This window comes from Tsukamurella ocularis (assembly GCF_965138335.1).
Classification (GTDB): Bacteria; Actinomycetota; Actinomycetes; order Mycobacteriales; family Mycobacteriaceae; genus Tsukamurella; species Tsukamurella ocularis_A.
The window spans coordinates 1-112,929 of sequence record NZ_CBCSDV010000003.1 but is presented as its reverse complement, the minus strand read 5'-3'; the positions used below and the strand labels follow the sequence as shown (position 1 = coordinate 112,929).

At 71.5% G+C, this 112,929-nt stretch carries 111 protein-coding genes, 3 pseudogenes and 1 riboswitch (1 of these 115 only partly in view); of the genes and pseudogenes, 89 read left to right on the top strand and 25 right to left on the bottom strand.

Annotated elements, in window-relative coordinates; genetic code table 11:
* On the top strand, positions 1–2,120 hold the 3' portion of the coding sequence (smc, locus tag ACNAYW_RS04855; RefSeq protein WP_415848628.1) for a chromosome segregation protein SMC. Its footprint begins 1,465 nt before the window's first position; only the last 2,120 of its 3,585 coding nucleotides appear in the window; the start codon falls outside the window, past its left edge; its stop codon occupies positions 2,118–2,120.
* Between the two features lie 91 nt (positions 2,121–2,211).
* Complete coding sequence (locus tag ACNAYW_RS04850) at positions 2,212–2,547, top strand: hypothetical protein (RefSeq protein ID WP_415848627.1); 336 nt, start codon at positions 2,212–2,214, stop codon at positions 2,545–2,547.
* Here the strand turns inward: ACNAYW_RS04850 and ACNAYW_RS04845 are convergent.
* Both ACNAYW_RS04845 and ACNAYW_RS04840 read right to left on the bottom strand, forming a co-directional pair.
* On the bottom strand, positions 2,544–2,975 hold the full coding sequence (locus tag ACNAYW_RS04845) for a (deoxy)nucleoside triphosphate pyrophosphohydrolase (protein ID WP_415848626.1): 432 nt from the start codon (positions 2,973–2,975) through the stop codon (positions 2,544–2,546). The two genes, ACNAYW_RS04850 and ACNAYW_RS04845, sit on opposite strands and share 4 nt — an antisense overlap.
* Positions 2,976–3,880: 905 nt before the next feature.
* Positions 3,881–4,798, bottom strand: a complete 918-nt coding sequence (locus tag ACNAYW_RS04840; protein WP_415848625.1) for an HNH endonuclease — start codon at positions 4,796–4,798, stop codon at positions 3,881–3,883.
* Between the two features lie 143 nt (positions 4,799–4,941).
* On the opposite strand from ACNAYW_RS04840, the gene gndA reads away from it, so the two are divergent.
* From gndA to ACNAYW_RS04825, 3 genes are all read left to right on the top strand, one after another.
* The gene (gene gndA, locus ACNAYW_RS04835; protein ID WP_415848624.1) at positions 4,942–6,384 is read left to right on the top strand and encodes an NADP-dependent phosphogluconate dehydrogenase; all 1,443 of its coding nucleotides are present in this window, start codon (positions 4,942–4,944) and stop codon (positions 6,382–6,384) included.
* A gap of 138 nt (positions 6,385–6,522) precedes the next feature.
* Positions 6,523–6,903: a hypothetical protein gene (locus ACNAYW_RS04830; RefSeq protein WP_415848623.1), complete on the top strand. Its 381-nt coding sequence runs from the start codon at positions 6,523–6,525 to the stop codon at positions 6,901–6,903.
* Between the two features lie 20 nt (positions 6,904–6,923).
* A complete protein-coding gene (locus ACNAYW_RS04825) occupies positions 6,924–7,493 on the top strand; it encodes a DUF3558 domain-containing protein (RefSeq protein WP_415848622.1) in 570 nt (189 codons plus the stop codon).
* 7 nt (positions 7,494–7,500) lie between these two features.
* Here ACNAYW_RS04825 and ACNAYW_RS04820 read toward each other — a convergent pair whose 3' ends face one another.
* Positions 7,501–8,145: a TetR/AcrR family transcriptional regulator gene (locus ACNAYW_RS04820; RefSeq protein WP_415848621.1), complete on the bottom strand. Its 645-nt coding sequence runs from the start codon at positions 8,143–8,145 to the stop codon at positions 7,501–7,503.
* A gap of 278 nt (positions 8,146–8,423) precedes the next feature.
* Here ACNAYW_RS04820 and ACNAYW_RS04815 point away from each other — a divergent pair, with 278 nt between their 5' ends.
* The 18 genes from ACNAYW_RS04815 (at position 8,424) to ACNAYW_RS04730 (ending at position 24,762) form a co-directional block, all read left to right on the top strand.
* On the top strand, positions 8,424–9,266 hold the full coding sequence (locus tag ACNAYW_RS04815; RefSeq protein WP_415848620.1) for an urea amidolyase associated protein UAAP1: 843 nt from the start codon (positions 8,424–8,426) through the stop codon (positions 9,264–9,266).
* Positions 9,267–9,299: 33 nt separating this feature from the next.
* Positions 9,300–9,899: a DUF1989 domain-containing protein gene (locus ACNAYW_RS04810; protein ID WP_415848619.1), complete on the top strand. Its 600-nt coding sequence runs from the start codon at positions 9,300–9,302 to the stop codon at positions 9,897–9,899.
* 131 nt (positions 9,900–10,030) lie between these two features.
* Positions 10,031–11,056, top strand: a complete 1,026-nt coding sequence (locus tag ACNAYW_RS04805; RefSeq protein ID WP_415848618.1) for a Bug family tripartite tricarboxylate transporter substrate binding protein — start codon at positions 10,031–10,033, stop codon at positions 11,054–11,056.
* On the top strand, positions 11,053–11,565 hold the full coding sequence (locus ACNAYW_RS04800; RefSeq protein WP_415848617.1) for a tripartite tricarboxylate transporter TctB family protein: 513 nt from the start codon (positions 11,053–11,055) through the stop codon (positions 11,563–11,565). Before ACNAYW_RS04805 ends, ACNAYW_RS04800 begins: the two co-directional genes overlap by 4 nt.
* 2 nt (positions 11,566–11,567) lie before the next feature.
* Positions 11,568–13,076, top strand: coding sequence for a tripartite tricarboxylate transporter permease (locus ACNAYW_RS04795; RefSeq protein ID WP_415848616.1), 1,509 nt, complete (start codon positions 11,568–11,570; stop codon positions 13,074–13,076).
* Between the two features lie 2 nt (positions 13,077–13,078).
* Entirely contained in the window at positions 13,079–13,441 is a 363-nt protein-coding gene (locus tag ACNAYW_RS04790; RefSeq protein WP_415848615.1) for a universal stress protein, read from the top strand.
* A gap of 151 nt (positions 13,442–13,592) precedes the next feature.
* Positions 13,593–13,874 (top strand): DUF1490 family protein, encoded by a 282-nt coding sequence (locus ACNAYW_RS04785; RefSeq protein ID WP_415848614.1) that lies wholly within the window; start codon positions 13,593–13,595, stop codon positions 13,872–13,874.
* Positions 13,874–16,075 carry a heavy metal translocating P-type ATPase gene (locus ACNAYW_RS04780; protein ID WP_415848613.1) on the top strand — a complete coding sequence of 734 codons (2,202 nt, stop codon included), beginning with the start codon at positions 13,874–13,876 and terminating at the stop codon, positions 16,073–16,075. Before ACNAYW_RS04785 ends, ACNAYW_RS04780 begins: the two co-directional genes overlap by 1 nt.
* 75 nt (positions 16,076–16,150) lie before the next feature.
* Positions 16,151–16,453, top strand: coding sequence for an urease subunit gamma (locus tag ACNAYW_RS04775; protein WP_068524857.1), 303 nt, complete (start codon positions 16,151–16,153; stop codon positions 16,451–16,453).
* Positions 16,454–16,460: 7 nt separating this feature from the next.
* On the top strand, positions 16,461–16,814 hold the full coding sequence (locus tag ACNAYW_RS04770) for an urease subunit beta (RefSeq protein WP_415848612.1): 354 nt from the start codon (positions 16,461–16,463) through the stop codon (positions 16,812–16,814).
* Complete coding sequence (ureC, locus tag ACNAYW_RS04765) at positions 16,811–18,523, top strand: urease subunit alpha (protein ID WP_415848611.1); 1,713 nt, start codon at positions 16,811–16,813, stop codon at positions 18,521–18,523. The genes ACNAYW_RS04770 and ureC overlap by 4 nt, the downstream gene beginning before the upstream one ends.
* A gap of 10 nt (positions 18,524–18,533) precedes the next feature.
* Entirely contained in the window at positions 18,534–19,019 is a 486-nt protein-coding gene (ureE, locus tag ACNAYW_RS04760; RefSeq protein WP_415848610.1) for an urease accessory protein UreE, read from the top strand.
* Positions 19,020–19,165: 146 nt separating this feature from the next.
* The gene (locus tag ACNAYW_RS04755; RefSeq protein ID WP_415848609.1) at positions 19,166–19,774 is read left to right on the top strand and encodes an urease accessory protein UreF; all 609 of its coding nucleotides are present in this window, start codon (positions 19,166–19,168) and stop codon (positions 19,772–19,774) included.
* Between the two features lie 11 nt (positions 19,775–19,785).
* Complete coding sequence (gene ureG / locus ACNAYW_RS04750; RefSeq protein ID WP_415848608.1) at positions 19,786–20,397, top strand: urease accessory protein UreG; 612 nt, start codon at positions 19,786–19,788, stop codon at positions 20,395–20,397.
* The gene (locus ACNAYW_RS04745; RefSeq protein WP_415848607.1) at positions 20,394–21,230 is read left to right on the top strand and encodes an urease accessory protein UreD; all 837 of its coding nucleotides are present in this window, start codon (positions 20,394–20,396) and stop codon (positions 21,228–21,230) included. Before ureG ends, ACNAYW_RS04745 begins: the two co-directional genes overlap by 4 nt.
* Before the next feature lie 34 nt (positions 21,231–21,264).
* Positions 21,265–21,855 (top strand): GNAT family N-acetyltransferase, encoded by a 591-nt coding sequence (locus ACNAYW_RS04740; protein WP_415848606.1) that lies wholly within the window; start codon positions 21,265–21,267, stop codon positions 21,853–21,855.
* Between the two features lie 94 nt (positions 21,856–21,949).
* Positions 21,950–24,400, top strand: coding sequence for an AAA family ATPase (locus ACNAYW_RS04735; RefSeq protein ID WP_415848605.1), 2,451 nt, complete (start codon positions 21,950–21,952; stop codon positions 24,398–24,400).
* Entirely contained in the window at positions 24,397–24,762 is a 366-nt protein-coding gene (locus ACNAYW_RS04730; RefSeq protein WP_415848604.1) for a hypothetical protein, read from the top strand. Before ACNAYW_RS04735 ends, ACNAYW_RS04730 begins: the two co-directional genes overlap by 4 nt.
* On the opposite strand, the gene ACNAYW_RS04725 is transcribed toward ACNAYW_RS04730, so the two are convergent.
* The 3 genes from ACNAYW_RS04725 to ACNAYW_RS04715 are packed head-to-tail and all read right to left on the bottom strand — an operon-like array spanning position 24,728 to position 27,452.
* Positions 24,728–25,747: an LLM class flavin-dependent oxidoreductase gene (locus ACNAYW_RS04725; protein ID WP_415848603.1), complete on the bottom strand. Its 1,020-nt coding sequence runs from the start codon at positions 25,745–25,747 to the stop codon at positions 24,728–24,730. The genes ACNAYW_RS04730 and ACNAYW_RS04725 overlap by 35 nt on opposite strands.
* The gene (locus ACNAYW_RS04720; protein ID WP_415848602.1) at positions 25,744–26,481 is read right to left on the bottom strand and encodes a (2Fe-2S) ferredoxin domain-containing protein; all 738 of its coding nucleotides are present in this window, start codon (positions 26,479–26,481) and stop codon (positions 25,744–25,746) included. Before ACNAYW_RS04720 ends, ACNAYW_RS04725 begins: the two co-directional genes overlap by 4 nt.
* Entirely contained in the window at positions 26,478–27,452 is a 975-nt protein-coding gene (locus tag ACNAYW_RS04715; RefSeq protein ID WP_415848601.1) for an ABC transporter substrate-binding protein, read from the bottom strand. Before ACNAYW_RS04715 ends, ACNAYW_RS04720 begins: the two co-directional genes overlap by 4 nt.
* A gap of 43 nt (positions 27,453–27,495) precedes the next feature.
* Positions 27,496–27,636: riboswitch (cobalamin riboswitch) on the bottom strand.
* Between the two features lie 74 nt (positions 27,637–27,710).
* Between ACNAYW_RS04715 and ACNAYW_RS04710 the strand changes: the two genes are divergently transcribed.
* Entirely contained in the window at positions 27,711–28,973 is a 1,263-nt protein-coding gene (locus tag ACNAYW_RS04710; RefSeq protein ID WP_415848600.1) for an FAD-dependent oxidoreductase, read from the top strand.
* A 24-nt stretch (positions 28,974–28,997) separates the two neighbouring features.
* Positions 28,998–30,575, top strand: coding sequence for a signal recognition particle-docking protein FtsY (gene ftsY, locus ACNAYW_RS04705; RefSeq protein ID WP_415848599.1), 1,578 nt, complete (start codon positions 28,998–29,000; stop codon positions 30,573–30,575).
* Between the two features lie 22 nt (positions 30,576–30,597).
* On the opposite strand, the gene ACNAYW_RS04700 is transcribed toward ftsY, so the two are convergent.
* The coding region (locus tag ACNAYW_RS04700; protein ID WP_415848598.1) for an alpha/beta hydrolase at positions 30,598–31,237 on the bottom strand (640 nt) is incomplete at its 3' end.
* 149 nt (positions 31,238–31,386) lie between these two features.
* Between ACNAYW_RS04700 and ACNAYW_RS04695 the strand changes: the two genes are divergently transcribed.
* From ACNAYW_RS04695 to ACNAYW_RS04630, 15 genes and pseudogenes are all read left to right on the top strand, one after another.
* Positions 31,387–33,087, top strand: a complete 1,701-nt coding sequence (locus ACNAYW_RS04695) for an AMP-binding protein (RefSeq protein ID WP_415848597.1) — start codon at positions 31,387–31,389, stop codon at positions 33,085–33,087.
* Between the two features lie 9 nt (positions 33,088–33,096).
* A complete protein-coding gene (locus ACNAYW_RS04690) occupies positions 33,097–34,641 on the top strand; it encodes an FAD-dependent monooxygenase (protein WP_415848596.1) in 1,545 nt (514 codons plus the stop codon).
* 42 nt (positions 34,642–34,683) lie between these two features.
* Positions 34,684–35,376, top strand: coding sequence for a TetR/AcrR family transcriptional regulator (locus tag ACNAYW_RS04685; protein WP_415848595.1), 693 nt, complete (start codon positions 34,684–34,686; stop codon positions 35,374–35,376).
* 172 nt (positions 35,377–35,548) lie between these two features.
* Entirely contained in the window at positions 35,549–36,319 is a 771-nt protein-coding gene (locus tag ACNAYW_RS04680) for a maleate cis-trans isomerase family protein (protein WP_415848594.1), read from the top strand.
* 27 nt (positions 36,320–36,346) lie between these two features.
* On the top strand, positions 36,347–37,057 hold the full coding sequence (locus ACNAYW_RS04675; RefSeq protein WP_415848593.1) for a VOC family protein: 711 nt from the start codon (positions 36,347–36,349) through the stop codon (positions 37,055–37,057).
* Entirely contained in the window at positions 37,054–37,299 is a 246-nt protein-coding gene (locus ACNAYW_RS04670; protein WP_415848592.1) for a hypothetical protein, read from the top strand. The genes ACNAYW_RS04675 and ACNAYW_RS04670 overlap by 4 nt, the downstream gene beginning before the upstream one ends.
* Positions 37,296–38,561 carry an alpha/beta fold hydrolase gene (locus ACNAYW_RS04665; protein WP_415848591.1) on the top strand — a complete coding sequence of 422 codons (1,266 nt, stop codon included), beginning with the start codon at positions 37,296–37,298 and terminating at the stop codon, positions 38,559–38,561. Before ACNAYW_RS04670 ends, ACNAYW_RS04665 begins: the two co-directional genes overlap by 4 nt.
* 162 nt (positions 38,562–38,723) lie before the next feature.
* Positions 38,724–39,233, top strand: a complete 510-nt coding sequence (locus tag ACNAYW_RS04660; RefSeq protein WP_415848590.1) for an SRPBCC family protein — start codon at positions 38,724–38,726, stop codon at positions 39,231–39,233.
* A 152-nt stretch (positions 39,234–39,385) separates the two neighbouring features.
* Entirely contained in the window at positions 39,386–40,714 is a 1,329-nt protein-coding gene (locus tag ACNAYW_RS04655) for an ammonium transporter (protein WP_415848589.1), read from the top strand.
* 52 nt (positions 40,715–40,766) lie between these two features.
* On the top strand, positions 40,767–41,105 hold the full coding sequence (locus ACNAYW_RS04650; protein WP_068524879.1) for a P-II family nitrogen regulator: 339 nt from the start codon (positions 40,767–40,769) through the stop codon (positions 41,103–41,105).
* A 152-nt stretch (positions 41,106–41,257) separates the two neighbouring features.
* Positions 41,258–41,305: pseudogene (locus ACNAYW_RS24700) on the top strand (hypothetical protein); the annotation flags it as partial.
* Between the two features lie 21 nt (positions 41,306–41,326).
* Positions 41,327–43,332 (top strand): annotated as a pseudogene (locus ACNAYW_RS04645) ([protein-PII] uridylyltransferase); the annotation flags it as partial.
* Between the two features lie 38 nt (positions 43,333–43,370).
* Positions 43,371–43,658, top strand: a pseudogene (locus tag ACNAYW_RS04640) ([protein-PII] uridylyltransferase); the annotation flags it as partial.
* 9 nt (positions 43,659–43,667) lie between these two features.
* Positions 43,668–45,239: a signal recognition particle protein gene (ffh, locus tag ACNAYW_RS04635; RefSeq protein ID WP_415848588.1), complete on the top strand. Its 1,572-nt coding sequence runs from the start codon at positions 43,668–43,670 to the stop codon at positions 45,237–45,239.
* 93 nt (positions 45,240–45,332) lie between these two features.
* Positions 45,333–46,415 carry an amidohydrolase family protein gene (locus ACNAYW_RS04630; protein ID WP_415848587.1) on the top strand — a complete coding sequence of 361 codons (1,083 nt, stop codon included), beginning with the start codon at positions 45,333–45,335 and terminating at the stop codon, positions 46,413–46,415.
* Between the two features lie 10 nt (positions 46,416–46,425).
* Here ACNAYW_RS04630 and ACNAYW_RS04625 read toward each other — a convergent pair whose 3' ends face one another.
* Both ACNAYW_RS04625 and ACNAYW_RS04620 read right to left on the bottom strand, forming a co-directional pair.
* Entirely contained in the window at positions 46,426–47,319 is an 894-nt protein-coding gene (locus ACNAYW_RS04625; protein WP_415848586.1) for a MerR family transcriptional regulator, read from the bottom strand.
* Between the two features lie 33 nt (positions 47,320–47,352).
* Entirely contained in the window at positions 47,353–48,639 is a 1,287-nt protein-coding gene (locus ACNAYW_RS04620) for an acyltransferase (RefSeq protein WP_415848585.1), read from the bottom strand.
* 370 nt (positions 48,640–49,009) lie between these two features.
* On the opposite strand from ACNAYW_RS04620, the gene rpsP reads away from it, so the two are divergent.
* From rpsP to ACNAYW_RS04510, 22 genes are all read left to right on the top strand, one after another.
* The gene (gene rpsP / locus ACNAYW_RS04615) at positions 49,010–49,477 is read left to right on the top strand and encodes a 30S ribosomal protein S16 (protein ID WP_415848584.1); all 468 of its coding nucleotides are present in this window, start codon (positions 49,010–49,012) and stop codon (positions 49,475–49,477) included.
* Complete coding sequence (locus ACNAYW_RS04610; RefSeq protein WP_013126270.1) at positions 49,477–49,725, top strand: RNA-binding protein; 249 nt, start codon at positions 49,477–49,479, stop codon at positions 49,723–49,725. The genes rpsP and ACNAYW_RS04610 overlap by 1 nt, the downstream gene beginning before the upstream one ends.
* Positions 49,726–49,729: 4 nt before the next feature.
* Entirely contained in the window at positions 49,730–50,251 is a 522-nt protein-coding gene (gene rimM, locus ACNAYW_RS04605) for a ribosome maturation factor RimM (RefSeq protein ID WP_415848583.1), read from the top strand.
* A 4-nt stretch (positions 50,252–50,255) separates the two neighbouring features.
* Positions 50,256–50,948 carry a tRNA (guanosine(37)-N1)-methyltransferase TrmD gene (trmD, locus tag ACNAYW_RS04600; RefSeq protein WP_415848582.1) on the top strand — a complete coding sequence of 231 codons (693 nt, stop codon included), beginning with the start codon at positions 50,256–50,258 and terminating at the stop codon, positions 50,946–50,948.
* A gap of 166 nt (positions 50,949–51,114) precedes the next feature.
* Complete coding sequence (locus ACNAYW_RS04595; protein WP_415848581.1) at positions 51,115–52,089, top strand: sensor histidine kinase; 975 nt, start codon at positions 51,115–51,117, stop codon at positions 52,087–52,089.
* Between the two features lie 96 nt (positions 52,090–52,185).
* Positions 52,186–52,488 (top strand): YbaB/EbfC family nucleoid-associated protein, encoded by a 303-nt coding sequence (locus ACNAYW_RS04590; protein WP_415848580.1) that lies wholly within the window; start codon positions 52,186–52,188, stop codon positions 52,486–52,488.
* Positions 52,485–52,763 carry a hypothetical protein gene (locus tag ACNAYW_RS04585; protein WP_415848579.1) on the top strand — a complete coding sequence of 93 codons (279 nt, stop codon included), beginning with the start codon at positions 52,485–52,487 and terminating at the stop codon, positions 52,761–52,763. Before ACNAYW_RS04590 ends, ACNAYW_RS04585 begins: the two co-directional genes overlap by 4 nt.
* The gene (locus ACNAYW_RS04580) at positions 52,760–53,644 is read left to right on the top strand and encodes a hypothetical protein (protein WP_415848578.1); all 885 of its coding nucleotides are present in this window, start codon (positions 52,760–52,762) and stop codon (positions 53,642–53,644) included. Before ACNAYW_RS04585 ends, ACNAYW_RS04580 begins: the two co-directional genes overlap by 4 nt.
* Positions 53,628–54,047, top strand: a complete 420-nt coding sequence (locus ACNAYW_RS04575) for a hypothetical protein (RefSeq protein ID WP_415848577.1) — start codon at positions 53,628–53,630, stop codon at positions 54,045–54,047. The genes ACNAYW_RS04580 and ACNAYW_RS04575 overlap by 17 nt, the downstream gene beginning before the upstream one ends.
* Before the next feature lie 9 nt (positions 54,048–54,056).
* Complete coding sequence (locus tag ACNAYW_RS04570) at positions 54,057–56,468, top strand: Tex family protein (RefSeq protein ID WP_415848576.1); 2,412 nt, start codon at positions 54,057–54,059, stop codon at positions 56,466–56,468.
* 85 nt (positions 56,469–56,553) lie between these two features.
* Entirely contained in the window at positions 56,554–57,531 is a 978-nt protein-coding gene (locus ACNAYW_RS04565) for a hypothetical protein (RefSeq protein WP_415848575.1), read from the top strand.
* A gap of 61 nt (positions 57,532–57,592) precedes the next feature.
* Entirely contained in the window at positions 57,593–57,934 is a 342-nt protein-coding gene (gene rplS / locus ACNAYW_RS04560; RefSeq protein ID WP_019203499.1) for a 50S ribosomal protein L19, read from the top strand.
* Between the two features lie 304 nt (positions 57,935–58,238).
* On the top strand, positions 58,239–58,700 hold the full coding sequence (locus ACNAYW_RS04555) for a hypothetical protein (protein ID WP_415848574.1): 462 nt from the start codon (positions 58,239–58,241) through the stop codon (positions 58,698–58,700).
* 67 nt (positions 58,701–58,767) lie between these two features.
* Complete coding sequence (gene lepB / locus ACNAYW_RS04550; RefSeq protein WP_415848573.1) at positions 58,768–59,613, top strand: signal peptidase I; 846 nt, start codon at positions 58,768–58,770, stop codon at positions 59,611–59,613.
* A 6-nt stretch (positions 59,614–59,619) separates the two neighbouring features.
* Entirely contained in the window at positions 59,620–60,303 is a 684-nt protein-coding gene (locus tag ACNAYW_RS04545) for a ribonuclease HII (RefSeq protein WP_415848572.1), read from the top strand.
* Positions 60,304–60,346: 43 nt separating this feature from the next.
* Positions 60,347–60,652 (top strand): DUF2469 domain-containing protein, encoded by a 306-nt coding sequence (locus ACNAYW_RS04540; protein ID WP_040768524.1) that lies wholly within the window; start codon positions 60,347–60,349, stop codon positions 60,650–60,652.
* A gap of 153 nt (positions 60,653–60,805) precedes the next feature.
* Complete coding sequence (locus ACNAYW_RS04535; protein ID WP_415848571.1) at positions 60,806–62,023, top strand: MFS transporter; 1,218 nt, start codon at positions 60,806–60,808, stop codon at positions 62,021–62,023.
* A gap of 52 nt (positions 62,024–62,075) precedes the next feature.
* Positions 62,076–62,648, top strand: a complete 573-nt coding sequence (locus ACNAYW_RS04530; protein ID WP_415848570.1) for a TetR/AcrR family transcriptional regulator — start codon at positions 62,076–62,078, stop codon at positions 62,646–62,648.
* 159 nt (positions 62,649–62,807) lie between these two features.
* The gene (locus ACNAYW_RS04525) at positions 62,808–63,125 is read left to right on the top strand and encodes a YraN family protein (protein ID WP_415848728.1); all 318 of its coding nucleotides are present in this window, start codon (positions 62,808–62,810) and stop codon (positions 63,123–63,125) included.
* A complete protein-coding gene (locus ACNAYW_RS04520; protein ID WP_415848569.1) occupies positions 63,125–64,639 on the top strand; it encodes a YifB family Mg chelatase-like AAA ATPase in 1,515 nt (504 codons plus the stop codon). The genes ACNAYW_RS04525 and ACNAYW_RS04520 overlap by 1 nt, the downstream gene beginning before the upstream one ends.
* 2 nt (positions 64,640–64,641) lie before the next feature.
* Positions 64,642–65,790 (top strand): DNA-processing protein DprA, encoded by a 1,149-nt coding sequence (gene dprA, locus ACNAYW_RS04515; protein WP_415848568.1) that lies wholly within the window; start codon positions 64,642–64,644, stop codon positions 65,788–65,790.
* Between the two features lie 274 nt (positions 65,791–66,064).
* The gene (locus tag ACNAYW_RS04510) at positions 66,065–67,342 is read left to right on the top strand and encodes a mechanosensitive ion channel family protein (RefSeq protein ID WP_415848567.1); all 1,278 of its coding nucleotides are present in this window, start codon (positions 66,065–66,067) and stop codon (positions 67,340–67,342) included.
* Positions 67,343–67,423: 81 nt separating this feature from the next.
* Here the strand turns inward: ACNAYW_RS04510 and ACNAYW_RS04505 are convergent, their stop codons facing one another.
* Positions 67,424–67,975, bottom strand: coding sequence for a YdeI/OmpD-associated family protein (locus ACNAYW_RS04505; protein WP_415848566.1), 552 nt, complete (start codon positions 67,973–67,975; stop codon positions 67,424–67,426).
* A gap of 285 nt (positions 67,976–68,260) precedes the next feature.
* Here ACNAYW_RS04505 and ACNAYW_RS04500 point away from each other — a divergent pair, with 285 nt between their 5' ends.
* From ACNAYW_RS04500 to ACNAYW_RS04480, 5 genes are all read left to right on the top strand, one after another.
* Positions 68,261–69,133, top strand: coding sequence for a MetQ/NlpA family ABC transporter substrate-binding protein (locus tag ACNAYW_RS04500; protein ID WP_415848727.1), 873 nt, complete (start codon positions 68,261–68,263; stop codon positions 69,131–69,133).
* A complete protein-coding gene (locus ACNAYW_RS04495; RefSeq protein ID WP_415848565.1) occupies positions 69,130–70,176 on the top strand; it encodes a methionine ABC transporter ATP-binding protein in 1,047 nt (348 codons plus the stop codon). Before ACNAYW_RS04500 ends, ACNAYW_RS04495 begins: the two co-directional genes overlap by 4 nt.
* Positions 70,173–70,859 carry a methionine ABC transporter permease gene (locus ACNAYW_RS04490; protein ID WP_415848564.1) on the top strand — a complete coding sequence of 229 codons (687 nt, stop codon included), beginning with the start codon at positions 70,173–70,175 and terminating at the stop codon, positions 70,857–70,859. Before ACNAYW_RS04495 ends, ACNAYW_RS04490 begins: the two co-directional genes overlap by 4 nt.
* Positions 70,852–72,138, top strand: coding sequence for an MFS transporter (locus ACNAYW_RS04485; protein WP_415848563.1), 1,287 nt, complete (start codon positions 70,852–70,854; stop codon positions 72,136–72,138). Before ACNAYW_RS04490 ends, ACNAYW_RS04485 begins: the two co-directional genes overlap by 8 nt.
* A 74-nt stretch (positions 72,139–72,212) precedes the next feature.
* Positions 72,213–73,109, top strand: a complete 897-nt coding sequence (locus ACNAYW_RS04480; protein WP_415848562.1) for a tyrosine recombinase XerC — start codon at positions 72,213–72,215, stop codon at positions 73,107–73,109.
* 3 nt (positions 73,110–73,112) lie between these two features.
* Here the strand turns inward: ACNAYW_RS04480 and zwf are convergent, their stop codons facing one another.
* From zwf to ACNAYW_RS04445, 7 genes are all read right to left on the bottom strand, one after another.
* Positions 73,113–74,672 (bottom strand): glucose-6-phosphate dehydrogenase, encoded by a 1,560-nt coding sequence (zwf, locus tag ACNAYW_RS04475; protein ID WP_415848561.1) that lies wholly within the window; start codon positions 74,670–74,672, stop codon positions 73,113–73,115.
* Between the two features lie 51 nt (positions 74,673–74,723).
* Positions 74,724–75,233 (bottom strand): M23 family metallopeptidase, encoded by a 510-nt coding sequence (locus ACNAYW_RS04470; RefSeq protein WP_415848560.1) that lies wholly within the window; start codon positions 75,231–75,233, stop codon positions 74,724–74,726.
* Positions 75,234–75,457: 224 nt separating this feature from the next.
* Positions 75,458–76,744, bottom strand: a complete 1,287-nt coding sequence (locus ACNAYW_RS04465; protein ID WP_415848559.1) for a methyltransferase family protein — start codon at positions 76,742–76,744, stop codon at positions 75,458–75,460.
* A gap of 1 nt (position 76,745) precedes the next feature.
* Entirely contained in the window at positions 76,746–77,822 is a 1,077-nt protein-coding gene (locus ACNAYW_RS04460; RefSeq protein ID WP_415848558.1) for a hypothetical protein, read from the bottom strand.
* The gene (locus ACNAYW_RS04455) at positions 77,819–78,886 is read right to left on the bottom strand and encodes a M48 family metallopeptidase (RefSeq protein ID WP_415848557.1); all 1,068 of its coding nucleotides are present in this window, start codon (positions 78,884–78,886) and stop codon (positions 77,819–77,821) included. Before ACNAYW_RS04455 ends, ACNAYW_RS04460 begins: the two co-directional genes overlap by 4 nt.
* Positions 78,887–78,895: 9 nt before the next feature.
* On the bottom strand, positions 78,896–80,101 hold the full coding sequence (locus ACNAYW_RS04450; RefSeq protein ID WP_415848556.1) for a multidrug effflux MFS transporter: 1,206 nt from the start codon (positions 80,099–80,101) through the stop codon (positions 78,896–78,898).
* 1,889 nt (positions 80,102–81,990) lie between these two features.
* On the bottom strand, positions 81,991–83,670 hold the full coding sequence (locus ACNAYW_RS04445; RefSeq protein ID WP_415848555.1) for an Hsp70 family protein: 1,680 nt from the start codon (positions 83,668–83,670) through the stop codon (positions 81,991–81,993).
* A 45-nt stretch (positions 83,671–83,715) separates the two neighbouring features.
* Between ACNAYW_RS04445 and grpE the strand changes: the two genes are divergently transcribed.
* Both grpE and ACNAYW_RS04435 read left to right on the top strand, forming a co-directional pair.
* The gene (gene grpE / locus ACNAYW_RS04440; RefSeq protein WP_415848554.1) at positions 83,716–84,201 is read left to right on the top strand and encodes a nucleotide exchange factor GrpE; all 486 of its coding nucleotides are present in this window, start codon (positions 83,716–83,718) and stop codon (positions 84,199–84,201) included.
* 43 nt (positions 84,202–84,244) lie between these two features.
* Positions 84,245–85,594 carry a dicarboxylate/amino acid:cation symporter gene (locus ACNAYW_RS04435; protein WP_415848553.1) on the top strand — a complete coding sequence of 450 codons (1,350 nt, stop codon included), beginning with the start codon at positions 84,245–84,247 and terminating at the stop codon, positions 85,592–85,594.
* Here the strand turns inward: ACNAYW_RS04435 and ACNAYW_RS04430 are convergent.
* Together ACNAYW_RS04430 and ACNAYW_RS04425 are read right to left on the bottom strand one after the other, a co-directional pair.
* On the bottom strand, positions 85,552–86,391 hold the full coding sequence (locus ACNAYW_RS04430) for an alpha/beta fold hydrolase (RefSeq protein ID WP_415848552.1): 840 nt from the start codon (positions 86,389–86,391) through the stop codon (positions 85,552–85,554). The two genes, ACNAYW_RS04435 and ACNAYW_RS04430, sit on opposite strands and share 43 nt — an antisense overlap.
* Positions 86,392–86,414: 23 nt before the next feature.
* Entirely contained in the window at positions 86,415–87,890 is a 1,476-nt protein-coding gene (locus tag ACNAYW_RS04425) for a carboxylesterase/lipase family protein (protein ID WP_415848551.1), read from the bottom strand.
* Positions 87,891–87,984: 94 nt separating this feature from the next.
* On the opposite strand from ACNAYW_RS04425, the gene ACNAYW_RS04420 reads away from it, so the two are divergent.
* The 10 genes from ACNAYW_RS04420 (at position 87,985) to ACNAYW_RS04375 (ending at position 96,786) form a co-directional block, all read left to right on the top strand.
* Positions 87,985–88,581 carry a TetR/AcrR family transcriptional regulator gene (locus tag ACNAYW_RS04420; protein WP_415848550.1) on the top strand — a complete coding sequence of 199 codons (597 nt, stop codon included), beginning with the start codon at positions 87,985–87,987 and terminating at the stop codon, positions 88,579–88,581.
* A 102-nt stretch (positions 88,582–88,683) separates the two neighbouring features.
* Positions 88,684–90,222, top strand: a complete 1,539-nt coding sequence (locus ACNAYW_RS04415; protein ID WP_415848549.1) for an alanine/glycine:cation symporter family protein — start codon at positions 88,684–88,686, stop codon at positions 90,220–90,222.
* A gap of 279 nt (positions 90,223–90,501) precedes the next feature.
* The gene (rpsB, locus tag ACNAYW_RS04410) at positions 90,502–91,350 is read left to right on the top strand and encodes a 30S ribosomal protein S2 (RefSeq protein WP_415848548.1); all 849 of its coding nucleotides are present in this window, start codon (positions 90,502–90,504) and stop codon (positions 91,348–91,350) included.
* A 44-nt stretch (positions 91,351–91,394) separates the two neighbouring features.
* Positions 91,395–92,219 (top strand): translation elongation factor Ts, encoded by an 825-nt coding sequence (gene tsf / locus ACNAYW_RS04405; protein ID WP_415848547.1) that lies wholly within the window; start codon positions 91,395–91,397, stop codon positions 92,217–92,219.
* 192 nt (positions 92,220–92,411) lie between these two features.
* Positions 92,412–92,807 (top strand): VOC family protein, encoded by a 396-nt coding sequence (locus ACNAYW_RS04400; RefSeq protein ID WP_415848546.1) that lies wholly within the window; start codon positions 92,412–92,414, stop codon positions 92,805–92,807.
* Positions 92,804–93,565 (top strand): AraC family transcriptional regulator, encoded by a 762-nt coding sequence (locus ACNAYW_RS04395; RefSeq protein ID WP_415848545.1) that lies wholly within the window; start codon positions 92,804–92,806, stop codon positions 93,563–93,565. Before ACNAYW_RS04400 ends, ACNAYW_RS04395 begins: the two co-directional genes overlap by 4 nt.
* 10 nt (positions 93,566–93,575) lie before the next feature.
* Complete coding sequence (locus ACNAYW_RS04390; RefSeq protein WP_415848544.1) at positions 93,576–94,499, top strand: SGNH/GDSL hydrolase family protein; 924 nt, start codon at positions 93,576–93,578, stop codon at positions 94,497–94,499.
* A 1-nt stretch (position 94,500) separates the two neighbouring features.
* On the top strand, positions 94,501–95,271 hold the full coding sequence (pyrH, locus tag ACNAYW_RS04385) for a UMP kinase (protein ID WP_415848543.1): 771 nt from the start codon (positions 94,501–94,503) through the stop codon (positions 95,269–95,271).
* 46 nt (positions 95,272–95,317) lie between these two features.
* The gene (frr, locus tag ACNAYW_RS04380; RefSeq protein ID WP_415848542.1) at positions 95,318–95,875 is read left to right on the top strand and encodes a ribosome recycling factor; all 558 of its coding nucleotides are present in this window, start codon (positions 95,318–95,320) and stop codon (positions 95,873–95,875) included.
* 2 nt (positions 95,876–95,877) lie between these two features.
* A complete protein-coding gene (locus ACNAYW_RS04375) occupies positions 95,878–96,786 on the top strand; it encodes a phosphatidate cytidylyltransferase (protein WP_415848541.1) in 909 nt (302 codons plus the stop codon).
* Positions 96,787–96,792: 6 nt separating this feature from the next.
* Here the strand turns inward: ACNAYW_RS04375 and ACNAYW_RS04370 are convergent, their stop codons facing one another.
* The gene (locus ACNAYW_RS04370) at positions 96,793–98,052 is read right to left on the bottom strand and encodes an MFS transporter (protein ID WP_415848540.1); all 1,260 of its coding nucleotides are present in this window, start codon (positions 98,050–98,052) and stop codon (positions 96,793–96,795) included.
* 50 nt (positions 98,053–98,102) lie between these two features.
* Positions 98,103–98,537 carry a LapA family protein gene (locus ACNAYW_RS04365; protein WP_415848539.1) on the bottom strand — a complete coding sequence of 145 codons (435 nt, stop codon included), beginning with the start codon at positions 98,535–98,537 and terminating at the stop codon, positions 98,103–98,105.
* 103 nt (positions 98,538–98,640) lie between these two features.
* Here ACNAYW_RS04365 and rlmN point away from each other — a divergent pair, with 103 nt between their 5' ends.
* Positions 98,641–99,753, top strand: coding sequence for a dual-specificity RNA methyltransferase RlmN (gene rlmN / locus ACNAYW_RS04360; RefSeq protein ID WP_415848538.1), 1,113 nt, complete (start codon positions 98,641–98,643; stop codon positions 99,751–99,753).
* Position 99,754: 1 nt separating this feature from the next.
* Here the strand turns inward: rlmN and ACNAYW_RS04355 are convergent, their stop codons facing one another.
* The gene (locus ACNAYW_RS04355) at positions 99,755–100,018 is read right to left on the bottom strand and encodes a DUF2631 domain-containing protein (RefSeq protein WP_415848537.1); all 264 of its coding nucleotides are present in this window, start codon (positions 100,016–100,018) and stop codon (positions 99,755–99,757) included.
* Positions 100,019–100,140: 122 nt separating this feature from the next.
* Between ACNAYW_RS04355 and ACNAYW_RS04350 the strand changes: the two genes are divergently transcribed.
* A complete protein-coding gene (locus tag ACNAYW_RS04350; RefSeq protein WP_415848536.1) occupies positions 100,141–100,494 on the top strand; it encodes a DUF952 domain-containing protein in 354 nt (117 codons plus the stop codon).
* Positions 100,495–100,569: 75 nt separating this feature from the next.
* A complete protein-coding gene (locus tag ACNAYW_RS04345) occupies positions 100,570–101,115 on the top strand; it encodes a Uma2 family endonuclease (protein WP_415848535.1) in 546 nt (181 codons plus the stop codon).
* Positions 101,116–101,126: 11 nt separating this feature from the next.
* On the opposite strand, the gene ACNAYW_RS04340 is transcribed toward ACNAYW_RS04345, so the two are convergent.
* Positions 101,127–102,953 (bottom strand): SIP domain-containing protein, encoded by a 1,827-nt coding sequence (locus ACNAYW_RS04340; protein ID WP_415848534.1) that lies wholly within the window; start codon positions 102,951–102,953, stop codon positions 101,127–101,129.
* Positions 102,954–103,059: 106 nt separating this feature from the next.
* Here ACNAYW_RS04340 and dxr point away from each other — a divergent pair, with 106 nt between their 5' ends.
* From dxr to ACNAYW_RS04315, 5 genes are all read left to right on the top strand, one after another.
* Positions 103,060–104,202: a 1-deoxy-D-xylulose-5-phosphate reductoisomerase gene (gene dxr / locus ACNAYW_RS04335; protein WP_415848533.1), complete on the top strand. Its 1,143-nt coding sequence runs from the start codon at positions 103,060–103,062 to the stop codon at positions 104,200–104,202.
* Between the two features lie 80 nt (positions 104,203–104,282).
* Positions 104,283–105,518: a M50 family metallopeptidase gene (locus ACNAYW_RS04330; protein ID WP_415848532.1), complete on the top strand. Its 1,236-nt coding sequence runs from the start codon at positions 104,283–104,285 to the stop codon at positions 105,516–105,518.
* Positions 105,519–105,535: 17 nt separating this feature from the next.
* Entirely contained in the window at positions 105,536–106,684 is a 1,149-nt protein-coding gene (ispG, locus tag ACNAYW_RS04325; protein WP_415848531.1) for a flavodoxin-dependent (E)-4-hydroxy-3-methylbut-2-enyl-diphosphate synthase, read from the top strand.
* Positions 106,685–106,734: 50 nt separating this feature from the next.
* Positions 106,735–107,568 (top strand): GNAT family N-acetyltransferase, encoded by an 834-nt coding sequence (locus tag ACNAYW_RS04320; RefSeq protein WP_415848530.1) that lies wholly within the window; start codon positions 106,735–106,737, stop codon positions 107,566–107,568.
* Positions 107,569–107,574: 6 nt separating this feature from the next.
* The gene (locus tag ACNAYW_RS04315) at positions 107,575–108,051 is read left to right on the top strand and encodes a DUF456 domain-containing protein (protein WP_415848529.1); all 477 of its coding nucleotides are present in this window, start codon (positions 107,575–107,577) and stop codon (positions 108,049–108,051) included.
* On the opposite strand, the gene ACNAYW_RS04310 is transcribed toward ACNAYW_RS04315, so the two are convergent.
* Positions 108,048–108,422, bottom strand: a complete 375-nt coding sequence (locus tag ACNAYW_RS04310; RefSeq protein WP_415848528.1) for an ion channel — start codon at positions 108,420–108,422, stop codon at positions 108,048–108,050. The genes ACNAYW_RS04315 and ACNAYW_RS04310 overlap by 4 nt on opposite strands.
* Before the next feature lie 38 nt (positions 108,423–108,460).
* Between ACNAYW_RS04310 and ACNAYW_RS04305 the strand changes: the two genes are divergently transcribed.
* Positions 108,461–109,192, top strand: a complete 732-nt coding sequence (locus ACNAYW_RS04305) for an SDR family NAD(P)-dependent oxidoreductase (protein ID WP_415848527.1) — start codon at positions 108,461–108,463, stop codon at positions 109,190–109,192.
* An 84-nt stretch (positions 109,193–109,276) separates the two neighbouring features.
* On the opposite strand, the gene ACNAYW_RS04300 is transcribed toward ACNAYW_RS04305, so the two are convergent.
* Positions 109,277–110,569 carry an acetyl-CoA C-acyltransferase gene (locus ACNAYW_RS04300; protein ID WP_415848526.1) on the bottom strand — a complete coding sequence of 431 codons (1,293 nt, stop codon included), beginning with the start codon at positions 110,567–110,569 and terminating at the stop codon, positions 109,277–109,279.
* Positions 110,570–110,714: 145 nt separating this feature from the next.
* On the opposite strand from ACNAYW_RS04300, the gene ACNAYW_RS04295 reads away from it, so the two are divergent.
* A complete protein-coding gene (locus tag ACNAYW_RS04295) occupies positions 110,715–112,541 on the top strand; it encodes a penicillin-binding transpeptidase domain-containing protein (RefSeq protein WP_415848726.1) in 1,827 nt (608 codons plus the stop codon).
* The last annotated feature ends 388 nt before the right edge of the window (positions 112,542–112,929 follow it).

Sequence of the window (112,929 nt, the reverse complement as noted above, 5' to 3'; positions counted from 1 at the left end):
CGCTGTCGATGAACCTGGACCGCGGCGACGGTGCCGCCTGGGTCGTCGAGCACGTCGACGGCGTGACCGCTGCGGTCGCCTCGCGGCTGTCGATCCGGAGCGGCTACGAGAAGGCCGTCGCGGTGGCGCTGGGCCCGGTGGCGGAGGCCGTCGCGGCGGGCTCTGTCGATGCGGCCGTGACGGCCGTTGCGCGGTTGCGCGAGGCCGACGGGGGCCGGGCGGCCGTCGTCATCGAGGGCGTCACGCCCGGCACCGCGCCCACGGGCCCCCTGCCCGACGGTGCCGTCTGGGCCGTGTCGTGCGTCGAGGCGCCGTCGTCGCTGGAGGGGGCCGTGACGGCGGCGCTGGCGGGATACGTGCTCGTCGCGTCCGTCGACGACGCCCTGGCGGTGGTCGCCTCGCGTCCCGAGCTGCGGGCCGTGACGTCCGACGGTGACGTCATCTCCCACGGGGTGCTGACCGGCGGCTCCGCGGCGCGGCAGTCGACGCTGGAGGTGCAGAAGTCGATCGACGCCGCCGAGGCGACGCTGGGGGAGACCCGACGGTCGGTGGAGTCGCTGTCGGCAGCGCTGGCCGGAGCTGTTGCGGAGGCGGAGTCGCGGCGCGAGGTGACGGAGTCGGCGCTGGCGGCGCTGCACGAGTCGGACGCGCAGCTCGGCGCGATCTACGAACAGCTGGCCCGGCTGGGGCAGGCGGCGCGGAGCGCGCGCGACGAGGCGGAGCGCCTGGTGGCGCAGCGTACGCGGATCGAATCGTCGCGAGACGAGACCCGGACCGCGCTGGTGGAGCACGAGGAGCGCCTGCGGCTCGCCGAATCGCTGCCGGACGAGTCGGTGTCCGTGGGGACGGACGAGCGGGATGCGGAGGCTGCCGCTCTGGCCGCGGCGCGTTCGGTGGAGATGGAGGCCCGGCTCGCCCGGCGGACCGCCGAGGAGCGCGCGGCCGGCGTGCGGGGCAAGGCCGAGGGGCTTCGACGGGCCGCCGCTGCCGAGCGGGCTGCGCGGGAGCGGGCTGAGGCGGCCGCGGCTTCTCGGCTCGCTGCCGCCGCGGTGGCTTCGTCGGTGGCGGAGGGCGCTGCGCTGGTGTCCTCGCGGCTCGGGCGCGCGGTGACGAGGGCTGCCGCGCACCGTGACGCGCTGGAGGCATCACGTGCCCAGCGCGCCGGTGCGCTGGACGTCGCGCGGCAGGAGAGCTCCGCCCTGACTGCTCGATTGGCTCAGCTGACGGATGCGGTGCACCGCGACGAGGTGGCGCGGGCGCAGGCGGCGCTGCGGATCGAGCAGCTCGAGGAGCAGGTAGTGGCGTCGTTCGCGATGTCGCCCGATGACCTTGTCGCCGAGTACGGACCGGACGTACCGCTGCCGCCGTCTTCGCTGGAGCTGGAGGAGTACGAGGCGGCGCGCGAGCGCGGCGAGACCGTGGTGAAGCCCCAGGGCCTGCCGTTCGACCGGGCGGTGCAGGAACGGCGTTTGAAGCTCGCGGAGAAGGATCTTACGACGCTCGGGCGGGTGAACCCGCTGGCGTTGGAGGAGTTCGCGGCGCTGGAGGAGCGTTACAACTTCCTCTCCACACAGCTCGAGGACGTGAAGTCGGCCCGCGAGGACCTGCTGAGCGTGGTCGAGGAGGTGGACGCCAAGATCCTGCAGGTGTTCACCGAGGCCTGGGTGGACGTGGAGCGCGAGTTCGTCGAGGTGTTCAAGACCCTGTTCCCGGGCGGCGAGGGCAAGCTGATCCTCACCGAGCCGGGGGACATGCTGACCACCGGCATCGATGTGGAGGCCCGGCCCCCGGGCAAGAAGGTGAAGCGCCTGTCCCTGCTGTCCGGCGGCGAGAAGTCCCTGACCGCCGTGGCGATGCTGGTCGCAATCTTCCGTGCGCGGCCGTCTCCGTTCTACGTGATGGACGAGGTCGAGGCGGCGCTGGACGACACCAACCTCCGCCGCCTGATCTCGTTGTTCGAGCAGCTGCGCGATAAGTCGCAGCTCATCGTGATCACGCACCAGAAGCCGACGATGGAAGTCGCCGACGCGCTCTACGGCGTGTCGATGCGCGGTGACGGCATCACCCAGGTCATCAGTCAGCGGATTCGTGGGCAGGAGCTCGGCGCGCTGCCGGTGTGAGAGCGGGCCCGTTCAGGCACTATGAAACCGTGACCATGAGTGACAATTCGGACACGTCAGGTCGCGGCCGGATCAACGCACGGAGGTGGTCGTGGATACACCGGTGGTTCTCGACCGAGACCTGGGTCGAGCATTCGGCCTCGCGCCTGGCCCCACGAAGGAACGTGAGATCAACCGGCTCGTTGTGGACCTGATCGTCGGGCTGGTGGCAGAAGCGTCGCCCAACGCACGCGAGGTCTGGTTCGACTGGAGTGAAGATGGATTGTGCATCACGGCGATTCGCGATGGGCGGGGCGTCCCCTGCATCGAGCCCGATGAGGTCGACGAGTGCCTCTCGATCTATGCGAGCAACATCCGCGATACGAGGTACGTGGCACACCTCACCGCTGTCCGCGGTATCCACGGCCCGTTTGTGCTGCAGATCTAAGCAATCCAGGTCGAAAGGTGTTCCTGGATAGTCTCGATCGCGCCTGCGTCTGAAGGCAGCCAATCGACGGATCCGAGATCGCCGGGTGCCATCCAACGCACTTCGTCGTGGGAGTCGCCCGATGCGAGCTCTCCGTCAGCGACGGCAGCGAAGTAGAGCCGCATCTCGTACTTCTCCGAGATCGGCCATGCGCCCGATGTATGGGGTACTTCCGGACCGATGGAGACAGTCGCGCCGAGCTCCTCGTGAATTTCGCGGACGAGAGCAGCCTCTGGGGTCTCGCCTTCCTCTGTTTTCCCACCAGGGAACTCCCAGAGGCCGGCGAGCGCTGCCGGGCTTGTTCGCCGCGCCGCGAAAACCTTGGTTGGCTGTTCCAAGTCGTCCACGATGATCGCGCCGACGACGAGTTGCGGAGCGGCAGAGTGCATGACGGTGATTCTGGCACCTCTCCCCCGTTCTTGTCAGGGGGAGATGACATGACTGGCGGCCATAGAGTCACTGCAAAAGCGGAGCCTTCTGATCGGATCAAAGGCTTCGGGGGTTGCTTATCGACCCGCTATCGGTCGGGTAGGCTGGCTTGCCGCACGTGCTTGTGTGCCACGTTGCCGGCATTGACGTCTGAAGCAGGAAGGGCGACCTCTTCTGAGGTAATTTCTGATAGTTTAGTGAGTGTCAGTCGACTATTGTTGGTGAAGGGTGCGCTTCACTGACTTCATTCGATTGCGAATGTTTTGTTTTCGCGCGTCGACGTAGGTGTTCGCTCACAAATCTAGGTTGGGAAGCTTCCAAATCGACAATCCTTGTTCCGAGAGTTGGCGAAATTCGTTTCGGCGCACTAGGAGTCCTTCGTCCTCGGGAATCCGCAATCGATAGGTGAACCCACCTTGGGCGTTGACTCCCGCTCGGGAGGGTTGCTTGGGTCGTACTCGACGACTAGATTTTCGCGATGGAGCTTCCGGTACCAGGAATCCAGTCGTGTCGTCTTCCATTCGGACATGCCTTGCCCGCGGGTTGCGTAGTACTCTGCATGATCGCGGAGACGCTTGTATTGGACCGCCTGGTTGTGTGGGGTAGGCACTCTAAAAGGAAATTCGCGTGCAATTTATTTCGCGAGGAGTGATTTTGCCGCCGTAGGCATGTTTTATCCATGAAATATACTGTCTCGTTACGCCGAACTGCTCCGCTATTGCAGATTGAGTGTATCCCTAATTCTTGAGTGCTTCGATTTCTGCGATCCCAATAATGGGGACTCGGCTTCTTGGTGGGGTCATTTCCCTCTGTTTGGGTAAGTTGGTCGAGTCGACGTGAGGTTACTGTTGCCGAACTTTGTGTGCTATGCCGTCAGAAATTTCTCGTACTGAAAAGCTAGCAGGTCGGGTGACGGGAGCTGGCTACGTCTGGCTGGAAGGAACATGAGCTTCTTATCATGAAGCTGCTTCAAGCCGTGCTCGAGCATAGGGCCGTCGATTTCGACGAGGATATCTTTTCGAATCTTGACTTGGTAGTCGGGCGTGATGCCGAGAATTCCGATATCATAAGCGCGATGATGGATTTTGCATAGGCTGAGTCCGTTGGACACGACGGGCTCGCCGTCCTCGCTGTCGGGGATGATGTGAGAGGCGTCGAGAAGTTCACGATGGTTGAGGTTGCACACCGCGCAGTGGTCCTCGTAGGCGCGGAGGACGCGGGACCGAAAGACTGGCTGGTGGACACGGGTTTTGACCTCGCGTGTGATGTACTTGCGGATTGCAGCCTCGACAGGGGAGTCGGGCCGGTACATCTCGGCGGTGTCGGCGAAAGCGACGACGAAGCGTCGGTCGGCAGGTTCTTCGCCGACTACGTACACAGGGAAGATCGCCTGCAGCTCGCCCGGGGCGACGCCGAAGAACCACGTCAGAGGTTTGTGAGTGCCGATGAGGCTTCGAAGTCCTACGTTATCGGCGTCGTTCGGGTCGACGCCCTTCCAGCTGTAGCGAAGGAACCCGTCTTCACCGATCTCGTCTGAATAGTTGAACGCGCTCTTTGTCTTGTAGCTGGTCATGATCGTGAGTGCGTGCTGCAGCTGTCGGGGCTTCCGGATGCCGCGTGTCGGGTCGATGAGCTTGAACGGCTCACCATCGAATTTGAAGTCATGCAGAAGCATGTCGCGTGTGACGGGATGCTCTTGGTCGTTCGTCACCCGGCGCAGAAACTCCATCGCCTCTAGGCGCAAACGGAGATCTGTTGCGTCATCGAACACTTCGGCTCCCATCGGGTTGGTTCTATGAACTTAGTCGACACGACCGACATGGTGGGTGCGGTCGCGCACGTCAGGTTCAACGGTCACCGTCGGGCATGGGGACGTAACGTAGACGCCGAGTGTGAACCACCACGAGGAAGAGGGACGAACAAGCGATGAGCAGCAACGACGCCAAGGCGAACATCGGAGTGGTGGGGATGGCGGTGATGGGCTCGAACCTGGCCCGCAACCTGGCGTCCCGGGAGGGCAACACTGTCGCGATCTACAACCGCTCGCCGGAGAAGACGCACGACGTGGTGAAGAACCACCCCGAGGCGAACTTCGTTGCCAGCGACACCATCGACGAGTTCGTGGCCAGCCTCGCGAAGCCGCGCACCGCGATCATCATGGTGCAGGCCGGCGCGGGCACGGACGCGGTGATCGAGCAGCTCCAGGAGCGGTTCGAGCCGGGCGACATCATCGTCGACGGCGGCAACGCGAACTTCCACGACACCATCGCCCGCGAGTCGAAGATCGCGCCGACGGGCATCCACTTCGTCGGCGCGGGCATCTCCGGCGGCGAGGAGGGCGCGCTCAAGGGCCCGTCGATTATGCCCGGCGGCACCGCCGAGTCGTACGAGACCCTCGGCCCGATCCTCGCGTCGATCGCCGCGGTCGCGGAGGGGGAGCCGTGCGTGACCCACGTGGGCACCGACGGCGCCGGCCACTTCGTCAAGATGATCCACAACGGCATCGAGTACGCCGACATGGAGCTCATCGGGGAGGCCTACGACCTGCTACGCAACGTCGCCGGCTACACGCCCGCCCAGATCTCGGACCTCTTCGCCACGTGGAACGAGGGGCCGCTCAACAGCTACCTCATCGAGATCACGATCGACATCCTCAAGCACGTCGACGCGGAGACGGGCAAGCCCTTCGTCGACATCGTCACCGACCAGGCCGGCAGCAAGGGCACCGGCGTCTGGACCGTGCAGACCGCCCTCGACCTGGGCGTGCCGGTCGGCGGCGTCGCCGAGGCCGTCTTCGGCCGCGCCGTCTCCTCCAAGCGCAACCAGCGCGACGCGGTCCGCGCGCTCGGCATCGAGCGCCCCACGGCGCCGCGGGTGGAGGACTCCTTCGTCGACGACGTCGCGAAGGCCCTCTACGCCTCCAAGATCGTCGCCTACGCCCAGGGCTTCGACGCGATCATCGCCGGCGCCGAGAAGTACGGCTGGAACATCGACAAGGGCGCCGTCGCCAAGATCTGGCGCGGCGGCTGCATCATTCGCGCCCAGTTCCTCAACGTCCTCGCCGATGCCTACGCCGAGAACCCGAACCTCAACACCCTGCTCGAGGCCCCGTACTTCGCGCAGGCCATCCGCGACGGCGAGGAGGCGTGGCGCCGCGTTGTCATCACCGCCACCCAGGCCGCCGTCCCGATCCCGGGCTTCGCGACGGCGCTGAGCTACTTCGACTCGCTCAACGTCGACCGTCTGCCCGCTGCGTTGGTCCAGGGCCAGCGCGACTTCTTCGGCGCGCACACCTACAAGCGCGTCGACAAGCCGGGCACCTTCCACACGCTGTGGTCGGGCGACCGCAGCGAGGTCCAGACGGACTGAGCGAGACGATCGCAGGGGCGCGGCCGCAACGGTCGCGCCCCTGCGTCGTCCATGGAAGGTTCTCGGAACCGATCGTCGCGCTGGTGCGTCCAATTGATGAGGGCGTGTGCACGCCTGCCGGTGGCGATCGGAGGAATCGTGGGGAATCCCGAAGCGGACAAGATCCGTGACGAGGCGCGGCAGCGCATCGCCGACCGTCCGAGCATGGTTCTCGACGGTGACCCGATCGAGGAGCTTGCCAAGGCCCACGATAGGCACGCAAACCGACTTGACGTGATAGCGGATTCGCTGGTGGACGTCGGTAGGGTTAATCACCTTGGCAACACCGTTGAGGGGCGCGCCGCGACATATAACATTAACGTGGCTGTGCACGACCATGAGCATTCGGTTGAGCAGAATCTCAGGCGCGAAGCTGCTGAAGCGCGCACTATCGCTGCGGCGTTGCGGCAGATCGCCAAGGACATCGGTGACACAGAGCTCGAGAACGTTGCGGGGATTGGCGCGGTGAGATGGGCGTGATTCGTGGGCTAACCGTCTCGTTGATCACCACCATGTTGCTGTCGGGCTGCACCGTTGCTGTGGCGGGGCAGGCGATCCCAGCGGAAGGCGCTGGGACGCAGATCTCAAAGGCTTCCACGGATGCTCTGCCGTTCACGCCGAGGTTTGGGGGGCGTACGAACGAGCGGAATGACGGCACCACCTTCGAGCCTTGTGCTGCGTACTCGGACGAGGAGATGCGGGCGCTGGGTGCGGACCCTCGTACGCTCGCAGACGCCGCGATCTCCGAGTCTCCGAACTATCGAGGATGTCATTGGCAGACCTCGGACGGAGCGGGTAGATATAGCCAGATCGTGGGGAATGAGCGGTCAACCGAGGCGTATAAGGCGAAGCAGAGCTACCGCCCATGGCAGGCTGATCGTGTTGTGGACGGCCGGGTGGTGATCGTCTCAACTGAGGATGGTGGATGCTTCGCGTCGTTTATGTCGCAGCGCGCAATGGTCCACTCAAGCTTTCGGATAGGCAGTGCGGGGAAGCCCACCGTTGATCTGGTAACGGAATGCGACAAGGCGATCGAGTGGGCGACGCTGGCGATCTCGAAGGCGCCGTGACCGACGGCTACGCCAGCACCCGCTGAATCGCCCGACAGATCGCGTCCACCACGTCGCCACCGTCAACGCCCGCGGCGGCGCCGGACTCAGAACCGAGGGCACCGTCGGACCGCAGGCCGATCACGGACTCCACGAGCCGGAACGGCAGGAGCGCGCGCGGGTCGCTGTCGTCGCCCAGAACAGCCACCCCGAGGGAACGGTAGTGCGTGGCCAGCTCCGCCCTGTCGGCGCGGAACTCGGCGAACTCGTCGGCCGCCAGTTCGGGCAGGTGGTAGAGCGCGCCCAGGTTGTACCGCGCCGCCAGTAGCTGCTCGGCGTCGGACCGGGCCAACGTCAACAGCCGGTCGAGGGCGTCACCGTCGGCCGACACCACGGAGCGTGCGAGTGTGAGCGGTGCCTGCACCGTCGCCTCGAGCAGCGCGGTCAGGATCTCGCCCTTGGTGGGGAAGTAGTGGTAGAGCGAGGCCTGCCTGATGCCGACGGCCTCAGCGATCTGCCGCGTCGACGTGGCTGCGTAGCCGCGGTGAGTGAACAGCTCCGCGGCGGCGTCGAGGATCTCGTCCACCGCCGTGGCGCCGGGCCGCCGCGGGTCGTGGACCCGCGGCCGCCCCGGCCTACCTGCGGATTCTGGCCCGCCGCTCGCCGCCGCCACGGGGTCAGAATACGCGCGCGAAACATGTTCGTAGCATTGGTTAACCTGTTTGCAACAGCAGCGCAATCCAGTTGACCCGAAAAGGGCGTTTTCTATCACTTGATAGGTATCTATTGTGTGACTTAGGCGCACGATGCACACCGGGAGTTGCAGATGGCAATCACAGAACCCCGACACTGTGGCTCGCGTCGGTCCCGGCTGGATCGGCGGCGGGCGATTCCACCCGCTGGCTCGGCGCCGGTCCATGGTCGGCCCGCCGTCGTCCCGGTTCGGCCGCGATGACCGCGACAACCGGCACAGCTGCCGCCACCCTGGGCGCGCGTGACCGCGCGCGTGCCCAGGCCGACACTCGTATCGTGGGCATGCCGACGGTTCCGCCTACGGAATGGCCGGACCCGCCCGCAGGGGTGTACGCCGACAATCTCACGTGGGCGGAGAACGTTCCCGGCGGTCGCTACGCGGTCAAAGCGCTGGCCCGCGGCACCCGAATCCGTCTGACGGACATCGCCGGATCCGCCTGTGCGCACATGCTCCTGTGGCGAGCGGACGCCCCGTGGGAGCGGCTCGATGTCGCAGACACCGTCGCAGTGATGTGGCAGGTCTACCTGGGGGCCGGGAGCCCCTTATTGTCCGACCACGGGTGTGTTCTCGCGACGATCGTCGTCGACGACTCGGGGCATCACGATGCTCTCTGCGGCACCACGACGCTGGCCGCCAACATCGCCAAGTACGGCGCGGGGGAGGTGTACTCCACCAGCCCCGCGGGGCGCGAGCTCTTGACGTGCGCCGCCGCCAAGTTCGGGCTGACCGCCGCCGACGTCGGGCAGTCGGTCTCCTTCTTCCACGGTGTCAGGGTCGCCGCGGACGGCGCGCTCGAATCCGCCGGCAGCGCGGGGCCGGGGAAGTCGGTCGAGCTGGTCCTGCACCTGCCCTGCATCGTCGCCATCGCGAATACCGCTCACTCGCTGGACCCGTCGCCGACCTTCGACACCGGCCTGCTCGAGCTGCTCGCCTGGCGCACCGACGACGATCTGACCGCCCTCATCGCCGATGGGGATGCGTCCCCCGAATATCGACGCGCCGTGGCGAACTCCGAGGACGTGCACCGCGCCGCGCGGTGATTCGCCGACCCCGACACCGCAAGGACCTTTCCGATGATCACCACGCTCCCTCCGCGGGCCCCCTGGTCGGGCATCGTTCCCGCCGGGCACACCCTCACGATGACCGACCTGCACGGCAAGCCGTCCATCGACACCCTCTTCTACGGCGCTCACGACCACGGAATCCGGTACAGCACGCAGCAGACGATCACCGGCCAGCGGAACATCTACCTGGGCGAGGGCACCGTCATCCGCGACCAGGAATCGCGCCCGATGGTGACGATCGTCCACGACGAGGTCGGCAGACACGACACGCTCAGCAGCGCGTGCTCGCAGGAGTCCAACTCCCTGCGCTACGGCCATCACACCAAGCATGAGCACGCGTGCGTCGAGAACTTCCTCATCGAGGGCAGCCGGCACGGCCTGGGTATGCGGGACCTCGTGGGGAACGTGAACTTCTACGTGTTCGCTCCCGTCGCCCCCGACGGGACGTTCGGTGCGGTCGAGGGGGAGTCGACGGTCGGCCGGAAGGTCGTGCTGCGCGCGGAGATCGACATCCTCGTGCTCATCTCGAACTGCCCTCAGGTCAACGATCCGTGCCACGACTTCGGGCTCGCGGCGGTCGAACTCGAGGTCTCGGACTCCGTCGCCTGAACCGATCGCCGCCGGTGAGTTCTGCGCATTTCGCGCATTCTGTTCTTTACTGAGATTTTCCGTTCCCGTCGGCGGGTGTTTGTGCGGCGATAATCTGGCGTCCTCATCAGCTCGACGAGGAGGTCAGGGTCGTGTCGGACAGCTCGGACGAAACAGAGCAGGCGAAAGCACCACCGCGGCAACGTAACAGCCTCGCGTTGGCCGTCTACGCGATCATCGCCGTCGTGGTGGTCTCGACGGCCGTGTACTACTCCTTCCAGCGCGGAGGCCTCTCCGCCGACATCCGCAACAAGGCAACGCTGATCGCGCCCGCCGGAGCGGGAGGCGGTTGGGACCTCGTCATGCGCGAGTCGCAGGCGATCATGCGGGAGCAGAAGATCGCGACCAACATCCAGGTCGTCAACGTGCCCGGCGCGGCGGGCACCATCGGCCTGTCGCGGCTGCATTCGATGCCGGGCCGCGCGGACGTCGTCATGGTCGGCGGCACCGGTCTCGTCGCCGGGGTCCAGCAGACGAAGTCCGCGGTGAAGATGACCGACGTGACGCCGATCGCGCGGATCTTCGAGGAGTACGACGTGCTCGTGGTCCCCGCGAACTCCCCGTACAAGTCCGTCGACGACCTGGTCGCGGCGTGGAAGAGCAACCCGCATTCGATCCCGTTCACCGGCGGCGGCAGCTTCGACCAGCTGGTCATGGCGCAGTTCGCGAAGGCCGCCGGGATCGACCCCAAGAACACCACCTACATCCCCAAGGCCGGCGGCGGCGAGGTCGCCCAGGCCCTGGTCACCGGCACGGCGAAAGCCGCGTTCTCCGGGTACGCCGACCTCATCGACCAGATCGAATCCGGACGCCTCCGCGGACTCGCCATGGCCGCCAAGGAGCCCATCGACGGCGTGGACTTCCCGACGCTCCGCCAGCTCGGCTACGACGTGACGCTGGCCAACTGGCGCGCCCTGTTCGGCCCGCCCGATATCTCGTCGGCCGACGTCAAGAACATCCGCGACGTCTTCGACGAGGTCATGCGCACGCAGGACTGGGCCGGGGCCGAGCGCACCAACAAGTGGACGCGCGCGTGGCTCGAAGGGCCCGACCTGACCACCTTCATCGCCGACGAGGACCGCGTCATCGCCGGCCTGTACCAGGAGCTGGGCAAATGACAACGCAGACGGAAGAAGCGGACGAAGCGGCCCCGGGCACCGGCAACGGGCTCGGCGCGCTCATCGTCCCCGCGATACTCGCGATCGCCAGCACCCTCGTCGTCATCGGCAACCTCACCATGGACGTGCAGTCCGATGACAGCCCCGGCCCCACGTTCTTCCCGTGGCTCCTCGCCATCGTCGGCTACGCGCTGGCCGCCGCGCTCGCGGTGCACTTCGTCCGCCACCCGGACGAGCTCGCTCGCTCGGAGACGAAATTCCGCACCTACACCGACTGGGCCGCCGCCGGTTGGCTCATCGGCGGGCTCATCGCGTTCGCGGTCCTCCTCGACGTCCTCGGCTGGATCCTCGCCGCCGCGCTCCTGTTCTGGTGCGTGACACGGGCCTTCAACAGCAAGCGGCCCCTGTTCGACGTCTCCGTCGGGCTGCTGCTCTCCAGCGTGGTCTTCCTGATCTTCGGCGTCCTGCTGGACGTCCCACTCCCGTCCGGAATCCTGGGAGGACTGTAGCCATGGACCAGTTCGGACTCCTGCTCGACGGCTTCGCCGGCGCCCTGTCGCCCGCGAACCTCATGTGGGTCATCATCGGCTGCCTCATCGGCACCGCGGTGGGCGTGCTGCCCGGCCTCGGCTCCTCGATGGCGGTGGCGCTCCTCCTCCCGATGACCTTCGCGCTCAATCCGACCGCGGCCTTCATCCTGTTCTCCGGCGTCTACTTCGGCGGCCTCTTCGGCGACTCGACGATGGCCATCCTCATGAACACCCCGGGCCAGGCCTCGTCGATCGCCTCGACCTTCGAGGGCCACCAGATGGCGAAGAACGGCAAGGCGCCCCAGGCGCTGGCCATCGCCGCGATCGGCGCCTTCATCGGCGGCATGATCGCCTCGATCCTCGTGGTCTTCCTCGCCCCGTTCATGGCGGACCTGTCCACGAAATTCGGCCCGGCCGAATACTTCGCGCTCTCGCTGCTTGCCTTCGGCGCGATCTCCTCGGTGGTCTCGGAATCGGTGATCAAGGGCCTCGCCTCGCTGGTGATGGGCCTGATGTTCGCGACCGTCGGCATCGACCAGATCTCCGGCACGGAGCGCTTCACCTTCGGCTCCGCGAACCTGTTCGACGGGATCTCGCTGGTGATCGTCGCCGTCGGCATGCTGGCCCTCGGCGAGATCATCATCGTGGCCTCCCGGATCCGCCGCGACCCCGCCCCGAAGGCGCTCGGCGCCAAGGCCGGGCGCGCGTGGCTCTCGAAGGCCGAGTTCAGGGAGGCGCTGCCCGCGTGGGGCCGCGGCACCGCGATCGGCCTGCCGTTCGGTGTCGTCCCCGTCGGCGGCTCTGAGGTCCCGACCTTCCTCGCCTACGACGTGGAGCGCCGCCTCGACCGCCGCCGCAAGGTCCCGATGTTCGGCAAGGGCGCGCCCCGCGGCCTCGCCGCACCGGAGGCCGCGGGCAACTCGACCACCGGCATGGCGATGGGAGCGCTGCTCTCGCTGGGGCTCCCGGTCTCGGCGACCGCCGCGATCATGCTCGCCGCGTTCCGCCAGTACGGCCTGCAGCCCGGACCGCTGCTGTTCGACAACTCGCCGGACCTGGTGTGGGCGCTGCTCGCCAGCTTCTTCATCGCGATGGTCGTGCTGCTCGTGATCAACCTGCCCTTCGCGCAGTTGTGGGCGAAGCTGTTGCTGATCCCCGCGCCGTACCTGTACGGCAGCATCGTGGTGTTTTGCGGCCTCGGCATCTACGCGACCTCGCCGACGATGTTCGACCTGCTGCTGTTCCTCGCGATCGGCCTGCTGGCGTTCGTCTTCAAGCGGTACGACATCCCGGTCGCGCCCCTGCTCATCGGCATGGTGCTCGGGCCGCTCGCCGAGACCAGCCTGCGGGACGCCCTGCTCTCCTCCGACGGCGACTACTCGGTCTTCGTCTCCTCGCCGATCTCGATCACCCTCTACGGCCTGCTGATCGCCGTGCTCCTGATCAAGGCACGCCAGGTCGTCACCGCTCGCACCGGAAAGGACGTCTGACCATGACCATTCTCGTCGCCCACTCGACCACCCCCGAGAGTGCCGCCGCGCTCGACGCCGCCTACCGCGAGGCGGAGCGCAGGCCCGGGGAGCCGATCGTCGTCTTCCTGCTCGACGGTGACGCTCCCGACGTCTCGGAGGCCATCGCACGCGGCCTCACCGTCACCGTCGAGCGCCCCAAGGAGTTCGAGAAGGACCCGGTGGGCGGCGTCGTCGACGCCGCGACCGCGCTCGACGCCTCGGTCCTGGTGATCGGGATCAAGCACCGCACCGCGACCGGGAAGCTGCTCTTCGGGTCGTCGGCGCAGCGGATCCTGCTCGACGCCACCTGTCCCGTGCTCGCAGTGAAGGTCCCGCAGGGCTGACACGCGGCGTCCTGCCGCCTCGTCCCAGGAGCAAGCGCAGGACAGCCCACCGTGTTGTGCGTTACGTTCCGTTGGGCCCGCCGAGCGCGGTACGCTGTTGGAAATGATGTTCGATAGGTGGCGCGACGTCGCCTGACGAAGGGACGGTCCGATGGCGGTTCAGGCGGTACTCCTCAAGGCGGGCTCCGCGCTCGTGACCGGCCTCGTCGGCGCCGCGGCGTATGACGCGACCAAGAAGGCGCTCGCCAAGGCGCCGCTGCGCGAGGGAGCGGTCGCCGCGACGGCACTGGGGCTCAAGGGCAGCCGCAAGGCCGAGGAGGTCGCCGAGAACGTGCGACTGAACGCCGCGGACATCCTGGCCGAGGCGAAGGAGCGGGTCGGTGAGGAGTCGACCCCACCGGCGACCGGCGCCGCGCACGACCACGACCACTGATGACCGCGCTGTCCGAGCCGGCGGGGCGTGTCGTCTCGCAGGCCGCCGGCCGGCTGCGCTGGGTGCTCGATGATCTCGTCGGAGCGGCACCGCAGCGCCGCATCGCGGTCGAGGACGCGGTGCTGGCGATACCCGGCGTGCGAGCGGCGCACGCCTACAGCCACACCGGTTCCCTCGTGGTCTGGCATCGCAGCGACGTCGATCCCGCACGCATCGCTGAGGCCGCCGCGGAGGGGCTCGCCGCCGACGCCTCCCTCGTCGCCCGGCACGCGCCGCACTCGGCGGACGTGACCAATGCGGATCTGCTCCGGATGGGTCTCGGCGCCACGGCCCTGGTGCTCCTCGGCCTCCGTCGCTACGGCTTTCGCCGGACGCCCCTGCTCGGGCCTGGGACTCGGACGGCGGCGACCGCGATCACCGTCTTCACCGGCTACCCGTTCCTGCGTGGGGCCCTGCGATCGTTGCGTGGCGGACGCGCCGGCACGGACGCTCTCGTCTCGGCGGCCACGATCGCGAGTCTCCTCCTGCGCGAGAACGTCGTCGCCCTGACGGTGCTGTGGCTCCTCAACATCGGCGAGTTCCTCCAGGACCTCACGCTGCGCCGCACCCGGCGCGCGATCTCGGACCTACTGCGCGGCAACACCGATACGGCCTGGCTGCGGCTGGCCGACGGGGCCGAGGTACAGGTCCCGATCGACGCGCTCGACGTCGGCGACATCGTGATCGTGCACGATCACGTGGCGGTGCCCGTGGACGGCGTCGTTGTCGATGGGCTCGCCGTCGTCGACCAGGCGGCACTGACCGGGGAGACGCTCCCCGTCACGATCGAACCGGGCGCGCCCGTGCACGCAGGCGCAGTGGTGGTCTCGGGCCGCCTGGTTGTGCGGGCCACGGCCGTGGGCGCCGACACCGCGATCGGCCGCATCATCGAGCGGGTCGAGGAGGCGGAACGGGACCGGGCGCCGATCCAGACCGTCGGGGACAACTTCTCCCGCCGCTTCGTTCCCGGGTCCTTCGTCCTGTCCGGGCTCACCCTGCTCCTCACTCGGGACCTGCGGCGCGCAATGACGATGCTGCTCATCGCGTGCCCTTGTGCCGTGGGACTCTCGACGCCGACCGCGATCAGCGGGGCGATCGGCAACGGTGCGCGCCGCGGGATCCTCATCAAGGGCGGCTCCCACCTCGAGGCGGCCGGCTCGGTCACGGCGGTGGTCTTCGACAAGACCGGCACGCTGACGACCGGCCGGCCGGTGGTGACGAACGTGGTCTCCTTCCTGGACGACTGGACCCCGGAGCAGGTCCTCGCGCACGCGGCCAGCTCCGAGATCCACTCCCGGCATCCGCTGGCGGAGGCCGTCATCCGGTCGACGGAGGAGCGCCACATCGAGATCCCGAGCCACGCGGAGTGCGAGGTCATCGTCGGACTGGGCATGCGGACCCAGGCCGAGGACGGCCGCGTGCTCCTGCTGGGCAGCCCGGCTCTCCTGGAACAGCACGGCGTAGCCGTGGGAGCCGACGCCGCGCGGTGGGTCGACCGGCTCCGCGCCGAATGCGAGACGCCGCTGCTGCTCGCGGTGGACGGGGCGTTGACCGGCCTCGTGAGCCTGCGCGACGAGGTGCGCGCCGAGGCCGCCGAGACCCTCGCCGCCGTGGCGGCCGCGGGGATCGCCACCGTCGTCATGCTGACGGGCGACCACCCGGAGACGGCGGCCGCCATCGCCGCCGAGCTCGGCATCACGCGATGGCGCGCGGAAGTGATGCCCGAGGACAAGCTGGCCGAAGTCCGGGCGCTGCAGGACGAGGGCCATGTGGTCGCGATGGTCGGCGACGGCGTCAACGACGCTCCCGCGCTCGCGGCGGCGGACGTGGGGATCGCGATGGGCCTCGCGGGCACTGACGTGGCAGTGGAGACCGCCGACGTGGCCCTGGCCGGCGACGATCTGCGCAACGTCCTCGACGTGGTCGACCTCGGTCGGCGGGCCGTGGACGTGATCCGGCAGAACTACGGCATGTCCATCGCGGTGAACTCGGTCGGGTTGCTCATCGGAGCGGGTGGCGCACTCTCGCCGGTGCTGGCCGCGATCCTGCACAACGCCTCGTCGGTCGCGGTCGTGCTCAACAGCTCCCGGCTGATCCGATACCGGCTCGCGGAGTCGCCGCCGTCCGCGCCGCCGGAGCTGTCCCGCGGCGGCATGCGTTAACTTCGTGTTTCCAGCCTGTTGCGCCTGACGATCTGGCTTGACGGCCGCCGGGGCAAGGGATTTGAGTGAATTCTCATGCACCTCTTGCCCCGCGAGCAGGACAAACTGCTCATCGTCGTCGCCGCGGACCTGGCGCGTCGTCGCCAGGCCCGCGGGCTCAAGCTGAACCACCCCGAGGCCGTCGCGATCATCACGTACGAGCTGGTCGAGGGCGCGCGCGACGGGCGCAGCGTCGCCGACCTCATGGCCTACGGTGCCACGATCCTCACCCGCGACGACGTCATGGAGGGCGTGCCCGAGATGATCCACGACGTGCAGGTGGAGGCCACCTTTCCCGACGGCACCAAGCTCGTCACCGTCCACCACCCGATCCGGTAGGCGCGCCATGATCCCCGGAGAGTTCCGTCTCGCGCCTACGCCGATCCTGTGCAACGACGGCCGCCCCACGCGCACCGTCCGCGTCGTCAACACCGGCGACCGGCCCATCCAGGTGGGCTCGCACTTCCACTTCGCCGAGGTCAACCGCGCCCTCGACTTCGACCGGTCCGAGGCGTACGGGCACCGTCTGGACATCCCGTCCGGCACCGCCGTCCGGTTCGAGCCCGGCGACCCGAAGACGGTGCGCCTGGTCGCGCTCGCCGGAACGCGCGAGGTCCACGGGCTCGCAAACCGCGTCAACGGCCCGCTCGACGGCGCCGCGGGCCCCGCCGGCGCAGCCGGGAACGGGGGAGACCGGTGAGCTTCGAACTGAGTCGACGTGAGTACTCGGACCTGTACGGCCCCACCGTCGGTGACGCCGTGCGCCTCGCCGACACGGAGCTCTTCGCGGTCGTCGAGCGCGACCTGACCGTCCACGGGGAGGAGGTCGTCTTCGGCGGCGGCAAGGTGATCCGCGACGGCATGGGCGAGAACGGCGTGCTCACCCGCGACCACGACATCCCCGACACCGTGATCACCAATGCCCTGATCATCGACCACACCGGCATCGTCAAGGCCGACGTCGCACTGCGCGACGGTCACATCCTCCGGATCGGCAAGGCGGGCAACCCCCAGATCTCCGACGGCGTGACCATCACCATCGGCGCCGCCACCGAGATCATCGCGGGGGAGGGGCGCATCCTCACCGCGGGCGGCATCGACACCCACATCCACTTCATCAGTGCCCAGCAGATCGACACCGCGCTCAACTCCGGCGTCACCACCATGATCGGCGGCGGCACCGGGCCGGCGGCCGGCACCAACGCCACCACCGTGACGCCGGGCCCCTGGCACATCGCCCGCATGCTGCAGGCGCTCGACGACGTCCCGATGAACATCGGGCTGCTCGGCAAGGGCCACGCCGGCGCGACCGAGCCGCTCGCGGAACAGATCCGCGCCGGCGCCATCGGCCTCAAGGTGCACGAGGACTGGGGCTCGACCACCGCTTCCATCGACAACTCCCTGCGAGTCGCCGACGAGTACGACGTCCAGGTGGCGATCCACACCGACACGCTCAACGAGTGCGGCTTCCTGGAGGACACGGTCGCGGCGATCGACGGCCGGGTGATCCACACCTTCCACACCGAGGGCGCGGGCGGCGGGCACGCGCCGGACATCATCGCCATCGCGGGGCACCCGAACGTGCTTCCCGCCTCGACGAACCCGACGCTGCCGTTCACCGAGAACACCATCGTCGAGCACCTCGACATGCTCATGGTGTGCCACCACCTCAACGCCGACATCCCCGAGGACCTGGCCTTCGCCGATTCGCGGATCCGTCCCGAGACCATCGCCGCGGAGGGCGTGCTGCACGACATGGGCATCATCTCCATCACCTCGTCCGACTCCCAGGCCATGGGCCGCGTCGGCGAGGTGATCACCCGCACGTGGCAGCTCGCGGACTCCATGAAGCGCCAGCGCGGTCCGCTCGACGGTGACCCCGACGGCGGTGACAACGCCCGGATCAAGCGGTACGTCGCGAAGTACACGATCAATCCGGCGCTCGCGCAGGGCATCGCGGAGTACGTCGGCAGCGTCGAGGACGGCAAGTTCGCCGACCTCGTGCTCTGGAACCCCGCCTTCTTCGGGGTCAAGCCCGACCTGGTGATCAAGGGTGGTCAGATCGCCACCGCCCTCATGGGCGACGCCAACGCCTCGATCCCGACGCCGCAGCCGCGCACCATGCGGCCGCAGTTCGGGTCGATGGGGCAGGCCGTTCACGACGCAGCGATCACTTTCCTGTCCACCGCGGCAGCGGAATCCGGCGTCGCCGCCGAGCTCGACCTGCGCAAGCGCACCCTGCCGGTCCGGGGCATCCGCACGCTCCGCAAGCAGGATCTGCCGCACAACGGCGCGACGCCGGACATCACCGTCGACCCCGAGACCTACGTCGTCGCCGTCGACGGGACGCCCGTCCGTTCCGAGCCCGCCTCGTCCCTGCCCTTGACCCAGCGCTACTTCCTGTTCTGAGAGGCGAGAAGTGATCATCGAGACCGTCTCCGGCAATCTCGCCGACCTCGACCCCGCCGAGCTGGGCGCGGTCCACATCGAGCGGGTACCGCTCGCGGGAAGAGATCTGGTCAAACGGATCCAGCGCGTGCGCACCGACCACGACCGGGAGATCGGGTTGCGCCTCGCCGCGCCCGCGGGCCCCGACGGCGACCTTCGCGATGGCGACATCCTGCACCGCGACGAGAAGAACATCATCGCCGTGCAGGTGCTCGCGACCGACGTGCTCGTGATCGCCCCGCGCACCGTGACCGAGATGGGCTGCACCGCACACGGTCTCGGCAACCGGCACCTGCAGGCCCAGTTCTTCGACGCCGATTCCGAGTACGGCGCCGAGGTCATGGTGGTGCAGTACGACCACACCGTCGAGGACTACCTCACCCACCACGGCGTGCCCTTCGACCGCCAGGACCGGGTGCTGCCCACGCCCTTCCGCCACGCGGAGCACACCCATTGAGCACCGTTACGGTCGGCGAAAACGCAGGTGACGGCGTACAGGAACAGTGTTCAACCGGGTCCGGGTCGTCGCCGGGATACCTGCTGCCGCTCCTCCAACTGAGCGACTCCGCGCTCCCGACGGGCGCGTTCAGCCACTCCTTCGGCATGGAGGCCTACCTCGCCGACGGCACGATCACGGACGAGGCCACCTTCGCGGCGTGGTTGCGCGCCTACGTCTCCCGGCAGCTCGCCTACACGGACGGCCTCGCGATCCGGATGATCTACGACGCGCTGCACCTCGGGGACCTGGACCTCGTCTGGAAGCTCGACCGCCTGCTCGCCGCCCTCGCGCTGCCCGAGCAGGTGCGCACCGCGGCCGCGACGATCGGCCGGCGCACCGCCGAGGTGGGCACCGTCGTCGCACCCGAGTCCTTCCTCGGCGACTACCTCACCGAGCTCGACGCGGGCCGCTGCCACGGGCACCCCGCCGTCGCCTTCGCGCTGCTGGCGCACGCGGTGGACGCGCCGCCCGCCGCGGCGATCGAAGCGCACCTCTTCGCCGCCGTGACCTCGCTGACCCAGAACGCCGTGCGCGCCATCCCCGTCGGACAGACCGCCGGCCAGCGGGTGCAGCGCTCGATGCACGACGTGGTGGCCGACGCCGTCGCCACCGCGATGACCCTGACCGATGAGGACCTGGGCGCCGCATCACCCGGGCTCGAGATCGCACAGATGCGGCATCGGCGCCAGCGGGCGCGGATGTTCATGAGCTAGAAGGAGATTCCATGACGACGATCCGGATCGGTGTCGGCGGCCCCGTGGGCGCGGGCAAGACCCAGCTCGTGGAGCGCATCACCCGCCACCTCGCCGACGAGGTGTCGATGGCGGCCATCACCAACGACATCTACACCACCGAGGACGCGAAGATCCTGGCGCGCAACAGCGTCCTGCCCGGCGACCGCATCGTCGGCATCGAGACCGGCGGCTGCCCGCACACCGCCATCCGCGAGGACACGTCGATGAACGAGGCCGCAGTGGCGCGGCTCGTGGCCGCGCACCCGGATCTGCAGATCGTCTTCATCGAGAGCGGTGGTGACAACCTCTCCGCGACTTTCAGTCCCGAGCTGGTGGACTTCTCGATCTACCTCATCGACGTGGCGCAGGGCGAGGAGATCCCGCGCAAGGCGGGGCAGGGCATGATCAAGTCGGACCTGTTCGTGATCAACAAGACCGACCTGGCGCCGTACGTCGGCGCGGACCTGTCCGTCATGGCCGCCGACTCCAAGGTCTTCCGCGGCGACCGCCCGTTCTGCATGACCAACCTCAAGACCGACGAGGGCCTGGACGGCGTGCTGGACTGGATCCGCCGCGACGTCCTCATGCTCGACCTCGCGTGACCGGCGCTGCCGTGCCCGCGCTCACCGGCGAACTCGCACTGACGCTCGCACCGCGAGGGCAGCGCACCGTCGCCGTGGCGCAGCGGCACGCCGGCACCCTGCAGACCCTGCGGCCCCTGTACCTCGACGATTCCGGTCAAGTCACCTACCACGTGGTGAACCCGGGCGGCGGGTGCCTGCGCGGCGATACCTACGCGAACGACATCGAGCTCGAGGCCGGCGCCCACGCCGTGGTCACCACGCAGTCGGCGACCAAGGTCTATCGCACGCCCGGCGGCGGTGCCGCGCAGCACATGCGGATCCGGCTCGGGGCCGGCGCCGTCCTCGAGTACGTGCCCGACGCGCTGATCCTCTACCGCGAGGCCACCTACCGGCAGACCTGCACCGTCGAGCTCGATCCGTCGGCCTCGCTCGTCCTCGCGGAGATCATCACGCCGGGCTGGTCGCCCGACGGTGCGCGGTTCCGCTACGACGAGCTGCGCATGCGCACCGAGATCCACCGCGGCGGAGCACTGCTCGCGGTCGACAACCTGCTCATCGAGCCCGGGCTCGCAGACCCCTCGGGCCTCGGCATCCTCGACGGGCACACGCACGTCGGGTCGCTCACGGCGGTGGACCCGCGCATCGACGACGACCTCCGGGACGAGGTGCACGCTCTGACGGAGGCGGTCGGTGGTGTCCGCAGCGGGCTCACGGCGCTCGCCGGCCCCGGATTCGTCCTGCGCTGCCTCGGTGACGATACCGCCGAGCTGGCGGGCCTGTTCGACGCGGTCATCGCGCTGCTCCGCTCCCGATGGACGGGGCAGGGGCCGTTGCACCTGCGCAAGTACTGACCGCCGGAACCCGCCCTCGGCTAGCGTTCCGGGCATGAGCGGCATCGACGTGCGTCCGGCGAGCGTCTTCGAGGATGTGGCGGCCGTGCTCGGCCCCAAGAAGCAGACCTCCAGCAACTGCTTCTGCCTCTCCTACCGCATCGGCTCGAAGGAGAACCAGGCACTGCGCGGGCCCGACCGGTTCGACCGGGTCCGGGGGCTGTGTGCGGAGGACCCGCCGCCCGGGGTACTCGCCTACGACGGTGCCGAACCCGTCGGTTGGGCGGCCATCCACCCGCGGGCGGACACGAGCTTCGCGACCAACCGCCGCATCCCGCACGTCGACGATCACGAGGAACCGTGGTCGCTGTGGTGCGTGCGGGTGCGGCCCGGGCACCGCAAGCAGGGGATCAGCCACGAGCTGGTCGCCGGCGCCGTCGATTTCGCGCGCGCGAACAGTGCCTCCGTGGTGGAGGCCTACCCCGTCGACAACAAGGGTGCCAAGGTCGACCTGACGATGGCCTACGTCGGCACCCGTGCCCTCTTCGAGCGGGCGGGTTTCGAGTACGTCATGGACACCACGTCGGTGCTGAACGGCTTCACGCGGGTGCTGATGCGGTACCGCACCGACCGCCGGTCGCGCTGAGGCGCGACGTTCGTCGGTGGGTCACCGGGACCGCACAATCCTGTCGGTGCCGTATGCCATTGTTGCCTCAACAACCAGCCGCAGGGGAGGCGACATGGGGGCCGTAGAGGAAGCGATCGAGCAGGACACGATCCGCGAGGTGTGGGAGCTGCTGGATGCGGACGAGGCGATCAGTGAGCAGGCGATGTACCTGGTCGCGGCCGCGCTCGAGGGTGAGGCGCACCTGTTCGCGCAGGCGGGTGGCGCGCCGGCGCCGCAGCGCCCCGGGACAGGGGAGGAACCGGAGGCCGTACCGGATCCCGTGGTCGCCTTCCTGCGCACGATCACCGTCGCCGGGTTCCGCGGGATCGGCCCGGAGGCGCGCCTCGAGTTCGAGGCGCGGCCGGGGATCACGGTGGTCAGCGGCCGGAACGGCTCGGGAAAGTCGAGCTTCGCCGAGGCGTTGGAGTACGCCCTCACCGGGACGAGCTACCGGTGGAAGGAGAAGCGCAGCGCACAGCAGTGGGCCGGCGCCTGGCGGAACCTCCACGCGGGAGCGGTCCGTATCGCCGCGGATTTCGCGATGCAGCAGGCAGGTGGCGGACGGTCGCTGACAGTGGGGGCGCAGTGGGCCGACGACGCCGAGCTCGACGAGGCGCGCCGCTGGGCCCAGGTCGTCTCGGAGAAGCAGACCGGCGTGGCGGAGCTGGGCTGGGAGCAGCCGCTCGCGGTGTACCGCCCGCTGCTCTCGTACGACGAGCTCGGTGGGATCTTCGAGGAGGGGCCGTCCGGTCTGTACGACGCGCTCAACCGCATGCTCGGGCTCGACGCGGTGGCCGATGCGGAGGCGGCACTCAAGGCGCTGATCAAACAGCTCGAGCCGCTCCGCAAGGCCGCCGACGCCGATCGCGCCGTGCTCAAGCGCTCGCTCGCCGCGTGCGAGGACGCGCGCGCCGGGGAGGTCACGCGGTTGATCGCCCGCAAGCCCTACGACCTCGCCGCGATCACGGCGATCACCCTGGGCAGCGCCACGCCGCAGGCGGCCGCGGTCGCGGCCCTGCGGACGTGCGCCGCCGTGTCGTCGCCGGCAGGTGACGCCGAGGCCTCCGCCCTCCGTAGCGCGATCGGCGGCGTGGTCGCCGCCTCCGCCGGCGCAACGGCGGTGGCGCAGCGCCGCAACGCCCTGCTGCGGGACGCCCTGGCCCTGCACACCGACACCGGCGACGGGCCGTGCCCGGTGTGCGCCGCGGGCGAACTCGACGGTGCGTGGCGCAGCCGGGTCGAGGTCGAACTCGCCGATACCGATGCGCAGCTCGCGGACCAGCGCGCGGCGCAGGTCCGCCTCGCGGACGCCGAACGCGCAGCGCGGGACCTGGTCGCCGGCCTCGAGCAGCTGCGTCCCGTCGACGGGCACGCCCTCGACGTCGTCGCGGAGTGGAACGCGGCAGTCGCCGCCGCCCGTGCGCTGCCGTCCTCGTCCGCGGAGTGGCCGGATCACCTGACCGATCGCCTGGGCGCGCTGGCGGAGGTCGGCGGGCGCCTGCGTCCGATCGCAGCGGACCTCGCGTCGGAGCTCGAGGACGCCTGGGCGCCGGTGGCACAGGAGGTCGGCGCGTGGGTCGTGGCCGAGACCGCTGCGCAGGAACAGGACGCGGCTCTCGCGGCGGCGAAGTCGGCCTCCGCGTGGCTCAAGGAGAACGCGGGCACGCTCCGTGGCCGCCGGCTCGCGCCGATCGTCGACCAGGCACGGGCGATCTGGGCCCGGCTGCGGCAGGAATCCGACGTCGACCTCGGCACCATCGAATTGGAGGGCAGCGCCACGCGGCGGCGCGCCGAACTGCGCGGCACCGTCGACGGAAAGCCGGCCGGGACGCTCTCTGTGATGAGCCAGGGCGAGCTGCACGCCCTCGCGCTGGCGCTGTTCATCCCGCGGGCGACTGCGGCGGCGAGCCCGTTCCGCTTCCTGGTGCTCGATGATCCGATCCAGGCGATGGACCCGGCGAAGGTCGCCGGATTCCTCGACGTTCTGCAAGATCTCGCCGCTGAGCGTCAGGTGATCGTGTTCTCGCACGACGACCGGTTGGCGAAGGCCATCCGCAACGCCTCGATCCCCGCGAACCTCATCGAGGTCGTGCGCGAGCCCGGATCGATCGTCGCTACCAAGCCCGCGAACACGCCGGCGCACCGGTACATCGTGGACGCGACCGCGCTCGTCCGCGACGAGGCGCTCGACGATGTGGTCAAGCGCAAGGCGGTCCCGGGGATCTTCCGGCTCGCGGTGGAAGCGGCCGCGCAGCAGCGGTTCTACGCCGAGAGCTCCCGGCGGGGGATTCCGTACGACGAGTCCGAATCGCGGTGGGAGTCGGCCCTCACGACGCAGCAGAAGGTCGCGCTCACGGTCCTGGACGATCCCCGGGGCAACCTCAGTGGATGGAAGTCCCGGCGCGACTGGCGGTTCCCGACGATCGAGATCTGCGCGCGGGGCGTGCACAGCGGTGCCGGGGACCTCGCGGGTGCGTTGCAGGACCTCCGGCGCACCGTCGACGACGTCCTGGAGGGACGGTGACCCCCGGGCTGCTCGCGCGGGCCGAGGAGCTTCTGCGTTCGGGCGGGTCGGCCGGGGCCGGCAACAGCGCCCGGCTTGCCGCCTTTCTCGCCCGCCAGGAGGTGGAGTCGCTCATCGATGCGCGCTGCCGCGAGCTGACCGGCGTCGACGTCACCGGCGCCACGATGAAGGCCCGGATCGCGGTGCTCAAGGCGCTCGACGAGACGGCGACCGGTCGGGTGCTCGCGGCGGCGTGGTACGAGCTGAGCGGGTACTGCCACCACCACGCCTACGAGCTCTCGCCCGGGGCCTCGCAGGTCCGCGGCGTGGTGGCGGGGGTGATCGCGGTCAGCGCCAGCCGAGCGCCGGAGCCACGTCCTTGACCAGCGACTCCAGCAGGCGGGTGTTGTACGCCACGCCCAGCTGATTCGGCACGGTCACGAGGACGGTGTCGGCCTCGGCGATGCCCTCGTCGTCGCGGAGCTGCTCGACGAGGTGCTCCGGCTCTCCGGCGTAGGTGCGGCCGAAGACGGCGCGGAAGTCGTCGATCACCCCGAACTGGTCGTCGCTGGAGCGCTCGTGGCCGAAGTAGGCGCGGCTCTCGTCGTCGATCAGCGGCATGATGCTGCGGCTCACCGAGACCCGGGGCTCGTGATCGTGTCCCGCCTCGGCCCAGGCCTCGCGGAACTTCCGGATCTGGTTCGCCTGCTGCACGTGGAAGGGCTCGCCCGACTCGTCGGTCTTCAGCGTCGAACTCATGAGGTTCATGCCGAGCTTCGCCGCCCACTCCGCGGTGGCGTCCGAAGCTGCGCCCCACCAGATCCGGTCCCGGAGCGTGGGGGAGTGCGGCTCCACCCGCAGCAGCCCGGGCGGGTTCGGGAACATCGGGCGGGGGTTCGGCTGCGCGAAGCCGCCGCCCTCGAGCACCTTGAGCATCACCTCGGTGTGCTCGCGGCCCATGTCGGCGTCGGTCTTGCCCTCGGACGGCTGGTACCCGAAGTACTTGTAGCCCTCGATCACCTGCTCGGGCGATCCGCGGCTCACGCCGAGTTGCAGCCGCTCGCCGGCGATGAGGTCGGCGGCGCCCGCGTCCTCCGCGAAGTACAGCGGGTTCTCGTAGCGCATGTCGATCACGCCGGTGCCGATCTCGATCCGCGAGGTCCGCGCGCCGATGGCGGCGAGCAGCGGGAACGGGGAGCCGAGCTGGTTCGCGAAGTGGTGCACGCGGAAGTACGCGCCGTCGGCGCCCACCTCCTCGGCCGCCACGGCGAGATCGATCGACTGGTGCAGGACGTCTGCCGCGCTGCGGGTCCGCGAGCCGGGCGAATCGGTCCAGTGACCGAAGGACAGGAAGCCGATCTTCTTCATGGCCGCTTCAACTGTGGACTGCGGTCCGAATATTCCTCGGACCGTCGGGCGGCGGACCGTTCCCTGGGGAGCAGGAGGTGGGCGGCGCGCTCCTCCCGGAGCAGGTGCGCATCGACCAGGCCGGGCACCTCGTCGACGGTGACGCCTCCGTACCAGGCGTCGTCCGGCTGCACCGTGACGACGGGCGCGTGATTGCAGGGGAACTGGCACCCGGTGACGGTGACCAGCGCGTCGTCGTCGCCCAGGCCCGCGCGCCGCAGCTCGTCGCCGAAGGCGGAGGTCAGTGCCGACGCGCCGAGGGCGGAGCAGCGCGGGCCGCGGCACACGAGCACCTGATGCCGGTGCCTCGGCACGTCCTCCCACGCCGGCGAGTGCAGGGGCGCGGCGTCCTCCGTCATCGGCGCTCCGCCCGCGGCGATCGCGGCGGCGAGCAGCTCGACGTCGGGAGCGGCGAGGAGCTGCGGCGCGAGCCGGAGGGTCGGCGCACCGTGGTAGCCCCGGAGCCAGTGCGCGGCCACCCGGCGCAACCATGACCGCTTCGGGCCGGGTTGCGCCCAGCCCGCGCCGATGAGCAGGACGTCCGTGGCGCCGCGCTCCGCGACCGCGGTGAGCACGTCGACCAGCGCCGGGTCGTGGACCTGGAGGAAGGCCGCCTCGGCGGAGGCGCTCCGGGCGAGGGCGGTCAGTCCGTCGGGGTCGACGCCGGCGGACATGCCGACGAGGATCGCGGTCACGGCAGCGCCCGGATGCCCTCGGCGACGCGCCGGGCGCCGTCGAGCAGGCGGACGCCGGAGGTGGTCTCCGAGAACGGGATCGCGACGAACCGGTTCTCGCGGACGGCACGGAGCTGGCTCAGGGCGGGATCCTTGCGCGCCTGTTCGATCCGGTCCTGCGCCGGGTGTCCCGTCGTATCGGCCACGACGATCACGTCGGGGTTCGTACCGACCACGTTCTCCAGGGAGACCTCGGCCCAGTTGCCGGGCAGGTGGGCGAAGACGTTCACGCCGCCGACCGATTCGATGAGCAGCTGCGGCGTGCCCTTGCCGGCACCCACGTTGAGCCCGGACGGCGCGCCGTAGTCCCACCAGAAGATCCGCTGGCCCCGCGCGGCGCGCCGGAGCGCGGCACCGCCGAGCTCGGCCTTCTGTGTCGCAATGAGCTTCGCCGCAACGTCCTCGGTGCCGAACGCCCTGCCGGCGGCGGTCAGCTCGTCCCAGATCAGGTCCCACGAGGCGCGTTCGGGCTTCTTCGCGCAGCCGGCCGGGGCGAGCAGGGTCGCGATGCCCTGGCCCTGCAGGCGCGCCCGGGCGCCGGCGTTCTTCTCGCCGAACGCCGAGTTGTACGAGCCGTAGACGAGATCCGGCCGCACCGACAGCATCTTCTCCTGCGTCGGGTACTTCGCGGCCAGTACGGGGATCCGGTCGTAGTCCGCGCGGAAGCGCGGCGCGACGGCGTCGTCGAGGTAGGCCGTGCCCACCATGCGGTCCGCGACGCCGAGGGCGAGCGCCACCTCGGTCGCGCCCTGGTTCATCGTGACGATCCGGCGCGGCTCCGCCCGCACCTCCGACGTGAAGTCGCAGGTGGTGACGCTGACGGGAAACCGCTGCGAGGGGCTCGCGGCCGGCGTCGTCGGGGCGGTGCCGCAGCCGGTGAGCAGGGCGGCCGTCGCGACGGACACGGCGAGGGGAGGGGCGAGGGAGCGCATGGTCGGACTCGATTCGTCGGCCGCCCCGTGCGCGGGGGCGGCGGTGGACAACTGCGAGTCGGCCGGTATCGGACTCGATGCTGCGGATCGCAGCCTCACACCGTTGCGCGCCAGTCCCGGATTCCCACCGGGTTCCCCGTGTCCGACTCGAGCGTGACGCTATCAGGACTCCCCGCTGAATCGTCGCGCCGCGGCCGAGCGACGGCGGCCCGCCGGGAGCCCTTGCCCGGGCGCGTCACTCGGCGTAGATTTCAACACATGATGAATAACGGGTGCGTGGTGGTCGGCGGAGGCCCCGCCGGGATGGTGCTCGGTCTCCTGCTCGCCCGCGGTGGCGTGCGAGTCACGGTGCTGGAGAAGCACTCCGACTTCCTCCGGGACTTCCGCGGCGACACGGTGCACGCCTCGACCCTGACGCTGCTCGACGTGCTCGGGCTCGGCGAGCGATTCGCGGCGATGCCGCATCGCGACGTCGAGCGCATGACCGTCCGGCTCGACGCGGGCGAGGCGGCGGTCGCCGACTTCCGCCGGCTGCCCGGGACGCACCGGCGCATCGCCTTCGCCCCGCAGTGGGATCTGCTCGACCTCCTGGCCGACGCGGCCGCCGAGGAGCCGACCTTCACCCTCGTCCGCGACGCGGAGGTGATCGACCTGCTTCGGGAGGGGCGCACCGTCGTCGGAGTGCGCTACCGCGACCGCGCGACCGGGGCCGAGCACGACCTCGGTGCGGCGCTGACCGTCGCCTGCGACGGACGCTCGTCGACGGTGCGTGCCGCCGCCGGGCTCGCGCCGCGCCGCTTCGGTGTTCCCATGGACGTGCTGTGGTTCCGGCTGCCGCGCGAGCCCACCGACCCGGACGGGGTCTTCGGGCGCCTGAGCGCGGGCCGCTTCGCCATCACCATCGACCGCGGCGACTACTGGCAATGCGCATTCGTGATCCCCAAGGGTCGCGACGCGGCGCTCCGGGCGGCCGGCATCGAGGTATTCCGGCGGGACCTCGCGGCGCTGCTCCCGTGGACCACCGACCGCCTCGACGCGCTCGCCTCGTGGGAGGAGATCAAGCTCCTCGACGTGGAGCTCAACCGCCTCCGCCGCTGGTACGCCGACGGGTTGCTCCTCATCGGCGACGTCGCGCACGCGATGTCGCCCGTCGGCGGGGTCGGCATCAACCTCGCCGTGGCCGATGCGGTGGCCGCCGCTCGCATCGTCGGCCCGGCGCTGCGGTCCGACGGTGCCGTCCCGCGCCGACTGCTGCGCGGGGTCCAGCGCCGTCGGTGGCTGCCGACCGCGCTGATCCAGGGCGTGCAACGGGCGATCCACCGCATGATCCTCGCGCGGGCGCTCGCCGCGAGCCCGGTCCGGGCCGTCGAAGCTTCGCGCCTTCCCCTGCCCCTCCGGCTGCTCCGGCGGTTCCCCGTGCTGCAGGGCGTGACCGCCCGAATGGTCGCGATCGGCCCACTGCCCGAGCACGCTCCGCGGTGGGCGCGCCGCCCCGCCGCCCGCAGCGGCACCGGACGCTGATCGGGCGTTGACTACAGTCGAGGCGTGAGTACTTCGGCCATCGCCATCATCATCGCCGTCGTCGCCGTCCTCGTCGTCCTGGCGGCGCTGGCGACCGGCTTCTACCTCAACAAGCGGCGGCGCGTCTCGCTCAAGGACGAGCCGACCGAGCCGAAGAGCCTCGACAAGTCGGGCGGGTACAAGGCCGGCGGTGGTTTCACCTTCAGTGAGGGCGCCCGCGAGGCCGAGCCCGTCCCGCTGGTGCCGACCGCCCCGCCCGCCCCGAAGACAGTGCCCGCGCCGGAGCAGGAGCCGAAGGTCTCGCTCAAGGACCTCCAGGAATCGCGCGAGCAGGCCGCCGCCGAGGCGGCGCAGGCGCAGGCCGACGCGCGGCTCGCCGAGGCCGAGGACGTCGATCCCGGGATCGCGAACGTCGCCCCGGAGGCGCCCACCGAGATCGAACTGATCGAGGACGCCGCCCCGACCGCCGAGCCCGAGGCCCCGGCCGAGCCCGCGGCGCCCGTTGAGCCCGAGGTGTCCGCCGAGCCCGAGGCGCCGGTCGCCGCGCCCACGCCCGCCGAGGCGACGGCGCCGGCCGAGGCGACGGCGCCCACCGAGCCGGAGGCGCCCGCTGCGCCGGCGGTGCCCGCGGAGGTGGAGACGCCGGCGGCGGCACCGTCGGCCCCGCAGCTGGACGAGATCGCCCCGACGGCGGGCCGCCTGGACCGGCTCAAGGGCCGGCTCGCGCGTTCGCAGTCGACGGTCGGCGCGTCGCTGCTCGGCCTGCTCGGCGCGGGCGACCTCGACGAGGAGTCGTGGGAGGAGATCGAGGACACGCTTCTGCTCGCCGACCTCGGCACCCCGACGACGATGGCCGTCGTCGAGAAGCTGCGCGATCGGATCGCCACGCAGGGCGTCTCGAGCGCGGCCGAGGTGCGCGCACTGTTGCGCCAGGTCCTGATCGAGGAGCTGCACCCCGAGTACGACCGGAGCATCAGGGCGCTGCCGCACGCCGGGGCGCCGTCGGTGCTGCTGGTCGTGGGCGTCAACGGCACGGGCAAGACCACCACCACGGGCAAGCTGGCGCGCGTGCTCGTCGCCGACGGCCGGCGCGTGCTGCTCGGCGCCGCCGACACCTTCCGCGCCGCCGCGGCCGACCAGTTGCAGACGTGGGGCGAGCGCGTGGGCGCGGAGGTCGTGCGCGGCAAGGAGGGGGCCGACCCCGCCGCCGTCGCCTTCGACGCGGTGGCCAAGGGCACCGAGGAGGGCGTCGACGTGGTGCTCATCGACACCGCCGGCCGCCTGCACACCAAGACCGGACTGATGGACGAGCTCGACAAGGTCAAGCGCGTCGTGGAGAAGAAGGCCAAGGTCGACGAGGTGCTTCTGGTCCTCGACGCGACCATCGGCCAGAACGGCCTCGCGCAGGCGAAGGTGTTCGCCGAGGTCGTGGACATCACCGGCGTCGTCCTGACCAAGCTCGACGGCACCGCCAAGGGCGGCATCGTGTACGCGGTGCAGCACGAGCTCGGCGTGCCGGTGAAGCTCGTCGGGCTCGGCGAGGGCGCCGACGACCTCGCCCCGTTCGAGCCGGCGGCCTTCGTCGACGCCCTGCTGGGATAGCGGACACCCCGCCCCTCGGGCNCGCCCACGGCGGGCAGGCGGTCTGTCCAGTCCACCACGTCGCAGAGCTCCGGCATCGGCATGGGGCGCAGCAGCTCCCCGTCGCGGGCGATCGCTGCCGCGGGGTAGGTGCCCTCCGGTCCCAGCATGACGCCGGCGTGCGCCTCGGGCGGTAGCGCGATCGACGGCGCGTCGCCACGCAGGCCGCCCCACATCTCCCGGATCCCCGGCTGCCACAGCTCGCCGAGGCCGCTGATCTCCACGCCCGCGGGCGCCACGGCGGTCTTCGTGGCGGTGAGGAGCGCGAGCATTCCGCCGATCGAATGGCCGACGAGCACGGTCGGCAGGTCGTACCGCGCGCGGAGACCGTCGACCGCGGCCGCCAGGAGCGTCGACTGCTCGTCGAAGCCGAGCCGTTCCGCGGGGACCGTCGCGCTGCCGCCGTATCCCGGCCGGTCGATCGCGACCACCGTGCAACCGTGCTCCGGGCCCAGGGTGAGCAGCGAGTCCGCGCCGACGTGGAAGTACTCGGAATCGTAAGTGCCGCCGTGGATCGCGACGATCAGGGCGCGCGGTTCGCCTGCCGACTCGGCGACGCGTGCCGCGAGCGGAACGCCTGCGGCGTCGATGGTCGTGGAGGAAACTGCGGAGGTGGTCGTCATGATGCGGTGCTCCTTGGATGGTCGACGCGGGCGGTTGACGGCCGGCGTTCGCGAGTGAGGTTACGCCGATGGTGAAGTTTCGTCGGCAATGTCAAGAAAACTCCGCCGACCCCTTGTGTGTCAACAGTCACGTTGATAAATTGACGAGCATGTCAGAGAACGTACTGCAGTCCCCGGTCCGCTCGGCGCACGAAGCCGGGCTGGTGTCCTACCCCGACGAGGTCGTCGCCCGGTACCGGGCGGACGGCCTGTGGCGCGGCAGGTCGCTGCCCGACGAACTGACCGACGCGCTCGCTCGGTTCGCCGACCGTCCCGGCCTCATCACGCCGGAGGTCAGGTGGACGTACGGCGAGCTTCTCGGCCGGGCACGGGCGTTCGGTGCGGGCCTGCTCGCGGGCACCGACCTGGAGCCGGGCGAGCCGGTCATGTTCCAGATGGGGAACACGGCGGAGACCGTCGTCGCCTACCTGGGCGCCCTGATCGCGGGACTGCGCCCGGTGTGCACCCTCCCGCAGCACGGTGAGCGCGAGATCGGCCTGCTCGCGCAGCACGTCGGCGCCCGCGCGACGATCGTGCAGGCGGACCACGGCGCCGGCGAGGCCCTGGCCGTCGCTCGCGCGCTGCACGATTCCGGGGCACTGCCCGTGGTCGTCGTGGCGCGCGGGGACGCGATCGGCGACACGCCCACGCTGGAGCGACTGTCCGAACTCGGGGCCACGGCTCCCGCGCCGCCGGCGGTCGACCCCGCGCAGATCGCCGTCTTCCAACTCTCCGGCGGGACCACGGGCCTGCCCAAGGTGGCGGCCCGGCAGCACGAGGAGTACGTCCACAACTCGCTCGCCTGGGCGGAGGCGCTCGGCTACGACGGCGACACCAAGCTGCTGTACCCGCTACCCGTGATGCACAATGCCGGGATCGGGCTCGCGGTGCAGCCCGCGATTCTCGCCGGAGCCCAGCTGGTCCTCGCCCCGTCCGCGCGGACGTCCGATCTCCTCGACCTCATCGCCGCCGAGCGCCCGACGTCGCTACCGCTGGTCCCGCCCGCCGTCGCGGTGCGGCTGCTCGAGGATCCGCGCAGCCGGACCACCGACCTGACCTCGATCGTGGACTTCGTGGTCGGCGGGCAGGCGCTGCCCGAGGAGGTCTCGGAGCGGCTGCGCGACGAGCTCGGCATCGCCGTAAGGCAGATGTTCGGGATGGCCGAGGGCATGTTCCTGGTGACGCCCGCCGGCGCGGGCGAGGACGTGCGGCACCACAGCGTGGGCGCGCCCGTCTCACCTGCCGACGAGATCCGGATCGCGGAGGTGGGCGGTGACGATCCGGTCGCGCCCGGCGAGATCGGCGAGTTCTGCGCGCGCGGTCCGTACACGATCCGCGGTTACTACCGCGCCGACCGGCACAACCGTGATTCGTTCAGCCCCGACGGCTTCTACCGCACCGGCGACCTCGCCCGCGCCCACGTGATCGGCTGCGTCACCGTCTACTCGATCGAGGGCCGGATCAAGGACGTGATCAACCGCGGCGTCGAGAAGATCCACGCCGAGGAGGTCGAGGAGGTCATCCTGCGCCACCCCGACGTCGTCAGCGCCGCGCTCGTCGCGATGCCCGATCCTGTGCTCGGCGAGCGCGCCTGCGCCTACCTCATCGTCGACGACGGTGCCGAGGCCCCGACCGTCGCCACCCTCGGCGAGTTCCTGCTCGGCCAGGGGCTCGCCAAGTACAAACTCCCCGAGCGGATCGAGGTCGTCACCGAGTTCCCCCTGTCGAACGTCGGCAAGGTGTCCAAGAAGGACCTCCGTGAGCGCATCGCGGACCAGCTCGCCGCCGACCAGTCCGCCACCGCCCGATAGGAGTCCGCCATGACCACCCACACCAACTCCGGCCGCACCGTCGCGATCATCGGGGGCGGCCCCGCCGGCCTCGCTGCGGGGCGCCTGATCAAGCTCGCCGACCCGAACGCCCTCGTCACCGTGTACGAGCGGACCGACAGCAGCAGCGAGACCTTCGGCTTCGGCGTCGGCCTCACCGAGGCGACGATGAGCAACCTCGCCGAGGTCGACCCGCAGACCGCGGACCGGATGCGCGAGGCCAGCCACGGCGGCCACTCGCTGGTGCTGCGCACCGACGCCGGCGACGTGGGCCTGCACGGCGCGCGGAACCTCGCCATCGGCCGGGCCGCGCTCCTCGAGGTGCTCACCAAGGCGGCGCTCGAGGTGGGCGTCGAGATCCGGAGCGGCGTGAAGGCGGCCCTCGACGACGTCGCGGCCGACGTGATCGTCGCCGCCGACGGCGCGCGCAGTGCCGTCCGCGACGCCGTGGCGGACGGGCTCGGCGTGCACGTCGACTACGGCCGCCTGCACTTCATGTGGTGCGGAACCGATTTCGCCGTCGACAACGCCAACTTCACCTGGCGCGGCGAGGGCGACGAGCTCTTCGTCGTGCACGCGTACCCCTACTCCGACGACCGCAGCACCTTCCTGATCGAGGCCGACGACATCACTTGGGAGGCTGCGGGACTCGCGGCCAACGCCGCGGCGACGCCCGCGGGGGAGTCGGACACCGCGAGCCTGAAACACCTCGAGCGGGTGTTCGCCCGCGAGCTGAACGGCGGTGAGCTGCTCGCCAATCGCACCCGCTGGGCGCAGTTCCCGACGGTGACCCTGGACCGCTGGTCCACGGGCAACGTGGTGCTGATCGGCGACGCGGCGCACACCGCGCACTACACGATCGGCTCCGGCACCAAGCTGGCGATCGAGGACGCCATCGCCCTCGCCGCCGCGCTCGCCGCGCACGCCGACACCGACGCGGCCTTCGCCGCCTACGAGGCCGCCCGTCGCCCCTCGGTGCAGCGCTTCAAACACCTCGCCGCGCGGTCGCAGAACTGGTGGACCAGCTTCCGCGACCGCGCGGGCGCGCCGCCGGAGGCCACCGCACTGTCGTACATGACCCGGGCGGGCAACCTCGGGATCGAGCACTACGCGGCCGAGTTCCCGGAGGCGGCCACCGTCGCGCTGCGCGGTCTCGGCGCCGAGCCGGAGGGGGACTGGAGCACCGTCGACGACTGGGTCCTGGGCCTGCCCCTGGAGACCGAGGCGCTGCGCGCACCGTCGAAGGTGGTCGGCGAGGAACATCTGCAGGACGCGACCCGGGTCGCGTGGAACGGCGGCGCGGCCTGGGAGGCCGGGCACGACGCCGTCGTCGCGGACGCGGCCGCCGCTCCCGGGCCCGTGGTCGTGGTGGGCGGACCGTCGGACCCCGCTGCGGTGGGGGCGCGGATCGACCTGGCGGAGCGGATCCGCTGGGCGGGCAAGACCGTGGTGGTGGAGGTCCCGGGCGCGCTGCGCGCCGAGGCGGCCGCCGCCGTCGCGGTGGGGCGGGCCGACGCGGTGGTGCTCACGGCATGACCGTCCCGGCGACCGGGCGCGCCGCGGGATAGGGTCGTCGACATGTCGACAGTGGAGAAACCGGGCCGCGGATCGCGGCGGCGGGATCTGATCGTCGGGGACGTGCTGGACGCGGCGACGGACCTGTTCGCGGTCAAGGGGTACGACGCGACCAGCCTGCAGGACATCGCCGACGCGGTGGGCGTCTCCCGGCCGGCGCTGTACCACTACCTCAGTAGCAAGGAAGACCTGCTGGTCATGCTCGTCGAGCGGGTCTCCAAGGATCTCGCCGACGTGATCGAGGAACTGCGCAACCGCTCGGACCTGGCGCCGACCGAGAAGATCACGCTGCTCACGGAGCAACTGGTCCAGCAGCGCGCCGAGCATCCGAGCCAGTTCCGGATCCTGGACCGGTCCGAGATGATGCTGCCGGAGGAGGCGGGCGCGGTGCACGCGCGCGCCAAGCGGCAGGTGCTGCGCGAGACGATCGCGATCATCGAGGAGGGCGTCAAGAAGGGGGAGTTCGTCCCCGTCGACGCCCGCACCGCGGCGCTGAGCCTGCTCGGCATGTGCAACTGGGTGGCCTGGTGGGCGCGGCCCGCCGACGCCGTCGAGGTCAAGGCCATCGTGGGCACCGTCGCCGCGCTGGCCCGCCGCATGCTGTGCGTGCCGGAGTCCGGCGACGGGGCCTCGGGGCCCGCCGGGCTGCTCTCGGAGATCCGGGACCGCCTGGACCGCCTGGAACCGCTGATCTGACCTCCGCTCCCACCACCGAACACACGACACTCGCCCGGCCGCACGGCCGGGCGAGTGTCGTCTATCCGCACGGTCCGTGGCGCCCGTGTCGATCGATGAACATCAGTGTTGACAATTTTACGAGAGCGTCGAATACTGGAGGGGAACGACGAAACACACGCAGAGGAGCACCATGAGCGCCAAGCCCATCCGGATCGGACTGGTCGTCCCCAGCTCGAACGTCACCGTCGAGACCGAGATGCCGCGGATCCTCGGCCGGCACCCGGAGGAGACGTTCACCTTCCACTCCAGCCGCATGCGGATGCAGAAGGTCTCGCCGGAGCAGCTGCGCGCCATGAACGCCCAGCGCGAGCGCTGCGTCATCGAGCTCGGCGACGCGGGGGTGGACGCGATGCTCTACGCCTGCCTCGTCGCGATCATGTCCACCGGCCTCGGCGAGCACCACGGTGTGGAGGCGAAGATCGCCGAACAGCTCTCCGAGGGCGGCAGCGACGCCCGCGTGCTCTCCAGCGCCGGCGCCCTCGTGGACGCCCTGAACGACATGGGCGCCACGCGGATCGCCGTCGTCACCCCCTACCTGCGCCCGCTCGCCGAGCAGGTGATGGCCTACCTCGAGCACGAGGGTCTGACGGTGACGGATTGGCGCGCCCTCGAGGTGGCCGACAACGCCGAGGTCGGCTGCATCCCCGGCGACCGCGTGATGGAGGCCGCGCGCAGCCTCGACCTCACCGGCGTCGACGCGCTCGTGCTCTCCGCGTGCGTCCAGATGCCCTCGCTCGACCTGGTCCAGGCCGCCGAGGACGAGTTCGGCATCCCCGTGATCACCGCCGCCACCGCCGGCGCCTATCGCATCCTGCGCTCCGTGGGCGCCACCGTCGACATCCCCGGCGCCGGCTCCCTGCTGCGCGCCGACGCCGCCGCCCCGGCCGCCGCCGGCGCCTGACCACACCGCCACGGATAAGGAGAAGACATGTCCGCCAGCACTTCCGAGCATCGCGTCCAGGGCGTCGACCACGCCGCCTTTCCCACCTTCGACCCCGTGGGCACCGTGAACTTCTACAACGGCGTGCTCAAGTTCCCCATCGTCCACTCGATCTGCGCCGCCGGCTGGGGGCCGGAGAACCACCCCGACTTCATCCACTTCTTCTTCGACATCGGCAACGGCGACCGGATGGCGTTCTTCTACTACTTCGGGCTGGAGCCCTTCGGCGACCAGAGCGCCCCCGGCGACTCGTGGGCGCGCCTTCCCCAGGGCACGCCGGAGTTCTTCAAGAACTCCCGCCACCTCGCGATTCACGTGGACAGCGAGGAGGACCTGCTGGAATACCGCCGCCGCCTGGACGATTCCGCGTGGCCGTGCGAGATGCAGGTGATGCACGAGACCATCGAGTCGATCTACACGCACGACCCCAACGGCTACATGATCGAGATCACCCGGGCCCTGCGCCCGGTGACGCCCCAGGAGGACCTGGACGCCGCCCTCACCCTGGAGGCGCTGTGCGACGTGGTCTCCGGCGGCGCCCCGTCGATGGACGCCCTCCTGCTGCGCAAGGCCGAGCTGATCGTGGAGAAGGCCGAGAAGTGGGAGGAGCGGCAGCGGGTATCGGCAGGGCTCGCCGCGACCGGCGACGCGACCGGCGACGCCGCGTGGAACGCCGACGAGGAGGCCGAGGTCCGATGAGCCGCATCTACGTACTCGACGTGCCCGAGAACGAGGGCGTCGTCGCGGTCGCCGGCGCCGAACCCAGCAACGAGATCGTGCGGGTCGGTCCGTACTTCCGGATCACCCGGCCGGAGGAGATCGCGATCGATCGCCGCGCCACCGGCTGCCGGCACGCGGTCTGGTACAGCGCCCTCGCGGGCCTGGAGGAATCGCGAGTCGCGCAGCACGACAAGGACGCGCTCCGGGTGGTGGACCGATGACCACCGCCGAGCGCGCGGGCGCCGCGACCGGCCTCGGCGCGGGCCGCTACCTGGACGCCGAGGCGGTGCCCGACGGTACCGTGAGCACCCCGGTCGAGCTGAGCACCGTCGACGGGGCCAAGGTCGCCGGCGTGCTGCGGACCGTGCCGGGCGCCACCGCCGTGGCCTTCCTCATGCACCCCCGGCAGGACTTCACCCACCACGTCCTGGTGCCCGAGTTCCTGCGCCGCGGCGTCGCCGTCTGGACGCAGGGCAGCCGCACCCAGGGCAACGACCTGACGCTGCTGCACGAGCAGACCCTGCTCGACATGGCCGCCGGCCACGCCTTTCTCCGCGACGAGGGCTTCGCCACCGTGATCGCCGTCGGCCACTCCGGCGGCGGCGCACTGGCCGCCTTCTACATGGAACAGGCCGGCCTGCCCGCGGAGGAACGCCTCGCGCGGACCCCGAGCGGCAAGCCCGTGAAGCTGCGCGAGGCGCGGATGCCCGCGCCCGACCTGGCGGTGTTCATGGCGCCGCACCCCGGCCAGGGTGAGCTGCTGCTGCGCATGATCGACCCGTCGGTCGCCGACGAGAGCGACCCGCGGTCGATCCTGCCCGAGCTCGACCCGTTCAACCCGGACAACGGTTACGCGCCGGCGCCCGCCCCGAGCGCCTACCCGCCGGAGTTCGTGCAGCGCTACCGCGCGGCGCAGCGTGCGCGGGTGGAGCGGATCGACGCCCTCGCCCGCGAGCGGGTGGCGCGCGCCCGCGCCGCCCAACAGCGGTTCGCGGAGACCGGCGACCCCGCCGACCGCCGCGACGCGCTGGCCACCGAGTTCATCACGGTGCACCGCACCGACGCCGACCTGCGCTGCACGGACCCGTCGCTCGACCCGAACGATCGGCCCTACGGCTCGCTGTTCGGCTCGCGGCCCGACCTCACCGACTACGGCGTCGTGGGCTTCGGACGTCTGACCACCCCCGACGCGTGGTTGTCCACGTGGTCGGCGCTCAGCAGCAACGCCGGCTTCCTGCGCTGCGCCCCCGCCGTCATCGTGCCGACGCTGTTCGTCGAGATCACGGGCGATCAGGCGTGCTTCCCCGACGACGCCCGCGCGATGGTCGCGGCGTTCGGGACCGACGACGTCGAGCACGTGCGCGTGCGTGGGAAGCACTTCGGCGCGGCCCTCACCGCGGGCGAGCGGACGGCCGCGGCGCTCGCCGGCGACGAGATCGAGCGCTGGCTGGGAGACCGGGGCATCGGGCGCGCCACGCGGTAGCGATGCACTTCACGATGTCGAGTTCTGCGGCACCGGAGCGTCCGTGGAACACCTCCACCGCCCCGGGACTCGACATCCTGAGATCAGTCCGACGCCGACGTCGAAATCGGGCCCGACTGTTCGACGAGGAGGTGTAGGACTCCTCATCGAAAGGTCGACATCATGCCCGGCACCGCTCAGCGCACCGAGTACCTCACCGCCGCCACCACGATCGACGCGCCGCCCGAGGCGGTGTTCGACGCGCTCACCGACGTCCGGGAGTGGTGGAGCCGGAACCTCATCGGACACACCGCCGACCTGGACGACGAGTTCGTCTTCACCGACGACGTCCGCTATCCGGGCGAGACCGCGCGCGCCAAGACCGGCATCCGGTTCTGCCGGTTCCAGCTCACCGAGGTGCGGGCGCCGCACCGGCTGGTGTGGCACGCGGTCGACGCCGAGCTCACCTTCATCGACGACCACCGGGAGTGGACGGACACCGACGTGGTCTTCGAGGTCACGCCCGGACCCGACGGCACGGAACTGCGATTGACCCACGTGGGCCTCACCGCGGAATCCGAGTGCTTCGAGGCCTGCTCGCGCGGGTGGAACTTCTTCGTCACGACCAGCATCCCCGCCCTCGTGACCACCGGTCTCGGCGCGCCGATCGCGCGCTACACCGACGTCGGGTAGCGGCACCGTAGGAAACCTGCGCGTAACCGGGCGGCCCGAACCGGGGCCGACCGGTTACACACGGGCAACACGAGCGCCTCCACCGGGAAACGGTCACGGCAGAAGCTGTTCTCACTCGCGCCGCAACGGCGGCGCGCCCGAGGAGGTTTCCCGTGCTCTTGGCTTCTGTGCCCGACGAACTGTTCGGCAAGGTGGACTCCGGCACCACCGCGTGGATGCTGATGTCCGCGGCGTTGGTGCTGCTCATGACACCCGCGCTCGCCTTCTTCTACGGCGGACTCTCCCGCCAGAAGAGCGTCCTGAACATGATGATGATGTCGATCGGCTCGCTCGGCCTGGTCTCCGTGATCTACGTGCTGTGGGGCTACTCGATGTCGTTCTCCGGGGAGGGCAACTACCTCGGGATGTTCGACAATCCCTTCACCTACTTCGGCCTGGACCAGCTGATGGAGACGAAGACGTCGGGCGAGGACACCCTCGTGGTGCTCAACGCCGCGGGCAGCGGCCTCCCGGCCATCGTCTTCGCCGGCTTCCAGCTGACCTTCGCGGTGATCACCGTCGCGCTGATCTCGGGCGCGCTCGCCGAGCGCGTGAAGTTCGGGACGTGGCTGCTGTTCACCGGCATCTGGACGACCATCGTGTACCTGCCGCTCGCCCACATGGTGTGGGGCGGCGGCCTGCTGTCGGGCGCGGAGGGCGGGATCGCCGCGAAGCTGTTCGGCACCACCGACGGCCACGCCACCGTGGCGCCCATCGACTTCGCCGGCGGCACCGTGGTCCACATCAACGCCGGTATCGCCGGTCTCGTGCTGGCGATCATCGTCGGCAAGCGTCTCGGCTTCGGCAAGCAGTCCTACCGCCCGCACAACATCCCGTTCGTGATGCTCGGCGCGGCGCTGCTGTGGTTCGGCTGGTTCGGCTTCAACGCCGGCTCCGCCCTCGGCGCGAACGCCACCGCGGGCCTGGCCTGGGTCAACACGACCGCCGCCACCGCCGCCGCGATGCTCGGCTGGCTCGCGGTGGAGAAGTTCCGTGACGGCCACGCCACCACGGTGGGCGCCGCGTCGGGCGTCGTCGCCGGCCTCGTCGCCATCACCCCGGCCTGCGCGAACGTGACCCCCGTGGGCGCCATCATCCTGGGCGTCGTGGCCGGTGTCGCCGCCGCGTTCGGTGTGGGGCTCAAGTCCAAGTTCGGCTTCGACGACTCGCTCGACGTGGTGGGCGTGCACCTGGTGGCCGGTGTGATCGGCACCGTCGCGCTCGGCTTCCTGGCCAAGGACACCGGCCTGTTCTACGGCGGTGACTACAAGCAGCTCGTCGTGCAGATCGTGATCGCGGCGGCCGCGTTGGCCTTCACGGCGATCCTCACCGCGGTCATCGCCCTCGCGCTCAAGCCCCTCGGCTGGCGCGTCGACAAGGAGGCCGAGGCCGATGGCATCGACAACTCCGAGCACGCCGAGACGGCGTACGACCTGGTCTGAGGTGACCGGATCTAAGCTGAATCCACAACCGACTTAAGCGAAGGAAACTCATATGAAGCTGGTCACCGCGATCGTCAAGCCCTTCACTCTCGAGGACGTGAAGGCGGGCCTCGAGCAGGCCGGGATCCTCGGTATGACCGTCAGCGAGGTGCAGGGCTACGGCCGGCAGAAGGGGCACACCGAGGTGTACCGCGGCGCCGAGTACTCCGTGGACTTCGTGCCGAAGGTCCGCATCGAGGTCGTCGTCGACGACGCCGTCGTGGACAGCGTGGTCGACGTGATCGTCGAGGGCGCACGCACCGGCAAGATCGGCGACGGCAAGGTCTGGGTCACCCCCGTCGAGTCCGTCGTGCGCGTGCGCACCGGCGAGCGCGGCAACGAGGCCCTGTAGGAACGCACGATGACGGTGCCGGACAGGGCGATCGCGCCGGGCGCGCAGGGCGTGTCGCCCGGCGGCGGGGCGCAGGGCGGCGGGGCGCAGGGCGTGGCGCCCGGCGGGGGAGAGCAGAGCGGCGGGGCGCAGGGCGGCGCGAAGGAGCTGGNCGCCGCCCGCGCCCGCCTTCTCGACCGGGCGGCGGGCCCCCACCGCCTNGNCCCCGCCGCGCTGCGCGNCGCCCTCGCCGACCTGGCGGAGGTGTGGCTCAGCACGCACGGCGCCGCCGCCGGCATCGGCCCGGACAGCGGACTCGCCCTGGTGGCCGTCGGTGGGCTCGGGCGTCGGGAGCTGCTGCCCTACAGTGATTTCGACCTGCTCCTCGTGCACGACGACGGGCTCGACCCGGCGCACGTCGGCACGGTGGCCGAGAACATCTGGTACCCGCTGTGGGACGCGCACATCAAGCTCGACCACAGCGTCCGCACGGTGCCCGAGGCGATCCGCGTCGCGCAGTCGGACCTCACCGCCGCGCTCGGACTGCTCGACGCCCGGCACATCGTGGGCGACGAGGAGATCACCAACCTGCTCATCAGCGGCGTGCGCCGCCAGTGGCGGGCCGACATCCGCTCCCGCGTCGACGACCTCGTCGACCAGGCCCGCGAACGGTGGCGCCGCTCGGGCGAGATCGCCCACCGCGCCGAGCCCGACCTCAAGAACGGTCGCGGCGGCATGCGCGACGTGCAACTGCTGCAGGCCCTCTCCCTCGCCCAGCTCACCGACGGCATCCCGACGCCGACGGCCACGCCGAGCGGCACCACCGGCAACGACCTGGCGGCCGCCTACGCCCGGCTCCTGGACGTGCGCACCGAGCTGCACCGCATCTCCGGCCGCGCCCGCGACCAGGTGCGCGCCCAGGAGGCGGACGAGATCGGGGCCGCGCTCCGCCTCGGCGACCGATTCGATCTGGCCCGCACCATCAGCGACAGCGGCCGCACCGTGGCGTACGCCGTCGACGTGGGCATCCGCACCGCCCAGAACGCCCTACCGCGGCGCGGCTTCTCCCGGCTGCGCCGCCCGCCCGTCCGCCGGCCGCTGGCGGAGGGGGTCGTCGAGCACGCCGGCGAGGTCACCCTCGCCCGCGACGCCCGGCCCGACCGCGACGCGGGCCTGACGATCCGCGTCGCCGCCGCGGCGGCCGCCTCGGGGCTGCCGATGTCGGCGTCCACCCTGGCGCGCCTCGCCGAGGTCACGCCCGCGCCGCGGAGTCCCTGGTCCGCGGAGACCGTCGCCGATCTGCTCGCGCTGCTCGGCGCCGGCCGCAGCGCGGTACCCGTCATCGAGGCCCTCGATCGCACCGGCCTCTGGGGCCGCCTGCTGCCCGAGTGGGGCGCCGTCCGTGACCTGCCGCCGCGCGACGCCGTGCACACGTGGACCGTCGACCGTCATCTCGTGGAGACGGCCGCGCACGCCGCCAACCGGGCCACGGACGTCGCCCGACCCGACCTGCTGGTGCTCGGCGCGTTGCTGCACGACCTGGGCAAGGGCCGCGGCGGCGACCACAGCGTGATCGGCGCCGAGCTCGCCGAGGCCATCGCCGCCCGGCTCGGCCTGTCCGAGCTCGACACCGCGTTGCTCGCCGCGATGGTGCGCCACCACCTGCTGCTGCCGGCCGTCGCCACCCGCCGCGATCTCGACGATCCCGCGACCATCGAGATGGTCGCGGAGAAGATCGGCCACGACCGGGTGCTGCTGGAGCTGCTGCACGCCCTCGCCGAGGCCGATTCGCTCGCCACCGGCCCGGGCGTGTGGGGCGACTGGAAGTCGCGCCTCATCGGCGAGCTCGTCCGCCGCACCCACCGCGTGCTCGACGGTGAGCCCGCGCCGCAGCCCGGACCCGTGTCCGAGGAGGTGGCGGCGCTCGCCGCCGCGGGCGGGACGCACGTGCGGATCACCCCGGCGCCGACGCTGGGGCCGCACACCTTCACCGTCGCCGTCGTCGGGCCCGACCGGCGCGGCGTCCTGGCCCGCATGGCGGCCGTGCTCGCGCTCGCGGGCCTGCGGGTGCAGAGCGCCACCGTCGGCGCCGTGGGGGAGTCCGCGGTGAACACCTTCGTCGTGGTCCCGACCTTCGGCGACCCGCCCGATCCCGCGCTGGTCCGGCAGCGGCTGCTCGCCGCCCTCGACGGGGCCGACGTGCTCGCCGAGCTCCGCCGCCGCGAGCGCGCCGCGGCGGTCCCGGCCGNCGGCGCCGCCGCCGCACCCCCGTTGCGGGTGGCGGCNCCGCCCCGGCTGCGCTGGTTCGACGGTGCGCCCGGCACCGTCGTGCTCGAGGTCCGGTCCGGCGACACGCCGGGCCTGCTGGCCCGGGTCGCGGGCGCCCTCGACAACGCCGGCCTCGACATCCGCTGGGCCAAGCTGGCCACGCTCGGCGCCACCGCCGTCGACGTCTTCTGCCTGGCGGTGCCGGGCGACGAGGCGGCCGTGCGGGCGGTCGCCGAGGAGGCGGTCATCGCGGTTCTGCCGGAGGCCGCACCGCCTGCGCCACCGGAGGACGAGCAGACCCGATAGTCTGGAGCAATGTTCGAATCCCTCTCCGATCGGCTCACAGGCGCGCTCAAGGACCTGCGCGGCAAGGGCCGGCTCACCGACGCCGACATCGACTCGACGGCGCGCGAGATCAGGCTCGCGCTGCTCGAGGCCGACGTCGCGCTGCCCGTGGTGCGCGCCTTCGTGGCGCGGGTCAAGGAGCGGGCCAAGGGCCACGAGGTCTCGGCCGCGCTCAACCCCGCGCAGCAGATCGTCAAGATCGTCAACGAGGAACTCGTCGGCATCCTCGGCGGCGAGACCAGGCGGCTGAACCTCGCCAAGACCCCGCCGACGGTGATCATGCTCGCGGGCCTCCAGGGCGCCGGTAAGACCACGCTCGCCGGCAAGCTGGCCGCCTTCCTCAAGAAGCAGGGCCACACGCCCATGCTCGTGGCCTGCGACCTGCAGCGTCCGGGCGCCGTCGACCAGCTCAAGATCGTCGGCGAGCGCGCCGGCGTCCCCACGTTCGCGCCGCACCCCGGCACGTCCGTCGGCGGCGAGGGCGCCCTCGGCGTGAGCGCCGCCGACCCGGTCGAGGTCGCGCGCGGCGGCATCGCGGAGGCCCGGGCCAAGCAGCACGACGTCGTCATCGTCGACACCGCCGGCCGCCTCGGCATCGACGAGGAGCTGATGGGCCAGGCCCGGGCGATCCGCGACGCGGTGGACCCCGACGAGGTGCTGTTCGTCCTCGACGCCATGATCGGCCAGGACGCGGTGACCACCGCGCAGGCCTTCGCCGACGGCGTCGACTTCACCGGCGTCGTGCTCACCAAGCTCGACGGCGACGCCCGCGGCGGCGCCGCGCTCTCGGTCCGCGAGATCACCGGCAAGCCGATCCTGTTCGCGTCCACCGGCGAGAAGCTCGACGACTTCGACGTCTTCCACCCCGACCGGATGAGCTCGCGGATCCTCGGCATGGGCGACGTGCTGTCGCTCATCGAGCAGGCCGAGCAGCACATGGACCAGCAGAAGGCGGAGGAGGCGGCCGCCAAGATCACCTCCGGCGAGCTGACCCTCGAGGACTTCCTCGACCAGATGCTGATGATCCGCAAGATGGGCCCCATCGGGAACCTGCTGGGCATGCTGCCCGGCGCGGGCCAGATGAAGGACGCCCTCGCCGCCGTCGACGACAGCCAGCTCGACCGGATCCAGGCGATCATCCGCGGCATGACCCCCGCCGAGCGCGCGGATCCGAAGATCATCAACGCCTCGCGGCGGCTGCGCATCGCGAAGGGCTCCGGCGTCACCGTCACCGACGTGAACCAGCTGGTGGACCGCTTCTTCGAGGCGCGCAAGATGATGTCGCAGATGGCGGGCTTCGGCGGCGGCGCCCCCAAGCGGCTGTCCAAGCGCAAGCAGAAGGGCAAGCAGGGCAAGAAGAACAACCGCGCCCGGCAGACCGGCCCCGCGGCGCCCAAGATGGGCGGCGGCTTCCCCGGGATGCCCGGCATGCCCGCCGGGATGGACCTGTCGAGCATGCCCAAGGGCCTCGACCAGCTGCCCCCCGGCTTGGAGGGCATCGACATGGCCGCGCTCGAGGAGCAGCTCCGCAAGAAGCGGTAGTGCGTCGCGAAACCGGCGGAATCCTGCGGTACGAGGCCACAAATGGCCTCGTACCGTCGAAATCGCCCGGTTTCACGACGTAGGGTTGCCCGGGTGAGTGATCTGCACTTCTCCGGCGTCGTCCTGCCCGGCGGCGAGGGCGAGTTCTGGGTGTCCGACGGTGCCGTGCGCTTCGATCCGCCCGGCGGTCCGGTCACCGAGCTGACGGGGTTCGCGGTGCCCGGCTTCGTCGACGCGCACTGCCACGTCGGCATCGTCGAGGAGGGCGAGCCCGACCTCGTGCGCGGCCGGGCGCTGGCGCTGGAGGACGTCGCCGTCGGCGTCACCGTGATCCGCGAACCCGGTTCCGACCTCGACACGTCGCCGCTCGACGGGCAGCCGGGCCTGCCGAGGTTCGTCCGGATGGGCCGGCACATCGCGCTGGTCAAGCGGTACACCCGCGGGCTCGGCGAGCAGCTCGAGGACCCGTCGCAGCTCGTCGATGCCGTGCGCCGGCGGGCCGCCGAGGGCCACCCGTGGATCAAGCTGGTGGGGGACTGGATCGACCGGTCGGCGGGCGACCTCGCGCCGCTGTGGCCCGACGACGTGCTCGCCGAGGCCGTGGCCGTGGCGCACGACGCCGGCGCCCGGGTGACCGCGCACGTCTTCGGTGAGGACGCGCTACCCGGCCTGCTGGCCGCCGGCGTCGACGCGATCGAGCACGGCTCGGGACTCACGGCCGACACCATCGACACCATGGTGGAGAAGGGGATCGGCCTGGTGCCCACCATGATCCAGATCGAGAACTTCCCCTCGATCGCCGCTCCGGCGCAGGAGAAGTTCCCGACCTATCACCGGCACATGATGGCGCTGCACGATCGCCGGAAGGCGACGTTCCGGGCCGCCTGGGAGGCCGGCGTCGCCCTGTACGCCGGTACCGACGCCGGCGGCTTCAACGTGCACGGCGCCCTGCCTCGCGAGATCGAGGCCCTCGCCGCCGTCATGCCGCCCGAGGAGGCCATCGCGGCCGCGTCCTGGCGGGCGCGGCAGTGGCTCGGCTTCGCCGGTATCGACGACGGCGCCCCCGCCGACCTGGTGATCTACGACGAGGACCCGCGGGTCGCCCTCGCCCACGTGGCACTGCCGGCACCGTCGGCGGTCGTGGTCCGGGGCGACCTCGCGGACCTGGCGCGGTAGCCCGCCCCGGTCACCCGCGCGACGGGTGGGCGCGGAGCGCGGCGATGACCCACTCCGCCGCCGGCACCATCGCCGGGCGCGGCGGCCAGGCGTTCAGCACGCCCAGCAGAGACCAGTAGCGCTCCACCCGCGCGTCCGTGAAGGTCGCCATCTGGTCGGCCATCGCGGCCCGGTCCGTGCCCGCGGGGAGCAGCGTCGCCAACAATGCCGCGGCCTCCGGCGATGCGGGCGGCATCCCGGCCTCGACCGCCGCGCGGGCGGCCTCCAGATCGACCATCACCGGCGGTTCGGTCGCCGCCGCACCGGTCACCGCCATCTCCCGGGCCCGCGCCCGGAACCCCTCGTCCGCGACGAGGGCCGCCAGCTCGATCCACGCGTCCACCTGGGCGGGCGTCGGATCGTCGGGCAGCTCGGCGGGCAGGGACCGCATCCCGTTCGCGATGTGCGCGCCCGGGGCGTCCGGTGCGATGCCGGCGAAGGCCTCGTCGACGAACCCGTCGATGATCCGCTGGCGCTCGGCCGCGGACAACGTCGCCATCTCGTGCATGATTCTCAACTCCTCGGTCGTGCTGTTCCTGGTCGCGACCGACCGCAGCACCGCCCGCCGGATCCGCAGCGTGCGGATCTCGGCGTCGAGGGCCTTCGCGTGCGCGTCGGCCACCGCGGCGAGGCCGACCCGCTCCGCGAGGACGGCACGCACCGTCTTCACGTCGAGGCCCAGCGCCCGCAGGGTCCGCACCAGCTCGAGCCGCGCCACCGATTCCGCGTCGTACAGCCGGTATCCGGCCGTGCTGCGGACCGTGGGTACGAGGCCCTCGTCGGACCAGAACCGGATCGTCTTCACCGACGCGCCGGTCCGGGCCGCGACGTCGCCGATGGTGAAGAGTGCGCTGTCGTCGGTCACAGGATCAGCTTGCGGTCTCCAGTGAGGGGAGGGTCAAGACGTGCTGGTGCGGGCGATACCGACGAGGCTCTCCTCGGCCGGAGCCGGAGCCGGAGCCGGAGCGGGCGCCTGCGCGGACGGCGCGGGGAGCTTCCGCTTCGCCGGCCGCGGGCGACCCACCCACCACTGCGCCTTCGGTGCGCGGCTCAGCAGCTCGACGATGCCGAGGGTGATCGCGATCGTCACCGCGTACGCCACGGCGGTGCCGAAGGGCGACGGGAGCACCGTGGTGAGCCAGGGCTCGCCGTCGGCCGTCCGGGGGAGCAGCAGCGTCGACAGGACCATCACGTGCACGAGGAAGACGCCGAAGGAGCGCTTCGCGCCGTACGAGGCGAAGCGGGTCAGGCGCGGCAGTCGATGGCGGTTGCGGGCGAGCAGCAGGCCCACGGTGTACACCGCCGCCACGAGCACGACGTACAGCACGAAGTTCGCCGGCTGGAAGACCGCCGAGGCCACGATCGGCGCCGTCTCGTCGCTCAGCCGGACGCGATAGAGCACCTGTGCGCCCAGCGCTGTCAGCGCGGCGGCGGCGAAGACCAGGGGAGCGTGCCGCAGCAGCACCGCCTCGATCCGCTCCCGGTGGAACGCGGAGAAGACACCCAGCAGGATGAAGAACTGATACGGCACGAAGGTGGCGTAGAGGTGCCAGAAGTTCTCGCCCCACCACCCGGTGGTCGGGTTCCAGTACGTCGCCGCGACGTAGATGCCCACCTGCAGGACGGCGCTCACGGCCAGGATCGGGGCGTGGAACCGGCGCGTGCGCTCGGCGAACGCGAAGATCAGCGGGAACAGCAGGTAGATCTGCAGGGTGACGAAGATGAAGTAGAGCTGGTAGCCGTTGGTGCCGCCCCACTTGAGGCTGTTCCAGAAGTCGCCCAGCTGAGTGGGGATCAGGCCGGCGTTGCCGCCGACCACCATGTCGTAGGCCCAGTAGGCGAACGCCCACAGCACGAACGGCGTGATCACCAGGGTGAGCCGCTTGCGCCAGAACCGCACCGGGCTCAGGCGCGCGCCGCGTTCCACGATGCCGTAGGCGAGCACGAGCCCCGTCAACGCGAAGAAGGCGTTGCGGGTGAAGTGCAGGTTCATCGCGATCGCGTTGGTGACGGTGCCGTTGACCTCGTCGTTGGTGTTCGTCAGCGTGTGGATGAAGACCACGAGGAGGAACGTGATCGTGCGGACGAAATCCAGCTGGTAGAGGTAGCCGCCGCGAGACGGGGCGGCCGTGGTGCGCCCGGTGGTCACCGGGCTCGCCGTGGGTCGTTCCAAATGCGTGGCCATGGGCTGAGTCTGCGGTCCGTTCCTGCGAGGGTGCTGAACGCGGCCTGGCAGGGGTCTACACCGGGCTGACGGTGCATCGCGCAGGCAACGACAGGGTTGAGTTTACCCGCCGGTAACCATTGCTTTCGCAACATCGGGGCCGAAGTGGCGCGAGTCACGTCGTGCACGGTCTGGTTCGTCCATTCTACGGAGAACCCGCCCCGACGGCGATTTCGCGCCGGTCGCACGGCGTGGCAGAATGGATCGCTGCTGACCGGCAGCGGCTGAGATACCGCCCGGCGGTCACGCAACCAGACGGCAAAACCGGGTGCGTTCATCCTGACGCATCGCTGAATTGCACACGTGACTACGAACGAAGGAACCACAGCACATGGCTGTCAAGATCAAGCTCACGCGGCTCGGCAAGATCCGCAACCCGCAGTACCGCGTCGTCATCGCCGACTCGCGCACCCGCCGCAACGGCCGCGCGATCGAGTCGATCGGCAAGTACCACCCCAAGGAGGAGCCCTCGCTCATCCAGATCGACTCGGAGCGCGTGCAGTACTGGCTGGGCGTCGGCGCACAGCCGACCGAGCCGGTTCTCGCCCTCCTGAAGATCACGGGTGACTGGCAGAAGTTCAAGGGCCTCCCCGGCGCCGAGGGCACCCTGAAGACCGCCGCCGAGAAGCCGTCCAAGCTGGACCTCTTCAACGCCGCTCTCGCTGCGGCCGACAAGGAGCCCGCCGCGGCCGCCACCACGCCCAAGAAGAAGGCGGAGAAGAAGGCCGACGAGGCCCCCGCCGAGGCTGCTGAGGCTCCGGCCGAGGCCGCCGCCGAGGCTCCGGCCGAGGGCGAGTAATGAGCGCCGTCGTCGCCGACGCTGTCGAGCACCTCGTGCGCGGCATCGTGTCGAACCCGGACGACGTTCGCGTCGACCTCATCACCGGCCGTCGCGGCCGCGTCATCGAGGTCCACGTGAACCCGGACGACCTGGGCAAGGTGATCGGCCGGAGCGGTCGCACCGCCACCGCCCTGCGCACCCTCGTCACCGGCATCGGTGGCAAGGGCATCCGGATCGACGTCGTCGACACCGATCGGGTCCGCTGACCCGATGGAGCTCGTGATCGGCCGCGTCGCCAAGTCGCACGGCATCCGCGGCGAGATCGTCGTGGAGGTGCGCACCGATTCGCCCGAGCTCCGCTTCGCGGACGGCGCCGTCCTCACCGGACGGCGCCCCCGCGAGAAGCAGAACCAGACGTACACCGTGGCGGCCTCCCGGAACCATTCCGGGAGGCTGCTGGTGCGTCTGCGGGGAGTGGACGACCGCACCGCCGCCGACGAGCTGCGCGGCACTCTCTTCTACATCGACTCCGCCGACGTGGAGCCCAGCGACGATCCGGACGAGTTCTACGACCACGAACTCGAAGGCCTCGCCGTGCGCACCGTCGGAGGTGAGGACGTGGGCGTGATCGCCGAGGTCCTGCACCCGCCCGGCGGTGAGCTGCTGTCGGTGAAGGCGCCCGACGGCCGCGAGATCCTCATCCCGTTCGTCAAGGCCATCGTCCCGGATGTCGACCTGGCCGGCGGCGTCGTCACCGTCGACCCGCCCGACGGCCTCCTCGATCCGGAGTAGCCCCGTGCGCATCGACGTGGTGACGATCTTCCCCGAGTACCTCGCGCCGCTGCGGCAGGCGCTGCTCGGCAAGGCCGTCGACAAGGGCCTCCTCGACTTCGGCGTGCACGACCTGCGCGACTGGACCCACGACGTGCACAAGGCCGTCGACGACTCGCCCTACGGCGGCGGGCCCGGCATGGTCATGAAGCCCACCGTGTGGGGTCCCGCCCTCGACGACGTCTGCCCCGACGACGCGCTGCTCGTCGTCCCCACGCCCGCGGGTCGGCCGTTCACCCAGGCCATGGCGCACGAGTGGGCGCGCGAGGAGCACATCGTCTTCGCCTGCGGCCGCTACGAGGGCATCGACCAGCGCGTCTTCGACGACGCCGCCCGCCGCGTGCGCGTCGTCGAGGTGTCCATCGGCGACTACGTGCTCATCGGCGGCGAGGCCGCGGTCCTCGTCATGGTAGAGGCCTTCGCCCGCCTCATCCCCGGGGTGCTGGGCAACAGGCTCAGCCACCACGACGACTCGTTCTCCGACGGTGCCGAGGGGCTCCTCGAGGGCCCCTCGTACACCCGGCCCGAGACCTGGCGGGACCTCGCCGTACCGCCCGTCCTCCTGTCCGGCGACCACGCCAAGGTCGCCGCCTGGCGTCGTGAGCAGTCGCTCGCGCGGACCGCGGAGCGTCGCCCGGACCTCCTGCCGCCGGAGTAGGCCCGCGCCACGGGCGCGAAGAGCGTCGGGAACGGCACGCGGATCGGTAAGGTCAACCCTCGATACTTCGCGATCGCGATCGCACGGCTGCGACAGCCGCGATCGGAATCCTGCAGGAGGGCGAGTGGTAGGGGCACCGGCACCGCGCACGACGGGACCAGGTTCCGTGCGCGTGCGGGTGTCGTTGCTCGCCGCGGGCGTCGTGCTCATCGGTGCCGCTCTCGCGGTGGTTCTCGCGCTGCCCCTCGACGACCTGCCCGGGGTGGCGATCGCGGCCGTGCCCGTCGCCGGGATCGTGGCGGGCGCGGTCGCCTGGATCTCCGCCGATCGGGTGCTGCGGCGCGTCGGTGCCTTGGAGCGACGGTTCCGCTCGCTCGCGGACGGGGACCCGCGGCTGCGCGTCGACGAGCCCGCCGGCGACGACGAACTGGCCCGGCTCGCCCGCACCCTGAACGACGCCCTCGAGCAGCGGCAGCGCGGCGCCGAGCGGCGCCTCGACTTCGTCGGCGACGCCGCGGACGCCCTGCGCGGCCCCCTCGCTACCGTCCGCGCCGACCTCTATGCCGCCACCCGGCCCGGCGGCCCCGACCCGGTCCACGCCGTGCAACGGGCCCTCGCCGACGCGGACCGGCTCCAGGCCACCGCCGCCGACGTGCTGCTCCTCGCCCGGCTCCGCGCGGGTGAGCGGCCGCGTCGGGAGATCCTCCCGTGGTTCGAGGTGATGACCGGCGTGCGAATCCCGGCCACCGTCGCCTTCTCCGCCGAGGGCGACCTGGCGACCCTCGTCCTCGGCGCCCGCACCCACTTGACGGTCCTGATGCAGTACCTCGTCGACGAGGCGGCGCGACACGCCGAATCGACTGTCGTGCTGCGGATCGCCACGTTCGACGATGCCGTCGTCCTCCGCGTCGACGACGACGGCCCGCCCATCCCCGCCGCCGAGCGCGAGCGGGCCTTCGCGCCGTTCTCGGACGGCGCCCCGCCTGCGCAGGGGACCGGGCTCGCGCTGGCCGTCGTCGACGAGATCGTCCGGGCGCACGGCGGATCGGTCCGCATCGAGGACTCGCCGCGCGGCGGATCCCGTGTGCGAGTCGAGCTGCCCGCGGTGCTGGCCGACTCCCTGCCGGACTGGGAGGCCTGACGGGCGAGCGATTGCGGCCGAACCCGCACCCGGGCCGCGACCGCGCGGCATCATGGTGGCAGCGGGCGTGGGGGCGCCCGCGGATTCGGGGGAATCATGGCTGAGATCAGGGGCGCCGCCGCGCTGCTCGCGGAGGTGGAGCGCCGGGAGGCGGAGCTCGCGCGGCTCGACGAGGAGTTCCGCACCGCCCGCGTGACGGCGCGATCGCAGGACCGCACCGTCGCGGTGACCGTGGACGTGCGCGGCCACGTCGTCGACGTCGGGTTGGCGCCCGGGTCGGTCCGTGCGCATCCGCCGGAACGTCTGGGGCCCTTGATCGCCGAGCTCGCCGCCCGCGCGGTGGGCACGCTGCGCGAGCACTACGAGCGGCGTGCCGAGCTGACCCGGGTGGCGCGATGATCCTCGAGCTCGACCCGGACGCGTGGGAGAGGCGGGCGCGCACCGTCGAAGCCCTGGCGGAGGCCCTGCCCGCGCCGGAGCCCCTGCCGCTGCCCGCCGACCGGTACGCCCGCGCCCTCGGAGACGTGCCCGCCGCCTCCGACGCCGCGGCGCGCGATCTGCATGCGGCCGCGGTCGCCGAGCTGCGGGGCCTCGCTGCGCGGATCCGGGCGCGCGCCCGCACCACCACGGCGACGGACCGCGCCGCGGCCGAGGCGATCGAGGCGGTCCGGTGACCGCCCCCGCGTTCTGGCCGCAGGAGCCCGGCCCGTACGCCGCGACGGGCGAGACCTACCGCGCCGCGGACGACGCGGCGCGCCGCATCGCCGCGGTCCTCGGGGTGGACGGACCGTCCGGCGCGCTCGCCGCAGCGGCCGCGCTGGACGCCGCCCGCGCGGACTTCCACGCCGCCTACGCGCACCTCGTGGACGACACCCGCGCTCGGATGACCGACGTGGCCGCGCGCACCGCGCTCGCCCGCCTCGAGGCCCGGGGGCAGCACCCGCCCGGCGACCCCGGGGCCGAGCAGGCCGCCGGCCTCGCCGACGACCGCGGCCGCGCGGAGACCGAGGACGCGGCCGAGGAGGCCGGCCGGCGGTCCGCCGAACTCGCGGCCGGTCACGGCGCCGCCGTCGGCTCGATGGCCCCCGTGGCCGGATTGGGCATGCTCGGCCGGGCCCTCGGGGCCGACGGTGCCCACCGCGCCGCCCACTACGCGATCCCCCTCGCGGCGCCCGCCGATCTCGATCTGCGGCTGCGCGAGGTGTGCGGGGCCGTGACCGGGCCGGCGCGGGGCTGGGTGCGGATGGCGGTCGCCGAGGTCGCCGACGAGGCGGGGCGGCCGTGGCGGCTGATCGGCACCACGGAGCTCGACGGGTACCTGCGGCCCGGGGTGATCCTGCGCGACGGCGAGCTCGCCGCGGGCAACGAGGCCTGGCCCGAGCTCTCCATCGCGACCTTCTGTGCGGCACACGGTTTCGCGCCCGGGCCGGTGGTCGGCGCCGTCGAACCGCCGCCCGACGTGTGCGCGCACCTGCGCGCCGCGGGATTCACGCCGACGTGGTCGTCCGACGCGTGGGCCGCCGACGGGGAGGGCGCCGATGCACCGCTCGACTAGCCTGCCCGACCTCGCCGACGCCGTCGCCGCGGTGCCCGCGGACCGTCGCCACGCCGCGGGCGTCGACCTCGTCGCCGGGGCGTTGGACCGTGCCGCCGATCCGGCGCTCGACGCGGCGGGCGAGGTGCTGCTCGACGAGCGGCGGGCGCCCGGATCCCGGCGGGGCGACGCGGACCGCCTGGCCGCAGCCGTCGATCAGCTGGACCGGGAGGCGCACGCCCGGAGGCTCGACGGCGACCACACCGGCTACGTCCTGGGGTTCCAGTCGGCCCGGGCGATGGCGTCGCTGCACCACCTCGTCCGCGACGGCGGCGGTGGATTGGCCGACGTCGCGTACGAGGCCGTCATGGTGTGCGGCGCCACGGAGCCGGTGATCGCGGAGCTCGTCGGTGGCCGCCGGTAGGGTGGCCGCGTGAATTCGAGCGCGCCCGTGAAATCCGTATCCGCCCGCATCGCCGACGAGCTCTCGGTGGGGGAGAACCAGGTGGCCGCGGCGGTCCAGCTGCTGGACGAGGGGTCGACGGTGCCGTTCATCGCCCGGTACCGCAAGGAGGTCACCGGCAGCCTCGACGACGCGCAGCTGCGCACGCTGGAGGAACGGCTCGGCTACCTGCGCGAGCTCGACGACCGGCGCGCCGCTGTGATCGCCTCCATCGAGGAGCAGGGCAAGCTGACCCCGCAGCTCCGGGAGGCGCTGCTCGCCGCCGAGACGAAGGCCCGCGTCGAGGACATCTACCTGCCGTACAAGGTGAAGCGGCGCACCAAGGCGCAGATCGCCCGCGAGAACGGCCTGCAGCCGCTCGCGGAGCGCCTGCTGTCCGATCCCACGCTGGTCCCCGAGGAGCTGGCCGCGGAGTTCCTCGGTGAGAACGTCGCCGACGCGGCGGCGGCGCTCGAGGGCGCGCGCCACATCCTGGTCGAGCGGGCGTCCGAGGACGCCGAGCTGGTGGGCACCGTCCGCGAGAAGTTCTGGGCCGATTCGACGCTGCGCACCGGCGTGCGCGAGGGAGCGGACCCGCAGAAGGCGCAGAAGTTCCGCGACTACTTCGAGTTCTCCGAGCCGCTGGAGCAGATGCCCTCGCATCGCGTGCTCGCGGTGCTGCGCGGGGAGAAGGAGGAGGTGCTCTCCCTGCAGTTCGACGGTGGCGAGGACGCCGACTACGAGGCGATGGTCGCGGCGACGCTGGGCATCTCGAACCAGGGGCGCCCGGCGGACAAGTGGCTCGGCACCGTCGCGCGGTGGGCCTGGCGCACCAAGCTGATGGTCTCCGCGACCGTGGACGCGCGGACCCGGCTGCGGCAGCGCGCCGAGGACGACGCCGTGCACGTCTTCGCCACCAACCTCAAGGACCTGTTGCTCGCGGCGCCGGCCGGCACCCGGCCGACGCTGGGCCTGGACCCGGGCTTCCGCAACGGCGTGAAGACGGCCGTGGTGGACGGCACCGGCAAGGTGCTCGACACCCTGATCATCTACCCGCACCAGCCGCAGAACCAGTGGGACAAGAGCAAGGCGCTGCTCGCCGCGCTCATCGCCCGGCACGACGTGGAGCTGATCGCGATCGGCAACGGCACCGCGTCGCGCGAGACGGACGCCCTCACCACCGAGCTGCTCGGCGAGATCAAGAAGTCGGGTGCTCGGGTGCCCGCGAAGGCCGTCGTGAGCGAGGCGGGCGCGTCGATCTACTCCGCGTCGGAGTACGCCTCGCAGGAGCTGCCCGATATGGACGTCTCACTGCGCGGCGCCGTCTCCATCGCCCGCCGCCTGCAGGACCCGCTGGCCGAGCTGGTGAAGATCGACCCCAAGTCGATCGGCGTGGGCCAGTACCAGCACGACGTCTCGCAGGCCAGCCTCGCGCGGAGCCTCGACGCCGTGGTCGAGGACGCGGTGAACGCGGTGGGCGTCGACCTCAACACGGCCTCGGCGCCGCTGCTCGCGCGGGTCTCCGGCGTCACCGAGAACCTGGCCGCGGCGATCGTCGCGCATCGGGACGGGGCCGGCGCCTTCCGCAGCCGCAAGGGCCTGCTCGACGTGCCGCGCCTCGGCCCCAAGGCCTTCGAGCAGTGCGCGGGCTTCCTGCGCATCCGCGGCGGCGACGACCCGCTCGACGCCTCCGGTGTGCATCCCGAGGCGTACCCCGTGGTGCGGAAGATCCTGGACCGCTCCGGGCTGGCTCTCGCCGAGCTCATCGGCAACGGCCCCGCGCTGGCGAAGCTGCGGCCCGCGGACATCGCCGCCGAGCTCGCCGACGAGCGCTTCGGCGTCCCGACGGTGACCGACATCCTCGCCGAGCTGGAGAAGCCGGGACGGGACCCGCGCCCCGCCTTCGCGACCGCGACCTTCGCGGCCGGTGTCGAGAAGGTCTCCGACCTGCAACCGGGCATGGTGCTGGAGGGCGTCGTCACCAACGTCGCCGCGTTCGGCGCGTTCGTCGACGTGGGGGTGCACCAGGACGGCCTCGTGCACGTCTCCGCCATGTCGGACCGCTACGTCTCGGACCCGCACGAAGTGGTCAAGTCCGGCCAGGTCGTCAAGGTCAAGGTCGTCGACGTGGACGTCGAACGCCAGCGGATCGGCCTGTCCCTGCGGCTGAACGACGACGCCGCCCCGAAGGAGCGCGGCCCGCGCGGTGGGGGAGCACCCCGTGGCGGGGGAGCGCAGCGCGGCGGCCAGCGGCGCGGTGGTCAGCCCGGCGGACAGGGCGGCCAGGGCGGCGGTCAGCGCGGCCAGGGCGGCGGCCAGAACCGGGCGTCGCGCGGCGGTGGGCAGGCGGCACCGTCGGGCTCGATGGCGGACGCGCTGCGCAAGGCCGGCTTCGGCAAGTAGGTCCCGCGCACGCGTCGCGTGCGCGGGTGTGTGCGCTCGCGGCGTTCCGACCTGGGGCGACGGTGCGCGCCGCTAGGTTGGAGGCATGTCCACCTGGTTCGCGAACGACATCGTCGGAGGGGGACGGCTGCCGCTGTTCTCCTTCTGTGTCGGGCTGATCGTGGGCTTCATGGGGATCCGGATCAGCGTCCGGCTGATCCGGGCGAAGGTGCGCTGGTGGTTCGGCAACGTCACGCCCGGCGGCCTGCACCTGCACCACATGGTGTTCGGCGTGGTGCTGTGCCTGGGCTCGGCGATCGGCCTCATCGCGAACTTCGACAAGGCCACCCAGACGACGGCGGCGGTGCTCGCCGGCGTCTTCGGGTTGGGCGCGGCGCTGATCCTCGACGAGTTCGCGCTGATCCTCTACCTGCGCGACGTGTATTGGCAGGAGGAGGGGCGCGCCTCGGTCGACGCGGTGTTCGTGGCGATCGCGATGAGCGGCCTGCTGCTCCTCGGGCTGCGCCCGCTCGACCTCGTGGACTTCGCGGGGTTCCGGGACTCACCCGAGCGGGCCGCGCAGATCGGCTTCGGCGTCATCAGCCTCGGCACCGCCGCGATCGTGCTGCTCAAGGGCAAGATCTGGACCGGGTTGATCGGGCTGTTCTTCTTCCCACTGCTACTGATCGGCGCGATCCGGCTCTCCCGGCCGGGCGCGCCGTGGGCCCGCTGGCGGTACGAGCAGGACTCGCGGCGCATGCTCCGGGCGCTGCGTCGCGAGCGCCGGCTGCGTCGCCCGTTGATCCGCGCCAAGATCGCCGTCCAGGACCTGATGGCCGGCCGCCCGGACCTGCTGCCGAACCTCCGCGAGGACGCGGAGAAGGAGCTCGATCGCACCGTCGTGCCCGCGCCGGCGCCACCCCGTCGGCCCCGGTCGATGGCCCGGCGGTTGACGATTTCGAGAAACCGGCGGCGATCTGGCACAATCAACAGGTTGCCCGGGCTGCGTGCTACCCGGGCGTATCCGGCTGCGGAGCGGCCGGCAGGACAGGAGTACGAACCGGTCGAACCCCCGCGGCAGTAGTCGCGACGGGCCGCCAGGGTCCTCTGCTCACGAAGACATGTAAGAAACGGATGATCCAGCGATGAACACGCTCGACTTCATTGACCAGCAGTCCCTGCGCAGCGATGTGCCCGACTTCCGCCCCGGCGACACCCTTGACGTACACGTCAAGGTCATCGAGGGCAGCAAGGAGCGCGTCCAGGTGTTCAAGGGCGTCGTGATCCGCCGCCAGGGCGGCGGCGTGCGCGAGACCTTCACCGTGCGCAAGGTGTCCTTCGGTGTCGGTGTGGAGCGCACCTTCCCCGTGCACTCCCCGAACATCGCCAAGATCGACGTGCTCACCCGTGGTGACGTGCGTCGCGCGAAGCTGTACTACCTGCGCGACCTGCGTGGTAAGGCCGCCAAGATCAAGGAGAAGCGCTGACACCAGCGCCGCCGGCGGTCCGCGTGACCGCCGCGTAGCTCTCCCGAGCGCCCCACGAGTCCTTGCGGACCGTGGGGCGCTCGTCTGTCTTCGCCTACGCTCGACGGCGAGGCCGGTTCGCCGCTCGGGGGAGGGAACTATGAGTGAGAGCTGTATCTCCGTGATCTCGGTGGCGCCGCCGGGCGACCCGGGCCGGCGGGCGCGCGCCGAGGCGGTCGCGGAGATCGCCGAGCGTCGCGGACCCGAGCTGTAGATCGCCGATGCGCGGTTGTGCCTGGACGAGGCGCGAGCGGACCCGCGGAACATGGAATTGTTCGGCCACGCATACGTCGGCGTCATCGACTCCTCGCCCGACTTCGACGGCGGAGTGTACGACGAGGGTGCGTTGCAGGAGTTGGCCACTACGAGGTGGCGATCGTCCTACCAGGGGGAGCGTCCGGTAGTGGACCTGGACTTCGGATGCGTCACCGCCGTCGAGAACATGGTGGACCCGCGGTGTCCGGGCTGTGCACGGGACTTCACTGAGGTCCCGACGGGCGAGTGGTGCCAGCAGTGGTACGACAGACGGGTCGAGCCGACGGTGACGTGTGGCGGCTGCGGAACCACAGGTCTCATCGGCGATTGGCGGGGCGAGAGCGGCACCTACTTCACCGACTGCACGGTCGAGCTGTGGAACTGGCCGAGCCTTACGCTCGTGCCCGGACTCGAAGCGGAGCTCCTCGGCGCGATCGGCGCCCGCCCGCGCATCGTCTACGCGCACATGTGACGGCGACCGGCTCACGCACCGGCTCGGTGATCGGATCGTCGACCCGCCCGCTCGGTAGTGTGTACCCGTGCCCGAGCAGACGAACTCCCCGGAGACCCCCGAGCCCAGCGATTCCCCGCGCACGGGCGGTCGCCACGCCGCGCCGGCACCGTCGGGCGAGGGGAGCGGCACGGACGACGCGAGCACCCGGAAGGGACGGCGGTCGTCCGGCAAGAAGGACAAGAAGACCAACTGGCCGCTCGAGGTGGGCGCGATCGTGCTGGTCGCGCTGGTGCTCAGCTTCTGCCTACAGACCTTCGTCGGCCGCCAGTGGTACGTGCCGTCCGAGTCGATGGAGCCGACCCTGATCGGGTGCGAGGGCTGCACCGGCGACCGGATCGTCACGCAGAAGATCAGCTACTTCACCGGCGACCCGAAACCGGGCGACGTCGTGGTCTTCCGCGCGCCGACCGAGTCCTGGGGCCTCGCCCCCGTGACGCCGGTGCGCTCGAACAACACCGTGATCCGCGGCATCCAGGAGGCGCTGTCCTACGTGGGCCTGCAGCCGCCGAACGAGAACGACCTGGTCAAGCGGGTGATCGCGGTCGGCGGCCAGACCATCCAGTGCCGCCCCGAGACGGGCGTGACGGTGAACGGCCGCAAGCTCGTCGAGCCCTACCTGGCCGATGCCGCCAAGCAGCAGGCCGAGCAGGACGCCTGCTGGGGCGTGCCCTTCGGGCCGATCACCATCCCGGACGGCAACGTCTTCGCGATGGGCGACAACCGCACCATGTCGCGCGACTCGCGCTTCCACATCGAGGACGAGCTGCAGGGCACGATCCCCAAGGCCGACATCCGCGGCAAGGTCGTCGCGGTCATCTACCCGTTCAGCCGCTGGCAGACGGTGGATTCGATCAACCCGCAGCAGGGCTAGGGGCACATGCGCGACCGATGGCCCCCGCGACCGGTGGTGCGGGCATCGTCGGGCCTGAGCACGCTTGAGACCGTGCTCGGCCGCGCCGGCCTGGGGCCGGTGGCGGGCATCGACGAGGCCGGGCGCGGCGCCTGCGCGGGTCCGATGACGGTGGCCGCGTGCATCCTTCCGGCCCGGATCCCGGCGTCGCTGGCGCGCCTCGACGACTCCAAGAAGCTGACGGAGAACGCGCGCGAGCAGCTCTACCCGAAGATCATCGAACTGGCCGTGAGCTGGTCGGTGGTGTCGATCCCGGCCCCTGAGATCGACCGGATCGGCGTGCACGTGGCCAACATCATGGGGATGCGGCGCGCGGTCGCGGGCCTGCAGGTGCGGCCGGGGTACGTGCTCATCGACGGGTTCACCGTGCCCGGCCTGGGCGTCCCGTCGCTCCCCGTGATCGGCGGCGACGCCTCCGCCTCGTGCATCGCCGCGGCGAGCGTGCTGGCGAAGGTGACGCGCGACCGCGTGATGACGGAGCTGGAGGACGATTTCCCCGGTTACGGCTTCGCGGTGCACAAGGGTTACTCGACGGCGGTGCACATGACGGCGCTGGGGGAGCTGGGTCCGAGCGCCCAGCACCGCATGCGGTACCAGAACGTGCGGGCCGCGCTGGCCGCGTCGTCGGGGAACGCGGCGGCGGCGCGGTAATCTGGAGCGGTTACGACTGATGACATCAGGTGAGGAGGACGACGTGAGCGCAGAGGATCTCGAGAAGTACGAGACCGCGATGGAGCTCTCCATGTACCGCGAGTACAAGGACGTGCTGAGCCAGTTCACCTACGTGGTGGAGACGGAGCGCCGCTTCTACCTCGCCAACGGGGTCGACCTGATCCCGCGCAACGCGGACGGCGAGGTCTACTTCGAGGTGCGGATGACCGACGCGTGGGTGTGGGACATGTACCGCCCCGCCCGCTTCCTCAAGCAGGCGCGCGTGGTCACGTTCAAGGACGTCAACATCGAGGAGCTCGACAAGCCGGAGCTCCGCCTACCGGAGTGACTCCTCCGTAGCGCCGACGCTATTCGCCGCAGGCACCGTTCCCGACGGGGACGGTGCCTGCGGCGTCTGACGAGAATTACGGTGCACAGTGTCTCGAATATCTGCTATCGTTTTATAACGAGTCATATTGTCTCGATATAGAAGGAATAGCTCATGTTGCTCGATCGAACCGCGGTGCCCTACCGCGTCGCACCGGCCGTGGTGTGCACGGCCTTCGCGTTCCTGGTGGTCATGATGGGTACCACCCTCCCCACGCCCCTCTACTCGATCTACTCCGCGCAGCTGGGATTCAGCTCGCTCACCGTCACCGTGCTGTTCGCGGTGTACGCCCTCGGCGTCGTCGCGGCGCTCACCGTGTTCGGGCGTCTGTCCGACGAGGTCGGGCGCCGTCCCGTGCTCCTGGTCGCGGTGACACTGGCGATCGTCAGCGCGCTGCTGTTCCTGCTGCCCCCGTCGCTGCCGCTGCTCGTGGTGGCGCGTGTCGTCTCGGGCCTCGGTGCCGGGCTCATGAGCGGCACCGGCACCGCGGCGGTCATCGACCTCTTCGCCCCGGAGAGGCGGGCCGCCGCGGGCACACTGGCCGTCGCAGTGAACACCGGCGGTCTCGCCACCGGCACGCTGCTCGCCGGTGCCGTCGCGGATCTCTCGACGTCGCCGCTGGTCGTGCCGTTCGTCGTCCATCTCGTGCTCTCGGTGGTCGCTTTCGCCGGGCTGTGGGCGTTCGCGCCGAAGACCGCAGTCGCCGGCAGCGTGCGGCTGCGCCCGCGGCGTCTGCGGGTGCCGAGCGAGATCCACGGGGCGTTCGTCCGCGCCGTGCTCGCCGCCGGGTCCGCCTTCGCCGTGACCGGGGTGCTCACCGCGGTCTCGGCGATCTTCCTGGCGCGCTTCCTGCACCTGCCCGGCCACACCCTCGCCGGGTTCGTCGTCTTCCTCGCGTTCGCCGGCATGGCGATCGGGCAGCTCGTGGCGCGCCGGATGGTGCCGCGCACGGCGCTCGTGGTCGGCTGCGGAGGCCTCGTCGTGGCGGCCGCGCTGCTCGCCGTCGCGCTCGCGGCGGAGTCCCTCGTCGCGCTGCTGCTCTCCGCCGCGGTGTTGGGCCTGTTCGGCGGCCTCTGCATGAACGCGGGCATCGCCACCACCGTGGAGCAGGTGGAGCCCGCGCATCGCGCCGAGGTCTCCTCGTCGTTCTTCGCGGGGCTGTACGTGATGCTGGCGTTCCCCGCGATCGGGGTGGGCGCGCTGTCCGTGGCGGTCGGGCTGCGCACCGCCGGTCTGGTGTTCTGTGCGGTCGTGGCGGCGCTCGCCGCGGTCGTCTGCGCCGTCGAGGCGCGCTCGGCGGCCCTCGCCCGGGCCCTGGTGGTGCGCGTGTGACCTGCGGATCCGGGGTCGGTCGGTCCCGCAGAGCGCCTGCTACGGTGGCGCGATGACGCAGTCCGAGCGCACGGTCGGGCGGCCCCGCAGTGAGGAGGCGCGCACCGCGGTCCTGCGGGCCGTGGACGACATGCTCGTCGACGTGGGCTACGCCGCGATGACGATGAAGGGCATCGCCGAGCGCGCCGGGGTGGGCCGGCAGACGGTCTACCGGTGGTGGTCGACGAAGGCCGAGATCCTGCTCGAGGCGAGCGCGGCGGACGCCGCGGGGGAGCTCGCCGTGGAACCCCGGGGCTCGGCCCTCGAGGACGTCGAAGCGTTCGTCGCGGCCGTGGTCCGGTTCCTCACGGAATCCGATGCGGGACTGGCGTACCGGGCACTGATCGGCGAGGCCCAGCACGATCCGCAGGTCGCCGCCCTGATCGCCGGGGCCGACCCGCTGGGCGATGCAGCGCGGGCCGTCATCGACCGCAACCGCGAGGCGGGACGATACGTCGGAGACCGTGATCCGGCGGTGGCAGCGGCTGAGCTCGTGGGGCCGGTCGTCTTCCGGATCCTGGTGCAGGGCGCCGTGATCGACCGGTCCGAGGTGGCCGCGATGGCGGAGCGCTTCGTCCGACAGTGATCGCTCCGCGGGCCCCGTTCTCCACAACTTTGCGTACATAACCTCTTTTCTCCACAGGCACCGTCGTCACCGGCGGTGCCTGTGGTGTCCCGGCGGCAGGATCGGCGCATGGGGAACAACGAGACGGGGCNGGCGGGCGAAGNNNTNGTCTGCGACTTCCTGACGGACCGCGGGTGGACGGTGCTGGCCCGGAACTGGCGGTACTCGGGCGGGGGACTGCGGGGCGAACTCGACGTGATCGCCCGCGCGCCGGATGGGCTGCTGGCGATCGTGGAGGTGAAGACGCGCTCGGGCACCGCCTTCGGGACCGGATTCGACGCGGTCACGCCCCGCAAGGTGGCGCAGCTGCGGGCGCTCACCTCGCGCTGGCTGGCCGAGACCGAGGGCGCCTTCGCCCAGGTCCGGATCGACGTGGCGTCCGTCTTCACGCCGCCCGGCGGTCCGGTGACCCTCGAGTACCGGGCGGGGGTGGCGTGATGTCCGCGCTGAGCAAGGTGCACTCGGTCGCCATCACGGGGGTCGACGGTGCGGTGGTCGAGATCGAGGGCTGCATCGGCCCGGGCCTGCCCGCGGTGCACCTCGTGGGCCTGCCGGACACGGTGCTCAAGGAGTCGCGCGACCGGATCCGCGCGGCCATCGTCAACATCGGGATCAGGTTCCCCGACACCCGGGTCACCGTGGCACTCTCACCGGCCACGCTCCCGAAAGTGGGCTCGGTCTACGACCTTCCCCTGGCGATCGCGATCCTGCTCGCCGCGGAAAGGGTGGCCGTCGGACGCATCGCCGGCGCGGTCCTTCTCGGCGAACTCGCGCTGGACGGCCGCGTCCGCGGCGTGCGCGGCGTCCTACCGGCCGTGCTCTCGGCGAAGGAGGCGGGCTTCACCCGTGCCGTGGTGCCGCTCGCCAACCTCGACGAGGCGGGGCTGGTCGACGGCATCGAGGTGCTGGGGGCCGCGCACCTCTCGGAGGTGGTGGCCTGGCTCGCGGGAGAGGGAACGCTGGCCGAGCCCGGGCCGCTCGTGGCCGAGGACTGCGATCCGACGGTGGCCGATCTGGCCGACGTGGTGGGGCAGCCCGAGGCGAAGTACGCGCTCGAGGTGGCCGCCGCCGGCGCGCACCACATCATGATGACGGGGCCGCCGGGCATCGGGAAGACCATGCTGGCCTCTCGGCTGCCGGGGATCATGCCGGCACTCGGACGGCGCGAGGCGCTCGAGGTGAGTGCGATCCACTCCATCGCCGGGAATCTGCGCCCCGATCGGCCGCTGATCACCGTGCCGCCCTTCGTGGCGCCGCACCAGACGTCGTCGGTGAGCGCGCTCGTCGGCGGCGGCTCCGGCCTGGCCCGCCCGGGCGCGGTGTCGCTCGCCCACCGCGGCGTACTCTTCCTGGACGAGTGCGCTGAGATGGGGCCGCGCTCCCTTGAGGCGCTGCGGACGCCCTTGGAGGAGGGGCAGATCCGGCTCGCGCGCCGCGACGGCGTGGTGAAGTACCCGTCGCGGTTCCTGCTCGTCATGGCCGCGAACCCGTGCCCGTGCGCGCCCGCCCGGAACCAGGACTGCACGTGCACGGCGACGGTCCGCCGGCGCTACCTGGGGAGGCTCTCCGGCCCGCTGCTTGACCGGGTGGACCTGTGGGTGCGCATGGAACCACCCGGCACCGGCGCGCTGCACGAGGACGGCGTCGGCGAGGAATCCAGCGCGACGGTGCGGACCCGGGTCCGAGCCGCCCGAGAGGCCGCGGCGGCCCGGTGGGGCGCCGAGGGGTGGATCACCAACTCGGAGGTCCCGGGTGTGGTGCTGCGCCGGCGATTCCGCCTGTCGGCGAAGGCGCTGCGACCGCTCGAGCAGTACCTCCGGACGGGCAAGATCACCGCGCGGGGCGCGGACCGGTGCCTGCGGCTCTCGTGGACCCTCGCGGACCTGCTCGGCCTCGACAAACCGGGCGAGGACGAAGTGATTCAGGCCCTGCAGTTCCGGGACAAGGAGTGACGATGACCGACGATCAGAGGCGCGCATGGGCCTACTTGAGCCGGGTCGCGGAACCGCCGTGCGGGCCGCTGATCGCACTCGTCGAGGAGGTGGGTCCCGCCGCCGCGGCGGACATGGTGCGCCGGCAGGAGTTCGCCGACGGCTTCGAGGACGTGGCGGACGGCACCGTCGGGCGGGCGTCGGAGGATCGGACCGAGGCCGACCTCGGCCACATCGCGCACCTCGGCGGTCGGCTGGTGACGCCGGACGACGAGGAGTGGCCTGCGCAGGCACTGCGGCGGCTCGCCGAGCGCATGCCGTCGGAGGATACCGAGCACGAGGACGAGGTCCGTGAGCTGCGGCCGGTGGCGCTGTGGGCGGTCGGGAAGGGTCGGCTCGACGACCTGCTGGAGCGGTCGGTGGCGATGGTGGGGACGCGGGCGCCGTCGAGCTACGGCGAGCGGGTGACCGACGAGTTCGCCGGCGACCTCGCGGCGGAGGGATTCACGATCGTCTCCGGCGGCGCGTACGGGATCGACGGGGCCGCGCACCGCGCTGCGCTCGCCGCGGAGGGCCCGACGGTCGCCTTCGTCGCGGGCGGCCTGGACCGTCCGTACCCCGCGGGCCACGCCGGACTGTTCCGGCGCATCTCCGAGACGGGCCTGCTCGTCTCGGAGTACCCGCCCGGCGGCGTACCCGCGCGGCACCGCTTCCTCCACCGCAATCGGATCGTGGGCACGGCGACGGGCGGCGTCGTCGTGGTGGAGGCGGGCTTCCGGTCGGGCACGAAGAACACCGCCACGTGGGCGCGGCGCCGCGGGGTGCCGGTGTGCGCGGTGCCCGGCCCCGTCACGGCGGCGACCTCGGTGACGTGCCATCAGCTGATCCGCGAGGGAGCCGTCCTGGTCACTCGCTCCGCGGAGGTGATCGAGGAGGTCGGCCGAATCGGCGAGCTCGCGCTGGAACTTCCCGTGCCCGCCCGCCCGACGGACGGCCTCGACGGGCCGGCGCTGCGGGTGCACGGCGCCCTCCCGGCGAAGTCCGCGCTGCCGGTCTCGGAGATCGCCGTGATCGCCGGCCTCCCCGCGCGGGCGGTGATGGGGCAGCTCGCCCTCCTCGAGACGAAGGGGCTGGTCCGCCGCGACGGCGCGCTGTGGCGCCTGGACGGCTGATCGGTCGGCGCCGTCGCGAGGCGTGGACCCGGCGGACACGAGGCCGTGGGAGTTTGCAACCGCCTCAGTAGATCGCGATCGGAGAGGGTGAAATGTCGTGAATGCGATCGGTTGTCGCAGAAGTTGGGGGTGTTGACGGGAGATCGGCCCGGACTGTGCCTAGGGTTGGTCCCAGGGTGGCGGTGTCCAGTAACCGGCGTGGTCCCCAAGTCCTTCCCGTGGATATCCGCCACGCGTTCGGCGTGTCGGGTACCGCTGATCGAGAGGTGAACCCATGACCTCCCAACTCGCCATCGACTACGGGGCGGGGCTCTCGGACGCCTGGAGCTCCGTCGCGACCTTCGTTCCCAAGCTGGCCGCCTTCCTGGTGATCCTGATCCTCGGCTGGATCGTCGCGAAGATCCTGTCCAAGGTCATCGCGAAGATCCTCGCCAAGGTCGGCTTCGACCGGCTCGCCGAGCGCAGCGGCCTGCAGGGTGTGCTCGCGAAGAGCGACTACGACGCCTCGACGCTGCTCGCCAAGGTCGTCTACTACGCGGTCCTCCTCATCACCCTGCAGCTCGCGATCGGTGTCTTCGGTCCGAATCCCATCGGGGACCTTCTGTCCCGGTTCGTCGCGTGGCTGCCCAAGCTGTTCGTCGCGATCCTCATCATCGTGATCGTGGCCGCGATCGCGAAGGCGGTGAAGGACATCGTCGGCGGCGCGCTCGGCAGCGCCTCGTACGGTCCTCTCCTCGCCACCATTGCCTCGCTGTTCATCTGGGGCGCCGGGATCATCGCCGCCCTCAATCAGATCGGCGTCGCCACCACCGTGACCACGCCCGTCCTGGTGGCCGTGCTCGCCACCGTCGGCGGCGTCATCGTCGTCGGCGTCGGCGGCGGGCTGGTGCGCCCCATGCAGCAGCGCTGGGACGGCTGGCTGGGCAAGCTCGAGGCCGAGATCCCCGCCCGCCGCGCCGAGCGCGAGGCCGCCGCCAAGGAGACCGCGCGGCACGCCCAGGCGCAGCGTCAGGATCCGACGGTGGGGCAGCAGCCGTTGGCGCACACCGCCCAGCAGGCCGCTGCCCAGGGTTCCGCCCAGGCGCCCGGGCAGGCCCAGGGCTACCAGCCGCCGCTCCCGCCGCAGGCGCCCCTCTCGGCGCAGCACACCCAGGCCGTTCCGCAGGCCGGGCCGGGCACCGGGCAGCAGTTCGCCGCCCAGGCCGGCCAGCCCGCCCAGCCGCCCACGGCCGGACTGCCGGCGCAGGCGCCGGGGCAGCACCAGCCGGGACAGCACCAGTACGGCGGGCGGGCGCCGCAGCACAGTGCGCCGAGCCATCCGCAGGGCCGGCAGCCGGGGGCGGACGCCTGGAACCGGCAGGCGGGTGAGCAGCAGGCGTGGCAGCCGGGCGAAACGCAGTCCTGGCCGCACGGAGAGGCGCAGGCGGGTCAGCACGCCGGACATCCGGGCGCCGATCCGCAGGGGTGGCAGCAGGGCTGGCAGCCCGGGCCGGACCCCGAGCGCTGGCCCGGCTCGGATCCGCAGGATCCGGGTCGGCCGGGCGGACAGTAGCCGCCGCAGCACCACACCGATCCGACCCCGCNGGCCGGCCCGCGCACCACGCGGGCCGGCCGGCGGTGGCGTCTCCGCGCGTCACGCCGGGCGGAGCTCCGCGTCCTCGGGGGCGATGAGCTCGCCGTTCTTCATCAGCTCCGGATCCGTGCACGAGGCGAGGTCGAAGCAGCACGGCCGCCGCTTGCCGGAACGCATCTTCGAGATCGTCACGTCCACGCGCTTGGCCCGCGTCGCGGGGTTCTTCGTGGCGCCGATCCAACGGACCCACTCCCACCGCGCCATCGGGGTGATGTCGGTCCACACGTCGGCGGTGTCGGGAGCGCCGTCGAGGGCGGACCGCAGGTCGTCGGGCACCGTCGGCTCGGGCCAGTCCTTGGTCGGCGCGAGGTCGAGGGTGACCTCGTCGCCGGCCGCGACCGGCGCGTCGTCGAGGGCGATCCAGTGCCCCTTGCGGCCGTCGGGCTCGACGACGGTGCGGAAGTCCGCGCCGTCGAGGGTGCCGGTGACGGCGACCTGGCCGCGCGACGGGAGCGCCGCGCTCGCGTCGGCGGGCAGGCGGACGAGGGTCCGCCCGCCGAGCCGTTCGGCGGTGGCGGTGAAGCGGACGGCGGTGGTGCTGCGGGCGGTCATGATGCTCTCCTCGCGGTGGTCCTCGGTTCCCCACCGACAGTACGAGCGACGGGGCGGGCGGGCTTCTCGATTCGTGACCGATCCGTCCCGGTGCGGCTCGCACCGGCCCCGCAATGATTCGCTGCACTCATGAGCGAAACCGGCGGCGGACCGTCGAACCTGGTCACGGGACCGGGCACGGGAACGAACCCCGTGCTTGTCCCACCGATGTACTAACCGGTAGGTATCGTTCACGCAGCTGGGAGATCCCCGGTCCCGTCGAGTTGGAGAACACAAGCCGTGAAGATGAAGCGTTTCGCGCTCGCCCTGGTCGTGCCCATCGCCCTCACCTCGGGCCTCGCCGCCTGCGGCTCGAGCTCCGATGGCGACACGATCAAGATCGGCGTCACCGACGGTGCCCAGCAGTTCTGGAGCGTCTACAAGGACCTTGCCAAGGACCAGGGCATCGACGTCGAGCTGAAGAACTTCAGCGACTACCAGCAGCCGAACGCCGCGCTCAACGACGGCGACCTGCAGATCAACGAGTACCAGCACCTGCAGTTCCTGGCCGAGTACAACGCGAAGAACAACACCGATCTGGTCCCGATCGGCGCGACCGCGATCTACCCGTTGCCGCTGTACTCCAAGAAGCACAAGTCGGTCGCCGAGGTCCCGCAGGGCGGCACCGTCGTCGTCCCCGACGACCCCACCAACCAGTCCCGCGCGCTCGGCGTGCTCTCCTCGGCCGGCCTGATCAAGCTCAAGGGCGACGTCAATCGGCAGGTGACCCCGGCCGACATCGATACCGCCGCCTCGAAGGTCACGGTCAAGCCGGTGGATGCGAACCAGACCGCGCTCAGCCTCGACAGCGTCGACGGCGCCGTGGTCAACAACGACCCGGCCGAGAACGCCAAGCTCGGCAAGGACCTGATCATCGCCAAGGACGATCCGGCGAGCCCGCAGTCGCAGCCCTTCATCAACGCCTTCGTGGTGCGCAAGGCCGACAAGGACAACGCGACCTACCTCAAGCTGGCCGCCCTCTACAAGGACCAGAAGGTCCTCGACCAGCTCAAGAAGGACAAGGGCGACTCGTTCATCCTCGTCGACAAGCCCGCCGCCGAGCTGCAGAGCCTCACCGAGTCGCTGCAGCAGCAGGTCAAGGCCAGCGGCCCCAAGTGAGTGAGAGCGCCCCGGCCCGGGTGGCGATCGAATTCGTCGACACCACCCGGGATTTCGGCACGACCAAGGCGCTCGACGGCGTCAGCTTCGCGATCCCCGAGGGATCCATCACCGGCGTGATCGGCCAGTCCGGCGCCGGCAAGTCCACGCTGATCCGCACCATCAACGGGCTCGAGTCGACCACCTCCGGCGAGGTGCGGGTGCTCGACACCGTGGTGGGGGCGCTCGGCGAGCGCGACCTCCAGAAGCTGCGCGCCCAGGTGGGCATGATCTTCCAGCGGTTCAACCTCATGAACTCGCGCACCGTGGCCGGGAACGTCGAGTACCCGCTCACCCTCGGTGACCTGTCGAAGGCCGAGCGGCGCGCCCGCGTCGCGGAACTGCTCGACTTCGTGGGCATCGGCGACAAGGCGAAGCAGTACCCGAACAAGCTCTCCGGCGGGCAGAGCCAGCGCGTCGGCATCGCCCGCGCGCTGGCCCGGAACCCGAAGATCCTGCTCGCGGACGAGGCCACCAGCGCCCTCGACCCCGGTACCACCAGCGAGGTCCTCGATCTGCTGCTGCGCGTCAACCGTGAGTTCGGCACCACCATCGTGGTGATCACCCACGAGATGGACGTGATCCGCCGCATCTGCGACACCGTCGCGGTCCTCGATCAGGGCAGGCTCGTCGACTACGGGCCGGTGTACGACGTGTTCGCCGCGCCCACCTCGCCCGCCACCACGTCGCTGATCCACGCGGCCGTTGGCGACGACGTGACCCCGGAGACCCTGCGGCGCCTGCACGCGGCGCGCCCCGGCACCGTGGTCACCGTCGACGTGCGGGACGAGCCCGACGCCCTCGATGCGGCGGAGGTCTTCGCCACGCACGGCACCGGCGCCCGCGTCCTCTACGGCGGCGTCGCCGAGGTCGGCGGCCGCCCGTTCGGCTCGCTGACCTACTCGGTGACCGGCGACGAGGCCGCGGTCGCGGCGGCCGTCGCCCAGCTCGGATCCCTCGCGCACGTCAAGGACCCGCAGACCGGTCAGGAGATCGACCGATGACCTACCCGACCTTCCTCGACGACGTCTTCCCGCCCGGCACACAGGACGTCTTCGTCCAGGCCATCGGCGAGACCGTCCGCCTCGTCGGGATCACGATGATCGTCGGCGGCCTGCTGGGGCTCGTCTACGGGACGCTGCTCTACGCCACCCGGCCGGGCAACCTGCTCGCCAACCGGGCCGTGTTCTCCGTGCTCAACGTGCTGGTCAACATCATTCGCCCCATCCCGTTCATCATCTTCATCACGGCGATCGCGCCGATCACCAAGGAGGTGATCGGCACCCGGATCGGTGTGGAGGCCGCGGCGTTCGCGATGACGGTGATGGCGACCTTCGTCATCGGCCGCGTCGTCGAGCAGAACCTCGTCACCGTCGATCCCGGCGTCGTCGAGGCCGCGCGGTCGATGGGGGCGAGCAAGGCGCGCACGCTCGCGACCGTCGTCATTCCCGAGGGCCTCGCGCCGCTGACGCTGGGCTACACGTTCATGTTCGTCGCGGTGGTCGACATGTCGGCCATGGCCGGCTACGTCGGCGGCGGCGGTCTGGGCGACTTCGCCCGGCAGTACGGCTACCAGCAGAACAACTGGCAACTGACGCTGGTGGTGATCGTGGTGCTCATCGTCGTGGTGCAGATCGCGCAGTTCTTCGGCAATTGGCTCAGCCGTCGACTGCAGCACCGTGGCTGAGACCGGCACGTCGGCATCGCCCGCGGCGGGACCGCATCGGCGCACGCAGATCCTCACCGGCTCGGTGGGGCATCTCGTCGAGTACTTCGACTGGAGCGCCTACTCGTTCCTCGCGATCTACTTCTCGCGCCAGTTCTTCCCGGGCGATGCCGAGTCGGTGGTGCCCCTGCTCGCGACCTTCACCGTCTTCGCGGTCGGCTTCCTCGCCCGGCCGATCGGCGGCGTCCTCATGGGCCGCATGGCCGATCGGTACGGGCGCAAGCCGACGCTGGCCGTCGGGGTCGCGATGATGGGGGTGGGCAGCCTCCTCATCGGCGTCGCCCCGACCTATGCGCAGGTGGGTGTGCTCGCGCCCGTCGTCCTGGTGGTGGCACGCCTGATCCAGGGGCTGTCCACCGGCGGGGAACTCTCCACGGCCACCGCCTTCCTCGTCGAATCCGCGCCCGCGGGCCGGCGCGGCGCCTACGGGAGCATCGTCAACGTGGGCTCCAGCCTCGGCAAGGTGCTGTGCCTGCTCGCCATCACGCTGCTGGTGGGAATCGTGGGCGTGGACGCGATGGCCGATTGGGCCTGGCGCGTCCCGTTCCTCGCCGGCGCGGTGCTCGCGGTCGTCGCCTGGTGGATCCGGCGCAGCGCCGCGGAGACCCTCGCCGACCCCGGGGCGCCGAGCGGGGCGAGTCCGTACCGCGAGATCCTCAGTGGCCATCGCGCCGACTTCGCGCGGGCCTTCGTCCTCGCCTCGACCACCGCCGCGGTGTTCTACGCCTGGAGCACGTTCGTGCCCACCTGGGCGATCCTCACCGAGGGGCTGAACAAGGAGAGCGCCGTGACGATCTCGGCGATCGCCTTCGTCGTCTACGGGCTCGTGCAGATCCCGCTGGGGCTGCTCTCCGACCGGATCGGCCGCAAGCCGATGATGTACGCCTTCCTCGTGGCGGGGGCCGTGGCCACGATCCCGCTGTTCCTCGCCCTCTCCGACGGCTTCCTCACGGTGCTGGCCGTCCAGTGCGCCGGCATGGGGATCACCGCCCTGATGATGGCGGGCCTCGGCACCGCCCTCGCGGAGATGTTCCCGGCGCGCATCCGCGTACTCGCCACCGGGACCTCCTTCGCCCTCGCGACGGCGATCTTCGGCGGGACCGTCCCCGCGATCGGTACCGCGCTGCACGAACGCGGCCTCGACCTCGCCTTCCCGATCTACCTCGTGGTGCTGCACCTGGTCGCGCTGCCGGTGGCCTTCCGCTGCCGCGAGACCGCGCACGCGCCCCTGCCCGATTGAACATGGTTCCTGTTCATCGCGACCTGCGGCTTTCGGGTCCGAAACAGTGTTCAATCCGGGGTTAGGGTGGGGGCATGAGCGAGGCGCTGGCGGAGTACGAGACGTACCTGCGGCTCGAGCGCGGCCGCAGCGAGCACACCGTGCGGGCGTACCTCGCCGACGTCGCCGCGCTCCTCGCCTTCGCCGCGGAGCGCGGGGTGGCGGCGGATCGCCTGGACCTGGCGACGCTGCGCGCGTGGCTGGGGGAGCGGGCCGCGGCCGGCGCCGCCCGGACTACCCTCGCGCGCCAGGCATCCTCCGCCCGCACGTACACCGCGTGGGCCGCCCGGCGGGGTCATCTGGACTCCGATCCGGGCGTGCGGCTCAAGGCGCCGCGCGCGCATCGCACCCTGCCCACGGTCCTCTCGTCCGACGACGCCGGCCAGGCGCTGCACAATGCGGCCTCCGGTGCGGCGGAGGGCGATCCCATCGCGGTCCGCGACCTCGCGATCGCGGAGCTCCTCTACGCCACGGGGATCCGCGTGAGCGAGCTGTGCGGGCTCGACCTCGGCTCCGTCGACCACGGCCGGCGCGTGCTCACCGTGATCGGCAAGGGGAACAAGGAGCGGACGGTGCCCTTCGGCGCGCCCGCGGGGGCCGCCCTGCGTCGTTGGCTCGACGAGGCCCGCCCCGGGCTCGTCACCGACCGCTCGGGCAGTGCCCTGTTCCTCGGGGCGCGCGGCGGGCGGCTCGACCCGCGGCAGGCGCGGACCGTCGTGCACCAGGTCACCGGGTCGGTGCCGGGCGGGCGCGAGGTGGCGCCGCACGGGCTCCGGCACACCGCCGCCACGCACCTGCTCGACGGTGGCGCGGACCTGCGCGTCGTGCAGGAACTCCTCGGCCACTCGTCGCTGGCGACGACCCAGCTGTACACGCACGTCTCGGTTGCGCGGCTGCGGGCCGCGCACGAGCAGGCGCACCCGCGGGCGTAGCCCCTAGTCGCGCCAGCTGCGCTCGAAGGGCAGGCGCCACGCGTTCGGTGCGATGAGCTGGTGGATCGAGTTCGGGCCCCACGAGCCCGGCTCGTACTGCCGCACCGGCGGCGGGTCGTCGAGCAGCGGGATGGACCGCTCCCACAGCGATTCGATGCCCTCGGCGGTGGTGAACAGCGTGTGGTCGCCGTTGATCGCATCGAGGATGAGGCGCTCGTAGGCCTCGAGCACGTCGTCGGCCTGCTCGGTGTCCTCGGTGGAGAACTGCATCGACAGCTTCGACAGCCGCATGCCCGGGCCCGGTCGCTTGCCGTAGAAGGAGAGCGAGACCTTGGACTCGTCGGCGAGGTCGAAGGTGAGGTGGTCCGGGCCCTGCTGGCCGATGCCCGAGCCGGCCGGGAACATCGACTTCGGCGCCTCCTTGAAGGCGATGGAGATGATCCGCATGCCCTGCGCCAGCTTCTTCCCGGTGCGCAGGTAGAAGGGCACGCCGGCCCAGCGCCAGTTGTCGATCCGCGCTTTGAGCGCGATGAAGGTCTCGGTATCGGACTCGGGATCGACGCCCTTCTCCTGCCGGTAGCCCGCGTACTGGCCGCGGATCACGTCGTCGGGCCGGATCGGTTCCAGCGACCGGAAGACCTTGTTCTTCTCCTCCGAGATCGCGCGCGGCTCCAGCGCCGTCGGCGGCTCCATCGCGACGAAGGCCATGACCTGGAACAGGTGCGTGACCACCATGTCCTTGTACGCGCCGGTAGGCTCGTAGAAGGCGGCGCGCGCGTCGAGCCCCAGCGACTCGGGGATGTCGATCTGGACGTGGTCGATGAAGTTGCGGTTCCAGATCGGCTCGAACAGGCCGTTGGCGAAGCGGAAGGCCAGGATGTTCTGCGCCGCCTCCTTCCCGAGGAAGTGATCGATCCGGAAGATCTGCTTCTCTTTGAAGGTCTTGTGCACCTCGTCGTTGAGGGCCAGCGCGGACTCCAGATCCTCCCCGAAGGGCTTCTCCATGATGACCCGCGAGCGGTCGACGAGCCCGGCCTCGTTGAGCGTCTCGATCACCTTGGTGGCGGCCTTGGGCGGCACGCTCAGGTAGTAGAGGCGACGTACTCGCTCGCGGTCGCCTCCCGCGTCGGCGTCGGCCAGTTCCTGCTCCGTCGCGGCGACCGCCGCGGCCAGGGCCTCCGGCCCGGCGGAGGTGTTGACGTAGGACAGCTTGGGCGCGAACTGCTCCCACTGCTCGGCGGTCAGCTTGCGGGCGCCGAGCTCGTCGATCGCCTTCTTGGCGAAGGCACGGAACTCGTCGTCGGTCATGTCGTCGAGGCTGGTGCCGATGACCCGCAGCTCGGGGGCCAGGCCGGAGACGGCGAGGTAGCCGAGGCCGCACAGGAGCTTGCGCCGCGAGAGATCGCCGGTGGCGCCGAACAGCACCACCAGCGTGGGATCGTCCTGCGGGACCGTGCGGGAGCGCCGCGTGGAGCCGCTGGGATACGCGATCGTCTGTGCCTCCTGAAGCCGTTCCGCCTTCGCGTCGTCCGTGGTCGATTCTGGCGTGCTCGCGTCCGTCACGGGAGGAATCGTCGCATTCCCGGACGGTCCGCGCGCGGTGGCCCGGCGGATTCACCCCGACGGGCCGGCGTCCGGGAGCAGGCGGACCGGGGCGGCTCCGACGAGGAGCAGGGGGTTGAAGTACTCGGCGGCGTGCCCCGCGCCGCGGCGCAGGCCCCAGTGCAGGCACGCCGTGGCCGGGCACCCCTCGTGCCCCGCGGCCACGCGGCCCAGCGGCGACCCGATGCCGACCTCGTCGCCTGCGCGCACGGCGGGCTCGTCGATCGGCTCGTACGTGGTGAGCAGGCCGTTCGGGTGCAGCACCGACACCACGACGCGATCGTCGACCCGCCCGACGTGATGGACCCGGCCCGCGCCCGCGGCGTACACCGCCTGGCCCGGCGCGGCGGCGAGGTCGGCGCCCCGATGTCCCGGCTGCCACCGCTTCTCCGGGTTCGCGAAGGGCCGGGCGACGGCGGGCCGCGGATCGAGCGGCCAGTCGTAGTCGCCGGCCGCCGTCGCGGGCGCGGCGCCCACGACGACCAGGAGGAGGGCCAGGGCGGCTCGGATCGCGGTGCGCATGTCTCGACGGTGCCGCACGGCACCGTCGGGAACCGGTCCGGAACGGGCCGCCTGTGGAGGAGATCGTCCCATCCACAGGCCTGGTGCGATCGCCCTTGTCAGACCGGAACTCGACAGTGGTGCGGAGTAGAATCCGGCCATCTGCGCGGCGCATTCACGACGGCGGTGCCCTGCTCGCCGCGGATCGACCTGGATGCGCTGATCCCCCGCGCTGAGCCGCCGGACTATCGTCCGCGCAGCTCGCGCGGGCCGCCGCCGAGGGCGTCGGCCGCCACCTGGAGCAGCGGGCCGAGAACCGGCGCGCGGAGGATCCACCCGGCCATGGCCCAGCCCATGTGCAGGTGTTCGAGCCCGCGGCCGATCGCGGCCAGACCGGACGCCGTTCCCGTACCGTCCGGGCGCGTGTAGCGAACGCGGCGCAGGCCCGCCGGGTGCTCCTCCGCGGCGCGGATCGTCAGCCGGGCGGGCGCGCGGGCGGCGAACCACGTGCCGACCGGCGCGCACACCGAGCACGTCGCCGATACCCACAACTCGGCCGGGGCGTTCCCGTCGGCCGGCCGGAGCCGGGGACGCCACGGGCGCACGGCTCGCCGGTAGGCGTCCCAGGCCGGGCCGAACCGGCCGGTCAGCTCGTCGTCCTCGTGCCGCGCGGCGAGCACCGCCGCGAAGACCGCTGCGACGACCGCGGCGGCGGCGAGCCGCCATTCGGCGAGCGCCGCCGCCTCGACGAGCAGGATGGCCGTCGCGCACGCCTGCATCGGGTTCGCGAGATAGGCGTACGGGCCGGTGCGCACGAGGCGCGGCGGCGGATCCCACGGGAAGGGCGTGCCGCCGTACTCGGCGAACTCCGCCACGGCCCGCTGCGCGACGATCGCCAGGAGCAGTCCCGCCTGGATCCACAGCGACAGCACCGGACGCGGCCACGCGGTCAGCGCCTCGCCCCAGCCGCGGCCCGCGAAGGCCAGCGCCGCCGTCGGCAGGCACCACGCGAGGATCGTCGTGAACAGGACCGTCTGCAGCCAGGACCGCACCCGGACGGCGCGGCCGCGGGCCGTCAGCTCGCCCAGCACCAGGCCCGGTATTAGGGCGAGCGCGACGGCTGCCGCCTCGCCCCACAGCCAGGCCGGCCCGAGCACGACGAGCGGCTCCAGCGCGGCCATCGCGAGCAGGTCGCCGGCGACGAGAACCGCCGCGGTCAGCGCCGGCCGCACCACGGCGCCCAGCAGCACGGGAACCGCGCCCCACAGCACCGCCCAACCGAGGACGACGTCGAGCGGCACGCCCGCCCACGTCGATCCCGTGACCCGATCCGCGGGAGTGCCGAAGGCCCACCAGTCGGCGCGCGCCGCGGCGGCGTTCACCGCGAGCAGGGCCACGGCGTTCCACAGCGCCGCCAGCGCGGCACCGGCGCGGCGCCGCCGGTCCGCGGCGAGTGACGCGGCCGCCGCGAGGACCCACGGGACGAGGGCCACCGCGGGGCGGAGCACCTCGAGCGGGAGATCGGCGGGCACGTCAGCCGGGGAGGGCCAGCGAGCCGATGAGGTAGTCCGCCGCGCGCTGCGCGACGGCGCGCTCCAGCGGCGTCCAGTACACCGCGGGCGCGAGGCGCCGCTCGAAGGTCAGCGACCAGGTGACCCGCGTGCCGCCCTCGACCGGTTCCCAGCGCACCGTCGACGCGCGCCAGGTGAGCCAGGTCGCGATCGGGGTGGCGTCCCGCTCCGCGACGTAGTCCACCGACCGGTCGCCCGCCGCGGCGACCCGGAGCGTCAGGGTCGACGGTGCGGTGCCCCAGTGGTGCCCGTGCAGCGGCGCGGCCCGCTGCGGGGCACCGCTGAAGACGATGTGCCGGGCGTCCCCCGGGGCGATGCCCTCCGCATGGTCCTCGAGCGGGCGCGGGAAGCCGAGCGCCAGTGCGCCCGTGGGGGTCGCGAAGCGCAGCGGCCCGGCGACCGCGGTGCGGACCTGCTCGGTGGTGGCCGCGACGATGCGTTCGGCCGTGACCGTGTTCTCCGCGGGAAGCGTGAGCGCGGGCACGGCGCCCTCCGCCGATGCGACGGCGAGCAGGAGCGCGGGGACGGCGATCACCCGCGCGTCGCGTCCGCTCCTGCGGGCGGCGTTGATCACGGCGGCGACGAGCAGCGCCACGGCGTAGACGAGGGGCGCGGCGAAGAGGACGCACACCACGCCCTCGCCGGCGAAGATCGTGGCGATCAGCAGGAACAGCGTGGTGCCCTTGAGCACGATGCCGTAGGCGCTGGTCGACGGTCGCGAGATCACCAGCAGGGCGGCCAGCAGTGCGGGCAGCCCGACGTAGAACACCGAGGTCTGGTTGAGCCAGCCGTTCATCGACCGCATGAGGAGGCTGCCGATCACGCACACCACGATGAGCGCCAGCATCGTCAGGACGGCGGGCCGCCGGCTCAGCGGGACGGCCTCCGGCTCGTCGGCGGCCACCGGTTCGGGTGCCGACTCCGGTGCCGACTCCGGTGCCGACTCCGGTGCCGACTCCGGTGCCGCCTCCGGTGCCGCGTCGGGCTCGCGCGCCGCGTCCGGCTCGGGCGCCTCGTCCGGCGACGGGGGAGTGCTCACCGGCCCTCGTCGTACTTCCGTGTGGAGTTGCGGCGCCACTCGTCGATCTTGCGGCCGACGCCGGTCGCGACGTCGGTCACGCCCTGGCCGACCGTGTTCACGGCGGAGGCCCCGAAATCGCGCAGCGTGGTGATGAGCGGGTCCGCGGAGGCGTCGAAGCCGTCCTTGTAGGTGCGGGCGGCGGTCCGGAACTCCTCGCCGGTGCTGGCACGGTCGTCCTCGCCGCGCTGCGGGTACTCGCCGCCGATGATCCGCCCGTAGTCGCCGCGCTCCACCCACCGGTTCAGGTCGGCGGCGCGCAGCACGGAGAACGGGTGCGACTGCAGCTCCAGGTTCAGTAGCTTGAGCACACCGTCGCGCAGGTCGCCGGTGCGCTCGTACTCCGCGGCCTGGGCGAGGAAGCGCTGCGTGTCCATCTCACCGAGGCGGGTGCCGCCCGCGGTCTTCATGTGCACGCGCATCGCCACGTCGGGGTCCTGCACGCACAACAGCCCGGCCCGGTCGCCCGACAGTTCGGACTTGCGCTGCCACTCCATGAGCGCGGCGACGAGGGCGCGTAGCGCCCAGCCGCCGATGGGGATCAGTCCGAACGTGCCCGCGAGCCGCATGAGGTGCATGAGCATGGTGCGGTACACGGCGTGGCCGGAGAGGGCGTGGCCGAGCTCGTGGCCGATCACGAACCGCTTCTCCTCCTCGTCGAGCAGCTCCAGCAGGCCCGTGTTGATCACGATGAAGGGCCGGTCCATGCCGATGGCCATCGCGTTCACCGTGGGGCTCTGCACCACGTACAGCTCGGGTACGACGTCCGTGTCCAGGACGCGCGCACAGTCCTCGAGCATCGCGTGCAGGTCGCGGAACTGCCGGTCGTCCGCGCGCACGCCCGACGCGAGGAACAGGAGCCGGTGCTGACGCTCGCGCAATAGCGCCGAGATCGCCTTGAGCATGGTGTCGAAGCCCTTGAGGCTGCGCAGGGCGACGAGTGCGGCGCGATCCGCGGGGTGCTCCCACGCGCGGGTGCTGATTCCGGGCAGCGAACGGTAGGTTCGTGAGACTGAATCGGTCATACGGCCACGTTACCGGCCGGCGGTTGGCGTTCGCTTGGCGATGACGAACGACACCGCCGCGCCCACCGCGCACAGCACCATCACCGTGCCGAGTACCACCGGGTTCCCGCCGATGCCGGCGAACAGGGCCGCGACGCCGCCCAGCACCATGCGCGCCGCGCCGAGCGCCGCGGAGGCGGTCCCGGCCAGGTCCCCGTGGTCGTCGAGCGCGAGCGCGGCCACCGTCGGCATCACGAGACCGAGGCTCGAGACCGTGACGAACAGCGCAGCGATCACCAGCGGCGGGTGCGCCGCGGCCAGCGCGGCGAGCGACGCGACCGAGCCGATCACCATGCCCGCGAGCCCGATCCGCACCAGCGACGCGACCGGCACGCGGCCCACCAGTCGCCCGCCGATCAGGTTCGTGGTGAGCAGGCCGACCGCGTTGACGGCGAAGACGATGCTGAACTGCGATTCGGTGTAGCCGTAGTGGCTCTGGAAGACGAACGCCGAGGTGGAGATGTAGGCGAACATCGCGGCGAAGGCGAGGCCGCCCGTCAGGGTCAGCGCGACGAACCGGCGGTCCCGCGCGAGCGAGACGAAACCGTTCGCCACCGACCCCCACCCCACCGGCCGACGGTCCGCCGCCGGCAGCGTCTCCGGCACCTTCGCGGCGGCGATCGCGAGCAGCGCCACCCCGAGCACGGCGAGCACCACGAACAGGCCGCGCCACTCCATGAACCGGAGGAGCTGCGCGCCCGCGAGCGGCGCGACGATCGGCGCCACACCGCCGACGGCCATGAGCGCCGCGATCATCCGGGCGGCGGCGACACCGTCGAACAGATCCCGGACGATGGCGAGGCTCAGCACGATGCCGGCCGCGCCGGCGGCGCCCTGCAGGAGCCGCGCGAGGTCGAGCAGGTACACCGACGGCGCGATCGCGCACAGCAGGGAGCTGATGACGAACAGCGCCATCCCGACGACCATCGGCCGGCGACGCCCGATCGAGTCCGAGAGCGGCCCCACGAAGATCTGCCCGACCGCGAGGCCGATCAGGCACGCGGTGAGCGTCGCCTGGATCGCGGGCTGCGAGGCGCCGAGGTCCGCGGCGGCGGCCGGGAGGGCGGGAAGGTAGAGGTCGGTCGTGATGGGACCGAACGCCGCCAGCGAGCCCAGGATGAGGGCCAGGCGGAGTTCTCCGGGGTTCCTGCGGGAGTCTGCGCGGGGTCGTGACACCCGTCAATCCAACAGCAGGTGCGCCGTCCGGGCGAAATCGGGCGCGAGGAGCAGCGTCCCGTCGGGACCGCGCCGGCACGCCGCGACGGCGACATGCGCCGGCCGGGGGAGTTCCGCGGGAAGGATTGCGCCACCGTCGATCTGGTACCGCGTGTTGGTCACCTTCCACGTCCGCGCCGTGGGGTCGACGGGGGAGCGCGGCGGGCCGCCGACGCGCGCGGTGACGGACACCTCCGTCACGTCGTGCGGCCAGTCGAAGGTCAGGCGGTCGCCCGCGACCGCCACGTTCGTGATCGCGGGGAAGGCACCTGCCGGGGCCGACGGCGCGGTCGGGGCGGGCGACGTCGCGGGCGCCGGGGTCGACGGTGGCCGGTGTGCGGCGGGCTGCGCGGGTGCGGGGCGCGCGTCGGAGCGGGCCTCGGCCGACGGGACGCCGTCGACCACGGCGATCACCGCGTAGACCGGTACCGCGCGGCGGGGCGCCCCGCCGTCCTCGAGCCGCGTCTCGCGGGTGCGGCCGACCACGTTCCAGCCGCCGTCGGGCCGCTGCCGGCTGACCTTGAAGTCGGCCGCCGGGTGCGGGGAGGACCAGGTGATCAGCACNGCCCCGTCGACCTGCTGTGCCGTCACGCCCGTGGGCGGCGCCGGTGCGGAGGGCGGCTCGGGCACCGGTGCGGCGGGCGGGGCCGACGTGTCGGGTGGCGACGGTGCGGCGGTGGTGGCGCGCGGTGCGGGCGCGGTGCCCGCCTGCGCACGACGGGTCTCGTCGATCGCCTCCTGCAGCGTGGGCTGGCCGGGCGGCGGGGGAGCGTCGAGTGCGCGGCGCTGCAGCAGTGCCAGTGCGCGGGCCGCGTCGGCGTACGNNCGGGCGGCGCGCCGGGAGGCGGGTGNCCGACCCCGACGCCGTACTCGGCGGCGAGCTCGGCGNGNACCCGCTCGACGGTGGCGCGGTCGAGCCCCTGCTCCTCGCCCTCGCCGGCGAGGTACTCGTAGTCGGGCCCGATGAGCCGGTCCTCGATGAGGATCGCGGCGCGGACCTTCGGGCGCAGCATCTCCGTGGCGTCCTCGACCACGGCGCGCGCGTACGCGTCGGCGAGCGGGCCGACGGTGAGCACCTCGCGCACGTGCACGCCCAACTCGTCGAGCACGGCGCGGCCGCGGCCGGGGCCCATCTCCCGGGCGCGGCGGTGCACGACGGCGGCGCGATCCCGGATCTCCACCACGTCGTTCGCGTCCGTGATCCCCAGCCCGAGCAGCGCGAACAGTGTGGGCACCGACTCGCCGCACAGCTCGCTCCACTCGGTGAGCAGCGCGCGGATCTGCGCCCGGCGCTGCACCGTGAGACCGCCGGGAGCGGCCTGCGGGGAGGGTGCGGGGGCGGCGTCCGGGAGCACCCGGTGGCGCCGCAGCCGGGTGGCGACCTCGGCGGCGGTGAGGCCGCCGAGCGCGCCGATCTCCTCGAGTCCGGGGACCTTCTCGGCGGGCACGCCGCCGTAGCGCTCGACGAGTCGCGCGACGGCGGTGTCGAGGATCTCGTACCGGGCGGCGTCCCGCTCGTCGCGCTCGGCCCGCACCCGCGCCGCCTCGGCCGCGCGGCTCGCGGCGGACCGCAGCGGCGCGCTCCGCTCGGCGTGCTCGTCGACGAGCCGTGCCACGAGCGACCGGTACTTCGGGTGGTCGCGCTGGCGCTGCCAGAAGCCCCAGACCTCGTCGAGCCGGGCCGCGACCTCGGCGTCGGTGAGCCGGGCGGCGTCGTCGAGCGGCACGTCGTACAGTTCGAAGGCATCGGTGCGCTCGGGGCCGCCGCGCCGGGCGACGGCGGCGAGCACGCGCTTGCGGTAGTCGTTGGGATCGAAGGGCGGCATCGGCGTCATGGTCGAGCGTCCCCGTCAGTCGCGGCGCCGCGACCGCTGCACCTGGCCGAGCTCGCGCTCGACGTCGGCCTGCGAGAGCATCGCCCCGGTCTGCGCGGTGAGGGTCAGCGGCAGGTCCGCATCCACGTGGTGCGCCGTCACGTGCAGGACCCCGTCGAAGCCCATCTCGAAGGTGATGCGCACCTCGCTCCCCGCCGGGTAGCCGGGCGGGATGTCGCGGATCGTGCCCTCCACCAACAGCTTCGCGTCGCCCAGGCGTTGCGAGGCCACCTGGCCCTGCTGCTCGACGACGGTGACCTCGATCTGCTGCTGGTCCTCGCGCATCGTGCCGAAGGAGCGGCGCACGCGCACCGGCAGCGTCTGATTGCGCTCCACGAGCCAGGTGACGCCGAGGTCGCCGCCCTCGTGCACCGCGAGCACGCCGAAACCGCGGGAGATCACGGTATCGACCTGGATCTCCAGCATCCGGCGCACCAGGGAGACCGGCTGCTGGAACGACGCCGCGACGCGGGCGATGGAGTGCTCCAACTCGGTGGCCTGCGCGTGCAGCGGGGGCGCGCCGTCGGGCAGGAGGCCGCGGGTCACGAGGTCGGCCGCGACGAGGCGCTCCATCTCCAGCTTCTCGCCGTACAGGGCCGCGCCGCGGGCCACCGCGAGGTCCGGGTCGTGCAGTTCGCCCTCGAGGCCGAGCTGCTCGCGCAGCGCGCGGGCGACGGCCGGCATCCGCGACGACCCGCCGACCAGCAGCAGTCGGTCGACCTTGTGCACGCCCCGCTTCTCCGCGGTCCGCAGGCAGTCCCGGGCCAGGTCGACGGTGCGCCGCAGCAGCGGCGCCGTCATCTCCTCCAGCTCCGCGCGGGTCAGCGTGATGACGGCGCGGGCACCGTCGTGCGCGATCACCACGTCCGTGCGATCGGCGAGGGTCAACTCGTGCTTGGCCTGCTCGGCGGCGAGCACCAGCGACTGCGATCCCGCGGAATCGTCGAGCGGATCCTCCGCGTCGGGGTTCGCCTCGCAGAACCTCTGCGACAGGTGCAGCGCGATCCGCTCGTCCCAGTCGGCGCCGCCGAGCTGGTGATCGCCCTCGACCCCGAGTACCGAGATCCGCCGGTCCGCGAGCTCGATGACGGTGGCGTCGAAGGTGCCGCCGCCCAGGTCGTAGACCAGCACCGTCTCGCGGGGCGCGCCCTTGCCGAGATCGAGGCCGCCGTCGAGCCGGCCGAAGCCGTAGGAGAGCGCGGCCGCGATCGGCTCCGAGAGCACCCCGGCCACGTCGAAGCCCGCGTACGCGCCGGCCTGGAGCGTGGCGCGACGCTCCTCGTCGCCGAAGTAGGCGGGCACGGTGATGACCACGCGCCGCACCGGCTCGCCGCCGCTGAACGCGACGTCGCCCGCGAGGGATTTGAGGATGAGCGCGGAGACCGCCGGCGCCGACCAGGTCTCGCCGTGCGCGCGGAAGCGCCACTGCGCGTCGCCCATCCGCCGCTTGACGAGGCTGCACACGTGCTCGGGATCGAGCCTGGCCTGCCGCCGCGCGCCCTCGCCCACGAGGTGGTCGTAGGCCGAGGCGAACAGGACGACCGACGGCACCGTCGTCTCCCCGCCGAGCCCGCGGACGATCTCGGGGCGACCGTCCGTGCCGATGCGCGCGATCGCAGAATTGGTCGTGCCCAGGTCGATTCCGTAGACCCCCATGGCGGGGATATTAGCAGCGCACGGGGCGCGCTAGGGTGGGCGAACATGAGCACCGACGAGGCCGCGAGCGGCGCCGGGGACCCCGACGGCCGGCTGGCCGAGCGGGTCGAGGATCTGGCCCGGATCCTGGCGCGGCAGGCCGGCACCGTCGAACGGTTGGCGGACGCGGAGGGCGCGCGGGAGGCCCGGGACCGGGCGGGCGCCGACCTGCCGCTCGTGGTCGAGCTCTTCGCCCTCCTCGGCGAGACGACCGCGTGCGCCGACACCGCGGAGTCCGAGCGCGAGCGCGCGGCCTTCGCCGCCGTCGCGGCGCGCGTCGAGCGCCTCCTCGTCGGACGGGGCGGCACCGTCGTGACCCCCCGCGTCGGGGAGGCCTTCGACCCGGCCGTCATGGAGGCCGCCGACGTGGTCGCCGCGGACGCCGAGGACGAGGACCGCACCGTCGCGGAGGTCCTGGCCCCGGGGCTGAGCGTGCCCGGGCGCAACGTGCGGCCGGCGCGCGTCGTGGTGCGGGCATTCCGCTCAGCGTGAGCGAAAAGGAACACGCAGGCACCGCCGATCGTTGGACATCGACATGTCCTCTGTGGAAACCCCGTCGCGCGTGCCCGCGCTGCTGAAGAACTTCGGCTTCCAGATCATCGTCGGCCTCGTCGCCGGCGTGGTGCTGGGCCTGATCGCCCGGAACATGGCGCCCGCCGCCGACGGCAACGTGAACTGGCTCGTCGGCACGCTCAAGACCATCGGTTCCAGCTACGTCAAGCTGCTCACCGTGGCCGTCGTGCCGCTCGTGGTCACCGCCGTCATCGCGTCGATCGCCAACCTGCGCAACGTGACCAACGCCGCGCGCCTGGCCGGCAAGACGCTGCTCTGGTTCGCGATCACCGCCTTCATCTCGGTGATCATCGGCATCGTCCTCGGTCTGGTGCTGCAGCCCGGCGCGCACACCACGGTCACCGGGGACGGGAAGGCGCCGTCGAGCACCGGCTCCTGGTGGGCCTTCATCACGGGCCTGGTCCCGTCCAACTTCCTCGGCCTGCAGGCCAAGGCGTCCGACGGTTCCGTCTCGCTCAGCTTCAACGTGCTGCAGGTGCTCGTGGTGGCCGCCGCGATCGGCATCGCCGCGCTCAAGGTGGGGGAGAAGGCCGAGCCCTTCATCGCCTTCAACGCCTCGCTGCTCGCGATCATCCAGAAGGTGCTGTGGTGGATCATCCGCCTCGCGCCGATCGGCACCGCCGCGCTCATCGCCACCGCCGTCGCGACGTACGGCTGGGACGCCATCGGCTCCCTCGGCGTCTTCACGGGCGCGATCTACCTGGGCCTGCTGATCGTCGGCCTCGTCGTGTACCCGCTGATCATCCGGGCGCACGGGCTCTCGGTGAAGCAGTTCTTCAGCGGCGTCTGGCCGGCCGCGCAGCTCGGCTTCGTCTCCCGCAGCTCCATCGGCACCCTGCCGGTGACCGAGCGCGTCACCGAGCGGAACCTCGGCGTCCCGCGCGAGTACGCCTCCTTCGCCGTGCCGCTCGGCGCCACCACCAAGATGGACGGCTGCGCGGCGATCTATCCCGCGATCGCGGCCATCTTCGTGGCGCAGTTCTTCCACGTCCCGCTCGGGATCACCGACTACCTGCTCATCGTGATCGTCTCGGTGATCGGCTCCGCGGCCACCGCGGGCACCACCGGCGCGACCGTGATGCTGACGCTGACCCTCTCGACCCTCGGGCTGCCGCTCGCCGGCGTCGGCCTGCTGCTGGCCGTCGAGCCGATCGTCGACATGGGCCGCACCGCGCTCAACGTCACCGGCCAGGCGCTCGTCCCGACCATCGTCGCCAAGCAGGAGGGGATCCTCGACGAGGACGCCTACAACGCGCCGCGCACGGACGTCTACGCCGACGAGTCCGCCGAGCCCGCGCCCGTCGCGGCCTGACCGCCCCACAGCGCACGCAGCGCCGCGTTCACCTCCGCGGGGTGCTGCGTGTGCGGGTAGTAGCCGGGCACGCGCAGGCGCCGGGCGCCGATCCGCCCGGCCACCGCGTCCGCGCAGGCCAGTAGCGGTTCGCCCGCGTAGCGCCGGTACTCCGCGGGCGCGTCGTCCCACGTGCCCGTGATGACCAGCGCGGGCCACGGCACGGCGGCCAGGGGCTCCAGCGGCGGGTCGGCCTCCCACACCGGTCGCTCGCGCAGGGAGGTGCCGACGGCGCGCAGTCGCTCGGGGGTGGGCTCCGGCATCGTCATCCCCATGCCCTCGGTCGAGAGCCGGAGGAACTCCGCGGGATCCGGCTCGGGTGCGTCGGCGGGCGCGGCGTCGACGCGGGCCAGCAGGTCGCGCACCGCCGGGTGGTCCGCCGCGGCACGCAGGGCCGACGGCTGGATCAGCGCCAGCGATCGGACGGCCTCCGGGCGCCGCGCCGCGGCGATCATCGCGGCGAGCCCGCCGTGGGAATGCCCGACGAGGTGCGCGCCGTCCGGGCACGCGTCGAGGAGCGCGACGAGATCGTCGGCGTCCGTGTCGAAGTCGCTCCGATCCGTGTCGGGGGACCGGCCGTAGCCGCGGCGGTCCACGAGCAGCAGGGTCCGCTCGTCGGCGAGCGGCCGCTGCGCGGCGAAGCCGTAGGCGTCGTCGTCGCCCCAGGTGAAGACACCGTGCACGAAGATCGCGGGCACCGCGGCCCGGCGACCCGGATCGGTGGGCCGCCAGGTGGTCACGTGGACGGGTGGGGGCACCGCTGTTCCTTCCTGATGTCCGGTCAGGCGGGGGCGAACGGCGCGGGCGGACGGCCCTGCCAGATGCGGCGCGAGCGTTCCTCCGGGTACGGCGCTGTCCTGGACGGGGCGCCGAGGAGCCGGGTGCTCCGGCGGTCGGCGTCGTAGCGGGGCCAGCCCGGATCGCCGGTGGCGCAGAACCGCGCCCACGCGTGGAGCAGCTCGTCCGAGACCGCGCGCGCACCGTCGGGCGCGGGCTCGCCGAGGAGCAGAACGCCCGTGGGGCTGTCCAGGGTCCCGAACGCGAGCGGGACGTCGATGCTGTGGCAGGCGCCGAACACCTCGGACTCCCAGCACATCTCGAACAGGAACGAGGTGCCGCCGGCCGCGGCGTTCGCCTCGGCGAGCAGCACCGAGGGCATGCGGAACGTGGCGTCGGAGAACACGATCTCGACCATGTCCTCCACGGTCGCGTCCGGGTACGCGGCGCGGTACGCGGTGGGGTCGCCGGGTGCGAACACCTCCAGCGCGCTGGCCGCATCGGCCTCGGTGAAGGTGCCGCGGACGCCCATCATGACGCTGAACAGCCGGAACTCGTCGCGCATGTGCCCGACGAGCAGGTCGATGCCCGCGGCGTCGCCGTCGGCCAGCGCCTCCCACGGCGTCTGCGGCACGAGGTCCCCGTCGATGACCGGGCAGACGACGATGCCGAGGCGGGCGAGGCGGCCCCACCGCTCGCGGTGCGCGGGGGAGTCGGCGCAGAGCGCGGTGACCTCCTCGGCGAGGCGCTGCGGTGGGACGTCCGCGAACCCCGCCGCGGTCGGCGCGACGCCGAGACGCTCCGCGAGCGCGGCCGTGACCTCCGTCGCCAGCGCCGGGGTGATGTGCAGGCCGGGGACCGAATGGGTGATGGCCCGCCGGAACAGCGGTCGCGCCCCCGGGATCGTGAGCAGCGCGGCGACGGATCCCGCCCCGCCCGACGTGCCGGCGATCGTGACCGCCTCGGGGTCGCCGCCGAACGCGGCGATGTTCCGCCGGATCCACTCGAGCGCGGCGATCTGGTCGAGCAGGCCGCGGTTCGACGGTGCGCCGTCGAGCAGCGCGAAGCCCTCGGCGCCCATCCGGCACTGCACGATCACGACCACGAGGCCCTCGGTCGCGAGCGAGGTGGGGTCGAACATGGGATCCGCCGCGGTGCCGGCCATGTAGCCGCCGCAGGAGATCCACACCAGGACGGGCAGTCCCGACCGGCCGGGGTCCGGCGTGCACACGGTGACGGTGAGCCAGTCCGCGTCGTCCGAGGACTCCGCCTTGGGGCCGGGCCCGGACTGCGGCGGCGGGGGACCGAAGTCGATCGCGGGGCGCACCCCGTCCCACCGGGGGACCGGCGCGGGTGCGGCGAAGCGCAGCGCCCCGACGGGCGGCTGTGCATAGGGGATGCCGCGGAACGTCGCGGTGCCACCGCGGTGCCTGCCTTCGACGATGCCCTCCGCGGTCGTGACCCTGGGGTGTTCCTGCATGGCGGCCTCCTGTTCGGCCTCGGCGTGTCCTCACCCCGACGTTATCAGCCAGTTGTATTATTTCAAGTGTATTGGAAGGTCGGGAGGACGCGTCATGCCGAAGCAGGTCGATCACCAGGAGCGCCGCGAGGCGATCGCGCGGGCGTTGTGGCGCGTGGTGGACGCATCCGGCGTCCTCAGACTGAGCCTGCGCGAGGTGGCGAAGGAGGCCGGGATGTCCCACGGCCAGGTGCAGCACTACTTCGCCTCCCGGCAGGAACTGCTCGCGTTCGCCATGGACTTCGCCGCCGAGCGGAGTGCGGCGCGCGTGGCCGACGGGCTCGCGGTCCTGGGGGCCGATCCGCACCCGCGCGACGTGCTGCGCGTGGTGCTCGCCGAGATGCTCCCGCTGCACCCCGATTCGCGCGCGACCAGCCGGATGAACACCGCCTACGTGCTCGAGGCGCTGCACGACGAGAAGATCCGCGCCCGGACCCGGGACGGTATGCGCCGGGGTCGCGCGCAGGTCGAGGAGCTCGTCCGCGGTGCGATCGCCGATGGCAGGATCGCGGCCGACCGGGCACCGTCGACGGAGACGGACCGCCTACTCGCGCTGACCGGGCTGACGCCCCTGCTGGAGCTGCAGGTCATCGAGCCGGCCGACGCCCTCGCCGCGATCGACCGTCACCTGGAGGACCTGTTCGTGCGCTGACGGGGGCGGGTTCGCCGCGATTCTTTGCGGTGGGATTACTTGTGGGTAACGGAAGATCGCCGATGCGCCCCCGGCGCTTGTACCGCCCTTTATTGTTGCTCCATGTCTGACCTGCTGGCGACGCTGAACGAGTACGTGTGGAGCAAGGGGCTGATCTACCTCTGTCTCGGGGTGGGGATCTTCTTCAGCATCCGCTCCCGGTTGGTGCAAGTGCGCCAGATCCCAGCGATGCTGGGGCAGTTGAAGAAGGGCGAGAGCTCGGATTCGGGGGTCAGCTCGTTCCAGGCGCTGGCCATGTCGTTGGCGGGGCGCGTGGGCACCGGCAACATCGCCGGCGTCGCCACCGCCATCGCGTTCGGCGGTCCGGGCGCGGTGCTGTGGATGTGGCTCGTCGCCTTCTTCGGGGCGTCGACCTCCTTCGTCGAGTGCACCCTCGGCCAGATCTACAAGGAGCGGGACCGCCTGACCGGGGAGTACCGCGGCGGCCCGGCCTACTACTTCTCCCGCGCCTTCGCGCACACCCGGTACGCGCTGGCGGGCCGGGTCTACGGCCTGATCTTCGCCGCGGTCACCGTGACCGCGTGCGGCCTGCTCATGCCGATGGTCCAGTCCAACTCCATGGCCGCGGCCATGGAGAACGCGTGGAGCATCGAGCCGTGGATCGCGGCCGTCGCCGTCGTCATCGTGCTGGCCTTCGTCATCATCGGCGGCGTCAAGCGCATCGCGATCTTCGCCGCGATCGTCGTGCCGTTCATGGCGGTGCTGTACATCCTGGCGGCGCTCATCATCATGGCCGTCAACATCTCGATCGTTCCCGAGGTCTTCCGCCTCATCGTCGCCTCCGCCTTCAATCTCGAATCGGGCGTCGGCGCGGCGCTGGGCCTCGCGATCGAGTGGGGCGTCAAGCGCGGCATCTACTCCAACGAGGCCGGCCAGGGCACCGGCCCGCACGCCGCCGCGGCCGCCGAGGTGAGCCACCCGGCCAAGCAGGGGCTGGCGCAGGCCTTCGCGGTGTACGTCGACACCCTCCTGGTCTGCTCCGCCACCGCCTTCCTCATCCTGTCGACGGGCGCGTACAAGGTCTTCGACGGCGGCTCCGCGTCGGGCCGAGTGCTCAAGGACGGCGGCGCGCTCGAAGGGGATCCGTCCGTCGGTCCCGCGTACGCGCAGCAGGGTTTCGACACGGTGTTCCCGGGCGGCGGCGCCAGCTTCATCGCGATCTCGCTCGCCTTCTTCTGCTTCACGACGATCGTCGCGTACTACTACATGGCCGAGACCAACCTGCGCTTCCTGATGGGCCGCTTCGCCGTCGTGGTGATCCCGGTGCTCAACTCGGCGCTCGGCCGGGTCCTCACGATGCTGCTGCAGGTCCTGATCCTGGTGTCCGTGACGATCGGTGCGGTGTCCACGGCCGAGGACGCCTGGGCGATGGGCGACCTCGGCGTCGGGCTCATGGCGTGGCTCAACATCATCGGCATCCTGGTCCTGCAGAACGCCGCCTTCAAGGCCCTGCGCGACTTCGAGCGGCAGCAGAAGCTGGGCATCGACCCGCAGTTCGACCCGGCGCCGCTGGGCATCGTGAACGCGACCTTCTGGGAGGAGCGCGCGGCCTCGCGCCGCGCCGACCCCGTCGACGCCTAGTCGGCACGAGGCACCGTCGACCTGCGGAATCGCAACGATTTCGCAGGTCGACGCCGCGGGCGTACACTTGCTCTTGCGCTCCGTCCAGATGGCGGAGTGACTACGCGTGTTCCTTGAGGCGCCCTGGTTCGTTCGGGGCGCTGCCGTGCGGCGCGGTCTCCTTCTCGAAGGAGTGCAGTGCGGCGGAACACCAGGACACCGCGCATCGCCTCTCGGCCGCTGACCAGCGGAGTCGAGGGTCGTCGCGGCGTGTACAACTGCAACTACGAAAGAGGCATCATGGCTGTCGTCACCATGAAGCAGCTGCTGGACAGCGGCGCGCACTTCGGTCACCAGACCCGTCGGTGGAACCCGAAGATGAAGCGATTCATCTTCACCGACCGCAACGGCATCTACATCATCGATCTGCAGCAGACGCTGACCTACATCGACAAGGCCTACGAGTTCGTCAAGGAGACCGTCGCCCACGGTGGCACGGTCCTCTTCGTCGGTACCAAGAAGCAGGCCCAGGAGTCGATCGCCGAAGAGGCCACCCGCGTCGGCATGCCCTACGTGAACCAGCGCTGGCTGGGCGGCATGCTCACCAACTTCCAGACGGTCCACAAGCGTCTTCAGCGCATGAAGGAGCTGGAGACCATGGAGCAGACCGGTGGCTTCGAGGGTCGCACCAAGAAGGAAATCCTCATGCTCACGCGTGAGAAGAACAAGCTCGAGCGCACCCTCGGCGGTATCCGCGACATGGCCAAGGTCCCCTCGGCCATCTGGGTCGTGGACACCAACAAGGAGCACATCGCCGTGGGCGAGGCGCGCAAGCTGGGCATCCCGGTCATCGCGATCCTCGACACCAACTGCGATCCCGACCTCGTCGACTACCCGATCCCGGGCAACGACGACGCGATCCGCTCCGCTGCTCTGCTGACCAAGGTCGTGGCCTCCGCCGTGGCCGAGGGCGTGCAGGCCCGCGCGGGTGTCGCCACCGGCGATGCCAAGCCCGAGGCCGGCGCCGGCGAGCCCCTCGCCGAGTGGGAGCAGGAGCTGCTGGAGTCCGCCACCGTCGCTGCCGAGGCGCCCGCCGCCGAGGCCCCCGCGACGGAGGCTCCGGCCACCGAGACCCCGGCCGCCGAGTAGCGCGTCCGGTCGCACTTCCCTACAACGCTAAGGAGCCGCAATTCATGGCGAACTACACCGCCGCTGACGTCAAGCGTCTCCGCGACCTCACCGGGTCGGGGATGATGGACTGCAAGAACGCGCTCACCGAGACCGACGGCGATTTCGACAAGGCCGTCGAGGTGCTGCGCATCAAGGGCGCGAAGGACGTCGGCAAGCGCGCCGGTCGTTCCACCGCCGAGGGCCTCGTGGCCGCCAAGGGCGGCGTGCTCATCGAGCTCAACTCCGAGACCGACTTCGTGGCGAAGAACGCGGAGTTCCAGGAGCTGGCCGATGCGATCGTCGCGGCTGCCGCCGCGTCGGACGCCGCCACCGTCGAGGCCGTGCTCGAGCTGCCGCTCGAGGGCGAGACCGTCGCGTCGCGCATCGAGGCCGCTTCGGCCAAGCTGGGCGAGAAGCTCGTGCTGCGCCGCATCGCGCGCTACGACGGCCCCACCGCCGTCTACCTGCACAAGCGCAGCTCGGACCTGCCGCCCGCCGTGGGCGTGCTGGTCTCGTTCGCCGGTGAGGGCGACACCGCTGCCGAGGCCGCTCGCGGCGCCGGCATGCAGGTCGCCGCGCTCAAGGCGAAGTACGCCAGCCGGGACGAGGTCCCCGCCGACGTCATCGAGAACGAGCGTCGCATCGCCGAGGAGACCGCGCGTGCCGAGGGCAAGCCGGAGCAGGCGCTGCCGAAGATCGTCGAGGGCAAGACCGTGGCCTACTACAAGGACACCGTTCTGCCGGACCAGCCGTCGGTGACCGACAGCAAGAAGTCGGTCCAGCAGGTGCTGGACGAGGCCGGTACGAAGGTTCTCGCCTTCACGCGCTTCGAGGTCGGCCAGGAGTAATCCTCCGTCCTACGCACGAGGCCCGCACCGATCCGTCGGTGCGGGCCTCGTCGTTTCCGCACCCCGATTGAACACTGTTCCTGTCCGCCCGACCCGCTGGTTCGCGGTCGGAAACGGTGTTCGATCGGGAGGCGCGGAGGCGTGCGGATTTCTTCAAGCCCGACGGTGCCGTCGGCTGCGAGTCTTGAGGGCATGAACACGACACGCAAAGACACGAACATCTGGCCCGGGCTCACCTACGACGACCCGCTCGCCGCGCGGGAATGGCTGCGCGCGATCGGCTTCGAGGAGGGCATCCTCGTCGAGGGCGACGGCGACGGCGAGGTCGTCCACTCCGAGATGCTCTGGCCCGACGGCGGCCGCGTCATGGTCCACTCCACGTGCAAGCAGGACACCACCTTCTCGACCCCGGCCGGCAGCGGCAGCGTCTACGTGGTCGTCAGCGACCCCGACGCCGTCCACGCCCGCGCCACGGACCTCGGCGCCCGCCTGGTGCGGGACATGCGGGAGGAGGACTATGGGTCGAGGGGATTCTCCGTCGCCGATCCGGAGGGCAACACGTGGAGTTTCGGTACGTACGCGGGGTGACGGCGCCCGGGATCGCCCGGGCCGCCGCCTACGACATCAGCGGGGTCGTCCCGGGCACGCATCTCGCCGTACCCTCGCCGTCGCTCACGATGATCATCGACCTCGGTCACGGACTGGACCTGACGGGGCCGGGCCTGCCGGACCGCACGACCTTCCGGCTGTGCATCTCGGGAATGCATCCGACGCCCTACCTCGTGCACCACGACGGCCTGCAGCGCGGCGTCCAGGTGGACGTGCGGCCGAGCCTCGTCCGCGCCCTCACGGGCGCGCCCGCGGCGGAGCTCGGGGGAGAGGCCGTCGAGCTCGACGACCTGCGGCCGGGACTCGCCGCCGAGCTGTACGGCCGCGTGGCGGCGGCGCCCGCCGCCGACCGCGAGTCCGTCGCGGCCGCCGTGCTGGCCCGTCGTGCGACGTCCGGCCGCGAGGTGCAGCCCGACGCCGCGGCGGCCTGGGCGCACCTCGCCGCGCGCCGGGGGCGGGTCACGGTGGCCGAGCTGGTCGAGCGGTCGGGCTGGTCGTCCCGCTACCTGGCGATGAAGTTCACCGCCGAGTTCGGCATGGGGATCAAGCAGGCGGCGCGCCTCATGCGCTTCGACGCTGCGCGCCGCGCGCTCGAGGCCGGGGAGAGCGCCGCGGACGTCGCCGTGGCGGCCGGATTCGCCGACCAGGCGCACCTGAGCCGCGAGGTCCGGGCCTTCCTGGGGTATTCGCCGTCGGGGTACCTCGCGCGTCGCAGGAGCGAATTCACGCCTGTGTAGTGTCGCCGGGGTGTCCTGGATCCGGCGTGCGATCGCATTCGCCCTCGTGGCGTGCCTCGTGCTCGCCGTGGGGGCGTCGACGGCGATCGGCGGCGGCAGCGGGTACGTGCACCACCAGACCAACGGGGTGAGCTACATCCCGGACCTCCCTGGCGGGGCCCAGTACGTCTCCCTGGGCGACAGCTACGCCGCCTCGGGGTCCTACGCCAAGGTGCGGCCGCTGGACCTGTGCGCCCGCAACGGCGACGACCTCGGCCACGTCCTCGCGCAGCGGCTGCAGCCCTACTCGTTCACCGACCGGGCCTGCTCGGGCGCCACCCTCGACGACCTCACCCAGCCCTCACCGAAGCCGAACACCTCCCCGCAGCTGTACGGGGTCGGGCCCTACACCCGGCTCGTGACCGTCATCATCGGTGCGAACTCCCTGGGCTTCGGCAACATCGTCGTGCACTGCCTCGGCAACCCCGACGACCGCTGCGCCGCCGCGTCCACCCAGGACCTGCCCGGCTCGCAGGGGTGGAACTTCGTGCGTGCGCAGTACGCGGCGACCGTCGACGCCATCAAGAAGGCCGCCGCCCCGGACGTGCGGGTCGTGCTCGTCGGCTACCTCCCGCTGTTCCCGCTCGACGGTCCGCCCGACAGCGCCTGCCTGGACCGGGCCGGGATCCCGGAGGAGAACGTCGGGCACTGGCGCACCTGGTACCGCAGCCTCGACCGGCTCATCCGCGAGGTGGCGGCGGACCGTCGGGTCATGTACGTCCAGCCCCCGCTGGACCGCACCGCCTGCGACCCCGATCCGTACGTGCGGCTGGGTGGGATCAAGCTCCGCGCGCAGGAGCCCGAGGCCAACGGACTGCACCCGACGGTGGCCGGACAGCGCGCGCTGGGCAACCTGATCGAGGACCGGCTCCGAGGATCCGCGCCGCCCGCATAGGATGGTCGTCGTGACGGACACGGCCCAGGGACAGCAGACGGATCAGGACACGGAGCAACAGGTGCGGCACGGCTACAAGCGCGTGCTGCTCAAGCTGGGCGGCGAGATGTTCGGCGGCGGGGAGGTCGGGCTCGACCCCGACGTCGTGACGACGGTCGCGCAGCAGATCGCGGAGGTCGCGCGCAGCGGCCACGAGATCGCGGTGGTCATCGGCGGCGGCAACTTCTTCCGCGGCGCCGAACTGCAGAACCGCGGCATGGACCGCGCCCGGTCGGACTACATGGGCATGCTCGGCACGGTGATGAACTGCCTCGCTCTGCAGGACTTCCTGCAGAAGGAGGGCGTCGACACCCGCGTGCAGACCGCCATCACCATGGGCCAGGTCGCCGAGCCGTACCTGCCGCTGCGCGCCCGACGCCACCTCGAGAAGGGCCGCGTCGTGATCTTCGGCGCCGGCATGGGCATGCCCTACTTCTCCACCGACACCACGGCGGCGCAGCGCGCGCTGGAGATCGGCGCCGAGGTCGTGCTCATGGCGAAGGCGGTCGACGGGGTGTACGACAGCGACCCGCGCACCAACCCCGACGCGAAGCTCTTCGACGAGATCACGCATCGCGCCGCGCTCGAGAAGGGCCTCAAGGTGGCCGACGCGACCGCGTTCAGCCTCTGCATGGACAACAAGATGCCGATGCTGGTGTTCAATCTCCTGGAGGAGGGGAACATCGCCCGCGCCGTCGCGGGGGAGAAGATCGGCACCCTCGTCCGGCCGTGACGCCGGATCCCACCACTCATTTCACAGCAAAGGACGTGTGACCCAAGTGATCGACGAAACGCTCTTCGACGCCGAGGAGAAGATGGAGAAGGCCGTCTCCCACGCCCGTGAGGACTTCCAGTCGATCCGGACCGGTCGCGCGAACCCCGCGATGTTCTCCCGGGTGGTCGTGGACTACTACGGCTCGCCGACCCCCATCACGCAGATCAGCTCCATCACCACGCCGGAGGCGCGGCTCGTGGTGATCAAGCCCTACGAGGCGAACCAGCTCGGCAACATCGAGACCGCGATCCGCAACTCGGACCTGGGCGTGAACCCGACGAACGACGGCCAGCTGATCCGCGTGGGCATCCCGCAGCTCACCGAGGAGCGCCGCAAGGACCTCGTCAAGCAGGTCAAGGGCAAGGGCGAGGACGCGAAGGTGTCCATCCGCAGCGTGCGCCGCAAGGCGAACGAGACCCTGGCCAAGATCGTCAAGGACGGCGAGGCCGGCGAGGACGAGGTGGCCCGCGCCGAGAAGGAGCTCGACAAGACGACGGCCAAGTACGTCGCCCAGATCGAGGACCTCGTGGCGCGCAAGGAAGCCGATCTGATGGAGGTCTAGCCGTGCCGGAAACCCCCGACTCGGTCGGCTCCGACGCTCCGAGCCCCGGCACCCCCGAGGAGGGCCAGGACGCCGCGAAGCGCAAGATCAGCGCCGGGCGCAACCTCCCGGCCGCCATCGGCGTGGGCGTGAGCCTGGGCGCGCTCATCGTGGCGATCCTGTACTTCGCGCCGCACCTGTGGGTGCCGCTCGTGGCCGCCGCGATGGCCGTCGCCACCTGGGAGGTGGTCAAGCGGTTCCGCGCCGCCGGCACCAACCTGGAGCTGTGGCCGATGCTCATCGGCGGGCAGGCCATCATCTGGCTGAGCTGGCCGCTGGGGACCGAGGGCGTGCTCGCCGCGTTCGTGGCGACCGTGCTGGTCGCCATCGTCTGGCGGCTGCTGGGACATCAGAGCACCGCGGAACCGAACTCCTTCACCCGCGACATCTCGACGACCGTCTTCGTGCTGGCCTGGGTGCCGCTGTTCGCCTCGTTCGGCGCGATGCTCGTGCTCCCGGAGGACCGCGGGCCGCAGCGGGTGGCCGCGCTCATCATCCTCGTGGTCTGCTCGGACGTGGGCGGCTACGCCTCCGGTGTCGTCTTCGGCAAGCACCCGATGGTGCCCGCGATCAGCCCCAAGAAGTCCTGGGAGGGGTTCGCCGGGTCGATGGTCGCCGGGGCCGTCGGCGCCGTGCTCGTGCTGAAGTTCCTGCTCGACGTGAACCCGGTGTGGGGCCTGCTGCTGGGGCCCGTCGTGGTGATCACGGCGACGCTGGGCGACCTGCTCGAATCCCAGGTCAAGCGCGACCTGGGCATCAAGGACATGGGCACCCTGCTGCCCGGCCACGGCGGCATCATGGACCGCCTGGATTCGCTGCTGCCCAGCGCGGTGGTGGTGTGGGCCGCGCTCACCGCGTTGATGGGCTCCTGAGCCGGGTCAGGCACGGCGGCGCAGCGCCTCACGCAGCGGCCGCGGCGTGATCCCCTCGCGGCGCCGCGCCTTCCGGCGCGTGACGATCACGCCGATCAGCGCGATCGCCCACAGCGGGTACTGCGCCATCCACGCCGCGCGGAAGCCGTCGAACGTCAGGCCCGCGCCGGAACCCATGATCGAGCCCATCGCCTGGATCAGGACGAGGCTCGCGAGGAAGCCGCCGATGTTCACCATGCCCTGCGCGGTGCCGAGCACGCGCGTCGTGTTGAACGAGCGGGCGTAGTCGAAGCCGATCGCGGAGCTGGGGCCGCCGACGGCGATCACCAGCACCAGCAGCGAGAGCAGCCACACCGGCGAGGGCTCGTCGCGCACCAGCACGACGGTCCAGAGCGCCGCGCTGGCGAGGATGATCGTGATCACCATCCACGAGCGGCGCACCGGGAACCGGCCGGTGAGGAAGCCGATGACGGGGCCGGACGCCAGCGTCGCCAGCACGCCGAAACTGATCACGCCGCCGGCCGCGCCCGACGAGAGGCCCTGCGCGTTCGTCAGGTAGGGCACGCCCCACATCAGCATGAACGCGGTCACCGAGAACATCGTGCCCATGTGCGTGAAGAAGCCCAGCCGGGTGCCGGGGTGCATCCACGTCGAGCGGAGGATCGAGGGGATCTCCGAGACCTTCACGGTGACGTGCGGCGCCGTGCGGCCGGGCGGCGCGTCGCGGACCGTCGCGAGCACTGCCAGCGCCGCGAACAGGCCGAGCGCCGCCGCGGAGCTGTAGGCGGCGCTCCACCCGCTGCCGTGCAGCAGCGCGAGGAACGGGACTGCGGAGAGCACCTGGCCGAGCTGCCCCGTCATGCCCGTCAGCTGGGTGACGAGCGGGATCCGGCGCACCGGGAACCACGCCGGCACCAGGCGCAGCACCGAGACGAAGGTGAGGGCGTCGCCGCTGCCGACGGCCACGCGCCCCGCGATGGCGAGCGGGAGGGACTCCGTCAGCGCCAGTGTCAGCTGGCCCAGGGCCATCAGGAGCGCGCCGCTCGCGACCAGCCGGCGCGAGCCGAAGCGGTCCAGCAGCAGGCCGGCGGGGATCTGCATGCCGGCGTACACCACGAGCTGGAGCACCACGAACGCCGCCAGCGTCGCCGGCGCGGCGCCGAAGCGCTCACCGGCCTCCGTGCTGGAGACGCCGAAGGACGTCCGCTGCAGGATCGCGACGACGTAGGCGAGAGTCGCCACCGACCAGACGACCCATGCGCGCATGGGTCCATCGTTTCATCGGCGGTGCCCCACGCGCACCGCGACCCGGCGGATCAGTCGCGGAGCTTCTTCGCGGCGCGGCGGAGCTGGAGGATGCGGAGACCGCCGGCCGAGCCGACGAGGAGCGCGCCGAGGATGGCGGCGATCAGCAGGGAAACGCCGAGGGGGAGGTTCGCCTCCCAGAACAGCAGCGTGATCTGCGTGTTCTGCTGGTTCTGCACGATGAACGCGAGCAGCACGAGCAGGATGACGGCGCCGCCGACGAGTCCGGACCACAGTGATGCCGACCGGGTGTGCTTGACCTGCTCGTACGCGTCGCGGGTGTCGCCGCGCTGCTTCGTCGCCGGCGCGCCCGTCGCCCGATCGGCGGTCGATTCGACGGCGTCCCGCTCCGCGGGCAGGTTCTGAGCATCGGTCGCGTCGACGTCGGGAGCGGGGCTCCCGATCGTCTCTTCGCTGTCTCGAACGCGGTCTTCGTCCTTGGCCATGGCGTCATCCTGCCACCTCCGGGCGGGTGATGACGGGGGACGCGCGGTGGCTCGGATCACGCTGGTCGGCGCAGCGCCGACGACGTGGGAGAATGGTCGAGTTATGAGCACTTCTCTGCCCCTGGTATTCGACGCGCCCAAGCGCGGCAAGCCCCCGCGCCACCTGGCCGATCTCACCGACGACGAGCTGCAGCGGGCCGTCGTCGACCTCGGCCTGCCCAAGTTCCGGGCGAATCAGCTCGCCCGGCACTACTACGGACGGCTGGAGGCCGACGCGGCCACGATGACGGACCTGCCGGCCGCGGCGCGCGGCACCGTCGGCGAGGCGCTCCTGCCCGAGCTGATGACGCCCGTGCGGCACATCGCCACCGACAGCGGCACCACCCGCAAGACGCTGTGGCGCCTGCACGACGGCACGCTGCTCGAATCCGTGCTCATGCGCTACACCGACCGCGCGACGCTGTGCATCTCCAGCCAGGCGGGCTGCGGCATGGCGTGCCCGTTCTGCGCCACCGGCCAGGGCGGCCTCGACCGCAACCTGTCGACCGCCGAGATCGTGGACCAGGTCCGCAGTGCCGCGAAGGCCATGCAGGACGGCGACGTCGCGGGCGGCCCGGGGCGGCTGTCGAACGTCGTCTTCATGGGCATGGGGGAGCCGCTCGCGAACTACAAGCGGGTGGTGCAGGCCGTGCGCCGGATCACCGCGCCGGCGCCGGAGGGCCTGGGGATCTCGCAGCGCCACGTCACCGTCAGCACCGTGGGCCTCGCGCCCGCGATCCGGAAGCTGGCCGACGAGGGCCTGTCCGTGACGCTGGCCGTCTCGCTGCACACGCCCGACGACGAGCTCCGGGACACGCTGGTGCCCGTGAACAACCGGTGGAGCGTGCAGGAGGTGCTGGAGGCCGCGCGGTACTACGCCGACCGGACCGGTCGGCGCGTGTCCATCGAGTACGCGCTGATCCGCGACGTGAACGACCAGCCGTGGCGGGCCGACATGCTGGGCGAGAAGCTGCGGAAGAAGCTGGGCCAGTTCGCGCACGTGAACCTGATCCCGCTGAACCCGACGCCGGGCAGTGAGTGGGACGCCTCGCCGAAGGACCGGCAGGACGAGTTCGTGCGCCGCGTGATCGCGCAGGGGGTGTCGTGCACCGTGCGCGACACGCGGGGCCAGGAGATCGCGGCGGCCTGCGGTCAGCTGGCCGCCGAGGAGAAGTAGCTCAGTACTTCCACTTCTTGCGGCGCGTGGTGATCCAGTTGATCAGGATCACGCCGAGGATCGCCACGGCGAAGCCGATGAGGAAGATGTCCTCGGTCTTGCCCTGGTGATTGCCGATGTTCATCAGCAGCAGGAGCACGGCGAACAGCACGCCGGCGATGCGGGCGGCGTTGGGGGCGTTACCGCTCCAGCCCCAATCGCGCGACGGCACGTCGGCCTCGTCGACCTTCGAGGTGGTCTGACGCTCCAGGTCGGTGGTTGCCACTCGCTTCTCCTTCGTCGCTTCCTCAGCTGAGCACCGGGCGGGGCCCGGGATACGGATGAATCCTATCCCGCTACGACCGTGCGTCGTACGAGGGGCGGGAATTCCTGGGTAGCGTGGCGCGGGTGATCTTCCATCTCGCCCTCGTGACCGATTGGGACGCCGCCCGCGCGGCCGGGGAGTACGCGGTGTCGACCCGCGGCGCGACGCTCGCCGACGTCGGTTTCGTCCACTGCTCCACCGCCGCGCAGTGGCGGGGCGTGCGGGAGCGCTTCTACGCCGACGTCCCCGTCGCGGACCTCGTCCTGCTGTCCGTCGACCCGACGGGGCTCGACGTGCGGTACGAGCCGCCCGCCCCCGGCGGCGCCGGGAGCGCGGCGAGCGGGCCGAGTGATGCGGTGGAGGAGCTGTTCCCGCACGTCTACGGGCCGATCCCGGTGTCCGCGGTGGTCGCCGTCGAGGCCGTGTCGCCGGACTGATCTCGGCTTAGACTCAGGTCCAGAAACCTGTCAGACCGACGATCTACCGTCTCGATCACGAGAGGAGGTGCCGATATGGCTCAGCCGACGTACTCGTTCCCCGACTACTGGGGCGAGGCCGATCTGGACGTGTTGCCGGACGACGGGCACCGCTACGAGATCGTGGACGGGAGCCTGCTCATGACGCCGCCACCGTCACAGGGCCATCAACGCATCGGCGGGAATCTGTTCATGGCGCTTCGCCTCTCCGTGCCGGACGATTGGCGCGTGCTCTACGAGATCGGCGTCAGGGTGCCGGGTGGGAACTTCATCCCCGACATCGTGGTCCTGAGACCCGGCGCCGCCCCGAACGTGGACTGGAGTGAATCCGAGGACGTCGCCCTCGTCGTCGAGATCGCGTCGAAGTCCACGCGGGTCACCGACCGGACGCTCAAGGCGGCGAAGTATGCGGAGGCCGGGATTCCGTCCTATTGGCGGGTGGACGCCGACGGAACGGTCACGATGCACACCGAGCCCGCCGACGACGAGTACACGCAGACCGTCACCGTCGGCCCCGGTGAGCGGCTGCGGGTCGAGCTGCCGTACCCGATCGAGCTGGATACGGCGGACCTCGTCGACTAGCGGCCCGATCGTCAGGCGCCCGCGTACTCGACGACGAAGGTGCCCCAGCCGAGGGGCGCGATGCGGTGTGCGCCGCCGCCGGCAAGGGCGCCCAGTTCGTCCGCCGTGCGCAGGCCGCCGCCGTACAGGCACAGGTTCCGCAGGTCGTCCTCGGTCTCGTGGTCGTCGGTGGTGGCGGGGTCGAGCACGTTGCCGACGAAGACCACCCGGTCGGCGCTGCCGCGCAGCGTGGTGACCAGGAGCTCGGCGTCCGCATCCGGCAGGGTCTGCAGGACGTCGATGCCCACGACCAGGTCGTAGCGCTGCGGCAGCGGGGCGAAGACGGTGCCGGGCGCCGCCGTCACCCGGTCGCGGCGCTCGGGCGCGACCACCGCGATCTCCCGCTCGACGACGCTGGGCATGCCGACGATCGCGACGGCCACCTCGGGCAGCAGGCGCGCCAGGTTGTCCGCGTAGACGCCGGAGCCGTCGCCGAACACGGCCACCGTGCGCACTCCGTCGAAGTCGACCGCCTCGGGCAGGGCTGGCGCGCGGTAGGTGGCCCACCGGCTCGCAGCGGCGTGCAGCTGCTCGGCGAGGTGCGGGTCCGCAGCGCGGGCACTGCGGAGGTCACCGCCCTCGAAGGGCACCGCGGTGCCGGTGCGGACGGCCTCGACGAGGTGCACGAAGGACATGTCCAGGCGGGTGCGCACCTGGGCGTGATGGAGGCCGCCGGCGAGCATCTCGTCCGGGTCGGTGAGCAGCTCGCCCCGCGCGGTCAGGGTGTAGCCGTCCCCGGTGCGCGCGACGAAGCCGAGGAGCGCGAGGTGGCGGAGCAGCTTCTCCGTCGCGCGGGCCTCGGTGTCGCAGGCGGCCGCGATGGCCGCCGGCGTCGCGGCGCCGTCGTCGATCGCGGCGAACAGGCCGAGCGTCACCGCAGCGCGGACGGCGAAGGGCGGCAACAGCTCCGTCAGCTCGTGGATCTCGGAGAGCACGTTCTCGTCCTGGCTCGTATCGACGAGCTCGGCGTCGCCGTCGACGGTGGCGACCTCGCGGTGCCGCCAGTAGCCGGTGATCTCCACGCGGTTCTTCTCGAGGCCCTTCTCGTTCTTCGCCCAGCGGCGCAGCGGCTTGATGGCGAGGGTCTCACCGGCGACCCAGAGGAAGGGGCGTTCGCCGCGCCACGCCGCGCCCTGCACGGCGTCGACGAGCCGGGAGGCGCCGCCGGCCTCCGAGCGGTAGAGCCAGATGAACTCGACGTCGCCGTCGGTCGCGAGGTCCTGCCGGTGGCCGGGCTCGGCGACCTCGATCACGGCGGTGGCCCGGAACCCCGCGGGCAGCATCTCGACGCAGCGGCCGATCGCGGGCAGCGCGGTCTCGTCGCCCGCGAGCAGCAGCCAGTCGACGTCGCGGGGGAGCGCGGCCGAGTGCTTGGGGCCGGCGATGAGGACCTTCGAGCCCACCTCGACGCGCCGCGCCCAGGTGGCCGCCAGGCCCGTGCCGTGCAGCACGAAGTCGAGGGTCATCTCGCCGGCGTCGGCGTCGAACTCGCGGACGGTGTACGTGCGGGCGTGCTCGAACGAACCGTCGGTCCAGTCGACCCGGCCCTGATCGGTGTTCTTCGGCACCTCGAAGGGGAACTCGCCGGTCCGCAGGTCGGGAAGCAGCACCTTGACGTCGTCGTCGAAGCCGGTGCTGTGCACGGGCGGGAGGTCCACGCCGTCGCGCACGTGCGACCCGATGGCGTCGCCGCCCACCACGATCCGGCGCATGCCCGGCGTCACGTCCGACACCCGCAGCACGTCGAACTCGCGGAGGCAGATCGGGAACACCGCGCCGTCGCGGAGTGTGCTGGCCATCGTGGAGGTCCCTTTCGTCGGCTTTCCATGCAAGGCTAGCCTGCCCTGCCGAACCGGCGTCGACGGCGGACCGTCGGGCGGGATGCGACGCCGATAGGCTGAGCCCGTGACCACCCGCGTCCTCATCCTCGGCAGCACCGGCTCCATCGGCACCCAGGCGCTGGAGGTGATCGCCGAGAACCCGGACCGGTTCGAGGTGGTCGGCCTCGGCGCCGGCGGCGGCAACCCGGAACTGCTCGCGCGGCAGGCCCGCGCGACCGGCGTCGACGGTGTCCGGATCGGCATCGCCGACCCGTCCCGCGCCGCGGGCTTCGACGGTGCGCTGACCGGCCCCGACGCCATGACCCGCCTCGTGGAGACCGTCGAGGCCGACGTGGTGCTCAACGGCGTCGTCGGCAGCCTCGGCCTCGGCCCGACCCTCGCGGCACTGGACAGCGGCGCCCGGCTCGCGCTCGCCAACAAGGAGTCTCTGGTCGCGGGCGGGTCACTCGTGCTGAAGCGCGCGGCAGAGGGGCAGATCGTGCCCGTCGACTCCGAGCACTCCGCCATCGCGCAGTGCCTGCGCGGCGGCACCGCGGCGGAGGTGGACCGACTGATCCTCACCGCGTCGGGCGGCCCCTTCTTCGGCCGCACCCGCGCGGAGCTCGCCGACGTCACCCCCGAGCAGGCGGGCAAGCACCCCACCTGGTCGATGGGACCGATGATCACGCTGAACTCGGCGACGCTGGTCAACAAGGCGCTCGAGGTGATCGAGGCGCACCTGCTGTTCGGCGTGCCCTACGACCGCATCGACGTCACGGTGCACCGGCAGTCCGTCGTGCACTCGATGGTCACGTTCGTCGACGGCGCCACGATCGCCAAGGCCTCGCCGCCGTCGATGAAGCTGCCGATCGCGCTGGCGCTGGGCTGGCCGGACCGGGTCCCGGGCGCCTCCGCGGCCTGCGACTTCACGCAGGCGCACACCTGGACCTTCGCGCCCGTCGACGACGAGGCCTTCCCCGCGATCGCCGTCGCGCGCGACGCCGGCACCCGCGGCGGCGGCCTCACCGCCGTCTTCAACGCCGCCAACGAGGTGGTCGCGCAGGCCTTCCTCGACGGCCGCACGTCCTTCCTCGCCATCGTCGACACCGTCGCGCGGGTCGTGTCCGACGGTGCCCAGTGGCAGGCCGAGCCGCGCGATGTCGCGGACGTGCTCGCGGCGGAGGAATGGGCCCGTCGCCGGGCGTCCGAGCTGGTCGGGCTGGTCTGATCCGACCGGGATCGGGAGGCATGCCCGGGGGACGGCTCTGACGATCCGGCGCGGCCGACAGTCCCGGTATCCTAGAGCCCATGATGTACGCACTGGGTATCGCGGCGTTCGCGCTGTGCATCCTCGCGTCGATCGCGTGGCACGAGTGCGGGCACATGTGGGCGGCGCAGGCCACGGGTATGAAGGTCCGTCGTTATTTCATCGGCTTCGGTCCCACCCTGTGGTCGACCAGGCGCCCGAAGGGCCCGGACGGCATCGAGTACGGCGTCAAGGCACTGCCGCTGGGCGGCTTCTGCGACATCGCCGGGATGACCCTGCTGGACGAGCTGAAGACGCCCGTCGAGCAGGAGAAGGCGATGTACAAGCAGGCCGCGTGGAAGCGGCTGTTCGTGCTGTTCGCCGGCCCGGGCATGAACTTCATCCTGGGCGCGCTGCTGATCTACGGGGTCGCGGTGACTGCGGGCCTGCCGTCGACGACCGCGACCCCCCGCGCGGCCGTCGCCGCCACCGGCTGCGTCGCCGACGCCACCACCAAGCCCACCAAGGAGCAGCCCAGCCGGCCGGTCGGCGAGTGCCGCCCGAGCCCCGCGGCGCAGGCGGGCCTGGTGCGCGGCGACGTCATCGCCTCGGTCAACGGCACGGCGGTCGACGCCGACACCGTCTTCGACGCCCTGCAGAACTCGACCGGCGCGATCTCCCTCGGCATCGAGCGCGACGGCGAGCAGCGCACGGTCGTCATCGACCCCGTGACCAGTAAGAAGTGGCGCCCGTCCGTCGACGGGAAGGACCTCGTCGAGGTCTCCGGCCCCACCATCGGGATCAGCGTCGGCACCCTCGGGGTGACCGAGCACTACAACCCGATCACCGCGATCGGCGGCACCGCGGCGTTCACGATGGACCTGGGCCACAAGACGATCGTGGCGATCGGCCAGCTGCCGCAGAAGATCCCCGCCCTGCTCGACGCGATCAAGGGGGAGGAGCGCGGCCTCGACACCCCGCAGTCCCTGGTCGGCGCGTCGATGATCGGGGGCGAGGTCGCCGAGCGCGACATGTGGAGCGTGTTCTTCCTGCTCCTCGCCGGCCTGAACCTCATGCTCGGCCTGATCAACCTCCTGCCGGTGCCGCCCTTCGACGGCGGACACATGGCGGTGGTGATCTTCGAGAAGCTCCGCGACCTGGTCACCGGGCGCAAGGGCGGCCCCGTCGACTACATGAAGCTCGCGCCGCTCACGTACGTGGTGCTGGCGCTCGCGGGCGGGTACATGTTGCTCGTCCTCACCGCCGACATCGTCAATCCGATCAAGCTCTTCAACTGAAACCGGAGAAGCAGCACATGTCCGTAGGTTTGGGAATGCCGGCAGCCCCGGCCCCGACACTCGCACCCCGTCGCAAGACCCGTCAGCTCAGCGTGGGCGGCGTCGGCGTCGGGAGTGACAGCCCCATCTCGGTGCAGTCGATGTGCACCACCAAGACGCACGACGTGAACGCCACGCTGCAGCAGATCGCCGAGCTCACGGCCTCGGGCTGCGACATCGTGCGCGTCGCCTGCCCTCGGCAGGAGGACGCCGACGCGCTGCCCATCATCGCCAAGAAGGCGAACATCCCGGTCATCGCCGACATCCACTTCCAGCCGAAGTACATCTTCGCCGCGATCGACGCGGGCTGCGCCGCGGTGCGCGTGAACCCCGGCAACATCAAGGAGTTCGACGGCCGCGTGGGCGAGGTCGCGAAGGCGGCCGGCGCCGCGGGCATCCCGATCCGCATCGGCGTCAACGCCGGCTCGCTCGACAAGCGGCTGATGGAGAAGTACGGCAAGGCCACCCCCGAGGCGCTGGTCGAGTCCGCGCTGTGGGAGGCGTCGCTGTTCGAGGAGCACGGCTTCGGCGACATCAAGATCTCCGTCAAGCACAACGACCCGGTGATCATGGTCGAGGCGTACCGCCAGCTCGCCGCGCAGTGCGACTACCCGCTGCACCTCGGCGTCACCGAGGCCGGTCCGGCGTTCCAGGGCACCATCAAGAGCTCCGTCGCCTTCGGCGCGCTGCTCGCCGAGGGCATCGGCGACACCATCCGCGTCTCCCTGTCGGCGCCGCCGGCCGAGGAGATCAAGGTGGGCGACGCGATCCTGCAGTCGCTGAACCTGCGGCCCCGCAAGCTGGAGATCGTCTCGTGCCCGTCGTGCGGGCGCGCGCAGGTGGACGTCTACAAGCTGGCCAACGAGGTCACCGCCGGGCTCGAGGGCATGGAGGTCCCGCTCCGCGTCGCCGTCATGGGCTGCGTCGTCAACGGCCCCGGTGAGGCCCGCGAGGCCGATCTGGGTGTGGCCTCCGGCAACGGCAAGGGGCAGATCTTCGTCAAGGGCGAGGTCATCAAGACCGTCCCCGAGTCCAAGATCGTCGAGACACTGATCGAGGAAGCCCTGCGCATCGCCGAGGAGTCGGGGGATAGTGAGAGCGGAACACCGGTCGTCACGGTGTCGTAGGACGCGGCCCGTCGCATGCGGCGGACCGATTCAGGGGTGAGGAGCCGCCGGTGCTGAGGATGCTGCACGAACGGCCGGTCCCGCCGCGGGACCTGCCGAAGGTGCTGGCCGTCCTCGACGACGATCCCGTGGCCGCGTGCATGGTCGCCGGCCGGGTCCAGGAGTGCGGCACCGAGCCTGGCCGCCTCGGCGGCGAGCTGTGGACCCACCGCGACGTGGGCGATGCGCTGTGCTTTTCCGGCGCGAACCTCATGCCGCTGCGCGGTGACCTGGAGGACATGCGCTACTTCGCGGGCCGCGCTGGCCGGGGGCACCGCGCCGCGGCGTCGGTCGTCGGCCGCGCCGAGATGGTGCTGCCGCTGTGGGAGGGCCTCGAGGGCGCGTGGGGGCCCGCCCGCGAGATCCGCCCCGAGCAGCCCCTGATGACGATGCCCGAGCCCTCCCGGTTCTCGCACGCCGGCGTCCGGCCCGCCCGGCTCGCCGAGCTCGACCGCTATCTGGACGCCGCGATCGCCATGTTCACCGCCGAGGTCGGCATCGACCCGCGGGGCGCCGACGGGGGCCGCGCCTACCGGCGCCGCGTCGCCAACACCATCCTCGCCGGTCGCGCGTACGTGCTGTTCGACGGTGCCGAGGTCGCCTTCAAGGCGGAGGTCGGCGCCGTCTCGCGGACCGTCGGGCAGATCCAGGGCGTGTGGGTGCGGCCGGACCTGCGCGGGCAGGGGCTCGGCGGCGCCGGGACGGCGGCCGTCGCCGACGCGGTCCTGCGCTCGGGCCGGTTGCCGAGCCTGTACGTCAACAGCTTCAACGTCGCGGCCCGCCGCGCGTACGAGCGGGTCGGGTTCCGCCAAGTGGCGACCTTCGCGACCGTTCTGCTTTCCTAGTACCTCATGAACGCATGGGGGTACGCGGCCGTCGTCGCGCTGATGGTGATCGGCCTGCTGGGGATCGTCGTCCCCGTCCTGCCGGGGTCGTCCTTGGTGGCGCTCGGCATCCTGATCTGGGCGATCTTCACCGGCGGCAGCGCCTGGTGGGTGTTCGCGGCCGCGCTGGCGGTGATGGTGCTGGCCTGGGGCGTGAAGTACCTCGTCGGCGGGCGCACGATGGCCAGGGCCGGGGTGGGGAAGTGGTCGCTCGTCGTCGGCGGCATCGCCGGCATCGTGGGCTTCTTCGTGATCCCCGTCGTGGGCCTGGTGATCGGCTTCGTCGGCGGAACCTTCGCCGCCGAGGCGATCCGGCTGGGGGACGCGAAGGCGGGCTGGCGGGCCGCCCTCGCCGCCACCAGGGCCGCGGGCCTGCTCATCCTCATCGAGCTGGCTGGGGCGCTGGGCGCCATCGCGATCTGGTCGGCGGCAGTGCTGACCTAGCGCTCCTCGTCGTCGTCGGCGCGCTTGTCGACGAGGCGGGACATCATCTCGGTGTTGTTCTGCACGATCGAGTTCGCCAGCGAGCCGCCGACGGTGACGAACAGGCCCACCACGAGCACTGCGTAGACCATGGTGAAGATCTTCGACAGCGTCAGCGTGGGGCTCAGCGCGCCGCTGCCCATCGGCAGGCCCACCGAGACCGCGTAGAACAGCGCATCGATCACCGACCACTTCTCGGTGAGCGTGTAGAAGACCGTCGCCGCGGCGACGATGACGACGAGGCTGAGCAGCGCGGCGCGCGTCGACGGATCGCGCCAGCTCCTGCGGATCGCGCCCGCGAGTCTCTTGACCATCAGCGTCAGCCCCAACACGGCCCCAGCCTATCCGTGGCTCCGCGTAGTGTTGCGCCATGCGATCCTCGGTGTCAGCACTGTTCGACCTCACCGGGCGCACGGCGTTGGTCACCGGCGCGAGCTCGGGGATCGGGGCGGCGATCGCGGAGGCGCTCGACGGCGCCGGGGCGCGCGTGCTCCGGGCGGGCCGCGACCGCGACCGGCTCGGGCCCGACGGGATCAGCGCCGACCTCGCCCACGGCACGGCCGAACTGATCGAGCAGGTCGACGCCCGGACCGATGCCGTCGACATCCTGGTCAACTGCGCCGGCACCAACCCGCGGCCGCCGCTCGGCGACATCGACGACGCGCTCTACCGGGAGATCCTCGCGGTCAATCTCGACGCCCCGTTCCAGCTCGGCCAGCACTACGGGCCGCGGATGGCGGCGCGCGGCTGGGGCCGGATCGTCAACGTCGCGTCGACGCAGGCGCACCGGGCGTTCGGCAACAGCGGCGTGTACGGCGTGGCGAAGGCGGGCATCGCCGGGCTCACCCGCTCGCAGTCGGAGGCGTGGGCGCCGTCGGGGGTGACCGCCAATTCGCTGACGCCGGGGCTGGCCGCCACGCCGATGACGACCGCGGTGCTCGCCGATCCCGAACGGGCGGAGTACTTCCGGCGCCGCGCGCACACCGGGACGCTCGGCGCACCGTCGGACTTCGCGGCGGCGGCGGTCTTCCTCGCCGGGCCGGGCTCGGCGTTCGTGACCGGCCAGAACCTCTGCGTCGACGGCGGTCTCTCGGTGACCTGAGGCACGTGGGTCGTGAAAACGGCCGATTTCTGCATCAGGAGGCCGATTCTGCCCTCGTGACCCGGAAATCGGCCGAATTCACGACTACACCCGCTCGAGCACGACGCTCGCGCCGTGGCCGCCCGCCGCGCAGATCCCCAGCAGCGCGGTGTCCTTGCCGGTGAGTGCCAGCTCGTTCGCCATCGTGGTCACCATCCGGGCGCCGGTGGCGCCGAACGGATGCCCGATCGACACCGAGCCGCCGTGCACGTTGAGCTTCTCGGAGTCGACCTCGCCGACGGGGGTGTCCCGGCCGAGGCGCTCGGCGGCCCACTCCGGGCTGGCGAGGGCCTCCAGGACGGAGAGCGTCTGCGCGGCGAAGGCCTCGTGGATGTCGATGAGGTCGACGTCCTCGAGCTTGAGGCCCGCCTTCTCCAGCGCGCGGGGCATGGAGATGGCCGGTCCGATGAGCACCTCGTCGGCCGGGTCGACGCTGACGTAGCTCCACGAGCGGATCGCGGCCAGGGGCGTCAGGCCCAGTTCGCGGGCCTTCTCCTCGCTCATGATCAGGACCGCGGCGGCGCCGTCGGTGAGCGGGCTGGCGTTGCCCGCGGTGACGGTGCCCTCCCGCTCGAAGGCGGGCTTGAGCCCGGCGAGCTTCTCGACGCCGGTGTTCTCGCGCACCAGGCCGTCGCGCGTCACGGTCCGCCCGTCGGGCGTGGTCACCGGCACCACCTCGCGGTCGAACCGGCCCGATGCGATGGCGGCGGCGGCGCGCGCGTGGGAGCGGGCGGCGAACGCGTCCTGGGCCTCCCGGGTGACGCCGTGGATCCGCGCCATCTTCTCGGCGGACTCGCCCATCACCTCGCCGGTGGTGCGCTCCTCGATCCGGGGGCGACTGGGCAGCAGGCCCGTGAACGGCGCGAGGCCGATCGCGGCGTCGAGGTAGGCGCGGGGCGAGGGCTTGCCGAGGGCGAGGGGAGCGGCCGCCTGGACCAGCTTCTGCGGCAGGTTGACCGCCGCGTTCGAGACGGAGTCGGAGCCGCCGGCGATCATCACGTCGTACTCGCCGCGTTCGATCGCCGCGGCGGCGGTGGTGATCGCCTGGAGGCCGGAGGCGCAGGCGCGGGTCACGGTGTGGCCCTCGACGCCGTGTCCGAGGCCCAGGTCGAGGGCGATCTCGCGGGCGATGTTGGGTGCGCCCGCGGGCAGGATGACGCCGCCCCAGACGATGGCCTCGATGCGGTCGGCGACGGTGGGGACGCGGTCGAGCAGCCCGCGGACGGCCTGGTCGGCGAGCGCGATGCTGTCGAGGTGGACGTAGTCGCCGAAGGCGCGGACGAACGGGGTGCGCGCGCCGGAGACGATGACGGCGCGGCGGCTCTGCGGAGTGGTCATGCCGCGATCTTACTCACGAGTCAGTTCGTTCGCGTGACTCCGGTCACCTCGCGGGGCGCGTCACCTGAGCCTCACCGGTCACAGCCCAGCGCGGCAACCCGAACCGGACGGCGCACCGTCCTACGCTGGGCCGGTGAAGAAGCCGATGCGCCGCTCCGTCGTGATCGTCGCCCTCGTGGCGCTGGTCGCGACCGGAGGCTGCTCGTCGGCGAACACCAACGGCCCGGGGCCGCTCGCCGTGCGCTTCGGCGCCGCCCTCGCCGACAAGGACCTCGACGGCGCCGCCGCCCTCACGACCTCGCCCGAGACCGCGAAGAAGGCGCTGCAGGCCGCCTTCGACGGGCTGCAGGCCCGCGGCGTCCAGCTCAAGGTCGGGCAGGTGCGGACCACCGGCGCGACCAGCGAGGTCGAGTACGAGTACGTCTGGGACCTGCCTGCCGAGCAGGGACGCTCAAGCCGCTCGTGGGACTACCGCGGCACGCTGACCGGCGTCCAGGAGAACGGTCGATGGCGCGTGCGGTGGGCGCCCTCGGTGCTGCACCCGCGCCTCGGCGCGAACCAGACGATGGTCCTCCGCGCGCTGCCGGCGGACAAGGCGCCGGTGAACTCGGCGTCGGGCGGCTCGGTGCTCGTGCCCGGCGTCATCACCCGGATCCGGATGGAGGCGTCCAAGATCGCGGCGCCGACGACGGCGCTCGACGTCGCGGGCCAGCTCACCCGCGCGCTGCAGCCGATCCTGCCCGGGCTCGACCCGGTCCAGATCACCGAGCAGGCCACCTCGCTGAACGCGCCGTACACCGTCGCCTCGGTCAACCAGGACGACCTGCGCAAGCTCGCGGGCGACGTCACGTCGCTGCCGGGGGTCACGCTGGTCGAGCAGGCCGATCTGGTGCCCACCGATCGCACCTTCGCGCCGGCGCTCATGTCGTCGATCAAACGGAACGTCACGGGCGATCTCGCGGGCAAGGACGGCTGGGAGGTGATCGCGCAGGCCGACACCGGCGCGCGGGTCTCCACGCTCTCGTCCACCCCGGCGCAGACGGCACCCGCCGTCTCGGTGAGCATCTCGCCGATCGCGCAGGCCGCGGCGCAGGCCGCCGTCAACACCCGCCGGGACCGGCAGTCCATGATGGTCGTGATCCAGCCGTCCACCGGCAACGTGCTCGCCGTCGCGCAGAACCCCGAGGCCGACAAGCTCGGCTCGCTCGCCACCTCCGGCCTGTACCCGCCGGGGTCCACCGGCAAGATCGTCACCGCGACCGCGGCGATCTCCGCCGGCATCGCCACGCCCGAGTCGATCGTGCCGTGCCCGGGCACGCTCACCATCGGTGAGCGCGAGGTGCCCAACTACAACCGCTTCGCGCTCGGCGACGTGACCATGCAGCGCGCCTTCGCGCGCTCCTGCAACACGAGCTTCGCCTTCCTCGGCGCCAAGCTCAAGCCCGAGGCGCTGAACACCGCGGCCGCCGAACTCGGCATCGGTCCCGAGTACGCGATCGCCGGCCTGCCCGTCTCGTCCGGCCAGTACCCGCTGCCCAAGGCCATGGTGAACCAGGTCGAGGACAGCTTCGGCCAGGGCGAGGTACTGGTCAGCCCGTTCGCCATGGCGCTGGCGGTCGCGTCCGTCGCGCACGGCGGCGCCGTCACCCCGCAACTGCTGCTCGGCAAGCCGACCACGGTCGACGGGGAGCGCCCCCCGCTCGATGCCAAGGCCGCCGACGGCGTGCGCGCCATGATGCGCGAGGTCGTCGCCTCCGGTACGGCCGAGCTGATCCGGGGCTCGGGCGACATCCTCGGCAAGACCGGTGAGGCCGAGGTCGACGGTGGCTCGCACGCCTGGTTCGTCGGCTACCGCGGCGACCTGGCCTTCGCCACCCTCGTCGTGCTCGGCGGCAGCTCCGACAACGCCGTGGCCGTCACCAAGGAGTTCTTCGACCGCTTCGACGCCCCCGTCTCCGCCGTGCCGAACTGAGCGCGAAGACCGGCGCCGCGGGACGGCACGACTTCCGAACGCCGGCTATGAAATCCTGACCGCCAGTGACACAGGGACGTGGCGGACATCGAGCGCGTCGAGCCCCGCGCCGAGGTCCCGGCCCGGGCGTCGCGGGCGGCCTCCCGCGGGAGATCTTCACTCGACATCGGGTTGCAACCCGATGAACGGGCAGAAGTTCCCGCGGGAACGCCGCTGTCGCGTCGTGGGCGGTCTCCTCCCGCGAAGGTGTTACCACCGGAACGGCCACCATCGATGTCCGGTTCGTCACCGGCGGTCACGATGGCGTAGTCGCCGGACCGCGGTGCGGTCGCCTCCACGGCGACTGTGGCCCCGTACAGCCGCCGCGAGGCCCCAGCCCCCTCACCGC

Coding starts and splice junctions, on each gene's coding strand:
- gndA (WP_415848624.1), top strand. CDS start 4,942: ATGAGCAGCAACGACGCCAAGGCGAACATCGGAGTGGTGGGGATGGCG.
- ACNAYW_RS04315 (WP_415848529.1), top strand. CDS start 107,575: ATGAACGCATGGGGGTACGCGGCCGTCGTCGCGCTGATGGTGATCGGC.
- rplS (WP_019203499.1), top strand. CDS start 57,593: ATGAACACGCTCGACTTCATTGACCAGCAGTCCCTGCGCAGCGATGTG.
- ACNAYW_RS04815 (WP_415848620.1), top strand. CDS start 8,424: ATGACCGCGACAACCGGCACAGCTGCCGCCACCCTGGGCGCGCGTGAC.
- ACNAYW_RS04740 (WP_415848606.1), top strand. CDS start 21,265: ATGAGCGGCATCGACGTGCGTCCGGCGAGCGTCTTCGAGGATGTGGCG.
- ACNAYW_RS04545 (WP_415848572.1), top strand. CDS start 59,620: ATGCGCGACCGATGGCCCCCGCGACCGGTGGTGCGGGCATCGTCGGGC.
- ACNAYW_RS04695 (WP_415848597.1), top strand. CDS start 31,387: ATGTCAGAGAACGTACTGCAGTCCCCGGTCCGCTCGGCGCACGAAGCC.
- ACNAYW_RS04435 (WP_415848553.1), top strand. CDS start 84,245: ATGTCCTCTGTGGAAACCCCGTCGCGCGTGCCCGCGCTGCTGAAGAAC.
- ACNAYW_RS04775 (WP_068524857.1), top strand. CDS start 16,151: ATGCACCTCTTGCCCCGCGAGCAGGACAAACTGCTCATCGTCGTCGCC.
- pyrH (WP_415848543.1), top strand. CDS start 94,501: ATGGTCGTCGTGACGGACACGGCCCAGGGACAGCAGACGGATCAGGAC.
- ispG (WP_415848531.1), top strand. CDS start 105,536: ATGTCCGTAGGTTTGGGAATGCCGGCAGCCCCGGCCCCGACACTCGCA.
- ACNAYW_RS04510 (WP_415848567.1), top strand. CDS start 66,065: ATGACCTCCCAACTCGCCATCGACTACGGGGCGGGGCTCTCGGACGCC.
- ACNAYW_RS04685 (WP_415848595.1), top strand. CDS start 34,684: ATGTCGACAGTGGAGAAACCGGGCCGCGGATCGCGGCGGCGGGATCTG.
- ACNAYW_RS04755 (WP_415848609.1), top strand. CDS start 19,166: ATGGAGGCCTACCTCGCCGACGGCACGATCACGGACGAGGCCACCTTC.
- ACNAYW_RS04590 (WP_415848580.1), top strand. CDS start 52,186: ATGGCTGAGATCAGGGGCGCCGCCGCGCTGCTCGCGGAGGTGGAGCGC.
- tsf (WP_415848547.1), top strand. CDS start 91,395: ATGGCGAACTACACCGCCGCTGACGTCAAGCGTCTCCGCGACCTCACC.
- ACNAYW_RS04575 (WP_415848577.1), top strand. CDS start 53,628: ATGCACCGCTCGACTAGCCTGCCCGACCTCGCCGACGCCGTCGCCGCG.
- ACNAYW_RS04620 (WP_415848585.1), bottom strand. CDS start 48,639: ATGGCCACGCATTTGGAACGACCCACGGCGAGCCCGGTGACCACCGGG.
- ACNAYW_RS04650 (WP_068524879.1), top strand. CDS start 40,767: ATGAAGCTGGTCACCGCGATCGTCAAGCCCTTCACTCTCGAGGACGTG.
- ACNAYW_RS04785 (WP_415848614.1), top strand. CDS start 13,593: ATGGCGGTTCAGGCGGTACTCCTCAAGGCGGGCTCCGCGCTCGTGACC.
- ACNAYW_RS04680 (WP_415848594.1), top strand. CDS start 35,549: ATGAGCGCCAAGCCCATCCGGATCGGACTGGTCGTCCCCAGCTCGAAC.
- ACNAYW_RS04365 (WP_415848539.1), bottom strand. CDS start 98,537: ATGGCCAAGGACGAAGACCGCGTTCGAGACAGCGAAGAGACGATCGGG.
- ACNAYW_RS04665 (WP_415848591.1), top strand. CDS start 37,296: ATGACCACCGCCGAGCGCGCGGGCGCCGCGACCGGCCTCGGCGCGGGC.
- rpsP (WP_415848584.1), top strand. CDS start 49,010: ATGGCTGTCAAGATCAAGCTCACGCGGCTCGGCAAGATCCGCAACCCG.
- ACNAYW_RS04445 (WP_415848555.1), bottom strand. CDS start 83,670: ATGGGGGTCTACGGAATCGACCTGGGCACGACCAATTCTGCGATCGCG.
- ACNAYW_RS04420 (WP_415848550.1), top strand. CDS start 87,985: ATGCCGAAGCAGGTCGATCACCAGGAGCGCCGCGAGGCGATCGCGCGG.
- ACNAYW_RS04610 (WP_013126270.1), top strand. CDS start 49,477: ATGAGCGCCGTCGTCGCCGACGCTGTCGAGCACCTCGTGCGCGGCATC.
- ACNAYW_RS04660 (WP_415848590.1), top strand. CDS start 38,724: ATGCCCGGCACCGCTCAGCGCACCGAGTACCTCACCGCCGCCACCACG.
- ureG (WP_415848608.1), top strand. CDS start 19,786: ATGACGACGATCCGGATCGGTGTCGGCGGCCCCGTGGGCGCGGGCAAG.
- ACNAYW_RS04725 (WP_415848603.1), bottom strand. CDS start 25,747: ATGAAGAAGATCGGCTTCCTGTCCTTCGGTCACTGGACCGATTCGCCC.
- ACNAYW_RS04840 (WP_415848625.1), bottom strand. CDS start 4,798: ATGGGAGCCGAAGTGTTCGATGACGCAACAGATCTCCGTTTGCGCCTA.
- ACNAYW_RS04790 (WP_415848615.1), top strand. CDS start 13,079: ATGACCATTCTCGTCGCCCACTCGACCACCCCCGAGAGTGCCGCCGCG.
- ACNAYW_RS04480 (WP_415848562.1), top strand. CDS start 72,213: ATGAGCGAGGCGCTGGCGGAGTACGAGACGTACCTGCGGCTCGAGCGC.
- ACNAYW_RS04585 (WP_415848579.1), top strand. CDS start 52,485: ATGATCCTCGAGCTCGACCCGGACGCGTGGGAGAGGCGGGCGCGCACC.
- ACNAYW_RS04810 (WP_415848619.1), top strand. CDS start 9,300: ATGATCACCACGCTCCCTCCGCGGGCCCCCTGGTCGGGCATCGTTCCC.
- ACNAYW_RS04735 (WP_415848605.1), top strand. CDS start 21,950: ATGGGGGCCGTAGAGGAAGCGATCGAGCAGGACACGATCCGCGAGGTG.
- ACNAYW_RS04470 (WP_415848560.1), bottom strand. CDS start 75,233: ATGCGCACCGCGATCCGAGCCGCCCTGGCCCTCCTCCTGGTCGTCGTG.
- ACNAYW_RS04530 (WP_415848570.1), top strand. CDS start 62,076: ATGACGCAGTCCGAGCGCACGGTCGGGCGGCCCCGCAGTGAGGAGGCG.
- ACNAYW_RS04340 (WP_415848534.1), bottom strand. CDS start 102,953: ATGGCCAGCACACTCCGCGACGGCGCGGTGTTCCCGATCTGCCTCCGC.
- ACNAYW_RS04415 (WP_415848549.1), top strand. CDS start 88,684: ATGTCTGACCTGCTGGCGACGCTGAACGAGTACGTGTGGAGCAAGGGG.
- ACNAYW_RS04690 (WP_415848596.1), top strand. CDS start 33,097: ATGACCACCCACACCAACTCCGGCCGCACCGTCGCGATCATCGGGGGC.
- ACNAYW_RS04555 (WP_415848574.1), top strand. CDS start 58,239: ATGGAATTGTTCGGCCACGCATACGTCGGCGTCATCGACTCCTCGCCC.
- ffh (WP_415848588.1), top strand. CDS start 43,668: ATGTTCGAATCCCTCTCCGATCGGCTCACAGGCGCGCTCAAGGACCTG.
- ACNAYW_RS04455 (WP_415848557.1), bottom strand. CDS start 78,886: ATGACCGATTCAGTCTCACGAACCTACCGTTCGCTGCCCGGAATCAGC.
- ACNAYW_RS04330 (WP_415848532.1), top strand. CDS start 104,283: ATGATGTACGCACTGGGTATCGCGGCGTTCGCGCTGTGCATCCTCGCG.
- ACNAYW_RS04845 (WP_415848626.1), bottom strand. CDS start 2,975: ATGCACTCTGCCGCTCCGCAACTCGTCGTCGGCGCGATCATCGTGGAC.
- ACNAYW_RS04795 (WP_415848616.1), top strand. CDS start 11,568: ATGGACCAGTTCGGACTCCTGCTCGACGGCTTCGCCGGCGCCCTGTCG.
- ACNAYW_RS04370 (WP_415848540.1), bottom strand. CDS start 98,052: ATGCGCGCATGGGTCGTCTGGTCGGTGGCGACTCTCGCCTACGTCGTC.
- ACNAYW_RS04505 (WP_415848566.1), bottom strand. CDS start 67,975: ATGACCGCCCGCAGCACCACCGCCGTCCGCTTCACCGCCACCGCCGAA.
- ACNAYW_RS04500 (WP_415848727.1), top strand. CDS start 68,261: ATGAAGCGTTTCGCGCTCGCCCTGGTCGTGCCCATCGCCCTCACCTCG.
- ACNAYW_RS04800 (WP_415848617.1), top strand. CDS start 11,053: ATGACAACGCAGACGGAAGAAGCGGACGAAGCGGCCCCGGGCACCGGC.
- ACNAYW_RS04535 (WP_415848571.1), top strand. CDS start 60,806: ATGTTGCTCGATCGAACCGCGGTGCCCTACCGCGTCGCACCGGCCGTG.
- ACNAYW_RS04710 (WP_415848600.1), top strand. CDS start 27,711: ATGATGAATAACGGGTGCGTGGTGGTCGGCGGAGGCCCCGCCGGGATG.
- ACNAYW_RS04345 (WP_415848535.1), top strand. CDS start 100,570: ATGGCTCAGCCGACGTACTCGTTCCCCGACTACTGGGGCGAGGCCGAT.
- ACNAYW_RS04300 (WP_415848526.1), bottom strand. CDS start 110,569: ATGACCACTCCGCAGAGCCGCCGCGCCGTCATCGTCTCCGGCGCGCGC.
- ACNAYW_RS04520 (WP_415848569.1), top strand. CDS start 63,125: ATGTCCGCGCTGAGCAAGGTGCACTCGGTCGCCATCACGGGGGTCGAC.
- ACNAYW_RS04490 (WP_415848564.1), top strand. CDS start 70,173: ATGACCTACCCGACCTTCCTCGACGACGTCTTCCCGCCCGGCACACAG.
- ACNAYW_RS04715 (WP_415848601.1), bottom strand. CDS start 27,452: ATGCGCTCCCTCGCCCCTCCCCTCGCCGTGTCCGTCGCGACGGCCGCC.
- ACNAYW_RS04675 (WP_415848593.1), top strand. CDS start 36,347: ATGTCCGCCAGCACTTCCGAGCATCGCGTCCAGGGCGTCGACCACGCC.
- ACNAYW_RS04770 (WP_415848612.1), top strand. CDS start 16,461: ATGATCCCCGGAGAGTTCCGTCTCGCGCCTACGCCGATCCTGTGCAAC.
- dprA (WP_415848568.1), top strand. CDS start 64,642: ATGACCGACGATCAGAGGCGCGCATGGGCCTACTTGAGCCGGGTCGCG.
- ACNAYW_RS04400 (WP_415848546.1), top strand. CDS start 92,412: ATGAACACGACACGCAAAGACACGAACATCTGGCCCGGGCTCACCTAC.
- ACNAYW_RS04670 (WP_415848592.1), top strand. CDS start 37,054: ATGAGCCGCATCTACGTACTCGACGTGCCCGAGAACGAGGGCGTCGTC.
- rpsB (WP_415848548.1), top strand. CDS start 90,502: ATGGCTGTCGTCACCATGAAGCAGCTGCTGGACAGCGGCGCGCACTTC.
- rlmN (WP_415848538.1), top strand. CDS start 98,641: ATGAGCACTTCTCTGCCCCTGGTATTCGACGCGCCCAAGCGCGGCAAG.
- ACNAYW_RS04565 (WP_415848575.1), top strand. CDS start 56,554: ATGTCCACCTGGTTCGCGAACGACATCGTCGGAGGGGGACGGCTGCCG.
- ACNAYW_RS04295 (WP_415848726.1), top strand. CDS start 110,715: ATGCGCCGCTCCGTCGTGATCGTCGCCCTCGTGGCGCTGGTCGCGACC.
- grpE (WP_415848554.1), top strand. CDS start 83,716: ATGAGCACCGACGAGGCCGCGAGCGGCGCCGGGGACCCCGACGGCCGG.
- ACNAYW_RS04780 (WP_415848613.1), top strand. CDS start 13,874: ATGACCGCGCTGTCCGAGCCGGCGGGGCGTGTCGTCTCGCAGGCCGCC.
- ACNAYW_RS04425 (WP_415848551.1), bottom strand. CDS start 87,890: ATGCAGGAACACCCCAGGGTCACGACCGCGGAGGGCATCGTCGAAGGC.
- ACNAYW_RS04305 (WP_415848527.1), top strand. CDS start 108,461: ATGCGATCCTCGGTGTCAGCACTGTTCGACCTCACCGGGCGCACGGCG.
- rimM (WP_415848583.1), top strand. CDS start 49,730: ATGGAGCTCGTGATCGGCCGCGTCGCCAAGTCGCACGGCATCCGCGGC.